Genomic DNA, 112,621 nt, shown 5'->3' with positions numbered 1-112,621 from the left:
CATGTCCTTCGTCGAATAGACCAGCCATTCGCGCATGTTGAACATCTCGTCGCCCCGCGCCTGATCATGCCCGACATAGAGATACAGCGTGTCGCCGACGACGAGAGGGGCGGGATCGGCGGTGAACTTGTCGCGGATGATCGGGTTCGAACCCGGCGGCGCGGGATCGCCCGGCCGGCCGGTGGCCGAGCCCGTGAGCATCACGGCAAGGCCGAGGAGGGCCGCCAGCCGACATCCGATATTGAGCACTGCACGGCCCTTCCAGCACAAGAAAATACCGGCCCCCTACATGCGGGATGGATCGCCTCGCGGTCAATCGCCCGGGCGCGTCCGGCATCATCATTCCAGGGAAATGCGCGCCCCTTGGGTAGCCCAAGCCGTCCCGCCCGCCGTCATCGGGCGTCGTTCAAAGTTCAGGGAAGTTCAGCCCAATGGCGGTCGCAGCGGCACACTCTCCCCCGCGAGCCTGTGCGCGGCGGCAAAAGATACGCGAGTAACGACGGCGAATCAGGCTAACGCGGCGCGACTTTGTAGGACAGCGATTTTTGGGCGACGCACCTGGGCTTCGTAAGGCGTGGCCGCGATTGTGGAGCCGCCGCTTGCCTCTGCGGTCATCGGCGGTTTCCCCCGTCCAGTCTCATCCGTGCGGGGGGATAGACGCGCTATCCCAAAACCTTGTTTTCTTGCAGCAACCGTATCGCATCCGCGGTGACGTCCCAATTCGTCAAAGTCTCTGCATTGTCGGGCTTGGAAACTACAGGGTCGGGCAGCCGCGCCGGCGATCTTGCAAATCTTGGCGCGGGCGCGGGCTGCAACGCGGGACCCGAATGCGCGTGAACATGGCGCGCCAAATGGGCGGGATGGTCGGCCGCTTCGCGAAACGTCAGGACCGGGGAAACGCAAGCGTCGAGTTGGTCGAAAATTGCGGCCCACTCGCGCTGCGAGCGCAACAGAAATATCGGCTCGATCCGACGAAAACGGTCGGGCCAGACGGCCGGGTTGAGATAATCGGTGAATTGAAGCGGGTCCAGCCCCAGCCCGGCCACGAACGCATCGTGAAATTCGCGCTCCAAAGCCCCGACAGCCATGTGCCGGCCATCGGCGGTCTCGTAGCAGCGGTAGAAATAGGCACTGCCGTCCAACAGATTGTTGCTGCGCCCGCTATTCCACAAGCCCATCTGCATCCAGCCGGCCATCTGGGTCAGCAGGACCGATATGCCATCCACCATCGCCACGTCGAGAACCTGGCCCTTGCCCGAGCGGTGCCGCTCGAGCAGCGCGGCGAGCACGCCCATCGCGAGAAAGGTCCCGCCGCCCCCGAAATTTCCAACGAGATTCAGCGGCGGCGTGGGCGGCGCATTGCCCGGCCCGATCGGATATAGCGCGCCGGTGAGCGCAAGATAATTGATGTCGTGCCCGGCGCGCGATGCAAGCGGGCCGGTTTGCCCCCACCCGCTCATGCGGGCGTAGATCAGTCGCTGGTTCGCGGCGCACAGTGTTTCCGGACCCAGCCCGAGCCGCTCCATCACCCCCGGTCGATAGCCTTCGATGACGACATCGGCCTTCATCGCCAGATCGCGAACAAGATCGAGGCCATCGGGAGATTTGAGATCAATCGCGACCGACGGGCGGTTCCGGTAGAGAAAGTCATATTGCGGATCGCCGCCCAAGGGCCGCCCGGCCCCGAACCGTTCGATGCGCAGGATGTCGGCGCCGAGGTCCGCGAGCAGCATCGCGCCAAAGGGGGTCGGACCGAGCCCCGAAAATTCGAGAATGCGGATATTTGCAGCCGGCGGCGACGCACCCTCTTTCTGTTCACTCATCCGGATTTGGCTCCCCTTCATCCGCGCACTCCGGCGGAAATATTCTCATCGGTTGAAAAATATACTAGCCAGTATCTTCTTGTCCTGTCACTATCTGATTCACGAGTCCGGCACAGACCGGAGGATCAGAGGAGAGCGACACGATGGCTGAGATCACCCCGAGCGAATTGCGTTTCACCCGGACCGAGCGGGTTACGATGGGCGTTCCGACGGCGGAAGCGATCGCCGATCAGGCGGGGAAGATGGGATGCAGCAAGGTCTTCCTGCTGGCATCGACGACGCTGCGCGAACGCACCGATGAAATCGGAAAGATCGAAGCGGCCCTGGGTGGGCGACATGCGGCCACCTTCAGCGGAATTGCGCCCCATGCACCGCGCGCCGACGTTCTGAAAGCAGCTGACGCCGCGCGCGCCGCCGGAGCCGATTTGATCGTGTCCATCGGCGGCGGCTCGGCCACCGACAGCGCCAAGATCGTCGCGCTGCTGATCAAGCATGATGTGCGGAGCGTCGAGGCGTTCGAGCCGCTGCGCACCTATGTCACCGACGCGGGCGAGGTCATCAACCCGGTCACCGTCGGCCCCGACATTCCGGTCATCTGCGTGCCGACGACGCTCTCCGGCGGCGAATTCAATGCGCTTTCGGGTTCGACCGACGAAGTGACGCAGCACAAGCAGGGTTATGAGCATCGCGACATGGCGCCGGTCATGGTCGTGCTCGACCCCGCCATCACGCGCCACACGCCCGAATGGCTGTGGCTATCGACCGGCGTTCGCTCGGTCGATCATGCGGTGGAAACCCTGTCCTCCTATCAGTCGAACGATTTTGCCGACGGGCTCGCCGAAAGTGCACTGCGGCTGCTCGTCGAGGGCCTGCCGCGGGTCAAGGCCGATCCCGGCGATCTCGAAGGCCGGTTGAAATGCCAGATCGGCGCCTGGCAGTCGATGATCAGCATCATCGGCGGCGTTCCGATGGGGGCCAGCCACGCGATCGGCCATATTCTGGGGGGCACCTGCGACGTCCCGCACGGCTACACCTCCTGCGTCATGTCGCCCTATGTGCTGGCGTGGAACGCCGAATATGACGCCAGCCGGCAGGCGCGCACCCTCGCCGTGCTCGGCGGCGGCCATGCGAGCGCGTCGGCGGCGCTCGACGCGTTCATCTCGGGCCTGGGCATGCCACGCCGGCTGAGCGAGGTCGGCGTCGACGAAAGCCGCTTTCAGCAAGTCGCCGACTACACATTGCTCGATATTTGGGGCCGCACGAACCCGCGGCCGGTCACCTCCGCCGCCGATATCCTCGAAATCCTTCGCCGAGCAGCCTGACGATGCAAGCGACCACGGCAACCGACCGACCAGGCGCGCCCGAACAGGACGCGAATCGCGCGCGAGATTTTCAGGATCCGCGCATTCCCAATCGCGACGAGTGCGTGCTGCGATACCTGCTCGACCGCTGGGCGGCCGAGCGGCCCGACAAGGCGCATATCGTCTTTGCCGACGGCTCCGAATGGAGCTTCGCCGAAATCCGGGCGCGCGTCCGCGCCAAGGCCGCGGGTCTCCGCAAGCTCGGCGTCCGGCAGGGCGAACATGTGGCGGTGTGGCTGCCGAACGGGCCCGACGCGCTGGTCGCCTTCTATGCGATCAACTATCTCGGCGCGGTCTTCGTGCCGTTCAACACCGCGTACCGGGGCGGCCTGCTGGAGCATGTTCTCGCCAATTCGTCGGCGCGGACATTGCTCGTCCATCCCGACCTGATCCCGCGCCTCGCCGAGGTCGATCTGGCCGGGGTCGAGCGCCTCGTCGTCACGACGGCAAATGCGATACCGGAGGCGCCGCTTCCGTCGGTGCGCTTCGACGAGGTGACCGGCGACCCCTCCGACGACCTGCCGCTCGACCGGCCTATCGATCCGTGGGACATCCAGTCGATCATCTATACATCGGGGACCACCGGCCCGTCGAAGGGCGTGCTGTCGTCCTATCTCCACATGTTCTCCAACGCCGGGCCGGAGAGCTGGCCGATGGTCGGCGAGGACGATCGCTATATGTGCGTTGCGCCGATCTTTCATATCGGCGGCATGGGGCCGCCCTTCGTCATGCTCGCCCGCGGCGCTTCGGTTGCCCTGATCGACAATTTCTCGACCGACGAATTCTGGGCGGTGGCGAAACGCACCGGCGCGACGGTCGTGTTTCTGCTGGGCGTCATGGCCACCTTCCTGCTGAAGGCGCCGCCCTCCGCGCAAGACCGCGACCATGGCGTCAAAAAGGCGTTCATGGTGCCGCTGACGGGCGACGCGCCCGCCTTTACCGAGCGCTTCGGCATCGACATCTATACGATCTTCAACATGACCGAGATTTCGTCGCCGATCGTCTCCGAGGCCAATCCCGCCAAGATCGGCACCTGCGGCCGGGTCCGTCCGGGCGTGGAAGTCAGGCTGGTCGACGGCAATGATTGCGAGGTCGCGGTCGGCGAAATCGGCGAGATGCTTGTCCGCACCGACCGCCCCTGGGCGATGAACAGCGGCTATAACGCCAACCCCGAGGCGACCGCCGCCGCGTGGCGCAACGGCTGGTTCCACACCGGCGACGCCTTTCGCCGCGACGCGGAAGGCTATTATTATTTCGTCGACCGGGTGAAGGATGCGATCCGCCGCCGCGGCGAGAATATCTCGTCGTTCGAGGTCGAGGCCGAGGTCTGCCGCCACCCCGACGTGCGCGAAGCAGCCGCGATCGCGGTGCCGAGCGAATATTCGGAGGACGAGGTCATGGTCGTCGTCGCGCCCGTCCCGGGGCGGTCGGTCGACTGCCGCGCGCTGGCGGAATATCTGATCGAGACCATGCCCTATTTCATGGTCCCGCGCTATTTCCGCGTGCTCGACGAGTTGCCGAAGACGCCGTCGGCCAAAGTGCTCAAGACCGATCTGCGCCGCGAAGGCATCACCGGCGATACCTGGGACCGCGAAGCCGCGGGGCTGAGGGTCCGCCGCGAGAGCTTTGCGCCATGATGTGCGAAAACCCTCCGCCCGGAAAAGCCCCATGCGCTCCCCTTTCATCGCTCGTTCCAGGATATTGAAGACATGACTGATCCGATAGCCGACCGGCCGATCGCAGCGGACCAGATCGACTGGCCGCTTCTGGCGGCGGGGGTCGAACAGGGCAATATCCCGTCGCTGCTCATGCTGCTTCACCAGATGACGGGCGACGCCAAATGGCTGGAAGAGCCCTATCGCCCGCGCCGCGCCCCCGGCCTCGACGACAATGACAGCGGCCAGCTGCCCGAGGATATCCAGCGCGAAGTACGCGACCAAGCACACCAGGCGATCGAAGCCTGGCTGAAAAGCAAGCCGCTGGCGCTGCCCCGCCCCGACAATGCCCATCTTGCGACCATGCTGAGCGTCGCCATGGCCGAGCATGTGCCGACGGAATATGGCGATATTGTCGCGGCCGGGATGATGTATGCACCCGCACCGCGCGAGGCACCCCCCTCGCTCAAGACGAAATCGGCGATCGTGGTAGGCGGCGGCATTTCGGGCATTTGCGCCGGAATGGAGCTGCAGCGGCTGGGCATCGATTATGTATTGTTCGAAAAGAACGAGGATTTCGGCGGCACCTGGTTCGAAAATCGCTATCCGGGATGCGGGGTCGATACCCCGTCGCTGACCTATACCTTCTCGTGCCGCCCGAACGACTGGTCGCAATATTTCCCGCTGCGCGACGAGATCGAAGCCTATCTGCTCGACACCGCGCGCGAATATGGCTTGCCCGCCCGCGCGCAGTTCAATTCCAGGGTGGAATCGGCGCGCTGGATCGACGACGCCGGTCAATGGGAAGTGGCAGTGGCGAAACCCGACGGCACGACGACAACGCACCGCGCCGACTATCTGTTCAGCGCCGTCGGCATCCTCAACATCCCGAAATATCCGCAAATCGAGGGCCTCGACACCTTCGCCGGCGAGGTCATCCACACCAGCCGCTGGCCCGAGAACGCCGACCTGGCGGGCAAACGCATCGCGGTGGTGGGCAATGGCGCGTCGGGAATGCAGGTCGCCCCGGCGGTTGCCGACGAGGCGAGCGCGCTCACCCTCTTCGCGCGGTCGAAACAATGGGCGGCGCCCTTCCCGCAATTCCGCAAGGCGGTTCCGGACGGCGTACGATATCTGATGCAGGCCGTGCCGCTCTATCGCGCGTGGCTGGAACAGCGCCTCTCGTGGACCTTCAACGACCGCGTGCACGGCACCTTGCACCGCGACCCCGAGTGGCCACATCCCGAGCGCGCGGTGAACGCGATCAACGACGGCCATCGCCGCCATTTCACCCGCTATGTCGAGGAACAGCTGGCGGACCGCCCCGAACTGATCGACGACGTGCTGCCAGACTATCCGCCCTTCGCGAAGCGCATGCTGCTCGACAATGGCTGGTATCGGACCCTGCGCAAGCCGAATGTCCGGCTGATCCCCGAACATCTGGCGCGTGTCGAGGGCAACCGGCTGATCTCGTCATCGGGGATCGAGGTCGAGGCGGACGTCATCATTCTGGCGACCGGGTTCCAGACGACGCGCGTGCTCGGTTCCTATGAGGTGGTCGGACGCGGCGGCGCCGTCTTGCGGGATCTGTGGGGCGACGACGACGCGGCCGCCTATCTCGGCACGCTGGTTCCGGGATTTCCCAACCTGTTCATTCTGCTCGGCCCCAATGTCGGGTCGGGCCATGGCGGCAGCATGATCCGCAATATCGAGAACCAGATGCATTTTGCCGGCGAAGTCGTGCTGGCCAGCGCCGCGCGGGGCGCCGATACGGTAGAGGTGAAGGACGCCGTGTATCAGGACTATCGTCGCCGGATCGACGAGGCCCATGACAAGCTGGTGTGGACCCACCCCGGCACCGAAAACTGGTATCGCAACGCCAAGGGCCGCGTCATCGCGATCACGCCGTGGCGCAACGACGCCTTCTGGCGGATGACGCGATCGCCCAACGCCGACGATCTGGAATTTGGCACCAAGGATGGCGACCGCCCTGCCCTCGCCAAAGCCGGATAGGCGGCGGGGTCGCGGCCGATGAAGGCGTTTCGGGGCCATCGCCTCGGCGCGGTCGAGGATTTCGCGGTCGAGGACCGGCCGGTCGGCGCGCCGCAAGCGGGCGAAATTCTGCTGCGCGTCGAGGCGACAGCGCTGGGGTTCGTCGATGCGTTGGTGATGCGCGGGCTCTATCAGGTGCGGCCGCCCTTGCCCTTCGTCCCCGGTGGCGAGATCGTCGGGCGCGTCGAAGCGGTCGGCGACGGCGTGACGGGCTTTGCGCCGGGCCAGCGTGTCGCGAGTTGGCAATTCGGCGGCGGCCTTGCCGAACGGGCGATCGTCAGCGCGGCAAGCAGCGTCGCGGTGCCGGGCGCCCTCGAAGCCGCCAGCGCGTCCGCGCTGATCCTCGATTTCCTCACCGCCTATTATGGTCTGTTCGATCGCGGCGGCTATCGGCCCGGGCAGTCGCTGCTCGTTACCGGCGCATCGGGGGGCGTCGGGTCGGCGGCGGTCCAGCTGGCGCACGCCAGCGGCGGCATCGTCGTCGGTCTCGCCTCGGGCGAGGCCAAGATGCGCCATGTCGCCGCGCTCGGGGCGGATCTGGTGCTCGACTATCGCGATCCCGACTGGCGCGCGCGGTTGAAGGACCGCCATCCTGCCGGGGTAGACCGTGTGTTCGATCCCGTCGGCGGCCCGCTGTTCGAGGCCTGTTTCCGCTCGCTCGCCAAGCGCGGACGGCACCTGGTGGTCGGATTTGCATCGGGCGACGGCATCCCGAAGCTTCCCGCCAACCTGCCGCTGCTGAAGTCGGGCGAACTGGCGGGTGTCGATGCCCGCTATCTTGGCGAAAGCGATCCGGCGCGGGTGCAGACGATATTGGAGATCATCTTCGGCCTTGCCGAGCGCAAGCGGATCAGCGCGGTGATCGACCGGACATTCGCGCTCGCCGATGCACCAGCGGCGTTCGAAAGCCTGGCGTCGGCAACGCGCATCGGCAAGGTCGTCGTCACGCCCTGACGCATCACCAGCGCGCCGGAAGCGCGCTCATGCCGCGGAACAGGAACCCCTCGCGCCACGCCGGCGCCTCGGTATCGACGTGGAGCCCCGGCAGCCGCGTTGCCAGCCGCTCGAATGCGATCCGCCCTTCGAGCCGGGCCAGCTCCGCGCCCACACAGAAATGAATCCCGCCGCCGAAGCTCAGGTGCCGGGCCGCATTCTCGCGTCCGATGTCGAAGCGGTCGGGATTGTCGAACACCCGCGGATCGCGGTTTCCTGCGCCGATCAGTGTCAGGACCTTCTCGCCCTTCGCCACTGGCTGCCCGCGAACCTCGGTCGGTCGCAGCGCGGTGCGATAGGTGGCGACGAGCGAGCTTTCGTACCGCAGCACCTCGTCGACCGTGCCAGCGGCGAACCCCTGCGGATCGCCCACCAGCCGCCGCCATTGATCGGGATGGCGGCTGAAGCTCAGCACCCCGTTGCCGATCATATGCGCCGTCGTCTCGAACCCGGCGCCGAACAGGCCGATCGCCACCGTCACCAGTTCGTCGTGCGACAGCGCATCTTCCGCCCCACCCGCCTGGACAAGCGCAGTCGCGAGATCGTCTCGCGGTGCCGCCTTCCGCTCATCGAACAGCGTTTCGAAAAACTGCTGCAACACCGCAATCTGGCTGTTCGCGGTCGCCATTTCTTCCGGGGTCAGCGCGCGCGCTTCGAAGACGATGAAACTTTGCGCGATGGCGTTGATGACGGCGGTCAGGCGCTCGTCTTCGGGATCGATGCCCAGCATGTCGCACATGACCCGCACCGGAAGTTCGTAGGCGAAACGCGCGATCAGATCGCCACGACCATCCGCCAAGAAGCCGTCGATCAGCCGATCCGTGATCTCCCGGATGCGCGGCTCCATCGCCCGAACCCGCTTCGCCGTCAGCGCGCTCGTCACCAGTCCGCGCACCCGCGTGTGATGCGGCGGGTCCTGCATCAGGAACACCTCGGACAACCATTTATAGCCGCGCTGCCCCAGCACATCGAACTCGGGACCGTAGAACAGCCGGATATTCTCGACGAAATCGCCCTGCCCGAAATCTTCGCGGTTCATCAGCACCGACCGCACATCCTCGTGACGGCTGACGACCCAATAGCCGAGATCGGAGCGGTGGATCGGGTCATGTTCGCGCAGGCGCGCAAAGGCGATGTAAGGATCGGCTTTCAGCGCAGCGTCGTCGGGAGAAAAAGAAGGTACGAGGACGTCGGTCACGGGGGTCGTCTCCCTGAAGCTAGCTGAAGCGCGGCACGAATGCTCCATCGTCGCCGCGTTCGACGAACACCGAATGCGGCGCCCCGAAATGCGCCGGCACGATGCGCGCGCCCTTGGCAGCGGCCCGTTCGAGGATGCGCCGCCGCGTTGCCGCGGCGGCTTCGCGGTCCTCGCAGTAAACGCTGTTCCAGTCGGGGCGGATCACCTGCATGGGGTGATGCAAGATGTCGCCGGTGAACAGCGCCACATCGCCTTCGCTCTCGACCTCCAGCACCATATGCCCCGGCGTGTGGCCCGGAAAGGTCCAGGCGCGCATACCCGGCGCAATGGTGGCGCCGTCGTCGATCAGTTCGGCAAGGCCCGCGTCGAGGACCGGCTGCACGCTGTCCTCGAACACATTGGCGTTGACCCCGGCGCCGGCGAGCGTCGCATAGCGCGTCTTCGCCGGGTTCCAAGCCTCCTCGTCGGCGCGCGGGAAATAATAGCGCGCATTGGGAAAGGTCGGCTGCCATGCCCCCTCGCGCCATTCGGTGTTCCACCCGACATGGTCGATATGCAGATGGGTGCAGAATATCTTGTCGATGTCGCCTGGTTCGAAACCTGCCGCCTTCAGCCCTTCCAGAAACGGCGTGTTCAGCTGGCCGAAGATCGGGATGCCGGGGCGATCCTTGTCGTTGCCCGCCCCGGTATCGACGATGATCCGCTCGGTTGCCGTGTCGATCAGCCAGCTTTGGAGATAGCCATAGATCAGGCCGTCGCGGAAAAACGCGGGCTCGAAACCTGCCGCCTCGCGCTCGAACGCAGCCGCCTCAAATTCGGCAAAAAGGGCGGCGGGCGGGCTGAAGCCGCCCTGCCACTCTTCTAGCCGATAGACCCGGTGGCTGCCGATAGCGAAGGCTGCGTCCATGTCGCGACCCCCCGCTCAGAAATCGATGCCGAGGGTGACGCCATAGGTCCGCGGCGGCCGCAGCGATCCGACCGACACGAAGCTGTACAGCGGCGCGGCGATAATCGTGTTCGCGAGCGCATATTTGTCGGTGAGATTCTTGCCCCACAGCGCCACCGACCAGCGTTCGTCGGGCGAGCGATAGGTGATACTGGCGTTGACCAGCGCAAAAGCCTCCTGCCGCGCGTCATTGTTGTTGAACTCGGTAAAGAAGACTTCGTCCTGCAGATTGACGTCGGCCGACAGGTCGAGGAATCCCGATCCGCCGAGATCGAAGCGCTGATCGACAAACGCCGCGACGGTATATTTGGGCGCGTTCGAAAGGCGGTTGCCCGACAGATCGACCAGCGCCGGGTCGGTCGCGCACGCCGGATATTGCGGCCGGCTCGGATTGCCCGCGGCATAATAGCCGTTGCAGAAATCCTTGTATTTGGCGTTGAGGTAGGTGCCGTAGACGCGGATCGTTGTGTTGTCGCCCGGCCGGAACGTCGCCTCCAGCTCGACGCCATAGTTGCGCGCCGACGCGGCGTTGATCGTCTCGACGATGCTGTTCGCATTGACGAAGCCGACCTGCAGATTGGTATAGTCGTAATAGAAGACCGCGCCCGCCAGGCCGAATTTGCGGTCGGCGGTTTCGCCGCGGAAACCGGCCTCATAGCTCCACACATATTCGGGATCGATGACCGAGTTGACGCTGCCGATGTTGACGACGCCCGATTTGAAGCCGCGCGTCACCTTGCCATAGAAAAGGGTGCCGCCCGGCGTGCGATACTCGATCGCGAATTTGGGCGTGATCGCGTCCCAGCTGCCGCTCTTGTCGGTCGGAATGTCGAGCCCCTGCGCCTCGAAGGTAAAGCGCCCGACGCCGCTGCGCTTTTCCCAATTGTACCGCGCGCCCGCCGTGATCGTGAGGTCGGGCAGGATTTCATAGGCCGCCTCGAGATAGGCGCCCGCGGCCTTCGTCTTCACCGTGCCGCGTTGCAGGTAATTGCCATTATCGAACAGGTTGGCGGGCAGGTTGGTGCCGAGCAGCAGGTTAAAGAAGGCTGCGAGGTTCACCGTCGGCACGCGGACTTCGCCGAACAGCTTTTCGTCGAAATAGGTCGCGCCGCCAAGCAGCGACAGGCTGCCGACCTTATAGGTGAAGTTGACTTCCTGGCTGAACGACTTGCTGTCCTCGGTATAGTTGTTCTGGCCGAAGGCGTTGATGTCGCTGACGTCGAGGTCGTCGCGGTTGAAGCGCTTGAACTTGCGATAGGCGGTCGTCGAGACCAGCGAAAAATCGCCCGAGTCCCAGGTCACGATACCCTGGACGCTCGACCCGTTGCGCTTGTTTATCGCATCCTCGTCGGAATAGATGTTGCGCAGATCGGGCTTTTCGCCGCGCGCTGCATAATAATCGTAGATCGTCTTGCCGCCGAGCAGTGACGATGCCAGCCCGGCCTCGGGCACCACGGTCGGCCCGAAATAGTGGAAGGCGTAATTGTTATCGTCTTCCTTGAAGTGATCGGCAACGACCAGCAGTTCGAGGTCGGGCGAGATATTCGCCTGCAGCGACCCGCGAATGGCATAGGCATCGCGGTCGTCGACCGGGTTGCCGGTGAACAAATTGGTGCCGTAGCCGTCGCGCTTTTCATATTTGCCCGCGACGCGGAACATCAGGCTTTCGCCGGCGATCGGCCCGCCGAGCGCCGCTTCGAGCGTGCGCGCATCATAATTGCCATAGGTTGCGCGGCCAAAGCCCTCGAACTCCGCAGTCGGGCGCGCCGTCACGATATTGATGACGCCGCCGGTCGCGCCGCGGCCATAGGTCGTACCCTGAGGCCCGCGCAGCACTTCGATCTGCTGCACGTCATAAAAACCGCTGAGCTGCGCTGCCGGGCGGCTAATGATCGCGCCGTTCTGAAGAAAGGCGACCGCGCCGTCGGCGCCAAGGTCGATGCTGGTGAGGCCAATACCGCGGATGAAGGTGCGATTGACGCCGAACTGGTCGCCGACGGACACGTTCGGCACCGCGGCGGCAAGATCGCCGGCGTCCTCGATGCCGCCCGCCCCGACATCGTCCGCGCCCAGCACGGAAATCGCCGCGCCGGTATCTTCGAGCGATTTGCCGGACTTCGTCGCCGTCACGATGATGGTGTTGTCGTCGGCGCCCCCTGCCGCTTCGTCCGCGTCCGCAGCTTGCGCGTAAACCGGCGACGCCACAGCGAGCGAAGCCATGGCGGTCGCGGACAGCAAATGCTTGAACTTCAAAGTCATGGTCTCTCTCCCTTTTATACCGGGCTTATAATTTTCTACCCGTCAGTAACTTGATTCCTTATGAGGCCATTCGGGTGGCCTCAGCCCCTACGCTCCCGGTGTTTTGCGAATCTTTCCTGCTATTCGGCGCCGGCAAGCCGCAGCGCGGCCTGGACGAGATATTCGATCACTTCCTCTGCCGACCGCTGGCCGCTGGCCGAATACCAGGTCGGAATCCAGCTGATGAGGCCGCCGATCCACACAGCGATGAAGGGATCGATGTCCTCGCGAAACTCGCCGCTGGCGACGCCTTCGCGGATCATCTCGCCGATCTGATGGTCGAAACTATGGCGGAGGCGCAGGATGCGTTTATAGTCGTCGGCGCTCAGATGCTTCATTTCGCGCTGATAGACGACGACATATTCCTGCCTGTCGATCACGATCCGCCCGACCTTGCGCACCACCTCGGCAAGCCGCGCGCGGTGGCTGCCATGATCGTGCGCCAGCACGTCTTCCAGCACCGCCAGCGCCTCGCTGATCCCGACTTCGCAGATCGCGGCGAGAATCGCCTCCTTGTTCCGGAAATAGGAATAGAGGAAGGGCTTGGTGACGCTGAGCTCGCTCGCGACATTGTCGAGGGTACAGCTGCTATAGCCGCGCTCGTAAAAAAGGTGGCTCGCCGCCTCGACGATACGGTTGACCTTGAAGGCAACGAACTCGGACTTGAGCGAAGCGCCAGGGGCGCGCGGACTGATCAGGGAATCGCTGGACACGGCCACTGTCATAGCATCGACCCAAGGCAGCCGGATAGTGACACTAAACTCTCCCTCCGCGGCGTCATTCTGTCGATGACGACCCGTCGGCACAACTATGCCGCAAAACATATCTACCTGCTAGTAGTTTTTACATGATGCGGGTAACTTTGCTGGCGCGGCGGAAAAAATGGCCACTATCGAGCGCGCGTCGCCTCGCCGTCCGAGCCGCGCACCGGCGGCCAGGCTGCCTTCAAGAGCTTTCCATTTCTTCTTCCGTCCAGGTCAGGCCCTAGTCCAGCGACCGCAGAATATCGGCCGCGCGCCATTCGGCGGGGCCGATCAACGCGTGATGCGCGATCCGCACCGAATGAAGCGCGGCTTCGATCTGGCGTCGCCACATCGCCAGAAAATCGAACACCACCGGAAAGTCCGGCGGCAGATCATAATCCTGCCAGACGAAGAGCTGAAGCAGCGAGGGGTGATCGGGCCGGTAGTAATGGATCTCGGCGGTCGTCAGCCCATAGCCGTCCAGCTGCGCGATCAGCGCCCGGTCGGTCATGGCGCGCGCGCTTCGCCGCCGTCGAGCGACCGGAGCGCCGCAAGCACATCGTCGACAGGCACGGCGCGCCGCACGCCCGGCGGCTTGCGAAGTGCGGGCCGGTTGCGGACCGCCGCGCGGTCCGATGCCCAGGATGCGAGAAGGGCGCGCTTGACCTCGGGCTCCAGGCTCGGGTGACGCGCCACGTCGAAGGGGTGCAGAAAACGGGAAAATGGCTCGGACATGATCGTGCCTCCTTCCTTGTCGCCATTCCTTTCTCGTCGTGCGGCAACACACCGCAAGACGGATTTTGGGAGCAAAGCGAGTCGAGTCAAGAGGGTTCCAGGCCGTTGATAAACGGCATTTGTTTCTCCGCAGGGCAGCCTTCAAAAAATTTTGCTCGATCCTCTTGAAGCGAAAAAATTCGCTTCCTAGCTCTTCGACGCCGCGCGTCCCGGACAGGCGCGCGGTCTGTATCATATCGTTATGCAACATGGAGGTTATGCATGCATTTCCGTCCCTTGCACGACCGTGTGGTCGTCCGCCGCATCGAAGCCGAGGAAAAGACCTCGGGCGGCATCATTATCCCCGACACCGCCAAGGAAAAGCCGCAGGAGGGCGAAGTCGTCGCCGTCGGTCCGGGCGCCCGCGCCGAGGACGGCACCGTCACCGCGCTCGACGTCCAGGCCGGCGACCGCATCCTGTTCGGCAAATGGTCGGGCACCGAGGTCCGGATCGACGGCGAGGAGTTGCTCATCATGAAGGAGAGCGACATCCTCGGCGTCATCGAACAGGCCGAGGCGCTCAAACAGGCGGCCTGACGCCGCATCCATCCAGCAACTGAAAGGACATAAAGAAGGAGGTAAAAATGGCTGCCAAGGAAGTGAAATTTGCGTCGGACGCGCGTGATCGCATGCTGCGCGGCGTGGATACGCTTGCGAATGCAGTGAAGGTCACGCTGGGCCCCAAGGGCCGCAACGTCGTGATCGACAAGAGCTTCGGCGCCCCGCGCATCACCAAGGATGGCGTCACCGTCGCCAAGGAAATCGAGCTGGCCGACAAGTTCGAGAATATGGGCGCGCAGATGCTGCGCGAGGTCGCGAGCAAGCAGAACGACAAGGCCGGCGACGGCACCACCACCGCGACCGTGCTCGCGCAGGCGATCGTCCGCGAAGGCGCGAAGGCCGTCGCCGCGGGGATGAACCCGATGGACGTCAAGCGCGGCATCGACCTTGCCGTCACCACCGTCGTCGAGGACCTCAAGGCGCACGCCAAGTCGGTCGAGGCGAACAGCGAGATCGCGCAGGTCGCGACAATCTCGGCCAACGGCGACGAAGAGGTGGGCCGCATCCTCGCCGAGGCGATGGAAAAGGTCGGCAACGAAGGCGTGATCACCGTCGAGGAAGCCAAGAGCCTCGCGACCGAGCTCGAGACGGTCGAGGGCATGCAGTTCGACCGCGGCTACCTCAGCCCCTATTTCATCACCAACGCCGAGAAGCTCAAGGTCGAGCTCGACGATCCGTACATTCTCATCCATGAGAAGAAGCTGTCGAACCTGCAGGCGATGCTGCCCCTGCTCGAAGGCGTCGTGCAGTCGGGCCGGCCGCTGCTGATCATCGCCGAGGATGTCGAGGGCGAAGCGCTGGCGACGCTGGTCGTCAACCGTCTGCGCGGCGGGCTCAAGGTCGCGGCGGTGAAGGCGCCGGGCTTCGGCGACCGCCGCAAGGCGATGCTCGAGGATATCGCGGTGCTCACCGGCGGCAATGTCGTCAGCGAGGAATTGGGCATCAAGCTCGAGAGCGTCACGATCAACATGCTCGGCCGCGCCAAGAAGGTCGTCATCGACAAGGATAATACGACGATCGTCGACGGCGTCGGTTCGAAATCCGACATCGACGCCCGCGTCGCGCAAATCCGCCAGCAGATCGAGACGACCACCAGCGACTATGACCGCGAAAAGCTGCAGGAGCGGCTCGCCAAGCTTGCGGGCGGCGTCGCGGTGATCCGCGTCGGCGGCGCGACCGAGGTCGAGGTCAAGGAGAAGAAGGACCGCGTCGACGACGCGCTCCACGCGACCCGCGCGGCGGTCGAGGAAGGCATTCTTCCCGGCGGCGGCATCGCGCTGCTCCGCTCGCTCAAAGCGCTCGAGGGCCTGAAGGCCGCGAACGACGATCAGCATTCGGGTATCGACATCGTCCGCCGCGCGCTCCGCGCCCCGGCGCGCCAGATCGCCGACAATGCCGGCGAGGACGGCGCGTGGATCGTCGGCAAGCTGCTCGAAAGCGAGGAGTATAGCTGGGGCTTCAACGCCGCGACCGGCGAATATCAGGACCTCGTGAAAGCCGGCGTGATCGACCCTGCAAAGGTCGTGCGCACCGCGCTGCAGGACGCGGCGTCGGTCGCCTCGCTGCTGATCACGACCGAGGCGCTCGTCGCCGAGCTGCCAAAGGAAGAAAAGGCCGCAGCCGTACCGGCGATGGACTTCTGACAATCGGAGGGCGGCGGGATACCGCCGCCCTCACCCGTCATCGCCGACCGGAAGAGAATGGGAAGGCGGGCGCCGCACCACTATGACGACAGCTCTCCCAACAACCGCCTCAGATCGCGTTGCGAATGATAAGGCTCGGAATGGATCGCGGCGCGTATGCGCTCGATTTCGCGGGCAACGAAATGGGCCGTCCCCGAATAGGCGAGCGACCAGCTGGCGAAATCCCGGCTGCTTTGCTCCCCATCGGCCACCGTCATCAGCTCGGCGTGGCGCATATCGCGCGCAATGAGCGCGCGCAGTTCGGCTACGGCTTCGGCCGGTCCCTCGATAGCCTGGGCGAAGCTGTCGCCGCTGAAAACGAGCGCACCGGTAATCTGAAGCGCCGCATTGCGAGGCCGCGATACGGCGACGATAGCGTCGATCGCCTGATCTGCGTCTTCGCGGAGAATCGTCGCTCTGCTAATATACATCCAGCAGGCCAGGTCGCTCATATCCATCCATCCGCCATTGTGCACCGCGCAATAACCGGGTTCGCTTGTCCTAAAGGGCGCGGTTCCTTGCCGAACGGTTAACACCGCGCCCGTATTTTTCCGATCTATAACATGCGCGGAAAGCATCGCAATTCCCCCCGCAAGGAGGGTTACGCATGCACCATTTGCCTGAGCCAATCGAATCCGGACTCCCCACTTTCCCGATGGGCGTCCTTCCGTCACCCGAGCGGCGGGACCATCAACGCCTGCGCACCGTGTATCGCGTCGCGCGTGTAACGACGAGCGGCGATCAGGGGCTCGCCAAGGTGCGAAACCTCTCGGACCAAGGCATCATGCTTTCGCTCTCGCTTCCCGCTTGCCCGGGCGCACCCATCGCCATCGAGTTGGCGGAAGGCTGCAACCTGTATGGCACCATCGTCTGGCAAAACGGCAGCGATTGCGGGGTCAGGCTGGGAAATGCCATCGACAGCGCGCAGACGCTGAAGCGGCTCTATGAGGAACGATACGCCCGCGATTATCGGCCCTTACGGCTTCCGTTCGGCAAAACCGTCCCGATCACCTACGAAGATGGCACGCAGCTCGTCCGGCTGAGGGATATTTCCCAATCAGGCGTGAAGATCGCGCACAGCGGAGGCTTCTCCCCCGGCCTTCCGGTCAAGATCCTCCTCGGCGGCGATCTCGATCGGCGGGGCATCGTTCGCTGGTCGCGTGACGGCACTGCCGGCATCTGGTTGACCGAGAATCTGAGCGTCGCTGACCTTGGGTCGCTCAGGGCGCTGTCCGGCGCCGATTTTTGACATCGGTTGGGGCGTCACAATTTCAGTTCGGCCATGAACAGCGTCCGGATGGCGTCGGGCAGCGTCCGCACCCCGAGCCGATCGAGCATCTTTGCCCGGTGCATCTCGACGGTTCGGACGCTGAGGCCGAGATTGTGCGCCACCACTTTGTTCGACTCGCCCCCAATCAGGCCCCGAAGCACCTCAAGCTCGCGCGGCGACAACGTGCCGATCAAGGCGCGCGACCGGTCGCGCCGCGATATATGGTCGACCTCGTCGGCAAGCCGGGCAGAGATGGTTTCGAGCACTTCGAAGAGGGCCTCCTCCGCAAACGGCTTTCCCAGAAAATCCCTGGCGCCCAGCTTCATCGCGCGGACAGCGGTGGGCAGGTCGCCGTGGCCGGTAACGACCACGACCGGAAAGAGCGGACGCATGTCACCCGGCATATGCTCCAGCACCGCAAGCCCATCCATGTCGGGCATCCGCACATCCAGCAGCGTGATACCCGGCTGAAGCCCCTTCAGTTCGCTCAGGAAATCCCGGCCCGAGATGAACGCACGCACCGTATAGCCGGCGCTGTTCAGGAGAAAAGACGTCGAACGTCGCACCATCTGGTCGTCATCGACGATATACACGCGTCGCGTGTCGATCGGCGAGGAGGCGGCTTGGTCCGCAGCGGAGTCCATATCCTGTCTCCCTTCTCCTGTCGTTGGTTTCATTTCATAGACTTAAGTTGCGAAATAACAAAGCTGCGTGTTGCGCCCCCGCTCCGCATTGGCTGCGCGCCCCGGGACCGGTAAGGGGGGAGGCACAATGATGTTTGAAACTTGTGGAGCAGCCATGCTGAACCTCCCCGCCGCAGATTTTTTCGAACGGACGACGGACTGCGTCATGGTCCTCGATCCCGATTGGCGCGTGGTGTTCGGCAATGAACATGCGATCCGCGAACTCGGCATTGGCGGTCTGGTCGGCCGCAACCTGTGGGAGTGCTTTCCCGAGGCCGTGGGGTCGATCTTCGACGAGCGCTATCGTCTCGCGATCGCCAACCAGGCGAGCGAGACATTCGAAACTTTCTTCGCGCCGCTGAACAGCTGGTACGAGGTCCACGCCGTCCCCTCGGGTTCGCAGCTGACCGTCTTCTTCCGCAACATCACCGAGCGGCATGATGCCCTTGAGGCAGCCCAGTCGCGCCGCCGCGCCCTCGACGCGCTGTTCGGCCAAGCGTTCATCGGCATCGCTCAGTTCGATGCGGCGAACAGGACCGCGCTCGCCAACGATCATTTCTGCCGCATCGTCGGCCGCATTGAGACGGAGCTGGCCGCGCTGACCCTCGCCGATTTGATCCACCCCGACGATCTCGCGGACCATCTTGCGGCCCTTCAAACGCATCGGCGATCGGGCGAACCCCAGGTCGCCGAACTGCGTTTCCTTCGGCCCGACGGCAGCACACGCTGGTGTTCGGTGAATATTTCTTTCATGCGCCACGAGGCCGAGGCGCCATCGACGATCATCGTCGCCGAGGACATCACCGAGCGGCGGGCGGCCAGCGCCAACGCCGCGACGCTGCTGGCGACGATCATCGACAGCGCGCAGGACTCGATTTTCGTCAAGGATCTCAGGGGCCGTTTCGTACTGGTCAACCGCGCGCTCGAACGATCCGGCCTGGACCTGTTGGGGCGCAGGGTCGAAGATGTGTTTCCGCCGGAGATCGCGGAAGGCTTTGCTGCAGCCGACCGCCATGTCCTGGAGACGGGCAAGAGTTCGGTCGTCGAGGAGACCGTCCCGATCGGCGGCGTCCCGCGGACCTTTCACACCATCAAGGTGCCCTGGGTCGTCGACGGCGAACTTCGCGGCCTGATCGGCATTTCGCGGGACGTCACGCGTTGGCGCGAAACCGAGGCGCGAATCCGGCGCAGCGACGAACGCTATCGGCTGGCGGCCAAGGCGACGAACGACGCGGTATGGGATTGGGACCTCGTCAGCGGCGAGGTCGAATGGAATGCCGCCATCGAACATCTGGCGGGGGAGCGACCGAGCCCCCGTGCCGAATGGTGGAAGCAGCGGATTCATGATCAGGACCGCGAAGCCACCCTCGACGATATTCAGGGCTTCATCGATAAGGGCGAGGACCGCTGGCAATATGAATATCGTTTCCGCCGCGCCGACGGAAGCTATGCGCAAATTCTCGATCGCGGCTATGTCATTCGCGACGACGATGGGAATGCAATCCGCATGATCGGCGCAATGTCCGACCTCAGCGAACGCGTCGAGGCGCAGCAGCGGCTGAACGACCTGCAAAACGAACTGGTCCATGTGTCGCGGCTGAGCGCGATGGGCACCATGGCGTCGGCGTTGGCGCATGAGATCAACCAGCCGCTGACCGGGATCGCCAACTATATGGGCGGCGCGCGGCGAATGCTGCGCGAACGCGGCGCTGCGGCCATTCCCGAAGCAATGGCCGCGATCGACGAGGCGGCGGCGGCATCGCAGCATGTCGGCGAGATCATCAGGCGGTTGCGGCGCATGGTGAGCCGCGGCAAGGCGCAGTTGCAGCCCGTTCGGCTGGACAGCCTGGTCGATGACGCCCTCGCCTTGGCGATTCCCAACGAGGCGCTGGCGGCGGTGCGGATCGACCGCGATCTTGGCGACATCGAGGCGATGGCCGACCCGGTCCAGATCCAACAGGTATTTTTCAACCTGTTTCGCAATTCCGTTGAAGCGATGGACGGACAGGACGAGCGGAGATTGGCGATCACCGCCCATCTGCGCGGCGATGCCGTTGTGGTCGATGTCGAGGACAATGGCCCCGGATTCGCGGACGAGCTTCGCGACGGCCTGTTCACATCGTTCGGCTCGACCAAGGCCGCCGGGCTCGGCGTCGGGCTGACGATCTGCCGCACCATCATCGAAGCGCATGGGGGGCGTATTTCCGTTGGTCGCAGCAACGCTTCGGGATCGGTCGTGACATTCCAGCTGTCCGCTGCCCCGAAACCCGGAACTTCGGCCCAAGGCGCCGGCGCGCCCGCGATAACGGCGCCATGATTCGATCTCCTGCTGGGCGGTGAGATGATCGCCATGCGCCTCGCCGCGCGAGCGCGCCTTGACAATCGTCACTTCGCGCGCCGCGATGGTGCGGCATGCTGCGGCCAGGAGGCCAGTCATGTCGAATCAAGCAACGCGGTTGATCGAGGAACGGGGCGAGCAGATCCTTCCCACCTTCTCGGCCGATGAGCGCGAGCGTTTCAAAGCGTTCGGCACGATCGTTCGCTTCGAAAAGGGCGCCCGCCTCAACACCACGGGGGAGCCGGTCGCGGGCATATTCGTGCTGCTGGCCGGCCATGTCACCGTGCGCGAGCGCCACGGCACGATCATTAACGACCTGACCGAGCTCGGCCCCGGGCAGTTTCTTGCCGAGATCGGGCAACTCACCGGCCAGCCGGCGCTGGTCGATGCGATCGCGAAAGATGACGTCGAGGCAATCCTGATCCCGACCGATCGCCTGCGGACCTTGATGATCACCGAGCCCGAGCTGGGCGAGCGGCTGATGCGGGCGCTGATCCTGCGGCGCGCGCTGCTGATCGAGACCGGCGCCGGCGGGCCGCTGCTGATCGGCCGCGCCGGCAGCGCGGCGATCGTCCGGCTGCAGAGTTTTCTGCTGCGCAACGCCTTTCCGCATCAACTGCTCGACCCGCAAGACCATCCCGAGGCGCGGCAGCTGCTCGACCAGTTCGGCCTCAAACCCGATGCCCTGCCGATCGTCATCTGTCCCGACGGCGAGGTGCTGCACGATCCCAGCGAGGCGGAGATTGCCCGTTGCATCGGGCTGCTGCGCGACATCGATCCCGAAAAGCTCTACGACCTCGCCATCGTCGGCGCCGGCCCCGCTGGGCTGGCCGCCGCGGTCTATGCGGCGTCGGAAGGGCTGAGCGTGCTGCTGCTCGAAAGCCGCGTGTTCGGCGGCCAAGCAGGCGCGTCGGCGCGGATCGAAAACTACCTCGGCTTCCCGACCGGCATTTCGGGGCAGGCGCTCGCGGGCCGGGCCTATGCCCAGGCGCACAAGTTCGGCGCGGAGATGCTGCTTGCGGCGCCGGTCACCGCGCTGCCCAAGCAGCGTGGCGGCAAGACCGGGCCGCACCGGCTGGAGGTCGAAGACAACCAGCCCGCGCGTGCGCGTGCGGTCGCCCTCGCCTGCGGCGCGGTATACCGGCGTCCCGCAATCCCCGGCATCGAGCGTTTCGAAACATCGGGCGTCCATTATTGGGCCTCGCCGATCGAGGCGCGGCTCTGCGCCGGCGAGGAAGTCGCGCTGGTCGGCGGCGGAAATTCGGCCGGCCAGGCGGCGGTGTTCCTGTCGCGGCATGTCGCGCACGTCCATCTGCTGGTGCGCGGCGCCGGCCTTGCCGAAAGCATGTCACGCTATCTGATCGATCGAATCGCGGCGATCCCCAATATCTCGCTGCTCACCCGCACCTGCGTAACGGCCATCGGCGGCAGCGACGATCAGCTCGAGTGGGTCAGCTGGCGCAACGACAGTACGGGAGAGGAAGTGCGCCGCGCGATCCGCCACCTGTTCCTCTTCATCGGCGCCGATCCCAACACCGCCTGGCTTGCGCACTCGGGCGTCGCCCTCGACGAACGCGGGTTTGTGCGGACGGGCGCCGAACCCGGTGCCGAAGGCCTGCGCTTCACGACCAGCCGCGACGGCGTCTTTGCGATCGGCGACGTGCGGGCGGGTTCGACCAAACGCATGTCCGCGGCCGTCGGCGAAGGCGCGCAGCTAGTGCAGACGGTTCACGCCTATCTCGATGCGCTGCCGCAAGGCCGCTGATCCGCGAGCCTGTTCCCTAGTTCGTCATCAAATGGATGCTGCCCCTAACCGCCCGCGAGCTTGGCGGCGAGGACGTCGAGCTTCCGGATCGCGGGCGGCTGGACAAAGAGGTCGTCCGCCCGGTCGGCAAGCGCCTCGGCGACCGCGCCGGCGAGATGGGCATCGCGCCCCTCTTCGCTCTCAAACGCATCGAAGATCGCAAAGGTGGCGTGATCGAGGCGGATCCCGAACCAGCAGATCGTTCCTGTTTCGCGCTGCACCGCGGGCAATGCGTCGATCAGGAAGGCGGCGACATCGCGCTCGCGCCCGGCGCGGGCAATCAGTTCAACCCAGAGTCCGACTTTGACCATCTTACCTACTCCTACCCGCGGACGTGCATTTGCGGCGCCACGGCGATGACATGGGCGCGCTCGGTGTTGATTGCGGCGGTCAGCGCGCCGACGGTCATCGGTCCGACATAGCGCTGATCGTTGATGAACAGCGTCGGCGTGCCCGCGACGCCGTTCAACATGCCGCGCGCAAAATCATGCCCGACTTTCGCTGCGAACCGGCCATCGGACAGTCCATCGCGAAGCTCGGCGGTGGGCAAGCCCAACCCTGCAGCAAGGCCGAACAGCAAGGGGATGCTGAGTTCTGCCGAATGCGCCATGAGCGCGCCGTGCATCTGCCAGAAACTGCCGTGGCGGGCGGCGAATTCTGCCGTTTCCGCGGCCATCTTCGCCATCGGGTGAATGGTTTCCAGCGGAAAATGGCGGAAGGCTTGCCGCACGCCGATGGACCGGCGCAGAACCTCGACGACGATCGGCTCGGCGGCCGCGCAATAGGGGCATTGATAATCCCCATATTCAATGATCGTGACAGTCGCATGGGAATCGCCGCGCAGATGATCCTGCGGCGACAGCGGAGGCATAAGCGTCTGCATGGAAGGCCCTCCTTGTGATTGGCGATCGACGCGACCGGCATGGATTCCTGTCCAGCCCGGCGGGTCGCTGGCCGGGAAGGAATCGAGCGAGCTCAGGTCGACGGGATCGGGCGCCGCGTCGGGGCGTTCGGGCAGGTCGGTGCGAAAGTCTGCGCCTTGCTGTGTTTCGTGCGTCGCAACCATGTCCGGCTCCCTGAATGCCCCAAGCCGGCTGTATAAATGTCGATGCCCCGCAAGGCCTTGACGGTCGTCATTATGGCGCGGGCTGGGCAGGAAAATTCATCCGAGCCCGGCGTTCGCTACGCCTTCATTTTTCCCAGCCGCGGACGCTGGTCGGCGATCAGCGGGCGGCAGACATGTTCGACCGCGGCGATCGTTTCGGCGAGACGCCGCGCCAGCGCGTCGTCGCCATCGTCGACCCAGCCGATCGCGTCTTCCCAACGATCGCGGTCGGCGTCGGACGCCTGTTCGTTCGGGTCGCGGATCAGCGCCTCTGCCGCCGACATGACCTCGCCATGGATCGCGCGCATCTGCTCGAAGGGGTTCGCCGCATCCTCGCCGAAATAGGCCATGAAGCGATAGCGGCTCGCCTGGAGTTCGGAGAACAGTGCGCTTTCCTGGGTCAGCCGCTCGATCGGCGAGGCGTGCGAGCGATGGCGTTCGTCCGGGTCGTCGCCATCGGGCGCAGGTGCGAGCGGCCGGTCGGGGAGCCGCGCCCAAATGAGCACATCGCGCGCGTGGCAGAATTGGGCGAGCACGTCCTCCGCCAGCTCCGCCTTGCGGCGCCCGACGATCTCCGAGCGCCAGGCATCGACGCCGCGGACCGCCGCCCATCCCGCGATCAGCGTGGCAAGGCCCGCCATCGCAGTTCCCGCTGCCGTCACCCACTCGGCGGAGAGCGTCATGATCCGCGACCCGCGATCGTCACGCCGCCTTGGGTTGATCCTCGGGATGCTGGTTCAGGCCGCTGACCTCCCCCGCTGCTGCGGCGCTCTTCATGCGGAGCCGGAAGGCCAGACCGAGGAGCAGGCTGCCCGACATCAGGGCCTGAAAGGCGACCATCCAGGTCAGGGTCAACAGCCCTATGCCCGGGACGGCGATCAACAGCGCGGCGAGAATCAGCGCGACCACACCGCTGGCGACATACCACCAGCGGCCATGGGCGCGGTCGAGCCGAAAGGCGGCCGCGATCGAGAAAACACCGGTGAACAGCGCCCAGGCGACCAGCATCGCAACAAAGACGATGAGGGTGATGCCGGGATAGAGCACGGCCGCCGCCGCCGCCCCCAGCGCCACCAGTGCGTGGAGCGCCGGCCACCACCATCTCTCGTGCCGCCGCGCGCCGCGCACCGCCAGGACGATCGAGAAGACCGCATCGACGACGCAATAGGCAGCAAAGAGAAAGACGAGGACGAGGAGCGTGATGTCCGGCCACAACAAGGCGAGCGTTCCCAGCACGACCGCGCCGGCGCCGCGCAGCGCCATCGCCCACCAAAGGTTCGCGATCCGTGCGGTTCCCGCATCGGGGGTGAACAGCCGCTGATGTAGAGTCGCCATGACGGTCTCCTTTCGTGGTGGACGATGGCGCCGCCGATTACGGGGCGACGATGATCTTGTTTTCGACGCGCACGACACCCGGCGCCCGCCACGCAGCGCGCTCGGCCTCCTGCCGTTCGGCCCACGAGCGCACCGTGCCGCGCAGCGTCACTTCGCCGCCGACGGTCTCGACCGTGATCTTTTGGGCATCGACCTCGGCCGACCTTTTCAGCGCCTCCTCGATCTGTTGCTTGACCTCGCTGGGGGTCACGCGCGGTTTCAGCCTGATCAGGTTGGAAACGCCCTTCAGCCCCTTGATCCGGCGCACCGCCTCTTCGGCGCGCTCGCTCTGGAATTTCCATTCGACCTCGCCTTCCAGCGTCAGCCAGCCGTTCCGGGCGACCGCCTGGATATGCTCGCTGGAGTAGGGCAGCTCGCGCTTGAGCGCGGCGACGGCGTCGCGGACGATCTCGGGATCGGGGCGTTCGTTGGCGCTCGGCAGCTTGACCTCGATGTCGTTGGCGACCCCGCGCACGCCCTTGACCTTCTTGACCTCGCGCTCGGCCTGATATTTCTGGCTGTAGCTGCGAACGAAGCCGGTCAGCGTCACGACGCCGTCCTTAACGGCCACGCCGATGTCGGTGGCGTCGATGTCCGGATCCCAGCGGAGTTCGGCTTCGACGTCGCGCTTGATGTCACTGTCGGTGGTCATCTCTCATCTCCTGTAATGTGTGGAGCGCCGAGATTAGGTGGGGCGAAGCCGGTCCGCCTTGACGGTCATCAGGCCGGGCCTTGGCCAAAGCAGAGAATTACGCCCCGCCCGGCTCAGCCGCGGCCTTTCCCGTCGCCATCGACCTCCTCGAACTCGGCATCGACGACGCCGTCGTCGGCGGCGGCCGCCTGGCTCTCGCTCGCACCGCCGGCATCGCCGCCCGACGACTGCTCCATAACCGCAACCGTCTGCACGAGCGTCGCAGCCTTGGCGTCAATCTCCTCCGCCGACGCATCGGTAAGCGCCGACCGCGTCTCGGCGACCGCCGCTTCGACCGCGGCGCGCGTCTTGGCGTCGCCCTTTCCTTCGGCCAGCGCGCGCTCGGCGGCGGCGATCGCCGAATCGCCGCGGTTGCGCGCCTCGATCAGCGCGCGCCGCTTGCGGTCCTCGTCGGCATGCGCCTCGGCTTCCTTGACCATGCGGTCGATATCGGCCTCGCTGAGCCCGCCCGACGCCTGGATCTTGATCTGCTGCTCCTTGCCGGTGCCCTTGTCCTTGGCCGACACATTGACGATGCCGTTGGCATCGATGTCGAAGGTCACCTCGATCTGCGGCTCGCCGCGCGGCGCGGGCGGGATGCCGACCAGATCGAACTGGCCGAGCAGCTTGTTGTCCGCCGCGATTTCGCGCTCGCCCTGAAACACCCGGATCGTCACCGCCTGCTGATTGTCTTCGGCGGTGCTATAGGTTTCGCTGCGCTTGGCCGGGATGGTGGTGTTGCGGTCGATCATCTTCGTCATGACCCCGCCCAGCGTCTCGATCCCGAGCGAAAGCGGCGTCACGTCGAGCAGCAGGACATCGCTGACATCGCCCTGCAGCACGCCGGCCTGGATCGCGGCGCCCATCGCGACGACCTCGTCCGGATTGACGCCCTTGCTGGGTTCGCGGCCGAAGATCTTTTGAACATTCTCCTGCACCTTGGGCATCCGCGTCATCCCGCCGACGAGGACGACTTCCTCGATGTCGGCGGGCTTCAGCGCGGCGTCCTTCAGCGCCGCCTTGCACGGCGGCTCGGTCCGCTTGATCAGGTCGGCGACCAGTTCTTCGAGCTGCGCGCGGCGCAGCCGGATATCGAGATGCTTCGGCCCGTTCTGGTCGGCGGTGATGAAGGGCAGGTTGATGCTCGTCTCCATCGTCGTCGACAGCTCCACCTTGGCCTTTTCGGCTGCCTCGCGCAGACGCTGGAGCGCCAGCCGATCCTTGCGCAGGTCGATGCCGTCGCTCTTGTTGAATTCGTCGGCCAGCCAGTCGACGATCCTTTTGTCGAAATCCTCACCGCCGAGGAACGTATCGCCGTTGGTCGACTTCACTTCAAAGACATCGTCGGCGATCTCGAGGATCGAGACGTCGAAGGTGCCGCCGCCAAGGTCGAACACGGTGACCTGACCCTCGCCCTTTTTCTCCAGCCCATAGGCGAGCGCCGCGGCGGTCGGCTCGTTGATGATGCGCAGCACCTCGAGCCCGGCAATCTGGCCTGCGTCCTTGGTCGCCTGGCGCTGGCCGTCGTTAAAATAGGCGGGAACGGTGATGACCGCCTGCTCGACCTTTTCGCCCAGATAGGCCTCGGCGGTCTCCTTCATCTTGGTGAGCACGAAGGCGGAGATCTGGGCGGGCGAATAGGTCTTGCCGCGCACCTCGACCCAGGCGTCGCCATTCTTGCCCTTGACGATCTTGTAGGGAACGAGTTCCTTGTCTTTGGCGACGATGGGGTCGTCATAGCGCCGGCCGATCAGCCGCTTGATCGCATAGATGGTGTTTTCCGGATTGGTGACCGCCTGGCGCTTCGCCGGCTGGCCGACGAGAATCTCGCCATCCGCGGCAAAGGCCACCACCGACGGGGTCGTGCGGCCGCCCTCGGCATTCTCGATGACCTTGGCCTTGCGATTTTCGAGCACGGCGACGCAGCTGTTGGTGGTGCCAAGATCGATTCCGATCACTTTGCCGGCCATTTTCGCTTCCTTTCCTATGCCATCGAGGCGGCGAAGGTCGCATTTCGCGGCCGGGAGCGCCTTGACGGTCGTCAAGGCAGCGCATGGCCGGGCGCGCTAAACCGGCCTGAGGCCCTCACCCAATGGAGGTTTCATGCTCATGCTCCTTCCCTCATACGCGTCGCCCATCCTTGCAGTCACGGCTGGCCCGCGTCGGCTCACCATCCTCGCGCTCGGCACGAGCCTGCTGCTCGCCGGCTGCAACGGCGATACGAATCCGTCCGATCAGGCAGCAGCCGGCAGCACGGCGGCCGCCGCCGGTGCGGCCAGCGCCACCGTGCAGGCAGCCCCCGCGCCGGCAGGCGACCTCGGCGACCAACTCGCCGCCAAGCGCAAAACCCTCGTCGCGGAAGCTGTTTCCGCGCTGCAGGAGACGCAGGCGGCGCTCGACCGCCTGGCCGCTGACGACACGCGCGGCGCGGTCGAGGCGCTGGCGCGGGCGACGGGCAAGCTCGACATCGTCCTCGCCGCCGATCCCAAGCTCGCGCTCGCGCCGGTCGATGTGCGCGTCGCGATCCACGACGTGGTGACGACGCCCGATGCGGTTAGGGCCCTCAGAACCCGCGCCGAAGCGGCGCTCGACGACGGCCGGCTGCAGGACGCTCGGCACCTGATCGCCGACCTCGCCAGCGAACATGTGATCGACGTGACCAGCCTGCCTCTTGCCACCTATCCCGCGGCGATCAAACAGGCCGCCGCGCTGCTCCACGACGACAAGCCCGGCGAAGCCGTGGCGGTGCTGGAGACGGCGTTGTCGACGCTGATCGTCGAAGAAACCGTCATTCCCCTGCCCCTCGCCCGCGCCGAAGCGCTGCTGGCCCGTGCGCAGCCGCTGTCCGAAAGGCCGCAACGCTCGGCCGAGGAACAGGCCGCGCTGCAAGGCCTGCTCGCCGACGCCCGGACCCAGCTCGATCTGGCGCGGGCGCTCGGCTATGCGACCAAGCGCGATCTCGACGCGCTCTATGACGCGCTGAAGGCGATCGAAGACAAGGCCGAGGCGAAGGAAAGCGGCAAGGGGCTGTTCGACCGGCTCGGCGAATTGTTCGGAACCGCCAACCGCAGCAGCAACCCCGACCAAAAGCCCAAAGACGGCTGACCTATCAGTCCCTTCGGCGAGGAAGACGACCTCGTCGCCTGCACGAGGAACAAGCGATGAGCATCCAGCAGATCGACAAAAGCGCGTGGACCGATTTCTTCTACACCTTCACCACCAGTCTTCCGGGCAAGCGCGCCGAGGTGGAAGTCGCCTCGCTCGACCTTGGCGACCAAGTCGCGGCCAGCTGGTTGCCGTTCATCGGCATCGCCTATGATCCCAAGGGCGACATGATCCAGGTCTTGCTGGAGGGGCTCGATCACATGATCCGCAAGCCGCAGGAGGTGTATGTCGATTACGAAGTCGGCAGCCTGATCAGCCTCCAGATTGTCAACGGCGACGGTGTTCGGGAAATCGTCAAGCTCAAGGATCCCGTCGCCCTCCCTGCGCCGCAGACGCGTTGATTGGGCTAAGGGCGCGGCGCGGCGCTCAGGAGGCGTCGGGCAACGCTGTTCCGCCGAGCGCGCGACCCAGATAGGGTGCGGTGCGGCTCGCCGCGCAGGCCGCAACCTTCGCCGGCGGGCCGCTCGCGACGATCCGCCCGCCCTCGTCGCCTGCGCCGGGCCCGATGTCGATCACCCAGTCGCTCGCCGCCGCTACCTTCATATCGTGATCGACCAGGACGACACTGTTGCCTGCATCGACCAGCGCATGAAGCTGGCCGAGCAGGCGCTCGACATCGGTCGGATGCAGGCCGGTGGTCGGCTCGTCGAGCACATAGAGGGTGCCGCCGCGCTGCGCGCGCTGCAACTCGGTGGCGAGCTTTACTCGCTGCGCTTCACCGCCCGAAAACTCGGTCGCGGGCTGCCCCAGGCGAAGATAGCCGAGCCCGACCTCGCGGAGCACCTTGAGCGAGCGGCAAACATTGTGCGCGTCGGCGAAAAAGTCCCAGGCGCTGTCGACCGTCAGCGCGAGAACCTCGGCGATGCTCTTGCCGCGATAACGGATTTCGAGCGTCTCGGGGTTGTAGCGGGTGCCGTGACAGATCGGACAGGGCGCGTAGACGCTCGGCAAGAAGAGCAGTTCGACCATCACAAAGCCTTCGCCCTCGCAGCGCGGACAGCGGCCCTTGGCAACGTTGAACGAGAAGCGCCCGGCATCGTAGCGGCGTTTCCTTGCTTCGGGGGTCGCCGCGAACAGCGCGCGGACATGATCGAACAGGCCGGTATAAGTGGCTAGGTTGGAACGCGGGGTGCGTCCGATCGGCTTCTGGTCGACCTCGATCAGCCGCCTGATTCTTTCGAGACCGCCGTCGATCCGGCCTTCGGTCGCGTCGGCTGGACTGTCCCCCAGCACGGCTTCGACATCCGGCTCCTCAGGTGGCGCAAGCGGCGCGCCAAGCGCGTTGGCGACCAGTTCGACGAGCGCCTGGCTGACCAGACTCGATTTCCCCGAGCCGGAAATGCCGGTGACGATGGTCATCACGCCGAGCGGGATTGCGCAATCAACGCTCTTCAGATTGTTGCGCGAAATCCCTTCCAGCTGAAGCCAGCCGACGGGCTCGCGCTCCCGGCTCGCCATCCCCCCGCCTTCGTCGAACAGATGGCGCCGTGTTTCCGAAGCTGCGACCGCGCGCAGGCCCGCGATCGGCCCGCTGTAGAGGATCTCGCCGCCATGCTCGCCCGCGGCGGGGCCGACATCGACGATCCAGTCGGCGCGGCGCACGACGTCCATCTCATGCTCGACGACGAACAGCGAATTGCCGACCGCCTTCAGCCCGTCGAGCGCGCGGAGCAGCGCCTCGGTATCGGCGGGATGCAGCCCGGCCGATGGCTCGTCCATCACATAGACGACGCCGAACAGGTTGGAGACAACCTGGGTGGCGAGCCGCAGCCGCTGCAGCTCGCCCGGCGATAGCGTCGGCGTGCTGCGCTCCAGCGTCAGATAGCCGAGGCCGAGATCGAGCAGCACCGACAGCCGGCGGCAGAGATCGCCCGCGATGCGCTCGACTACCAGAGCCTTTTCAGGATGGGTCCGCCGTAATCCGGTGAGCTTGGCTGCCTTCGCCTCTGCATAAGGCCCGAAAATCTTCGAGAAGCGAGCGATAGGCAGACCGCTCATCTCGGCGATGTCGAGACCCGCGAAACGCACCGACAAGGCTTCCGGACGCAGCCGCTTGCCCTTGCAGACCGGGCAGAGGCTGGCGATCATGAAACGCGCGGCGCGCTTTTTCATCATCGCGCTCTGGGTGGTGGCGTAACTGTGGGTGACATGGCGCTTCGCGCTCGAAAAAGTGCCCATATAGGCCGGCTCGATCTTGCGGCGGATCGCGCGCCGGATCTCCTCATGGCTCCAGCCGGGATAGACCGGCACCTGCGGCTGTTCCTCGGTGAACAATATCCAGTTGCGGATCTTCTTCGGCAGGTCGCGCCACGGCGTGTCGACGTCGATGCCGAGACTGATCAATATGTCGCGCAGATTCTGACCGCCCCACGCCATCGGCCAGGCGGCGATGGCGCGCTCGCGGATCGTCTTCGACGGATCGGGCACCATCGACGCCTCGGTGACCTCGTGAATCCGGCCGATGCCGTGACAGCGCGGGCACGCCCCCTCGGGCGTGTTGGGCGAAAAGCTGTCGGCGTACAGAAGCGGCTGATCCGGCGGATAGTCGCCGGCACGCGAATAGAGCATCCGCAGCAGGTTGGAGAGGGTGGTGACGCTGCCGACCGACGAGCGGGTGGTCGGCGAGCCGCGCTGCTGCTGCAGCGCCACCGCGGGCGGCAGCCCCTCGATCGCGTCGACCTCGGGCACCTCCATCTGATGGAACAGGCGGCGCGCATAGGGCGAGACCGATTCCAGATAGCGGCGCTGCGCCTCTGCATAGAGAGTCGAAAAAGCGAGCGACGACTTGCCCGATCCCGACACGCCGGTGAACACGACCAGCGCGTCGCGCGGTATGTCGACATCGACATTCTTCAGGTTGTGCTCGCGCGCGCCGCGCACGCGAACGAAGCCGGAGGACTTGGTCTCTTGCATATATGCTCCGTTACAAGAGGTGGCGGCGCTCTTGGGGGGGCAGGGTAAGAGCGCCGCCTGGTGCGTCTGAGCAGAGGCTCAGGCCGACCGTTTCATGATATTTCCGCGGGCGATGTCCTTGTCGGCTTGGATGTCGGCGCGACCCGTTGGCGCAAGGGATCGGGTAGCACCGGCGCTTATCGCGATACCTTGATGATCGTCAGCAAACGCGCGGCGGCCCGCCGCCGTTCCGGTAACCAGCGATATCGGGCGCGGGCTGGCGTCAAAAATCATCGTCGGAGAGCATCGACGGATCGCGGATCTCGACGTCGCGAGCGGTCTTGAGCGCGATCGATCCGCGGCGGCACAGCATGGTCATCGTGCGGCTCACCGTCTCGACTGCAATACCCAGATGATCGGCGATGTCGTAGCGGGTGATCGGGAGCAGGATCGCATTGGCACCGTTGGGGCTCACCCGCCGCGACATCGCCGCCAGATACGCCCCGACCTTTTCCCGCGCCGTAATTCGGCTTTGCACGAGCAGGTGGTGCTCAAGCCGGCGGATCGTGTCATCCGCGCCATGGCGCATCAGCATCGCAACGGCCGGAAACCTTGCGGCCAGGCTGTCGATCCGCTCTCGCGTGAAAGAGATGATCCGCGTGTCATTGGACACGGCTTCGACGAAGAAAGCCGGATCGGCGGGCGCAAATCCCAGATAGTCTCCTGCAAAGGCAAAGTCGACGATCTGCCTTTGGCCGCTCGGACGAAGCGCAAATTTCCGGACGGCTCCGGAGACGACGCATGCCACGGCGCCCCGCGCGATCACCGCGTCGCAGGCCTCGTTTTGGCGCCACCGCGATCCGCGCGCCGCCCCCATCATCGCCGCGACGGCATCGGCCGCGCTATACGGCTCCTCGGGGCTCAGCTGCGCTGCGAAGAAGGATTTGCATTCGATCATATCTTGCATGACGGCCTCCCCGATTGTCACGGAAAACGCATCTCGCACGCCCGGCGAAGTCGTAACATTTGTGGATTACCCTATAGGGGCTGACCCTAACCGGACCGGGGGTTGGCGTTAGGCGAGAAATCAAGCGTCAACGCCGCAGAATTGTGCTACACTGTACCGTTGCATACTCGCAACACCAGCGCGGGGGTTGCTACGCCTATGCCGCACACCAACGATCCGACGTCTCATGGGGCAAAGTCGCCGTACGACGTGGTGCTGGCAGCGATCTGCCAAGGCACGCATGTGTGCGCTTTTTATGAGACCGAAGACGACCTGATTGACCTTGTCGGTCAATTTTGTGCCGCTGGGGTACGACGGGGCGACCTGTGCCTCTGGGTGATGCCCGACGACATGAATGCCGAGCCACTCGCCGGCGCCGGCATCGAAGTCTATTCGGCCACCGACATGTATCTGCGAGGCGGAGCCTTCGAAGCCGGGCCGATGATAGCCCTCTGGGAAGAGAAACTTGCCGACGCTCTGGCCCACAATCACGCCGGCCTGTCCGCCAGCGGCCACACGTGCTGGCTGCAACAGAGGGATTGGCAGGCGTTCATGGAATATGAAAGATATTTGAACCAGGTGATCGCCGGGAAGCCGATTTCTCTGCTGTGCACCTACCCGCTTTCGGCGTGCAAGGCGGGCGATGTTTTCGAGGTCGTTCGCGCCCATCAGGTTGCGCTGGCCAAGCAACAGGATCATTGGTCGGTGATCGAGAGTCATCTGACCGATGACCGTCCCGCCGCGCTCGATGCCGCCAGCCGGGTCACATCGCTATCTCCGCGCGAACGGCAGGTTCTTTTGCTCGTTGCCGATGGAATGATGACAAAGGGCATCGCCTTCGAACTCGGCCTCAGCGTCCGGACGATCGAAGTCCACCGCGAGCGCGCCATCAGGCGGATGGGCGTACGCACGATGGCCGAGGCGATAAGGCTGCTGACGCTTGCTTCGCCATTGGTCCCGCTGATGGACGTCCGGCGCAATGCGCCCGGCGGCATCCGGCACTTCGACGCCTGATAACAGCCAAGGATCGTGGACGGGCTCGTCGCCGGAATGGCCTTGGATTGCAAGTCCCGCCCGGACGGCTCCCGAATAATCGCAACCCAGCGCAAAGAATTCGATTTTTGCACCCCAACCGCCGCGACCTTTACAAAGGTTTCCACGAGGTTTTGCACCACATAGTTGGCTGGAACCGCCAGAAGCTCACGTAAGTCTTTGAAAAGATGGTGCACCCGGCGGGATTCGAACCCACGGCCCCCAGATTAGGAATCTGATGCTCTATCCTGCTGAGCTACGGATGCACGCAGGGCGCATGTAGCGGGCCGGGATGCGGCAGGTCAATCAGTTCGCCGCTTCGGGCGGGACAATCGGAACGAGGAGCGGCATCGCGGCGATCCCGTCGTCGCGAAGCGCCTGCGCTTCTTGGGGCGAGACCTGACCGTGGATCAGGTCTTCGGCCGCGCGGCCCTCATGCATCGCGCGCGCCGCATTGGCGAACTCACGCCCGACCCACCGCGATCGCGGCAGCATCTCGGCCTGCCTGGCGGCAATTTCGGCAATAACCTTGCGCACCACTTCGGGCGCTGGTTCGCTGGCGTCTGCCGCTGCCGGCGCAGATGCCACGCCGGGCACCTGGTTCGATTTCGCGCCGACGCGCGGCGCCATCACGGCCTTTCTGACGTCGGCATCGCCGCACACCGGACAGGCGATGAAACCACGCGCCTGCTGGTCGGCAAAGCTCTCGCTGCTCGCGAACCAAGCCTCGAACCGGTGATCCTCCGCGCAACAGAGATCGAAAACGATCAAGTTTCAGCTCGCTCCGAGCAGCGCGTCGAGCTTGCCCTGCGCTTCGAGCGCGGCCAGGTCGTCGCTGCCGCCGACGTGCCGTCCATCGATGAAAATCTGCGGCACGGTGCGCCCACCGCTCGCGCGTTCGACCATCGTCTCGAACCCGGCGCGATCCATCGTCACGTCGAGTTCCCGATAATCGGCTCCCTTGCGATCGAGCAGCGCCTTGGCGCGCGCGCAATATCCACAAAAGGCCTTCGTATAGATTTCGATCTTTGCCATGCGACTATCCAGTCATCCTTTGATCCAATATATCGGAATCAACGTCCGCAAAGTCAAATATGTTGCCCGTCATCAGGGCATCGGGGACGACGCGCGCCCAGGTCAGCGCCGATACGCGCGCCGCGCCGCTGCGCTTCAGCGCCTTCGCCGCCGCGCGCAACGTCGCACCGCTCGCATGAACATCGTCGATCAGCACGAGATGCCGCCCCGCGGCACGGGCTTTCGCATCGGGCGCCAGTGCAAAGACTCCCGCGACGATCCGCTCGCGCTCGCGCCGTCCCTTGCCGCGCAGCGCCGCTGTCGCCTTCGTCCGCAGCAGCAGGTGATGATCGTGCGGATCGCCCGTCAGCCGCGTCAGCGCGTCGGCGACCAGCGCCGCCTGGTTGAAACCGCGCGACCACAGCCGCCAGCGATGCAGCGGCACCGGGACGAGCAGCATCGGCGCGTCGCCACGGAGCGCCGTCAGCGGGCGCGCCATCAGCTGCGCCATCAAGCGCGCATGGCCCGTGCGGCGGCCATATTTGAGCCGCAGCGCGACCGTGCGCGCGGCGCGGCCATAGGCGACCGCCGAAGGCGCGCCGGCAAACGGCGGCGCATCGGCCATGCAGGCGCCGCAAGTGACCGGACTGCCCGGCAGCGCCGTCGGCAGCGGGATCGAACAGAGCGCGCAGGCAGGGCCGTCGAGGAAATGCAGCGACGACCAGCAGTCGAGGCAGAATTGCCGGTCCTCGCCGACGATCACGCCGCATGCCGGACAGCGCGGCGGCAGCGCGTAATCGACGATCGCCCGTCCGGCGGCGCGCAGCCCGCGGAACAGGCGATCGCCGGCAGCCGCCGGCCCTTCGATATCGGCGTCGCCGACGGCCATATTCATGGACGGACTTGTGAAGCATCGCGCTGGACGGCACAAGCGCGCGCATGTCGACGCCCCCGCCGCTCTTTTCCCCGACCCGCCATGCCGCCCAGCGCGATCGCATGGCGACCCAGCCGGCCGAAGCCGATTTCCTCGCCCCGATCATCGCGGAAGCCTTGCTCGACCGCCTGTCGATGGTGACGCGCGACTTTTCGCGCATCTTGCTGATCGGCGCGCACGATGCCGCGCTCGTGGCGAATCTGCGCGGCATCGGCGGCGAACTGACGATCCTGGAGGCGGGGCCACGGCTGGCGTTGAACGTCGGCGCGCTCATTGGCGAGGTCGACGCGATCGACCTGCCCTTCGCCAGCTTCGACCTGATCCTGTGGCCGGGCGGGCTCGATACGGTCAACGACGTGCCCGGCGCGCTCGTCCGCCTGCGCGCGCTGCTGGCGCCCGACGGCCTGCTGCTCGGCGCATTTGTCGGCGACGGCAGTCTGCCGCGCCAGCGCCGCGCGGTGATGAGCGATGGCGTGCGCTCGATCGCACGCCTGCATCCTCAGATCGACCTCGCCGCGATGGGCAATCTTCTCCAGCGCACCGGCTTCACGCTGCCCGTCGTCGATGTCGATGCGCTGACCGTGCGCTATGGCGACTGGTTCGCGCTCGTGCGCGACCTGCGCGCCGCCGGTCTTGCAAGCCGTCTATCGCCCGCACCGCCGCCGCTGACCCGCGAAGAGGCCGCGCGGATCGTCGCGGCTTTTGCGGCGCAGGCCGATCCCGACGGCCGCGTGGCCGAAACCTTCCGGGTCATCTATTTCAATGGCTGGGCGCCACATCCGGATCAACCGCGGCCCGCCAAGCGCGGTAGCGCCGCCGCCTCGCTCGCCGACGCGCTGAAGCCCAAGGGCTAGATCAGCGCTTCGAGCAGCCCGATCAGCGGCTCGTCCGCGGGCGGCATCGCGAGCGCGTGCAGCTCGACGGGCCGTACCCAGCGGAGCGCGCTGGCGTGCTGCGCCACGGGGGTGCCGCGCCATTTGCGGCAAACATACAGCAGCAGCAGCAAATGCCGGTCGCCGATCATGTCGCTCGCGAAACAGGCGGGTGCCAGGCAGGCATGATCGACGTCGATCGCCAGTTCCTCGGCCAGCTCGCGGATCAGCGCGCGCTCGGGCGTTTCACCTGGCTCGATCTTGCCGCCGGGAAATTCCCAGAGGCCCGCCATCGGCGTGCCTTCGGGGCGCTGCTGGACGAGCAGCCGTCCGTCACGATCGACGAGCGCCGCAGCAACGACAAACAGGCCTGCTGCTCCGGAATTTACGCCGTCCGACACCGACAAAATCTTAACCTTCCTGTGTGACGCTCGGCACCCTCGGGAACTATAACTTCAGTTAGGGGCGGAACAATGAACAAGTTTCATGGGCTGCTGCGGTCGACCAGGGCCGCTACAGCCGTAGAATATGGCCTAATTTTGGCCTTGGTATTCCTTGGCGCGCTCGTTGCGATAACGGCAGTCGGCGGCTCGACCAACGGCATGTGGAACAAGGTTTCAACCACGTCGGTTGTGGCGATGAGCGGCAGCTGACCGTCCAGAATCGGGATTCCGAAGGGATAAACGGCGCCCCGGTTATTAAGAGTTTCAAAACCAATTGCCCGTAAACCAGCTCATGTTGACCACGACCAGACCGTCAACAGGGTAAGTGATTGTCAGGAGACCAGACATGAAGTTCATCAAAAAGTTCGTTCGCAACACCAAGGCTGCGACCGCTATCGAATACGGCCTGATCGCCGCTCTCATCGCCGTCGCCGGCATCTCGGCCATGACCGCGGTTGGCAAGAGCGTCAGCACGACGTTCAACAAGGTCGATGGTGGCCTCAAGACCACCTAAGGTCTAAGGCCAGGCGCCTGCTCGCCTCGGCGAACAGGAAGCCGACTGAAAAGCTTAAGGGGCGGTGGATCATTCCACCGCCCCTTTTCTTTGCCCACTCCGCCTCAACGCGTGGCGTAGACCACGATCTTGACCTTCTGCCCCGGCGTCAGGCGGCTTGATGCGGTCAATCGGTTGAGCACCTGGAAACGCTCGGTCTGATAGCTGCTGTACGCCATGCGCCGCGCCAAGGTCGCGACCGTATCGCCTCGGGCCACCGTCACCACATCGATCCGCCGCGGCCTAATCGCGGCCGCCTCCGCCGCGCTCAGCCGGCGGACACTGTTGAACATCGGGTTGAACACGCTGGCGCCGCCCGCCTTCGTCAGCGAGACGAAGTGAAAGGCGCTCGTCCGCGAAAATTCATAGGCGAAGACGGTGACATCGACCTGCCCCGACTGGGTATTGGCGCGCGCGATCGAATAATAGGCCGGAATGCCGTTCACGGTCGTGCGCTGGATGCTGCCTGGGGTCAGCTGCGCATTGCCCGCGACCGCCTTGAACGCGGCGGCGATATAGGCGTTGATGTCTCCGTTATAGGCCGCGGTCGTGAACTGCGCCTGCCCGCCATTGCCGCTGACCAGCACGGCCGTCGCGCCATTTTGCATGCCATAGCCGTTCGGGACCGCAAATTTCAGGCGGAGGTCAGGGTGCAGGAACTCCTGCCCCTCGACGACCCCCTGTGCGGGGTCGTCGCCGTAGAGCACGCCATCGACCGATGCGAGGAACGCATCGGCGTTGCGGACGCCGCCGGCGCCGCCGACCTTGGCGGCGAGCGACTGCGCGTTGCGGACGCGCGACGCCGGATCGGGGTGCGTGCTCGCCCATGCGGGCAGCGAGCGCGCGTCGCCGCCCGACAGGCGCGCGTCGAGGTTGGTCTGCGCCGCCAGGCTCGCCAGCATCGTCGACAGCGCCAGCGGATCATAGCCCGCGCTCTTCAGATACTGGACGCCGAGCTGGTCGGCTTCCAATTCCTGGCTGCGCGAAAAGCCCAGGGTCGCGAGCTGGGCCACCTGCATGGCATTATTCTGCAGCAGTCCGCCAAGGCCGCCGAGCAGCCCGCCATTGTCGCCGATCGCGCCGCCAAGCACCGCGCCGAGAACGCCAAGGATCGTGTTGCGGGTTGCCGCCGACTGACGCTTCTTGCTGTGCTGCGCCGCGACATGGCCGACCTCGTGCCCCAGCACGCCGGCCAGTTCGGCTTCGTCGTTCATCAGCGCCATCAGCTGGCGCGTGACATAGACATAGCCGCCGGGGATCGCGAAGGCGTTGTTCACCGGCGAATTGAGCAACGTGACGGTGAAGTCGCTGGGTGAGCGCGACAGGCCCGACTGCACCGCGATCTTCTGGCCGATCCGGTTGACATAGGCCGCCTGCGCGCCCGCATAGGCGCCGCCGAATTCCTGCACGAGTTGCGGATGCGCCTCATCGCCCTGCTTGCGCTCGGCGGCAGTAATATTGGTCTGGGTCTTGATCGCCTTCAGCTGTGCATCGGCGACGCCGGTGAACGCCACCGCCGCGCCGAGCATGATCGCCAGCTTCGTTCCTGTCTTCCGCTTCATCGACGCACCTTCCCCTTGGCTTGCGTGTTGTTCCCGAAACACCATAAGGCAAGCCGTGCCTGAACGGCGGCTTGCCATGCTGCGGATGGGAACGCGAAGGCGCCGATCGGGTTCCGCCGATCAGGCACGTCCCATCGCGAGGAATTTCTCCTCGCGGGATGCAAGCAAAGTTTCCGCGGGCAGACCCGCAAGCGCATCAAGCTCCTGCGCGATCGCATCGCCAAGCGCCTTGATCGCAACCTCGGGGGCGCGATGCGCGCCGCCGACGGGCTCCGGCACGATCCGGTCGATGATCTTGAGGCCGAGCAGGTCCTGCGCCGACATCTTCATCGCAGTCGCGGCATCGGCCGCCTTGTCCGACGTGCGCCACAGGATCGAGGCACAGCCCTCGGGCGAAATCACCGAATAGACCGCATGTTCGAACATCAGGACGCGGTTCGCCGCGGCCAACGCGATCGCGCCGCCCGAACCGCCCTCGCCGACGATTGCGGCGACCATCGGCACGCCGAGCGCAAGGCATTGCTCGGTCGAACGCGCGATGGCTTCTGCCTGTCCGCGCTCTTCGGCCTGAATGCCCGGGAAGGCGCCCGACGTATCGACCAGCGTCACGACCGGCAGGCCAAAGCGGTCGGCGAGCTGCATCAGGCGGATCGCTTTCCGATACCCCTCGGGCTTCGCCATCCCGAAATTATGCTTCATGCGCGACGGGATATCGTCGCCCTTTTCGTGGCCGATCACCATCACGCGGCGGCCGCGAAAGCGCGCGAGCCCGCCAAGGATCGCCTGATCGTCGCCGAAATTGCGGTCACCCGCGAGCGGCATCCAGTCGTCGAACAGGCCCGTGACATAATGTTTGAAATGCGGGCGATCGGGGTGGCGCGCGACCTGCGTCTTCTGCCACGGCGTCAGCTTCGCATAGATATCGCGCAGCAATTTCGAGGACTTGTCCTCGAGCCGCGCGATGTCGCCCTCGATATTGAGCGACGGATCGTCACCCATTTCGCGCAACTCGGCAATCTGCCGATCGAGCGCCGCGACCTGTTTTTCGAAGTCAAGAAAGGCTGTCATGGGGGACGTCGCTAGGCGGATGACGTCGTCAGGTCAACGTCCGCTGACCCAAGCGGCATGCGGGCGAGCGGATGCCGCCGGTTGACCAGCTCGACCAGCCGCCGGCTGTCGACATGCGTGTAGATCTCGGTCGTCGCAATATCGGCGTGCCCCAGCATCAATTGCAGCGCGCGCAGATCGGCCCCGCCCTCGAGCAGGTGCGTCGCAAAGGCGTGGCGCAGCACATGCGGGCTGATCGCGGCGGGATCGATTCCCACACGCGCCGCCAGCTCGCGCAGCATCTGGAAGAGCCGCACGCGCGACAGATGTCCCTTGCCCGACGGAAACAGCCACGGCGAAGCGCCCGTCAGCAGCGGCAGCCAGCGATCGAGGGTTTCGCGCGCCCGCTCCGACAAGGGCACGAGGCGTTCCTTGTCGCCTTTGCCGCGAATGATCAGAAATTCGCGCCCGCCCGCGACCGCGCGGCGCGGCAGCGACACCAGTTCGCTTGCGCGCAGCCCCGATCCGTACAGCAGTTCGAGCAACAACAGCAGGCGCACCGCATTGACCGGCGGCGCCTCGCCAGCAGCCTCTTCGCCGGCCCGGGAAAATAATTGTTCGACATCGCCGTGGGTCAGGATGCGCGGCAGCGGCCGCTGCGTTGCCGGGCGCGCAATGTCGAGCGCCGGATTGTTATCCCGGTCACCCTCATCGAGCAGAAAGGCATAGAATTGCCGCAGCGCCGACAGCTTGCGCGCCGCGCTGCTCGCGGCAAGGGACTGATATTCCGCCATCAATTTTCGCAGATCGTCGGCAGAAGCCGCTCCGAGAGATCCGTTGATCAACTCGGCGGCCTGCACCAGATCGCGGCGATAGGCCGCCAGCGTATTTCGCGACGCGCCGCGCTCGGCGGCCATCATCTCGAGGAAGCGGTCGATCAGCGACCCGTCAGACATAGTCTGACAAATCTCGCCCGTCAGACACGCACCAGCGCTTCGGCGGCGATCATCCGCGCTTCGGGCCCGAGCCCGACTTCGCGGAGCGCGCGGACGATATAATAGAGATGATGCGGCGGCATCTTCGACCAGTCGCCCTGCATGCCGACCGCGGCGAGCAGCGCGACCATGCCCGGCTCGCGCCGTTCCGCGGCCGCCAGAATGGCGCGCGACCAGCGGGACTGCTTGCCGAGGTTGAGGTCGAGATCGCCGGCAGCCGACGCCGCCTGCCCGGCATCGAGCCGGCCGAGCCCCGCCAGCCCGGCGACGAGGAATTTCGAGCGCAGATAGTCGGCGCTCTCGTCGCTTCCCGAGAAGCTGCCGATATTGCCCGCGCTCATCCCGTTCAGCGGCCGCGGCGATCCGACCGCGAGCACGCCCCAGGCGCGGCTGCCCACCATGATCTTGGGCGCCCAGTCCATGGCACGCGTGTCGTAACCACCGGCGAGCATCGCACCGATCAGCTGCCACGGATCATCGCCGACGTCGGTGCTGGTCGACAGACCCGCCGCAGCGCGGGCCGTTGCGACCATCGCGGCATAGCGCTGTGTCGCGTCGCCGGCGCCCCAAAGCTTCCCCATCGCGGCATAGCGGTCGCCGCCACGCGCGGCGCCGAAGGCATTGCGCAGGTCGTCGATCTCGGTCGCCAGCGCCTCGGGCGGCTCCTCCTGCCCCGCGGCCGAGCTCAACAGCGAGATATAGGCTTCGCTCGACAGCACGCCGCGCGCCGCCGCATCGGGCGCCGCCGCGATACGGTCGGTCATGTCGGTCATCGGCGCGAGTACGGTCCAGCCGCGCATATAGCCGGGCTCGGTCTTGCGCAGCTCGGCGGGGATCGGGATGGCGGTCGCGGTCGCCAGGCCGAAGCGCCAGCTGGTCAGCCGGTCGACCTTGTCCCATTCGATCGTCGTCGAGCGCCGTCCCGCCCCCGTCGCCCCGAGCACGCGTTCGGTGAGCAATATGTCGAAATTGCTGACCTTGCCGCTCGACCGCACCCGGCTGATCGCCCAGCCCGCGGGCCCGGCTTCGCCCGACAGACCCGCGCAGATCGAGGATGCCAGCCGCCACGCCTGCTCGTCGCCATGCGCCAGGCCGGCAGGGACATAGGGGCACAGGCCCGCAGGATCGGCGTTGGCGAGGTAGGTTTGCTGCGCGGTCGCGACGAGGCGCGGGCTCGCCCGGTCGTAATCGACCGACTGGACGAGCAGCCGCGCCGCGATCGATTCGCCCATGCGCAGCAACAGGCCGGCGCGGTCGGCGGCAAGGTCGGCGCCGTTGATCGTCGCGGGCGTATCGATGGCCGACGACAGCGCGCGGCGCAGCAATATCTGGCCCCAGCGCGAGGCAAACGCGCCACCCGTCTCGCGCATCAGCGCCGCGGCATATTGGCCGCGCACCCCAAAGGCGTCGGGCGCCAGCCCGCCGGTCTCGGGCGTCAACGGCCCGATCCGCGTCAGCAAGCGGCGCGCGCCCGGCGGCAGGTCGTATTTCAGCGTGCCGGGCTCGACCTCTTCGCCGTCCTCGGCATCGCTTCCGTCTTCATCGGCCGTGCCGACGGTTGCAGTCACCGCGGGCGGCGCGACACCCGTTCCCGACGAAGGCGAGGAGGGCGTCGGGGCGGCGGTCGGCGACGGCGTCGGCGAGGATTTAGGCGCCGGCGTTTCGGCGGGATTGCCAAAGCCCTCGGGAAGCAGCGATTCCTGCGCCAGCGCGGGCAACACCAGCGCGGCGGCCACGGCGGCGCCCGACAGGCCCAGAGTCAACGTCAGCAATTTCTTCGTCATCACGCGCCGCTTTCGGCGATCTTGTCGCTCACGTCCACATCAATCCTCTTTGCAGCGCAGCAAAATCCCGCAGGAAACGATTGTCCCGCGCGCTCTGGCCGGTATAGCCGCGCGCACCATGTCACGAAACCCGAAAAGCCCGGGCCCGGCGATGACGGCAGCCATTCCCGCCGCGATCCGCGAGCGATCGATCGTGCTCGTCGGGCTGATGGGATCGGGCAAGTCGACGATCGGGCGGCGGCTCGCGCAGCGGCTGGGGATGGCCTTTGCCGATGCCGACGACGAGATCGAGCGCGCCGCGGGAATGACGATTTCGGACATTTTCGCGCGGTTCGGCGAGGACTATTTCCGCGAGGGCGAGCGCCGCGTCATCGCGCGGATGCTGAGCGGCCGGCCGCATGTCCTCGCGACCGGCGGCGGCGCTTTCATCAACGACGAAACGCGCGCGCTGATCCTTGCGGACAGTATCTGCATCTGGCTCGACGCCGACATTCCGACGCTTGTCGAGCGCACCGCGCGCCGCAATCACCGCCCACTGCTCAAGGGCCGCAACGCGGGTCAGGTGCTCCGCGACCTCGCCGAGGTCCGCAACCCCATCTATGCCGAGGCGCATATCCGCGTCAGTTCGGCGTCGAGCCCGCACGAACATACGGTGCGCGCCATTCTCGAGGAATTGTCGCAATGGAAAGCCTGACCGTCGAGCTCGGCAGCCGCAGCTACCCGATCCTGATCGGCGACGGGCTGCTCCGCGAGATCGGCCGCCATGTCGCCCCGCTGCTAAGGCGTCCGCGCACCTTCATCGTCACCGACGAGCATGTCGCGGCGCATTATCTGATCGGCCTCGGCGCTTCGCTCGGCGCAGAGAATATCTCCTTTTCCTCGCTCGTGCTGCCCGCGGGCGAAAGTACGAAAAGCTGGGTCGGCCTCGCGCGGTTGACCGAATGGCTGATCGGCGAAGGCGTCGAACGCAGCGATCATGTCATCGCGCTCGGCGGCGGCGTGATCGGCGACCTCGTCGGCTTCGCGTGCAGCATCGTCAAGCGCGGCTGCGCCTTCGTCCAAGTGCCGACCACCTTGCTCGCGCAGGTCGACAGCAGCGTCGGCGGCAAGACCGCGATCAACGTCGATGCGGGCAAGAATCTCATCGGCGCCTTCCACCAGCCCGCGCTGGTCGTGATCGACCCGACGACGCTCGCCACCCTGGCGCGCCGCGAGCTTGGCGCGGGCTATGCCGAGGTGGTGAAATATGGCCTGATCGACGACGCCGACTTCTTCGCCTGGTGCGAGGCGAACGGCGCCGCGCTGCTCGCGGGCGACGCGGAGGCCCGGCACAAGGCGATCGCACACAGCGTCGCCGCCAAGGCGCGCATCGTCGCCGCCGACGAGCGCGAGACGCAGGATGTGCGCGCGTTGCTCAACCTCGGTCACAGCTTCGGCCACGCGCTCGAGGCCGAGACGGGCTATTCCGACCGCCTGCTCCACGGCGAAGCGGTCGCCGCGGGCATGGTCCTCGCGCATCAATTCTCCGCCGCGAACGGGCTTTGCCCGGCGGAAGACGCCGAGCGCGTCCGCGACCATCTCGCCAGCGTCGACCTGCCGCACAGCCTTGCCAGCGCCGGGGTGAATGCGAGCGGCGCGACCCTCGCAGGGCATATGGCGCACGACAAGAAGATGCGCGGCGGCAAGCTGCCGCTGATCCTCACCCGCGGCATCGGGCAGAGCTTCGTCACCGAGGACTATGGGCTGGATGTGGTCGCGGCCTTCCTCGACGGCCAGCGCGGCTAGGCCGCTTCGCCGGCCTCGGCCTCTTCCTGCGCTCGCTTCGCCGCCTGCCGCCGCTCGCGCAGCGCTTCAAGGAAGCTCGACGCCTGCCGTCCCCCGCCCGCGACGATCCGGTGCTCCTGCCCCGCAGCAAGATCACCTTCGCTGAGCTGCATATCGAGCCGCTGGGCGTCGAGCTGGCGCAGCGTCATCTCGACATCCTCGATCTCGCGTGGTTCGACCTCAAGCTGGCGTAGCGCCATCAGGCCGAGAGCGATCGAGCTTTCGAACACTTCGCGGACCGACCCGGCTGTCCCCGCCCCGTCGAGTGCAAGCAGGTGGCGGCGGTCGAAAGCGCGGGTCAGGACGCGCGCCTGCGGGAAGGCCTTAACGATCGGCGCCAGCACTTCGGCGTCGATGGTGCGATCGTCGGTGCAGAACAGAATCAGCCGCGCCTCTTCGGCTCCCGCCCGGCGCAGCACGTCGATCCGCGTCCCGTCGCCATAATAGACCTTGGTGTCGAAACGCCCCGACAGCTCGATCTGGCTCGGCTTCTTGTCGATCAGCGTCACCGAGCAATCGACCGCGTGCAGCATCTGCGCGACGACCTGGCCGAAGCGGCCATAGCCGATGACGATCGCCGACCCGCGCGGCGCATTTTCGGGATCGTCGAGATCGGCATCGCTGCCGGGCGAGAATTCAAGGTTGCGCGCGAACAGCATCAGGAAAGGCGTCGTCACCATCGACAGGGTCACGACCGCACTGAACAGGCTCGCCGCGGCGGGCGCGATCAGCAGCGCGTCGGCGGCCTGGGTAAAGAGCAGGAAGGCGAACTCGCCGCCCTGGCTGAGCAACAGGCCGAGGCCGAGCGCCATCGGCCACGGCTTTCCGAAAGCGCGTACGAGCAGGGTCAGCACGACCACCTTCACCGCGACGAGGCCGAGCGCCAGCGACACGACCGTCAGCGGCCGTTCCAGCACGACATTGACGTCGAGCACCATGCCGACCGCCAGGAAGAACAGGCTCAGCAGCACGAGGCGGAAAGGCTCGATATCGGCCTCGATCTCGTGGCGGTACGGCGAATCCGCGAGCATCATCCCCGCGATGAACGCGCCGAGCGCGGTCGAGAGGTGCAGGCTGTGCATGAAGGCCGCGCTCGAGAGCACCGCGAGCAGTCCGACGACGACGAACAGCTCGCGCTCGCCATAGCGCCCGATCAGCCGCAACAGCGGATTGACGACGAAGCGCCCCGCCAGCACCAGCACAAAGATCGCGCCGACCGTATAGAGCGCCATCTGCCACCCTGGCGGAGCCGCAGGATTGGCCGGCGCCCGCGACAAGGCCGCGATGATCGTGATCATCGGCACGATCGCGAGATCCTGGAACAGCAGGATCGAAAAGGCCTTTTCGCCGAAGGGCGAGTTGATGCGCCCCGAACTTTTGAGGCTCGGCAGCACCTGCGCGGTCGACGACAGCGCGAGCGGCAAGCCGAGCGCGAGCGCCGCCTGCCAGCTGAAGCCCAAAGTCAGCAGGATCAGCCCCGCGAGGATCAGCCCGGTGATGACGACCTGCGCCAGACCGAGCTGGAAGATCGCGCGCCTGAGTTCCCAGAGCCGCCGCGGGTGGAGTTCGAGCCCGACGAGGAAGAGCAGGAAGGCGATGCCGATTTCGGCAAAGGCCAGCTTCGACTCGCCGCCGCCGACGAGCGCCAGCCCGTGCGGCCCGACGAGCGCGCCCGCGATCAGATAACCAAGCACGGCGCCAAGCCCGAGACGGCGGAAGAGCAGGACGAACAGGGTCGCCACGCCGAGCAGGATCGCACCTTCGAGCAGCACCGCATCGGTTGCAGTCTCCGCCGCTGCTTCGGTCGCTGCCGCGGTCAGGGCGATCAGGGTCATGCCGCGGCCGCCTGATCCTCAAGCGCCGCGATCGCGGCGTCGAAGGGCAGCAGGATCGCGCCGTGGCGCGCCGGATAATCGCGCGCCGGGGCGAGCAGGTCGAAGCCCGGCCAGCCCGGCACCTCGCCCTCGCCCTTGAACCATGCCGCCATCGTGTCGCGCGCGGCGCGAATTTCGGCCAGGCTCCGTCCCGGCGCATGGCGCGCGAGCAACGCCGCCGACGCCTGCCCCAGCGCGCATGCCTCGACGTGCAACCCGACCCCGGTCACGCGCCCTTCCGCATCGGCGTCGAGGTCGAGGATGATCGCGCTGCCGCACAGCGGCGCCCGCGCCGAAACGCGAAGCCGCGCGCCGTCGAGCGGCGGAAAGTCGGCGGTCGCGACCGCCAGCGACAATATGTCGCGATTATAGAGCGGCGCGCTCATTCGGGCGCCGCCTCGGGGGCGCTTGTGCCCGCCTGGTCGGCGGCGCGCGCTTCGGCGCGGCGCTCGGCGATGACCTTGCTCAGCGCCGAGCTCGTCGCATTGAGCGCCGGATAGGTCCGGCTCTCGGCCATCCATGCCGGGCGCTGCGCATCGCCATAGCCGACGTCGTAAAGCAGGGTGACGAGCATGAAGCCGATCGTCGCGATCATCAGGCCCTTGATCGCACCGAAGCCCGCGCCGAGGCCGCGGTCGAAACCGCCGACGATCGAGGCGCGGCTGCGCTGCCCCATCGCGCGCGATCCCCATTTGGTGAAGGCAAAGACGCCGCCGAACAGGATGACGAACGCGAGCATCGCCGCGCCGCCCGGCGCCTCGACCCAGCCCGCCAGCAGGTCGGTGACCGACGCATGAAAAAAGCGCACCGCAGCGATCGCGAGAACCCAGGCGAGCAGGCTCGTCACCTCCTGCACCAGACCCCGCGAAAACCCCAGGACCGCGCTGCCGCCGACCAGCGTCAGCACCACGATATCCATTGCCGTCAAACTACCCATGCTGCGATCAGACCAATGTCCATGAAATAAGCCGCTCGTGCCGAGCTTGTCGAAGCACCGACCCTCTATCTTCCCGCGCTGAAAGAGAGAACAGCCCCCGTCGACTGACTTGTCAGTCGCTCAGGACACGCTCCGACAAGTTCAGGGCGAACGCAAAAGGATGGCGTCTGCCGATCTAGTCCCGGCCCAGCATCAGGTCAACGAGTTCGCCGAGCCGGCCGAAGCCATTGACCCCGATCCCGTTCACAGGCTTCATGCCCTTCGGTCCCCAGCCCTTTGAGAAGCCGAGCTTGGCCGCCTCGCGCAGCCGCAGCGCATCGTGCGAGACGGGGCGCACCTCGCCCGACAGCGACAGCTCGCCAAACACGATCGCGTCGGACGGGACCGGCCGCTCGCTGAACGCCGAGATCAGCGCCGCCGCGACGGCCAGATCGGCGGCAGGGTCGGTGAGGCGATAGCCGCCCGCGATGTTGAGATAGACTTCGGCCGCGCCCATCTGCAGCCCGCAGCGCGCCTCGAGCACCGCCAGCACCATCGCGAGCCGCCCGCTGTCCCAGCCGACGACCGCGCGCCGCGGCGTCGCGCCGCTCGCCAGCCGCACGGTCAGCGCCTGCACCTCGACGAGCACCGGGCGCGTCCCTTCCAGCGCGGGAAACACCACCGACCCCGGCACGTCGCGGCTGCGATCGGTCAGGAACAGGCTCGACGGGTTGCTGACTTCGCCCAGCCCCTCCTCGCCCATCGCGAAGACGCCGATCTCGTCGGTGCCGCCGAAGCGGTTCTTGACGGCGCGGAGGATGCGATACTGGTGGCTGCGTTCGCCCTCGAACGCGAGCACGGTGTCGACCATATGTTCGACTACGCGCGGGCCCGCGATCGTGCCGTCCTTGGTAACATGCCCGACGAGCACGATCGCGGCGCCGCTGTCCTTGGCGTAGCGGATCAGTTCCTGCGCCGACGCGCGCACCTGGCTCACCGTCCCCGGCGCGCTGTCGATCAGGTCGCTGTGCATCGTCTGGATCGAATCGATCACGACGAAATCGGCGGTCCGGCTGTCGAGCGTCGCAAGAATGTCGCGTACCGATGTGGCGCTCGCCAGCGCGACCGGCGCGTCGCCGAGGCCGAGCCGCTGCGCGCGCAGCCGCACCTGCCCCGCCGCTTCCTCGCCGCTGATATAGACGACCGACTTGCCCGCCTTCGCCAGACGCCCCGCCGCTTGCAACAGCAAGGTCGACTTGCCGATCCCCGGATCGCCGCCGATCAGCGTCGCCGACCCCGCGACGAAACCCCCGCCCAGCGCGCGGTCGAACTCGGCGATGCCGCACCGCATCCGCTCGGGCATCGGGCTGTGCGCGTCGAGCGTTTCGAGCGTCAACGTGCGCCCGCCCCGGCTCAGGTCATGCTTCGCCGAAAAGGCGGTTTCGCCGGCCTCCTCGACCAGCGTGTTCCACTCGTTGCAGTCGGCGCACTGCCCCTGCCACCGGTACGAAACCGAGCCGCAATTCTGGCAGACATATTGACGCTTCGCTTTGGCCATGATGTTCGTTTAATCGGAACAAAGATGGAACGCCAGCGGTTTCGAAGCCATCGTCACCCCGGACTTGATCCGCGGTCCAAGCTGCGGCGGCCGAGATGGATGCCCGATCAAGTCCGGCATGACGAAGGAGGCTTGGACGGTTCATATTTCGTGCGCGTTGCTCTAGGGGAGCAGCAGCCCTCGAATCACCTGCCCACAGGAAAGCCCGTTCCATGAAATTCTTCGCCGACACCGCCGAAATCGCCGACATCCAGGAACTCGCCGCGACCGGCCTGCTCGACGGGGTGACGACCAACCCCTCGCTGATCGCGAAATCGGGCCGCGACTTCAAGGAAGTGACCAAGGAAATCTGCGCGCTCACCGACGGCCCGGTCTCGGCCGAAGTCGTCGCGCTCGACCATGCGACGATGATGAAGGAGGCCGAGATCCTCCGCAAGATCGCCGACAATGTCTGCATCAAGGTGCCGCTGACGATCGACGGGCTGAAGACCTGCAAGGCGCTGACCAGCGACGGCACGATGGTCAATGTGACGCTCTGCTTCTCGGCTGCGCAGGCGCTGCTCGCGGCCAAGGCCGGCGCGACCTTCGTCTCGCCCTTCGTTGGCCGCCACGACGACAATGGCTTCGACGGCATGCAGCTGATCGCCGATATCCGGCTGATCTACGACAATTACGCCTATGAGACCGAGATCCTCGTCGCGAGCGTGCGCCACGGCATCCATGTGCTCGAAGCCGCCAAGATCGGCGCCGACGTGATGACCGCGCCGCCGTCGGTCATCAAGGGGCTGTTCAAGCATATCCTGACCGAAAAGGGCATCGAGGGCTTCCTCGCCGACTGGGCGAAGACCGGCCAGTCGATCTGAGGTCGGTTCGGGGCCGCCGCGCCGCGGGTGCGGCTCAGCAGCGCTTGTATTTCCAGTTGCGGTCCTTGCCCTCGGCGACCTGCGCGACGATGGTTTCGATGCGTTTGGCGCGGGTCTCGTCGCGCTTCGCTTCGAGCACCCATTCGATATAGTCGCGGCGCTTGCCCGGCGAGAAGCCATCCCAATGGCCTTGCGCTGCGCCGTTGGCTTTCAGTGCCGCGCCGAGGTCCGCGGGCAGGTCGAGCGCGGGCTTCGGCTCCGCCTTCGGCCGCTTCGGCTTGCCTCCGGCGCAGAGCACCGCCGCCTTCGCGATCCACGCCGCCATCTGCTCGTCGGGCGGCAGGTCGGCGAGCGTCGCGAGGCGTCCCATGCTGCCCATCGCACCGCTGTCGCGCGGGGAGCCCGTGACCTCCTCGTCGCGCCAGAAACCGAAGGTCGCATGGCCCTTGAATGCCGCCATGCCCGCCAGATTCTGCCCGTTCAGCACGAAATGCGGCACGCCCCATTTCAGCGTCTCTTCGCAGCCCGGCGCATGCGCGTGGACGAGGTCGCGGAGATGCTTCAGGATCGGCCGCGCGAAGGGCTGGCGCTTCGCGATATAATCATCGACGCGCGCGTCGCGGTTCATCCCGCGTGCCGCGCCGCGACCAGATAGTTGAGCGCCTCGCTGCCGCCCAATTTGAAGCCCTTGGCGGGCGACGGCGACAGGCCGGTGCGGTCGATGACCTGCAGGCCTGCGCCTTCCATCAGCTCCGTCAGCTCCCCGGGCTTCAGAAACTGGTCCCAGTCATGCGTGCCGCGCGGCACCGCACCGATCCGCTCGGCGGCTTCGACGAGGAGCAGCTTCGACAGCGCGGTGCGGTTCGGGGTCGACAGGATCATCAACCCGCCGGGGGCCAACCGCGCCGCGAGTTCGGCGATGAAGGCCGCGGGATCGGCGACATGTTCGACCACCTCCATCGAGGTGACGAGATCGAAGCTCGCGGCGGGCAAAGCCGCCAGTTCGCCCGCATGATAGTCGATCGCCAGCCCCTGCCCCGTCGCATGCTCGCGCGCCGCGGCGATATTCTCGGGCGCTGCATCGACGCCCGTCACCTTGGCGCCCAGGCGTGCCAGCGGTTCGGCAAGCAGCCCGGCGCCGCACCCGACGTCGATCGCGCTGCGTCCGGCGAGCGGACGGCGCTCGCGCGTGTCTATATGCCAATGCGCATCGATCTGCTGGCGGATATAGGCGAGGCGCACCGGGTTCAGCTTGTGTAGCATCGCCGACGAGCCGCGCGGGTCCCACCAGTCGGCGGCGAGCGCCCCGAAATGGGCGGCTTCGTTCGGATTGATCGTCGCGGGGCTCATGCCGCTCGATGTGGCACCGCGCCATCCTTGGCGCAAGAAATTCTATCCGGCGCATGCCAAGCCGGCCTTGCCATCGCCCTCCCCCTTCCGTAACGACGCGGGCGCCGCGAAAATGCTTGGAAAAGTTGCGGCCGAAACCAGTTCAGGAAAGCGGGGCGAGATGGCGCGGATCGTGATGAAATTCGGGGGCACGTCGATGGCGGGCACCGAGCGGATTCGCACCGTGGCGAAGCTCGTCGCACGCGAAGTGGGACAAGGCAACGAGGTCGCGGTCGTCGTCTCGGCGATGGCGGGCGAGACCGACCGCCTCGTCAATTTCTGCCGCGAGGCCAACCCCCGCTACGACCCCGCCGAATATGACGTCGTCGTCGCGAGCGGCGAACAGGTCACGTCGGGCCTGCTCGCACTCACCCTTCAGGCGATGGGCGTTCCCGCGCGCAGTTGGCTCGGCTGGCAGCTCCCGATCCGCACCGAGGAGGCGCATGCCCGCGCCCGCATCATCGACATCGACACCGGCGCGCTGACCGCCGCGATGGCACGCGGCGAGGTCGCGGTGATCCCGGGGTTCCAGGGCATGATGGACGACGGCCGCGTCTCGACGCTCGGACGCGGCGGGTCGGACACCAGCGCGGTCGCGGTGGCAGCCGCGGTGAAGGCCGACCGCTGCGACATCTACACCGACGTCGACGGCGTCTACACCACCGACCCGCGCATCGTCGCGCGCGCGCGCAAGCTCGATTTCGTCACCTATGAAGAAATGCTCGAACTCGCGAGCGTCGGCGCCAAGGTGCTCCAGACCCGCTCGGTCGGGCTGGCGATGAAGATGGGGGTGCGCGTGCAGGTGCTGTCCAGCTTCGTCGAGGGCGACGAGGCTCCCAAAAAAGGCACGATGATCGTCAGCGACGAGGAAATAGAGGAACATCAGATGGAACGGCAGCTGATCACCGGCATCGCCCACGACAAGAATGAAGCGAAGATCATCATCACCCGCGTCCCCGACAAGCCGGGCGCCGTCGCGAACATCTTCGGCCCGCTCGCCGCGGCGGGGATCAACGTCGACATGATCATCCAGAATGTCGGCCGCGACAAGGGCGAGACCGACGTCACCTTCACCGTCCCCGGCACCGACCTGCTGCGCTCGATCGACCTGCTCGAAGGCGCGAAGGACAAGATCGGTTTCAACCGCATCATCAGCGACGACAAGGTCGCGAAGATCAGCGTCGTCGGCGTCGGCATGAAAAGCCATGCCGGCGTCGCCAGCACGATGTTCCGCGCGCTCGCCGACCGCGGCATCAACATCCAGGCGATCTCGACCAGCGAGATCAAGGTCAGCGTGCTGATCGACGAGGACGAGACCGAACTCGCGGTGCGCGTGCTGCATACGGCATACGGGCTCGACGCGGAATAAGCCCCCAACGTCATCCCAGCGAAAGCTGGGATCGCTATCGAGATAGCCGATGCGGGCGGCCCCAGCTTTCGCTGGGGCGACATTCTCAGCGCAGCCGCACCTTCGCCGTCACCGACAGTCCGGGTCTGAGCTGCGCCAGCGCCGCCTGGCCGGGGTCAAGCCGAATCCGCACCCCAACGCGCTGAACGATCTTGGTGAAATTGCCCGACCCGGGCTCAAAGGGCAGCAGCGTGAACTCACTCCCCGATCCGGGCGCGAGGCTTTCGACCGTGCCGGTCAGCGTCTTTCCCAGCGCATCGACATAGACCTCGGCCTTCTGACCAGGCCGCATCCCGCGCGTCTGCGTTTCCTTGAAATTGGCGGTCACATAGATCGACTTGACCGGCACGACGGTCAGCAGGCGCGAGCCCGGCTGGACATAGTCGCCCACTTGAATGCGGCGATTGCCGACGACGCCGTCGATCGGCGCCGTGACCAGCGTATGGCCGCGATCGAGCTTCGCCAGCGCGAGCGCGGCGCGGGCCTTCGCCGCCGCCGCTTCGGCCGCCTGCACCTGCGCCGCCAGGATCGGCCCCCGCGCCCGCGTCACCGCCGCTTCTTCCAGGCTGGCGCCGAGGTCGGCGCGCGAGCGCTGCGCCGCCGACTGGGCGCTCACCGCCGCCGCCGACACCTGCTCGGCATCGCGCCGCGGCACGAAGCCGTCGACGAGCAGCGCGTCATAGCGCTTCCGGTCGGCGGCGGCGCGCGCATATTCGGCGTCGGCGGCCGCGATCTGCGTCGTCACCGAACGGACATGCGCCGCCGCGAGCTTTTGTTCGGCGCCAAGCGACGCCAGGGTGGCGCGCGCGGTCGCGACCTGCGCATCGGCATCGGCGACGGCGGCCTCGGCCGCCGCGACGCGCGTCTCGTAATCGCGCACATCGATCCGCACCAGCGGATCGCCCGCCTTCACGACCTGATTGTCCTGCACCAGCACCGCGGTGACGAGCCCGCCGACCCGCGGCGCGACCTCGCTGGAATCGGCCTGCAGATAGGCGTTGTCGGTCGATTCCGCGGTCGCGGGCGCGGTCAGCCACCAGATGCCGATGGCGGCAATGATGAGCGCGATCAGCCCGACCTTCCACGCCTTTCGTGGCAAGGCGAAGCGGCGGGGTGCGGGCGTGTCGGCCGATGCATCGGCGGCGATGGCGGTCTGCGCGTTCATTGCTGGATCACCAGCAGGGTCGAGGTTGCGGTGGCGTACAGGCGTCCGGCTTCGTCGGTCAGTTTCGCCTCGACATAGGCGACGCGGCGCCCGATCGAGATGACGCGGCCCTCGGCACGCACCTTGCCGGTCTTTTCGGTCATCGCCTTCAGGTACGACGTCTTGAGTTCCAGCGTCGTCATCGCCTGGTCGTCGGCCAGCTTGGTGACGACCGATATGCCGCAGGCCGAATCGAGCAAGGTCGCGGCATAGCCGCCGTGAACGATCCCCATCGGATTATAATGCTCGGGCCCCGGCACCCCTTCGAACGCCGCCCAGCCCTCGCCGGCATCGACAAGCGCGAACCCCAGCGTGTGCCCGATGGGCGGACGCCCGCCCTGCGCGATAAGCCCCTGCACCTTCGCGAGCGTCATTGGGCGGTCTCCAGTCCATAGCGCGCGACGATGCTGGCATGCGTGTGGGCGAGCAATTGGTCGGACAGTTCGGCATCGCCGACCGCCCGCGCCAGCGCGACCGCGCCGACGAGCTGCGCCAGCAGGGCATGCGCCTCGCCCTCGGCATAGCCCAGCCGGCTGAGCGCCGCGGCAAGGCGGCCCGCGATTCCGACAACGCCCTTGCCGAACCGTTCGCGCGTATCGGGTTTAGACCGCGCGAAATCGCCCGACAGCGTCGGCAGCGGACAACCGCGATCGCGGCTGTCGCGGTGCGCGGGCGACAGATAGAAATCGACATAGGCGCGCAGCACCGCGCGCGGATCGCCGCTGGCATCGATGCGTTCGGTACGCTTGCGCGCATCGACGAACATCGTCCCGATCGCTTCCTTCACCAACACATCCTTGGAAGGGAAGTGGGCGTAGAAGCCGCCATGCGTCAGCCCGGCGCGCGCCATGATCCCCGCGACCGCGACATTGTCCGGCCCCTTGGCGCGGATTTCCTTCGCCGCCTCTTTCAGCACCCGCTCGCGGGTCTCGGCCTTGTGGCCACTTGCATAGCGCACTTGTCGTCTCCTTTTATATGATCCATATAATATAAAGACGACAGGACACAAGACCGATGGCCTCCATCCCGCTCTCCGCCGGACAGAACCCCGCAGCCGCCCCAAAAGGCGACGACACGCCGTTCGACCCGGCGGCGATGCCCAACGCGCGAAAATATCTGATTTTTGCGGTGATGGCGTTCGGCCAGTTCATGGCGTTGATCGACATCCAGATCGTCGCGGCGTCCTTGAACGAGGTGCAGGCGGGACTCAGCGCCGGCCCCGACGAGATCAGCTGGGTCCAGACCGCCTATCTGATGGCGGAACTGGTGATGATCCCCTTCTCCGCCTTTCTCGCCCAGGCGCTCTCGACGCGCTGGCTGTTCGCCGGCTCAGCGGCGCTCTTCACGCTCGCGAGCATTGCGTGCGGCTTTGCGTGGAATATCGAAGCGATGATCCTGTTCCGCGCGATCCAGGGCTTCGTCGGCGGCGCGATGATCCCGACCGTCTTCGCGACCGGCTATATGCTGTTCCAGGGCAAGCAGCGCGCGATGATCCCCGCGATCCTCGGCATGGTGTCGGTGCTGGCGCCCACGCTGGGTCCGACGGTCGGCGGCTGGATCACCGACGCGCTCGGCTGGCGCTGGGTCTTTTTCATCAACGTCGCCCCGGGCGCGATGGTCACGCTGATGATCCTCGCGCTCGTCCGCGTTGACCGGCCGAATCTGCCTATGCTCCACCGCATCGACTGGGTGCATCTGGGGTCGATGGCGGTGTTCCTCGCGGGCCTCGAATATGTGCTCGAGGAAGGGCCGAAGCATGAATGGTTCAGCGAACCGTCGATCGCGATCGCGGCCTGGCTGTCGTTCGTGGCGTTCGGCCTGTTTCTCGAACGCTCGTTCCGCTCCGACGGGCCAATCGTCAAGCTCTCGCCCTTCCGCGTCCCCACCTTTGCCTTCGCCTGCGTTTTCAATCTCGTGATCGGCTTCGGCCTTTATTCGAGCACCTATCTCATCCCGATCTACCTCGGCCGCGTGCAGGGCTACAACGCGTCGGAGATCGGGACGACCGTCTTCATCGCCGGCATCGCGCAGCTGATGGGCGTCCCGATCGCCGCCGCGCTGTCGCAGCGCGTCGATCCGCGGTTCGTCATCACCGTCGGGCTCAGCCTGTTCGCGGTCGGCCTCTGGATGTTCAGTTTCATGACCCCCGAATGGGGCTTCGCCGCGCTCTTCTGGCCGCAGGTCGTGCGCAGCTTTGCGATCATGCTGTGCATCGTTCCCTCGGTCGGGCTCGCGCTCGGCAATTTCGAGGGGCCCGAACTCCGCTACGCCTCGGGCCTGTTCAACCTGATGCGCAATCTCGGCGGCGCGATCGGCATCGCGCTCGTCAACACCTGGCTCGGCGACAATATGCGGCTGCACATGCTGCGCCTCTCCGAAGCGCTCGGCCGCTCGGCCGACGCCGCGAACGAGGCGGCCGCGGGGCTCGCGCAGAGCTTCGGCCGCTATGTCACCGATCCCGTCCTCGCGCAGCAAATGGCCGAAGGCACGCTCGGCCGGATCGTAGGGCGCGAAGCGCTGACGCTCGCCTTCGACGACGTCTTCCGCCTGATGTCCTACCTGTTCGTCGCGGCGCTGATCATGGTCCCCTTCTGCAAGCCACCCCCAATCGGCGGCCCCGCACCGACCGACGCGCATTAGCCCGGCGAAATATGGGATTGGCCGCTGACGACCGGAAGCTGCCTAACCTACCACCGTTCGCATCGAGCCCTTCGACTGCCTTGGCAGGCGCTCAGGATAAACTTCCGGCGGCGCCGGAAGTCGAGATGCCCCTCGGCGTGGCGCGAGGTCGATGGGTGTCTCGACTGCGCTCGACACGAACGGAAAAGAGAGGTGAGCGGTTTCGACCGGAACACGACATTTATAGCTTCGTCATCCTGAACTTGTTTCAGGATCCATGGTCTGCCGTTTCCTTCGGCGCGGCATTTCATTCGAGCTCAGACCATGGATGCTGAAACAAGTTCAGCATGACGAGAATTGATGGGCAACTCCCCACCCCAAAGCAGACGTCGGAATAATCCTTTCCTACATTATCCGGCCATGCTTCATACTGGTCGATGGAACACAGACCCCCACCCGCTCCGCACCTCGCCGGCACGCGCCGCGCCTCAGCCTATCGCCTGCGCGAACGGCGTGTTGCGGCCCGCTTCGCCACGGTCTGGGATCGCGCGATTTCCATGGGCCGCGCCCATCAGTTCAGTATCGCGATGGATCGTGCACTCAACGGCGTCACCATCGTTCGCGTCCTGAAAGGCGGTGCGGTCGACGTCAGCGGCGGGCCCGACATGGCGCCGTCCTACGCGACGAGAGCCCCCTTAAAGCGACAAAGGAGACAGAATGACCGCGCACATGCGTATCTTTTGTCGCTTTAAGCCGCAAAAAGAAGACCCGCCCCCGGGCCCATGTCCCCGGGGGCGGGTCGCGACCCGTCGTCCATTGGCCGCCGCCGGTCCCGCGGCATGATGCGGGACCGGGGCGCCGGATCAGGCGAGGTCGAAACGGTCGGCGTTCATCACCTTGGTCCAGGCCTTGACGAAGTCCTTGACGAACTTCTCGCCGCTGTCGGACTGCGCATAGACTTCGCCGACGGCGCGCAGTTCCGCGTTCGAGCCAAAGATCAGGTCGGCGCGCGTCGCCCGCCACTTCTCGCCGCCGTCCTTGCGGTCGGTGGCGATAAATTCGTCATCGCCGTCGCCTTCGGCCTTCCAGACATTGGTCATGTCATAGAGGTTGACGAAGAAGTCGTTGGTCAGCTGGCCCGACCGCTTGGTGAAATGGCCGTGCCCGCGCTCGCCATGATTGGCGCCGAGAACGCGCAAGCCGCCGATCAGCACCGTCATTTCAGGCAGCGACAGACCGAGCAGCGAGGCGCGGTCGAGCATCATTTCCTCGACCTTCACCGCCAACTTCTTCTTGCCGACATAGTTGCGGAAAGCGTCGGCCTCGGGCTCCATCACCTCGAAGCTTTCGGCGTCGGTCTGTTCCGCGGTCGCATCGCCGCGGCCGCCGGTGAACGGGACGGGGACGTTGAAGCCCGCGTCCTTGATCGCCTTTTCCAGCCCGACGACGCCGCCCAGCACGATCGTGTCGGCAATCGACAGATTGCCGCGCAGCCCTTCGAGCGTGTTCAGCACCTTGGCCAGCAGCGCGGGTTCGTTGACCTCCCAGTCCTTCTGCGGCGCCAGGCGGACGCGCGCGCCATTGGCGCCGCCGCGGAAGTCGGACTTGCGGAAGGTGCTCGCCGACGCCCAGGCGGTCTTGATCAGCTCGCTGACGGTCAGTCCGCTCGCGGCGATCTTGTCCTTCACCGCCGCCACTTCGGCGTCCGACGGAATGGTGCCGGCGGGAACCGGGTCCTGCCAGATCAGGTCCTCGGCGGGAACCTCGGGGCCGAGGTAGCGGATCTTCGGTCCCATATCGCGGTGGCACAGCTTGAACCAGGCGCGCGCGAAGGCGTCCTTGAACGCCTCATGGTCATTGCGGAACTTCTCGCTGATCTTGCGGAATTCCGGATCGACCTTCAGCGCCATGTCGGCGGTCGTCATCATCGTCGGAACCTTGATGGACGGATCCCACGCGGCCGGGGCCATATCCTCCGGCTTCTGGTTGATCGGCTGCCACTGCTGCGCACCCGCCGGCGAGCGGACCAGCTCATAGTCATAGTCGAGCAGCAGGCGGAAATAATTCTCCGACCATTCCGTGGGCGTGTTGACCCACGCCCCTTCGATGCCGCTGGTCACGGCATGCTCGCCGATGCCGCCGCTCTCGTGGCTGCTGACCCAGCCGAAGCCCTGCGCCGCCAGATCGCCGCCCGACGGCGCCGCACCCAGCAGCGAGGCGTCCCCATTGCCATGCGCCTTGCCAAAGGTGTGGCCGCCCGCGGTCAGCGCGACGGTTTCCTCATGGTTCATCGCCATGCGGTGGAAGGTTTCCTTGATGTCGCGCGCCGACAGCAAGGGATCGGGATTGCCGCCCGGCCCTTCCGGATTGACGTAGATCAGGCCCATCTGGATCGCGGCCAGCGGCCCTTCGATCGCGTCGAATCCGTTGTCGGGGTCGATGCGAGTCTGCACGCCTTCATTGACCCACTTGTCCTCGCTGCCCCAATAGATGTCGCGCTCGGGCTCGAACACGTCGGCGCGGCCGCCGCCGAAGCCGAACACCGGCCCGCCCATGCTTTCGATCGCGACGTTGCCGGTCAGGATGAACAGGTCGGCCCAGCTGATCTTGTTGCCATATTTCTGCTTGATCGGCCACAGCAGGCGGCGGGCCTTGTCGAGGTTGCCGTTGTCGGGCCAGCTGTCCAGCGGCGCGAAACGCTGTTGCCCGCTGTTGGCGCCGCCGCGGCCGTCGGCGGTGCGATAGGTGCCCGCGGCGTGCCACGCCATGCGGATGAAGAAGGGGCCATAATGACCATAATCGGCCGGCCACCAGGGCTGGCTGTCGGTCATCAGCGCGGTCAGATCATTCTTCAGCGCCTGATAGTCGAGCGACTTGAACGCCGCGGCATAGTCGAAATCATCGCCGAGCGGGTTCGACGAACCATTGGGCGTCAGGATCTCGGTCGCCAGCATGTCGGGCCACCAATCGCGGTTGGTGCGGCCTAGCAGGGCGCGGACGCCGCCGGGCTGATGGACCGGGCAGCCGCCCTGGATGGGGGTCTGGTCGTTCATGCAGTCTCTCCTCTTTTTGGATGTTGGGCGATCGTGATGCGGCAGGATGACGGGCGCGTGACGCTGCGGCGGCGAAGGGGCCGCGAGGCACGGTCGGCGCGGGCAGGCGTCGAGTCGATGGCGTCATCCTTTCGTTCTGACGGGGCAGGTTACGCCGCGCCATACAATCGACCTAAACGAATAAGCTGAATTCAGTCATCGAATGAAGCGATCAACGATGCGAAGCGCTGGGGGAGCGGTGAGCCGCTGGCCGCACCCACACCACGCTCCAGCGATGACGCGCAACATCCTGATCCGGCAAGGGTTGATGATATGCCGCGACATGATGGCATGGTGCGGCAAATAGGAGATGGAACGTGGCCAACACCCCCAACCAGCAGAACGAGAAAAATCCCCAGGCCGATCGCGACGAAGACCAGCGCCGCCAGCAGCAGCAGCAGGGTGGCAACGACCGCCAGCAAGACGGTCAGCGCTCGGACCAGGACCGCAACAAGAATCCGCAGCAGCGCTGATCAAGGCTGCATGAAAAAGGGCCGCCCCCTCGCGGGAGCGGCCCCTTTTTTTGGCTGGAGGGGGAGGATCAGAAGCTGACCTTGATCGTCCCGCCCCAAGTCTGCGGATCGCCGGGCTGGCCAGCGATCAGGCCGACGTTCCCCGGCGCAACCTGCAGCGTCTCGATATAATTGACGTCGAAGGCGTTGCGCACCCAGGCGAAGACGTCGAGGCCGTCGCCGCGGAAGCCGACGCGGAAGTTGGTCAGCGCATAGCCCTTCACGTCGGTGTAGATCGACGGCGAAGCGTTCGAATTCCAGTGCGAGCGGTAATTGCCGTCCACCCCGAAATAGACCTGGCCTTCCTTCGCCAGCAGCGTGACCGGAGCATTGGCTTCGGCGCCGTAGGAGAAGGCCCACTTCGAAACGCCGGGCAGGCGCTGGCCCGAAATGTCGCACTGGCGCGGGCTCAGGCCGGGAACACCCGGCGCACTGGGCGTCTGATTGCCGGTTACGAACGTGCCGCCCGACAGTTCCGGCGGGCACGGCGCGTTGGTGAAACTCTTGTACTTGGCATCGGTGTAGGCGCCGTTGGCATAGGCCGTGAAGCGGTCGCTGGCGCGAATCTTGAAGTCCGCTTCGATGCCTTGCGAAACCACCTTCTCCGCATTGGCCAGATAGCCGCGCACCGTGCCGAACTGGCCGCCGTTCACCGTCGCCTGGAAATTCTTGATCTCGGTGCGGAACGCGGTGAGGTTCAGGGTCGCCAAACGGCCCAGGAACTGCGTCTTGAGCCCGATCTCGTAATGATTGACCGACTCGGGCTTCACCGTGCTGGCGCTAAGCACCGGCTGGTTGTTGGTGTCGAGCGGCAGGCCGTTCTGATTGATGCCAACGGTCTTGAAGCTCTTGGCATAGGTCGCATAGGCCAGGATATCGGGCGTAATCTTGTAGTTGACGTTCAGGTCGTAGCTGAAGTTCCAGTCGCTGACCGACGGCTGTGTGAGCTGCGGCTGATAGACGCCGCACTGCGCCGTGAGCACAGCGTTGCCCTGCTGCGCCGCGGTGCTGCAGCTTGCGATGACTTGCCCAGCGCCCGTGGTCACGACGCGCTGATAAAAGCCTTCCTTCTTGTCATAGTTGATGCGGATGCCGGGCTGGATCGTCAGCTCGGGCGTCAGCTTGTAGCTGAGCTGGCCATAGAAGGCGGCGCTGTCGGCTTTCAGGAACTGCGTGTTGTTCGCGGTCAAACCAGCCAGCACCTCGGGCCGGTTATAGACGTTGTTCGGGTCGGTCGACGGCGCCAGGCTGTACCGCGTCGCGTCGATGCCCTGCTGCTCGGTGCCCTGCGTGTCGATCCGCTGTCTGAAGGCGAACACGCCCGCGACGAAGTCGATCTTGTCGCCCTCGTAATTGTAGCGGAATTCCTGGCTATACTGGTCCTGCTGCGACGGGTTCTGCGACTTGGCGACGACCGAGGCGCCGGTGAAGTCGCGGTCGTTCTCCGGCTTCCAGTCCCAGAAGCGCCAGGCGGTGATCGATGTGAAGGTGCCCGGGCCGACATCCCATTTCACGCGCAGCGACACGCCGCCGATCTTGTTGCCGGCGTTGAGGCTGGCATCGATGTCGGTCAGCCGGTCGTACACGTTCCGGCTCGGCACAATATAGTTATAATTCGGGTTTGCCGCCTGCAGACGCGCGATAATGGCGTCATACTGGCGGGTCAGAGCCCGCTGCGTCGTGCCGACGCGGACGAAGGCGGTGCCGCAGCATTCGGGGTCCTGCTTGCTATAGTCGCCCGACAGCGTGATCGACAGGTCGTCGTTCGGCTTGAACAGCAATTGGCCGCGGAGGCCAAGATTGTCCTGCTCGTTGATCCAGCGGTCGGTTCGCACATTGAACAATGTGCCGCGACGGCTGGTCGCGGCAACCGCGATGCGGGCGGCGATGGTTTCGGACAGCGGGCCAGAGACCGCAGCCTTGGCCTGCTTGAAATTGAGGTTGCCGACAGTCACCTCGGCGCGGCCCTCGAAATCGAAGGTCGGCTGGTTGGTCGTGATGTTGATCGCGCCCGCGGTGGTGTTCTTGCCGTACAGCGTCCCTTGCGGTCCGCGCAGCACCTCGACCTGGTCGACATCAAGGAAGTCGAAGGTCGCGGCGGCGACGCGCGAATTATAGACGTCGTCGACATAGATGCCGACGCCCTGCTCGAATCCGTCGCTGGTCAGGCCATACGGCACGCCAAGGCCGCGAATGTTCACCGACGTGTTGCGCGGGTTGGTGGTATAGACCTGCAGCGTCGGGGCGAGCTGTTGCAGCTTCACGACGTTGAAATTGCCCGTCGCCTCGATCGAATCGCCGCGGATCACCGAGATCGCGACCGGCACTTCCTGCGCGGTCTCCTGACGACGGCGCGCGGTAACGATGATGACGTCGCCGCGGCTCACATCGTCGTCGGCCTGATCGCCGGTATCGGCGGCCGCCACGGCAGCTTCCTCGGCCGTCACTTCAGCGGCGAAAGCGGGGCTCGCGCCAAGCGCGAGCAGCAAAGAAAGGGTAAGCGCAGACGCCGCCACGCGGCGGCGGATGGACGGATATTTCGCGGTCATGACAATTTTCCTGTTGCTTTGGAGTGATATGAAAATTGCCACATCCGGGGGTCCGGTCTGCGGCAGGATGGGGATAATCCCCCTTCGGGAGCTGTTGAGATCAGTTGGGGTAGCGATGCCGTTCGGTCACATCGACCTGAACGAGCCGCCCCTCGTGGACGGTCAGCTGGATCGCGCCGAACTTCAGTTTGTCCAGAGCGTCGAGCACAGTCTGGACAGCGCGCGGCGTTGCGCCGTTTTCACCCTTCGGCTGTTCTTTGGGAGTGCTCATGATTACCCTTCCCTGCATATGAGTCGGGCGAACCGTATCTTAAGCGTTTTAGTTGACAAAGGCTAAATTTGCTTTCTGCGCCCAAAGGTGAAGTTGCCGCGCCAAACGGATTCCGCCTTGCGACAAGCCGAAGCCGTTCGCCGCCGAAGTGATTGCGCCGGCGCGCCAAGGCTGGCAAAGGCCCAGCCGATGAGCAAAATTAACGACCTGATGGCGCGCGGAACCGAACTTCTCGGCAGCGACTATGCCATTCTCTGCGGCGCGATGAGCTGGGTCTCGGAACGCAATCTGGTGAGCGCGATCAGCAACGCGGGCGGCTTTGGCGTGATCGCCTGCGGCGCGATGACGCCCGAACTGCTCGATGCCGAGATCGCCGCGACCAAGGCGCTCGCGACGCGCAATTTCGGGGTCAATCTGATCACCATGCATCCGCAGCTGTTCGATCTGATCGACGTCTGCGCGAAGCACCGGATCGGCCATGTCGTACTCGCGGGCGGCCTGCCGCCGAAGGGCAGCCTCGAGGCGATCAAGGCATCGGGCGCCAAGGTGATCTGCTTTGCGCCGACGCTGGCGCTCGCAAAGAAGCTGGTGCGCTCGGGCGTCGATGCGCTCGTCATCGAGGGCATGGAGGCCGGCGGCCACATCGGCCCCGTGTCGACCAGCGTGCTCGCGCAGGAAATCCTGCCCAGTCTCGCCGGGGAGGTGCCGATCTTCGTCGCCGGCGGCATCGGCCGCGGCGAAGCGATTGCGGGCTATCTCGAAATGGGCGCCTCCGGCGTTCAGCTGGGAACGCGCTTCGTCTGCGCGACCGAGAGCATCGCGCATCCCAATTTCAAAAAGGCCTTCATTCGCGCGTCGGCGCGCGACGCCGTCGCCAGCGTGCAGATCGACCCGCGCCTTCCGGTCATCCCGGTGCGCGCGCTCAAGAACAACGGCACCGAAGCCTTCACCGCAAAGCAGCGCGAAGTCGCGAACCTGCTGGACGAAGGCAGCGTCGACATGATGGAGGCGCAGCTGCAAATCGAACATTATTGGGCGGGCGCTCTGCGCCGCGCGGTCATCGACGGCGACGTCGATGGCGGCTCGTTAATGGCAGGGCAATCTGTCGGCATGGTAACGTCCGAAGAGAGCGTTGCCGATATCATCGCTACTTTGGTGCAACAGGCCGAAGCCGCGTTGCACGCCCGGGGTTGAGACCGCATAGTTGGGCGGTTGGGGAGAAGATCATGAATGTGTCGCGTAAGATCATCGTCGCAGGCCTGCTTGCGAGCGTGGCCGCCTGTGCGCCGAAGCCCGTCGCCCCGCCCCCGCCGCCTCCACCGCCGCCGGTCGTGGTCGTCATCCCGCCGCGCCCGCTGCCGCCGGGCAACGCCTCGTTGACCCAAATCCTGCCCGGCCGCTCGATCGACGGCCGTTTCGTGACGGCGAACAGCGGCATCACGGGCGACAAGGCCTTCTGGCAGCTGAAGATCGGCCTCAACGTCGCCGCGATCGGTTGCCGCGGCCTCGAGGAGGCGACGCTGGTCTCGGCTTATAACAATATCATCAAGACCCACGGCAAGGTGATCAAATCGACCGAGAAGACGGTGATCGGCGAGCTCGGCAAGGCGAACAAGACGAACGGGATCAAGGAGCGCGACCGCCTCTCGACCCAGCTCTTCAACTATTTCGCGCAGCCCCCCGCCCAGCGCGCCTTCTGCGCGCGCGCCAACGAAGTCGCGCAGCTCGTCTCGTCGACCCCGACCGCGCAGGTCATCGCCGCCGCGCCCGGCCACCTGGCGACGCTCGACCAGCCGTTCCTCGACTTCTACGAGGCCTATGCCAAATATCAGCTCGACGCCGCGGCATGGGACGCGAAATATGCCCCTCCGCCGGCGATCATGAGCGCGCCCGCGCCCGTCGCCAGCCCGGTTCAGCCCGCCCCCTCGCCGGCCGGCATCTGACCCTTAGCGGCGCGATGGTGTTGCATCGTTGCAACGCCGCGCGAGGACAGCGACGGGATTTCATTCGGTTCGTCGCATTTCGCCGCGGCGGCTGACGACGTCCCGTGACGTCATGCCGCCGACGGCGCGGCGCCGCGGCCACAGAAAGGTCTGGAAAAGCCCGGCGCGCCGGGCTTTCCGGCCAATCATCCGCGCGCCCCAGCATAGTGAAAGCTTCGCTTCCCAACAGGCTTTCCGAGCCGTTCATGATGAATTTCGGATAACCTTTCGACTCCCGATTTCCCCTTATCGTCGCCCTTGCCGGAACCGTCCGGCTTCGCTCGCAAGAGCCTTGAGGGAATTGGGAACATGACCAGATGGATCGGACTCGCCGCGGCGTGCGCGGCGACCCTCGCTGCTGCGCCCGCAGCAGCGCAATATATGCAGCAGGAACCGCAGGCGCCGGGCTTCGCCGCCGCCAACCTGCGCCTGCCGCCGCGCGATGCGCAGGGGGCCTATGTAACGCCGAATCGTGATTTGACCGGTCACGCGGCGTTCTGGAACTTGCGCATCGCGCTCAACGTCGCCGCGATCGGGTGCCGGCATCCGGGATCGCTGCAGCTCGTCGCCGACTATAACAATATCATCGCCCGTCATGGCGGGCTGATCCGCTCGGCCGAGGGCGCCGTCATCGCCCGCATCGGCGTCCCGGCGCGCGACAAGATGTCGACGAAGCTGTTCAACTATTTCGCCCAGCCGCCGGCGCAGAAGCAATTCTGCCCCGCCGCCGGATCGATCGCGGCGCAGGTAAGCGGGATGAGCGCCGACGACGTGGTGGCAAGAGCGCCGGCGCTGCTTGCCGAACTCGACCGGCCGTTCATCGACTTCTACCATGCCTACGCCCGGTATCAGGACGATCTGGCGGCGTGGCGCAGCGGCCGCGGCGGCGTGCAGGTGGCGTCGATCCAGCGCTGACGCGAAATTGAACCGTGGTCGTAGCAACGGGTGAAAGCATCTGTTAGCAGGGTGGAGCGATGACCAACGCTCCACCCCCTCCCTCGACTGCGGCGCAGTCGGCCCGGACCATTCTGACCCGGCTTCACGAGGTGATGGCGGCGCGCACCAACGCGCAGAGCAAGCTCAACCAGGTCGTCGGCATCATCGGCGAATGCCTCCACAGCGAGGTCTGCTCGATCTATCTGCTGCGCGAGGGCGCGCTCGAACTCTATGCGACCCGCGGCCTCAAGCAGGAGGCTGTCCATGTCACCCGCCTCGGCCTCGGCGAAGGCCTGGTCGGCACGATCGCCGAGCAGATCGAGACGCTGAACCTCGACGAAGCGGCGGCGCACCCCGACTTCTCCTACCGTCCCGAAACGGGCGAAGAGCTTTTCCACAGCTTCGCCGGCGTCCCGATCATCCGCCGCGAGCGCGCCGTCGGCGTGCTCTGCGTCCAGCACGCCGAGCCGCGCCGCTACGAAGAAATCGAGATCGAGACGTTGCAGACGGTCGCGATGGTGCTGTCCGAATTGATCGCCAACGCCGACCTGGTCGATACCGCCGCGCGCACCGACGCCGCAAATGCCGACCAGTCGGCCCAGCGCCTCAGCGGGCAGAAGCTTGTCGACGGCATGGGCGCGGGCGTCGCCGTCTGGCACCAGCCGCGGATCACCATCGAGCACACGGTCGCCGACGATGTCGAGGCCGAGCGCCACCGCGTCTATGCCGCCTTCGACAAGATGCGCGAACAGATCGACCGCATGGCGAGCCAGGCCGAATTCGGCGTCGGCGGCGAGCATGAGGAGGTCATCGAGACCTACAAGATGTTCGCTTATGACGAGGGCTGGTCGCGCCGGATCAACGAGGCGATCGATAGCGGCCTGACCGCCGAGGCCGCGATCGAGCGCGTCCAGCAGCGCACCCGGATGCGGATGCGCCAGATCGACGATCCGCTGCTGCGCGATCGCATGCACGATCTTGAGGATCTGTCGAACCGGCTGATCCGCATCGTGTCGGGGCAGATGGGCACCGCGGCGCAAGTCGGCCTTCGGCAGGACTCGATCCTGATCGCGCGCAACCTTGGCCCCGCCGAGCTGCTCGAATATGACCGCCGCCGCCTGAAGGGCGTCGTGCTTGAGGAAGGCTCGCTGACCGCGCATGTCATCATCGTCGCACGCGCGATGGGTGTGCCGGTGATCGGCCGCGTCAGCGACGTGCGCACCTCGATCCGCGAGGGCGATCTGCTGTTGCTCGATTCGGGCGCGGGGACGGTCCATGTCCGCCCGACGCAGGCGGTGCAGGACGCGTTCGACGCCAAGCTGGAACTCTCGCAGAAACGCCGCGCCAATCTCGCCGCGCTGCGCGACCTGCCCGCGGTCACCAAGGACGGCGTGCCTATCGAGCTGATGATCAACGCGGGGCTGCGCGAAGACATCGCCGCGCTCGACCTGACCGGCGCGCGCGGCATCGGGCTGTTCCGCACCGAATTCCAGTTCCTCGTCTCGGCGACCCTGCCCGCGCGCGAGCGCCAGCAGCGCCTCTACCGCGACGTGCTCGATGCGGCGGGCGACCGCCCCGTCATCTTCCGCACCGTGGACATCGGCGGCGACAAGGCGCTCCCCTACATGAACACCGACACCGCGCTGGAGGAGAATCCGGCGATGGGCTGGCGGGCGCTTCGCCTCGCGCTCGAACGCGAGGGCCTGCTCAAGGTGCAGGCGCGCGCTCTGATGGAGGCCGCCGCGGGACGCACGCTCAACGTCATGTTCCCGATGGTGTCCGAACCATGGGAATATGAGGCGGCGCGCGAGCTGTTCGTGAAGCAGCGCGCCTGGCTTGCAAGCCACAACAAGAAATTGCCCGTCGCGATCCGTTACGGCGCGATGCTCGAGGTGCCGGGGCTGGTCGAAACGCTCGACCTGATGCTGCCGCACCTCGACTTCCTGTCGATCGGCACCAACGACCTGACGCAATTCCTCTTTGCCGCAGATCGCGCGCATCCGCGGCTTGCCGAACGGTACGACTGGCTGTCGCCGACGGTGATGCGCTACCTCGCCCGCGTCGTGCGAACGGTCGAAGGATCGAAGGTCGCGCTCGGTGTCTGCGGCGAAATGGGCGGACGGCCACTGGAGGCGATGGCGCTGCTCGGCATCGGGATCGAAAGGCTGTCGATCACCCCGGCGGGGGTCGCCCCGGTCAAGGCGATGATCCGCTCGCTCGACCTCGGCAAGCTGCGCGCCGACATCGGGACGATCCTGTCCCAGCCCGCCGCCGATCCGCGCGGGCAATATCTGGACTGGGCGAAGACGCATAAGGTCGATCTCAGCGATACCGCCGATTGACCTCCAGGGTAATTGCTTCGGCACAAATGTTTATGATATGTTCTCTTCCGCCAAGATGAGGAGAGAATGATGAGCGAGTCCCCCACCCGCGCGACCGGCCAATGCCATTGCGGCGCGATCCGTTATTCGATGCCGACCACGGTCGAGCATCATGCGCTCTGCCATTGCAGCGACTGCCGCCGCCACGCCGGCGCGCCGATGGTCGGCTGGGCGCTGGTCGGCCAGGCCGATCTGGAGATCAGCGGCAGCCCGAAAATCTATGCCTCGTCGGAGCATGGCCGCCGGCATTTCTGCGGGACATGCGGCACCGGCCTCTTCTATACCAACGAGGCGATCTTCCCCGGCCAGATCGACGTCCAGTCGGGCACGCTCGACGACCCCGACCTGATCCCCGCGGGCGCGCAGATCCAGCTCGCCGAACGCATCGGCTGGATGGCAAAGCTCGACGAAATGCCCGCGTTCAACCGCTATCCTGGGATGGATTGAGGGCGGGTCACATCGGTGATCCCCGGCGGAAGCCGGGGCCCATCGGTGTCGTGGACCCCGGCTTTTGCCGGGGATCACAAAACTAGCGTCGCTTGTCGTCCGCTGCGACCACGGCGGCGACAAGCTTGGCAATATCGAGCCGCTGCTTGTCGTCGTCATAGCCCTGCCGCACGATGACGAGCTGGCGCGAGGGAATGACGATCAGATACTGACCACGATTGCCGAACGCGCCGAACGCATCGGCGGGAATCCCGGGCGACTTGTTCAGCAGCCAGAAGCCCGCGCCATAGCCGAACGCGCCCTCGGGCTGCGGCCCGCTTGGGCTTGTGACGAAGCGGCGCCAATCCTCGGGCAGCAGCCGCTTGCCCTGCCATATCCCGTCGTCCTGATAGAGCAGCCCCAGCCGCGCGAGGTCGCGCGCGGTCGTCCAGACCTGGCTGGAGAGGATATAATCCCCGTCCTTGTCCCGCTCCGCGACGGTGCGCGTCATGCCGAGCCGGTCGAAGAATTTGTTCGGATTGAGCTCCATGTCGCGGCGGATCGCCGCCGAGCGCTGGTTTCGCGCGTCCTCGGCCTTCTGCTGCGCGGCCTTCAGCGACAGCACCGCCAGCATCGTGTCGTTGTTGGCGTAGCGATAGCGGCTGCCGGGCGGATTGAGCAGCGGCCACTGCGTGGTCCACTGGCGCACCGACGCACCGCCCATATAGATGGCGTCGCTGCGGTTGCCCGCGGTGTCGCTCGTCAACCCGCTCGCCATCCGCATCAGCTGTTCGGTCGTGATCTTGGCACGCGGATCGCCGGGCGACTGCCACTCGGCGATCATCGCGGGCGCCGTCACGTCGATCCAGCCGTTGTAGACGGCGTTGCCCACCAAGGTCGCCGCCATCGACTTCGCGACCGAAAAAGTGCGCTGCGCGGTATGGAGATCGTGGCCGAGCCAATAGCGCTCGACGGCGATCCGGCCGTTCTTCACGATCAGCAGCGAACTCGACCGGCCGCCGAAGCTTTCCATATCGATGGTGGCGCGCTCGACCGCGGTCAGCGATCGGGGCCGCGGCCGTGCCGCATCCTTGTCGCCGAGCGGCCAAAGCTGGTCGTCGAGCAGCGGGCGGCCATGATTGAGAAACCCTTCGACGCGGCCCGGCGACGCGCCGATCGGCAGGGTCACGCAGCCTTCGCCGCGATCCCACATTGCGAAGCGCGGCGGCATATCGTCGCGGTATTTGACGCTGACGATCTTTGTCTTTTCGTCGATGTCGGCCTTCAGCGCACGCACATCGGCCTCGATCTCGGGATAGATGCCGGTCAGTTCGTCGCGCTCGATCGCGTCGAGCGGCTTGCCCGCCCCGTTCCACAGCGCCGAGCAGGTGAAGGCGGCGCGATAGCCCGCAGCCCAGGCGCGGTTGATCTCGGCATTCGGATCGGCGGCTTGCGCGGGCAGCGCAGCGGCGCCGAGCGCCAGGCCGAGGGCCAGCCGCCGCAGCATCTCAGGGCCGCTCGCCGAAAGCAGCGCGCTGCGCTTTCTTGGCGCGGTCCCACCAGGCGCGGCGGATGACGTCGGCGACGCGTTCGGGGTCGGCCGAACCGAAGCGGACGAGCAGGGCATGCCAGCCTTCGTAATGCGGGGTCTGCCAGAAGGTGTCGGGATCGGTTTCAAGCAGAATTTCCTTTTCGTCGGGCTTGCACATCACCGCAAAACTGCCCGCCTCGCGCCCCGGCGCGGCGAGCGCCTTGCCGTTGAGCTTCGGACAGGGCGTACCATAAAAAGCGAGCATCTCGACCTCGGGCAGCGCGCAGGCGAAAGCGACGACATCGTCCCAGCTATCGAAGCGCGGCTCCGGCATCAGTCTCCCCTCGTCTCGCGCCGCCGCTCGTCCCACCACGCCATGCGCTCGGCGATCCGCTTCTCGAAGCCGCGATCGACCGGGCGATAGAGTTCCGCGGGCGCCATTTCGTCGGGCCAATAATTGTCGCCCGAAAAGCCCTCGGGTGCGTCGTGATCGTAGCTGTAGCCCGCGCCGTACCCCAAATCCTTCATCAGCTTGGTCGGGGCGTTGAGGATATTCGCTGGCGGAGCGAGGCTGCCGGTCTCGCGCGCTGCGGCCCACGCGGCCTTCTGGGCCATATAGGCGGCGTTCGATTTGGGCGCGGTCGCGCAATAGAGGCAGGCCTGCACGATCGCTAGCTCGCCTTCGGGCGAGCCCAGGAATTGATAGGCGTCCTTCGCCGCCAGGCATTGCACCAACGCCTGCGGATCGGCGAGGCCGATATCCTCGCTCGCAAAGCGGGTGATGCGGCGCAGGACGTAGAGCGGCTCCTCGCCGGCGACGAGCATCCGCGCCAGCCAATAGAGCGACGCCTGCGGGTCCGATCCGCGCATCGCCTTGTGGAGCGCCGAGATCAGATTGTAGTGGCCGTCGCGATCCTTGTCATAGACGGGCATCCGGCGGTGCAGGAATTGCGCCAGTTCGGCCGGGTCGAGCGGCGCGTCGAGCGTCACCGAAAACAGCGTTTCGACCTGGTTGAGCAGGAATCGCCCGTCGCCGTCGGCGCTCGCGATCAACGCCGCGCGCGCTTCGTCGGTCACCGGCAAGCGGTGCCCGACCTCGGCCTCGGCGCGCTCGATCAGCGTGCCGAGCGCCGCCTCGCCCAGCCGGTTGAGCACGAGCACCTGCGCGCGGCTGAGCAGCGCGGCATTGAGCGCGAAGCTCGGGTTCTCGGTCGTCGCGCCGACGAGCACGACGGTGCCGCGCTCAACGAAGGGCAGGAAGCCGTCCTGTTGCGCGCGATTGAAGCGGTGGATCTCGTCGACGAACAGCAGCGTTCGCTTGCCCGCCCCCGCCATCTTCTCGGCATCGGCGAACGCCTTCTTGAGGTCGGCAACGCCCGAAAAGACGGCCGACAAGGGGGCAAATCGCATCCCCACCGCTTCGGCGAGCAGGCGCGCGATCGTCGTCTTGCCCGTGCCCGGCGGCCCCCAGAGGATGATCGAGGACAATTGTCCCGCCGCCACCATCCGCCCGATCGCGCCGTCAGGGCCGGTCAGATGCTCCTGCCCGACGACCTCGGCCAAGCTTTTCGGCCGCAGCCTCTCCGCGAGCGGCACCGGACCCGTCCGGACGTCGGGCTGTGCAGGACCATCGTCGCCGAACAGGTCCGTCACCGGCTCAGACTCCGCGCCGCTGTTTCTGCCGGATCAGGCGCACATAGGTGTCGGCGACCGACTGGTTGATCGCGTCCCATTGATAGGCGCCGGTCTCGGCCCGCGCCGCCGCGCCATGCTTCGCGCGCAGCTCGGGATCGCGGCAATAGAGTTCCAAATCGTCGGCGAACAATCCGATCGCCCCTGGCGCGACGAGATAGCCGGTCTGGCCGTGCTTGACGATGCTCGCGCTGCCCGTGGCGCGCGCCGCGACCACCGGCAGCCCGCACGCCATCGCCTCGAGCGTCACATTGCCGAAGGTCTCGGTCACCGAGGGGTTGAAGAAGATATCGCACGAAGCGAGCGCCCGCGCGAGATTCTCGCCGCCCTGGAAGCCGACGAACTTCGCATCGGGCAGCCGCGATTCGAACCACTCACCCGCAGGTCCTTCGCCAATAACCACCACCCGATGCACCACCCCCCGCCGCTTCAGCTGGTCGATCGCATCGGCGAAGACGTCGAGACCCTTTTCCATCACCAGGCGGCCGAGGAAGGCGATGACGGGGACATCGTCGGCGATGCCCCAGCTCCGCCGCCAGTTGCCGTCGCGCTGGGACGGGCTGAAGACATCGCGCTCGACCCCGCGGGTCCAGATGCCGATGTCGTAGTTCATCCTTTGTTGGCGAAGGACCTGTGCGAAGCTTTCCGACGGAGCGATCAGCGCGTCGCACTTTCGGTAGAGTTTGCGCAGCCAGGCGACGACGATCGGTTCGAGGAACGAGAGGTTGTAATAGCGGAAATAGGTCTCGAAGCGGGTATGAACGGAGCAGGCGACGGGCAGCTTGCGCCGCCGCGCCCACGCCGCGGCCTGCCGCGACACGCGGTCGGGGCTGGAGATGTGGAGGATGTTCGGCGCGAACTTGGTGATGTCCTCGCGCACCCGCGACGAGAAATGGAGCGGGATGCGGTATTCGGGGCGGTTCGGGATCGCCATCGACGGCACGCTGACGAGATCGCCGGTCGGCTCGAAGTCGGGATGCGCGACGGTCGGCGAATAGACGCGCACCGCCGCGCCCTGCGACAGGAGGTAGCCGACGAGCCGGTTGAGCGCCTTGTTCGCGCCGTCGGTCGTCATGTTGTAATTGCCGCTGAACAGGGCGATGCGAAGATCGGAAACTTCCATCCGCCCTCGCCTAGTCCCCTAAGCCGGCAAAGGCAATCGCGTCAGAACTCCTCGCGGGTGCCCGGCGCCTCCAGGTCGACCTCGACCGGCGGATGAAGCCGCAGGCGATGGACGCGCTTCTCGTCGGCCTCGGTCACCTCGATGCGCCAGCCGCTCGGATGATGCAGAATCTCGCCGACTTCGGGGACATGTCCCGCGAGCACCGCGGCGAGCCCGCCAAGCGTGTCGACATCCTCGTCGACCTCGCCGAGCCGCGGATCGACCGCTTCGCCGATATCGTCGAGCTCGGCGCGGGCATCGGCCTCCCAGCAGCCATCGGTGCCGGGCGCGAAAAGCACGGCCGGTTCGTCGTCATGCTCGTCCTCGATCTCGCCGACGATTTCCTCGACCAGATCCTCGATCGTGACGAGCCCCTCGGTGCCCGAATATTCGTCGATGACGACCGCCAGGTGGGTGCGCTTGGCGCGCATGTCGGCGAGCAGGTCGAGCACGCCCATCGATTGCGGCACGTAAAGCGGCTGACGGATCAGGTCGAGGAGCGGGGGCGGCGTGCGCTTTTCGGCGAGCACCGCGAACACATCCTTGACGTGGATCATGCCGACAACCTCGTCGAGCGTCTCGCGATACACCGGCAGGCGGCTGTGCCCCGCCTCGGCGAAGGCCGCGACGACCGCTTCGAAGCTGGCGCTTTCAGGGATCGCGATGATCTCGCCGCGCGGCACCGCGACGTCGTCGACGGTCTGCTCGCCGAAGTGCAGCAGGTTGCGCAGCATCTTGCGCTCGATCGGCGACAGGTCGCCGACCGCGTTGCTGCCGCGGCGGTCGTCGCTGTCTTCCTCGGCTTCGTCGATGACGTCTTCGATCTGCTCGCGCAACGACGGCTCTTTCTCGCCGCCGAACAATAATGTGCGGATGCCGGCCCAAAGGCCGGATCTACTGTCGTCTTCCGATCGGTTCGATGACCCCTGATCGTCGGGCATGTGCGTCACTTTTCCCTGTTAGTCCTGATCCGCATATGGATTGGCGAGGCCCAGCGATGCAAGCGCTTTCACTTCGAGCGCCTCCATTGCCGCCGCGCTGGCGTCATCCATATGGTCATACCCCACCAGATGGAGCGTGCCGTGGACGATCAGGTGGGTCGCATGATCCTCGACCGACACCCCCTTCTCGGCGGCCTCGCGGACGCAGGTTTCGCGGGCGAGCACGATATCGCCGAGCAATAGCTCGCCATCGTCGCTGTTGGCGAGACCGACCAGCAGGTCGGCCTGCACTTGCGGAAAGGACAGCACGTTGGTCGGCTTGTCCTTGCCGCGAAAGTCGCGGTTCAGCGCATGAACCTCCGCATCGTCGGTCAGGCGGATCGAGATTTCGACGAGCGGCGCGGCGTCGGCCAGCGATGCGAAGGGCGTCAAAGCGAGCGCCGCGGCCGAGGCTTCGGCGGCGCGGGCTTTCCAGTCGAGCGCGTCGGGCCAAGGCGTGGCTTCATAGGTTTCGACGCTCAGCACGGAAGCCGCCGGATCGAAAAAGCCATGGAAAACTGTGCAACTTCACGCGCAAATCGCATTGTGCCCCGCGGGGTTTGGATGGGGAATAGCATGGCTTCGACGCTATCGCGGCGGCGCAATGGAGGACAGCGAAAAATTGCCGTTCGTCAGGGAAGCGCCAGTCTGACCCGCGTGCCCGGCCCGGCATCGCCGATCTCCAGCGCGCCCTTGTGGAGCGCAACGATCGCGGCGACCAGCGACAGGCCAAGGCCGGTGCCGGGCTCGCCGGCGGTATCGGGCAGGCGGAAGAAGCGCTCGGTGACCTTTTCGCGATAGGCAGCGGGGATGCCGGGACCGGCGTCCGATATCTCGATCGTCACGCCCGATCCGGCTTGCACCGCCCCCACCGTTACCGTGCCGCCACGGCCGCCATATTTGATCGCGTTGTCGAGAAGGTTCGACACCGCCTGGAACAGCAGGTTCGGATCGGCGGCGAGCGTCAGGCCGGACGCAATGCGGCTCTCGATCCGCTGCCCGCGGGACTCGGCATCGGGAAGATGGAATTCGACGGCATCGGCCAGCAGGGTCGACAGATCGACCGGCCTGAAGCCCACATGATGCCGCCCGCTCTCGATCCGCGCGATGCGCAGCAGGGCGTCGAAGATCGACTGGAGCCGCCCCGCCTCCGCGAACGCCTGGTCGGCGAGGCGCTGGCGCTCGCCCTCATCCCTCGTCGATCGAAGGTCGTCGAGGTCGGCATGAAGACGCGCGAGCGGCGTGCGCAGTTCATGGGCGACATTGTCCGACACGCGCCGCACCGCCTCGACCGCTTCCTCGATCCGCCCGAGCATCTGGTTGAGCGTGCCCGAAAGCTCGTCGAAATCGTCGCCGGTGCCGCGCAGCGGAATGCGTTCGGTCAGGCTGCCCGCCATCACCCGCTGCGCCGTTTTGGTCACCGTGTCGATGCGGCGCCCGACCGCGCGGCTCATCGCGACGCTGCCGCCGATCGCAAGCGCGGCGGCGATCAGGATCAGCCACGCCGAGCCGATGGTGAACAATTCGTCGCGGTCGTCGATATCCTCGACATCGCGCCCGACGATCAGCCTGGCCCCGTCGTCGAGGCGGCGCTCGACCACCAGCGCCTCATAATCCTGTTCCTGCCCCGCGAGATAGACGTCGGCCTCCAGCGTCGTCCAGCCGGCGACGGGTGTGCCGGGCCAGCTTGGCAGCGTCGCGCTGACCGCCTTGCCGCCAGGCGCGATCAGCGCGTGAAAGGCGCGGCGGGGGCCGCTCGCGCGGCGCGCATCGAGCGCACGGATCAGCGCGTCGCGCCCGCCCGCGCGGTCAATGGCGGCGAGATTGCCCGCCTCCTGCCGGACCAGCGCCGCCTCCGTCAGCAATGGCTGGTATACGCCGATCCAATAGGCGGCGCCGAACATGGCGGCGGTCGATGTCAGGAACAGGGCGACGTAGATCATCCCCAGCCGCAGCGTCAAGCTGCGCCACAGGCGGCGGGACGGCGGCGGGCTCACGCCCCGGCCCGCATGACATAGCCGGTGCCACGCACCGTGTGGATCAGCGGCCTGTCATGGCCGCGGTCGACCTTTTGCCGCAGGCGGCTGACATGCTGGTCGATGATGTTGGTCTGCGGATCGAAATGATAGTCCCACACATGTTCAAGCAGCATCGAGCGCGTGACGACGCGGCCCTCGTTGCGCGCGAGATAGGCGAGGATACGGAATTCGCGGGCGGTCAGGTCGATCGCGCGTCCCTGCCGCCGCACCTGCTGGCCAAGCAGGTCGATGTCGAGGTCGCCGACGCTGAGCTTCGTCTCGGCGACGATCGCCGGGCCGCGGCGGCCGAGGACGTCGATGCGCGCCAGTAGTTCGGACATGGCAAAGGGCTTGGTCAGATAATCATCGCCGCCGGCGCGGAGGCCGGCGACGCGCTCGTCGACCTCGCCGAGGGCGCTGAGGAACAGCACCGGCGTCGTGTCGCCGGTCGCACGGATCGTCTGGACGATCGTCAGCCCATCGACGCCCGGCAGCATCCGATCGACGACGATCAGGTCGAAGGTCTCCGACGCGGCGCGTAACAGTCCCTGGCGTCCGTCGTCCTCGACGGCGACGAGATGCCCGGCGGCTTTGAGCCCCTTGCCGATATGCTCCGCGACGCGGGCGTCATCCTCGATCACCAATATCTGCATTGCCCTCCCGTTACCGGCTGGCGGGCCGAATCGCCAGCGGCGGGGCGAACATGTCGAAAATCAAATGAACGCTCCATCGGCGCGTCAGGCCGCGCTGCCACTGCTTTCGCCGGAAAGGAGCAGGCGATGGCACAGGCAAGACGGCAGACGAAGGACGCGGCCCGCCCCTCGCCGCGGCCAGAGCGGGCGATGCTGTCGGTTTTCGACCTCGACCGCACGCTGACCGTTCTCCCGACCTACACCCCCTTCCTGTGGTTCGCCGTGCGCAACCGCGCGCCGTGGCGCCTGCTCCTTCTCCCCCTGCTGCTGCCGGTCGCGCTCCTCTATGCGCTGAAGCTGATCCCGCGCTGCCGGATGAAGCAGGCGATGCACTGGGTCACGCTGGGCGGCGCGCTGCCCGAGCGCGAGGCGGCGCGGCTCGCCGATCGCTTCGCCGAGCGTCTGGTCGCGGGCGGGCTGTACGCAGAAGGGCTGGCGCTGATCGAGGCCGAGCGCGAGGCGGGGCGGCGGATCGTCCTGGCGACTGCGGCGCCGCATTTCTACACCGCCGCGCTGGCGCGGAGGTTGGGCATCGCCGACGTCGTCGCGACGGCTTCCAGCTGGCAGGACGGCCGCCTGACCCCCGCGATCGTATCGGCGAACTGCTATGGCGCCGACAAGCGCGCACAGGTCGAGACCTTCATGGCGAGCGCGGGCATAGAGCGCGACGCCGCACATATCCGCTTCTATTCCGACCATGCCTCCGACCTGCCGATGTTCGAGCTTGCCGACGAGGCCATCGCAGTGAACCCGTCGGCGAAAATGCGGCGCCTCGCGGCGGCGCGCGGGTGGCCGGTGGTGGACTGGCGGCGGTGAGCGCGATGCACATCGGCTTTCTCTTCAACCATCATGGCGGGCATCAGGTCGCGCACGCGCTGCCTGTCGCGCTGGCTCTGCTGCGGCGCGGCACCAACGCCAGGGTGAGCGTGCTCGTGTCCGAAGACTGCGAGGGCGAGGTCCGCCGCATGGCCGCGGCAACACCCGGCCCGGCGCCCGAGATCATCCGCCTGCACCCGCCCTCGAGGCTCGCGCGCGCGGCGAACCGCGCCAGCGGGCGGGCGATCCCCGCGGACATCGTCTCGACGCTGCACCGCAACCTTGACCGTTTCCGCGCGCTCGACGCGCTCGTCGTGCCCGAAAAAACCTCGCTGATGCTGAAGTCGATCTTCGGTCTCGAGGCGCTGAAGCTCATCCACACGCGCCATGGCGCCGGCGACCGCGCGATCGGCTTCGACAAGGCGAGCGGCCGGTTCGATCTGGTGCTGCTGTCGGGGGAAAAGATCCGCGACCGGCTGGCCGCGGCCGACCAGCTGAAGGAGGGCGGCCATGCGATCGTCGGCTATCCGAAATTCGACCTCGCGCCGCCGAACCGGCCGCGCCTGTTCCCGAAGGACCAGCCGACGGTGCTCTACAACCCGCATCCCTCGCCCGCGCTGTCGTCCTGGTATCGGATGGGACCGCAAGTCCTGGACTGGTTCGCGAGGAGCGACCGCTACAATCTGATTTTCGCGCCGCATGTCATGCTGTTCAAGAAGCGCATCACCGCCTCGCTCTCGCCCTTTGCGCTTGGCTGGAATCGGGGCCCGCGCGCCGACCATTACGAGCATGACCATATGCTGATCGACACCGGCGGCCCCGCCTTGTTCGACATGACCTATACCGACGCCGCCGACATCTACATCGGCGATGCGAGCAGCCAGGTGTACGAGTTCATCCGCCGGCCGCGGCCGTGTTTTTTCCTGAATCCGCACGGCCACGACTGGCAGGGCAATCCCGATTTCACGCACTGGCGCGCGGGGCATGTGCTGGACGACATCGATCAGCTGGACGCCGCATTTGCCGAGGAGCCGCGCCTGACACCCGCGATGCGCGAGCGGCAGGAAAGCCTGTTCGCCTATAGCTTCGACCTGCAGGAGCGCCCCTCGTCGGAACGCGCGGCCGAAGCGATCCTCGACTATATGGCGCGCCAATGAGCGTCGCGGCTGCTTCCCCGCTCAAGAGCTTCCTCGACTATGGCGTGCGCAAGACGCTCCACAAGGCGTGGGTGCATGTGCTGGCCGCGCTGCCGCTGGCGCGGTCGGAGCCGGTCGTGACGTCGCGCTATGGGGTCCGGATGCGCGCAAACTGGCGCGACCGGACCTTCCAATATTGCCGCTATGGCACCTATGGCCGCGCGCTGTCGAACTATATCGCGGCGCAGGACCGGCCCTTTGCCTTCGTCGATATTGGGGCGAACCAGGGGCTCTACAGCCTGCTCGCGGCGCGCAACCGGCACTGCGCCGCGGCGGTGGCGTTCGAGCCGGTGGCGGCGACCTTTGCGCTGCTTCGCGACAATATCGCGCTCAACGCGGCGGGGGCGACGATCCGGCCGGTACATGCCGCGGTCTCGCTCCATTCGGGAATGGCGCGGATCGCGACCGACGGGGCGCATAGCGGGGTCGCGAGCCTCCGCGAAACAGCGGCGGACGGCGGCGAGGAAATCCGCATCCTCGGCATATCGGGGGTCGATGCGCTGCTCGAAGGCGCCGCGCCGCTGATCGTCAAGATCGACGTCGAGGGGCATGAGGAGACGGTGGTCGAGGCGCTGATGGCGTCGTCGCATCGCGACCGGATCGCGGCGATCTTCTACGAGGTCGACGCGCGCTGGACCGATGCCGACGCGATCGAGGGGCGGCTGCGCGATGCCGGCTTTGCGCGCTTCACGCGCCACGGCATCGGGCGGCATTACGACATATTGGCGGAGCGCGGGTGACATCGGCGGCGGAGAAGTCTGCGGCGGGTGCGATTGCCTTCTTCACGGCCGGATCAAGCCATTGGAAACGCTTCGTTTCGGACAAGACGCTTTTTTGCGCGGCGAAGCTGCACTAGCATCGCCCATCCGAAGCAAGGGAGGGGATATCCATGAAGTTTCTCGATGGCTTTACCGAACAGGCCTATGCGCTGCTCCGCATCGTGGCCGGCCTGCTGTTCCTCGCGCACGGCGTGCAGAAATTCTTCAACTTCCCGGTCGCCTTTCCCTATCCGCTGAACCCGATGCTGCACGCGGCGGGTGCGATCGAGCTGGTGGCGGGCGGGCTGATCGTCCTTGGCCTCTTCACCCGCCCCGCGGCGTTCCTCGCCAGCGGCATGTCGGCGGTCGGCTATTGGGTCGCGCATGGCAGCAACGGGCTCTATCCGATCGCCAACGGCGGCGAGACGATCGCGCTCTATTCCTTCCTGTTCCTGTTCATCGCGACGCGCGGCGCAGGTATCTGGAGCGTCGACGGCGCCCGGGCGAAGTAGCAAACGGCGGGGTCAGAAGCGGCGCTGCCCCGGATCGACCGGGTCGCAGCGGCCGTGGAAGTCCTGACCGAAGCCCTTGATCACGATCTCGCCCGTGGTGCGGTCGATCCTGAGCTTGGGGTGATTGAGGCCGTTGAGCTTGTATTTCGCCTCGATCTGATCGCTGGTCGTGACGAGGTCGGTCAATTGCCACCAATGCTGGTCGTCGCCGCCCGCGTTGATCGGCGGCACCAGCGCCTTTGGAAGGCGGATCCGTCCCGGCTCCTCGATGAGAAAGCGATCGACTCTTTGTGCGACACGCCGACGATAGGCCGGCGACCAGCGTTTGCAACCGGCGGTCTTAACCAAAAGCGACGTCCGGATATTGCGATTTAATCGCATACGATCTATATAGGCGCGATCCAGTCAGGAGATGTCCCGATGCCCCCCTCCCCCAAGGCCGCCAAGCCCGCGCCGCAGCTGTCCAATTTCATCTGCTTCGCCGTCTATTCGGCGAACCTCGCCTTCGGGCGCGCGTACAAGCCGCTGCTCGACAAGCTGGGGCTGACCTACACCCAATATATCACGCTGGTCGCGCTCGCCGAGGAGGATGATGTGACGGTGAGCGCGCTCGGCGAGAAGCTGTTCCTCGAATCGAACACGCTGACCCCAATTCTGAAGAAGCTGGAATCGCTGGGCTACCTGCAGCGCAAGCGCGATGCCGCGGACGAACGGCAGGTGCGGATCGCGCTGCTGCCGCCGGGCCGCGCGCTGGTCGATCAGGACCCCGGCGCGGCCCTACTCGACGCGACCGGGCTCGGCGCCGATTTCTTCAAGGTGCAGCGCGAGATCGTCGAACTGCGCGACAATCTGGTCCGCCACAACCGCGCGGCCGCCCCCTGAGGTGTGACGGGCCGTCGCGGGACCCATCGCGATCGCCCTACCCCCGCAGCACACGGCATGATGCCGGCCGGGAATGCCCCTATGCGACTGCAGGTCTTCGTCAGCTCTTCGTCGAAGGACCGGACCACCGAACATGGTCAGCCCGATGATGACGGCGGCGAAGCGGTCGCCGTGATGGTCAGGAAGGTCGGTAGCTGAGCTCGCCTTAGCTGCCCGGCCCTTCGTAAGCCTCGACGATCCGCCCGACGATCGGGTGGCGGACGACGTCGGCGCTGGTGAAGCGGCTGACGTTGATGCCCTCCAGCCCTTCGAGCCGTCCGACCGCGTCGGCGAGGCCCGAGGTCGCCGGGATCGGCAAGTCGACCTGTTTCGGGTCGCCGCAGATGACCATGCGGCTGTTCATACCGAAGCGGGTGAGAAACATCTTCATCTGCGGGATCGTCGTATTCTGCGCTTCGTCGAGGATGATGAAAGCGTCGGCGAGCGTGCGCCCTCGCATGAAGGCGAGCGGCGCGATCTCAATCTCTCCGCTCGCGATGCGGCGCTCGACCTGCTCGGCCGGCAGGCAGTCGTGGAGCGCGTCGTAGAGCGGGCGGAGGTACGGATCGACCTTTTCCTTCATGTCGCCGGGCAGAAAGCCGAGTTTCTCGCCCGCCTCCACCGCGGGGCGCGACAGGATCAGGCGCTGGACGCTGCCGGTGATGAGCTGCGCGACCGCCTGCGCAACCGCAAGATAGGTCTTGCCCGTACCCGCCGGGCCAAGCGCGAAAATCACATCGTCGCGCGCGAGCGCCTGCATATAGGGGACCTGCGATGGCGCGCGCGGGACGATGGTCTTTTTGCGCGTGCGGATCATGATCGGCGGCGCTTCATTCTTGTCGTGACGGATGATGCCGTCGAGCGTCGGCTGCGCCGACATCGCGATCACGCCGTCGACCATGCCGGCGTCGACCTCCTGCCCCTGTTCGATGCGATTGTAGAGGTCGGTAAGCACGTCGCGCGCGCGCGCCGCGGCTTCGGCCTCGCCCTCGATCTGGACGCGGTTGCCCCGCGCCGAGATATAGACGCCGAGGCGGTTCTCGATCGCGACGAGGTTGCGGTCGAACTCGCCGAAGAGGATGCCCAGCAATTGTGTCCGTTCAAATTCGGCCGTCAGTCGGACGCGATCGCCGGGTTCGGCGGGGGATGCGGCGGTCATCGGGCGTTTGGACACGTGGGCAAGGCTCCTTCAGATCGGCAGGGTCAGCATTATCTAACCGTTCGCCCTGAGCTTGTCGAAAGGCCGTTCTTTTCTTGGACGCTGCAAGAAGAAGGACGGTGCTTCGACAAGCTCAGCACAGACGGAATAGAAGTAGCGGATGGCACTAGGCAACCGCTTCCATCAGCGGTTCGGCACCGAGGCTGTTCGGCCCCGCCGAAATGACCCGCACATCGACCATATCGCCGATCTTGAGCCCGGGGGCGGTGACGTGCACCGACTGGAGCCAGGGCGACTTGCCGATCAGCTGGCCGTCGAGCTTGCCCTTGCGTTCGAGGAGCAGGCGCGTCGTGCGGCCGACGGTGGCTTGGTTGAACGCCTGCTGCTGTTCGTTGAGCAGCGCTTGCAAGCGCTGGAGCCGGTCGTTCATCACCGCTTCGTCGATCTGATCGCCCATCGTCGCCGCGGGCGTACCGGGGCGGCGCGAATATTTGAAGCTGTAGGCCATGGCGTAGTTCGTCGCGCGGACGATATCGAGCGTCGCCTGGAAATCTTCCTCGGTCTCGCCGGGAAAGCCGACGATGAAATCGCCCGAGACGGCGATGTCGGGACGCACGGCGCGGACGCGATCGATGACCTTCAAATAGCTTTCGACCGAATGGCTGCGGTTCATCGCCGCGAGGATGCGGTCGCTGCCCGCCTGCACCGGCAGGTGGAGGAAGGGCATCAGCTTCTCGACCTCGCCATGCGCCGCAATCAGCCCGTCGGTCATGTCGTTCGGATGGCTGGTCGTGTAGCGGATGCGCTCCAGCCCGTCTTCGCGCGCGAGTTCGCGGATCAGCCCGTCGAGGCCGATCGCCCGGCCCTTGTCGTCCTCGCCGTCCCACGCATTGACGTTCTGGCCAAGCAAGGTGATCTCGCGCACCCCGCCCGCGACGAGCGCGCGCGCCTCGGCGATCAGGTCGGCGAAGGGCCGGCTGATCTCGGCGCCGCGCGTGTAGGGCACGACGCAGTAAGTGCAGAATTTGTCGCAGCCTTCCTGCACGGTCAGGAAAGCGGTCGGGCGCTGGCCGCCGGCGCGCTTCGGCAGCGCGCCGAACTTGCTTTCGACCGGCATGTCGAGGTCGATCGCCTTCTCGCCCCTCTCCGCGCGGGCGATCAGATCGGGCAGGCGGTGATAGGCCTGCGGGCCGACGACGACATCGACGCTCGGCGCGCGGCGCGCGATCTCGGCCCCCTCGGCCTGCGCGACGCAGCCGGCGACCGCGATCGTCGGCGTGCTGCCATCCTCGCGCTTCAGTCGGCCGATGTCCGAATAGACTTTTTCGGCCGCCTTTTCCCGGATGTGACAGGTGTTGAGGACGACCAGATCGGCGTCGGCGCCATCGGCGGCCGCGACATAACCCTGGGCGCCCAGCATCTCGGCCATACGCTCGCCGTCATAGACGTTCATCTGGCAACCGAAGGATTTGACGTGGAAAGTCTTCTGAAGATTCTGGGGGGAGTCGGATTTCATCGGCGCGCTATAGGCGATGCGGCGGGCCGGCGGAAGGGCGCACCGCGGCGAGCCGCGCAAGAATAGCGGCGCGCGCCGCCTCATTGATCGCCTTGCGGTCCTGCTCCGCCGCCTCGGGAAGCGGATCGAGATAGTGGATCGTCAGCGGGATCGACCGCTTGCGCGCGAGCAGCCGCTTGAAATTGTCGAGACCGGATTCGGGGTCGAGCCAGGCGATGTCGTTCGCCTGCTCGCCATAATCGAGCAGCACCGGCTGCACCCGCAGCCGCGGCGGGGTCGGAACGATCGCCTGGAACAGCGAGGCGCGGAACGGCAGCAGACCGTCGCCGGGACCCGTCGTGCCCTCGGGAAAGAGCGTCACCGGGCGCCCCCGCGCGAGCGCGCTCCGCAGTTCGTTCGCCTGATTGTGGATCTCGCGCTTCGCCTCGCGCTGCACATAGATGGTGTGGTTCTGGTCGGCGAGCCAGCCGACCAGCGGCGTCGTGCCGACCTCCGCCTTCGACACAAACGCCGAGCGCGCGGCGCCGCCGAGCGCCAGGATGTCGAGCCAGCTGACATGGTTGGAGACGAACAATACGTCGCGCCGCAGCCGCGTGCCGGTCGTCCGGATGCGGAGGCCGGCGATCCAGCCGACGGCGTTGAGGAAGGCCATCACCATCGGCGACGGGCGGCCGACGGCGCGGTAGAGCAGGTGCGGGACGATCAGGAACAGCAGCGTCAGCACCATCAGGGCCAGACGGGCGATCGTTCGCCAAGTGATCGATGCGCGATCAGTCGCGCTTGCGATCGATGGCGACACCATAAAGCTCCATACGATGGTCGACGAGGCGGAAGCCCAGCCGTTCGGCGATGACCTTTTGCAACGCCTCGAGCTCGGGATCGACGAATTCGATGACCTTGCCGGTTTCGACGTCGATCAGATGGTCATGATGCGCCTCGGGCGCCGCTTCGTAGCGTGAGCGACCGTCGCCGAAGTCGTGGCGGTCGAGGATCCCCGCCTCTTCGAACAGGCGGACGGTGCGATAGACGGTCGCGATCGAGATGCCGCTGTCGAGTTTCGACGCACGCTCATAAAGCGTCTCGACGTCGGGATGATCCTCCGAATCCGAAATCACCCGCGCGATGATGCGGCGCTGTTCGGTGATCCGCAGCCCCTTTTCGTGGCACAAAGCTTCGAGGTCGATATTACCGGACATGCGGGCCTTTCCTGCAAGATGCAGTCGGATCTATAGTGGTGCAAACTGTATAGGCACGCGTCGCAAATAGGACAAGGGCGGCCCCTTCCGGAACCGCCCCCCGTCCGTCTCGCATCGCCGAAAGTCTCAGACCTTCTTGCGTTTGCGCCCGCCGCCGCGGCCCTTGGTGCCGAGCCCGATTTCCTTCGCCAGCGCGCGGCGGCGTTCGGCATAGTCGGGCGCGACCATCGGATAGTCGGCGGGCAGGCCCCATTTGGCGCGATAATCGTCGGGGGTCAGGCCATAGTGCGTCATCAGATGGCGGCGCAGCATCTTCAGCTTCTTGCCGTCCTCAAGGCAGACAATATAGTCGGGCTTCACCGACGCGCGGATCGAAACCGCCGGCACCGGCTTTTCTTCAACCACCGGCTTGTCACCCAGGTTCGACAATGCCGCATGGACATTGTTGATCAGGATCGCGAGATCCGAAATGGCGACACTGTTGTTGCTGACATGCGCAGCGACAATATCGGCCGTCAGGGTGACGAGCATTTCATTCGTATCGGCTTGATCCGACATGTTGGAAAATTCCTTGTCTGCTAGCTTCAGAAGGAGAGCAGACAAATCATGGGTCGATATTCATCTGCTACGCATTCATGCCATTTTGGTTCTAATGCCGCAATGGCCTATGACTACCTCATCGTTGAATCCGAGTGCCGGCGCATGGTGATTGCGTCGCGCAATACGCCATCGCTTCCGCGATAATAAGAAGGACGCCGTCCGCACTCCAAAAATCCGCACCTCTCGTACAGATGAATCGCGTCATTATCGGCCCGCATTTCAAGGAAATACTCTACGGCGCCTTGGCTCTTGGCCCAATGCTGCCAATCGTGCATCAATAAAGTGCCGACCCCGCGTCCGCGCCATTTGGGATCGACCGCCAACAGCAGCAATTCGCTTTCGGGTCCGGCGATCCGCGCTGCGGAAAAGCCGACCGGCGCCTCGCCGTCCCACGCCACGCACACGCGCGCCGAGGGCAAGGCAAAGAGGGTGAGCAACTGCGCGGCGCTCCACGCCTCGCCATAGGCGGGGTCGAACGCCGCCTCCATCACCCGCATCACCGCGCCGATGTCGCCGACACGGGCAGCCGCGAGATGGATGGCGCCGCTCACGCGATCGCCATCGGCTTGGCGTCGGGGGCGCGGCCATAGATCGGGCTGGGGTTGTCGAACAACGCCGCGGCGGAAAGCCGCGAGAAGGCGCGGGTGTCGGGCAAGATCGCGAGCGCGTTCCCCGACCCGCGGCGCGCGACAAAGGCCTCGGCGCGATTGCCGAAGACGAAGGCGTCGCCGGCCAGCACCGCCTCTTCGGGCAGCAGCGAGCGAACCGTGTCGCGCGGTGACAGATCGGCGCTGAAAGGCTGGACGAACCATTGGCCGTGCCCGCCCTCCATGACCAGCAATCCGCCCCCGGCGGCGGCAATCTCTGCGGCGGCCGCGGCCGCGACGAGCGATGGGGTGGCAAAGCCGCGCACGGGAACGCTCCAGCCGAGCGCCAGGCCGCGCGCGGCGGCGACGCCGATGCGGACACCCGCGAAGCTGCCGGGACCGCAGCCGACCGCGATCGACGCGGCACGGCCGCCGTCGGCCAGCTCGGCGATCAGCGGGACCAGCCGCTCGGCATGCCCGCGGCCGATGATTTCGTGGCGGAAGTCGACGACGCGCCCATCCTCGACCAGCGCGACCGAACAGGCCTCGCTGGCGCTATCGATGACGAGCGTTCGCCCCTCAGACAATGGTGTTGAAGCGCTCGAAGCCCGGACGCGGGCTGCGTTCGAAGATGCTCGTGGGGTCGCCATAGCCCAGCGTCGAGATGAAATTGCTCTTCACCGTCGGCTGGTCGGCGAAGAAAGCGGCATCGACGGCATCGTTGTTGAACCCCGACATCGGCCCGGTATCGAGGCCCAAGGCGCGCGCCGCGAGGATGAAATAGGCGCCCTGCAGGCTGGAATTGCGGAAGGCGGTCGCATGGGCGAGCGCGTCATTGCCCTTGAACCAGCTGCGCGCGTCGGCGTGCGGGAAGAGTTCGGGCAGAAGCTCGTAAAATTCGGTGTCCATCCCGATGATCGCAGTCACCGGCGCCTTCAGGATTTTCTCCCCGTTCGCCGGCAGCGCCAGCGCCGCGAGCTTCTGCTTCGCTTCGTCCGACACGCACCAGACGATGCGCGCCGGCAGGCTGTTCGCGCTGGTCGGCCCAAATTTCACCAGATCCCAGATCGCATGGAGCTGCGCCTCGGACACCGGCTGGTCGAGATAGCCGTTGTATGTGCGCGCGGTACGAAAGAGCTGGTCGAGGGCGCTGTCGGAAAGCGGCTCGCTCATCGGTATATCTCCTGTTGCACTGGATCAGACGGCGTGGACCGCCGTCACTTCGGGTACATAATGTTTAAGCAGCGATTCAATGCCGTTCTTCAGCGTCGCGGTCGACGACGGGCAGCCGGCGCAGGCGCCCTGCATCTTCAGATAGACATTGCCCTTGTCGAAGCCGCGATAGACGATGTCGCCGCCGTCGTTGGCGACCGCCGGGCGGACGCGCGTTTCGATCAATTCCTTGATCTGGTCGATGATGTCGGCATCGGCCGGGTCGTCGGCGAAGCCCTCATCCTCGGCAGGAACCGAAAAACCGCCGGCGGTGGCGGGATGGAAGAGCGGCATGTCGGCCAGGAAATGATCCATCACGATGCCCAGCACGTCGGGCTTCGCATCGGCCCATTCGGCGCCGGGCGCGATCGTCACCGACACGAAATCGCGGCCGAAGAAGACGCCGGTGACATCGCCGAGTGCAAAGAGCGCGGTCGCGAGCGGCGAGGCCTCGGCCTCTTCGGGGCTCGCGAAATCGCGGGTTCCCGTCTCCATCACCGCCCGGCCGGGCAGGAATTTGAGCGTCGCGGGATTGGGCGTCGATTCGGTTTCGATCAGCATGGGCCGCATGTGGGACGCAAAGGGGCTTTGTGCAAGATGAGTCGCATGGGCTAAGGCGCTGCGATGCGCCGTTTCACCAATTTTGCTGCCCTCGACTGGTCCGGCGCCCGTGGCGAGCGCCAGCGCGGGATTGCCCTTGCCGTCGCCAGCGGAGCGGCTGCCCCCGAGTTGGTGCGGCCGGGCCATATATGGTCGCGCGCGGAAATATTGGCGTGGCTGGAAGAGGTCGCCGCGGCGGGCAGCGACGTGCTGATCGGGTTCGACTTCTCGGCTGCCTTCGCCTTTGCCGATCATGGCGCCTATTTTCCCGAATGGAGCGAAAGCCCAGCAGGACTGCCCGAACTGTGGGCGCTTGTCGAACGCTTGGCCGCCGCCGATCCGCATTACGAGATCGGCAGTTTTCTGGTGCACCCCGAGGCGCGGCGGCATTTCCGTCACGGCCGCGGCGATGTCGGCGAGCTGTTCGAGGCCGGAACGGGACGGCTGCGCGTCGTCGAGCAGTATCAGCGGGTGACGAAGCAGGCCGCAAGCGTCAGCAATTTCAACCTCGTCGGCGCGGCGCAGGTCGGCAAGGCGAGCCTCGCGGGGATGCGGCTGCTGCACCGGCTGCGCGGCCGCATCCCGCTCTGGCCGCTCGACCCGGTGCCGACAAAGGGGCCCCTGCTCGTCGAAATCTATACCAGCCTTGCCGCGCGTGCGGCCGGGATCGCAGCCGGGCGCAGCAAGGTCCGCGACGGCGCGGCGCTCGATGCCGCGCTCGCTGCATTCGGTTCGCCCGGCACGGGCCTTCGCGGCGCAGTCAGCGATCATGCGAGCGATGCCTTGCTGACCGCCGCGTGGCTCCGCGCCATCGCGGGCGACAGCACGCCTTGGTCACCGTCGCCGCTTTCGGATGCGCTGGCCCGCACGGAGGGCTGGACCTTCGGCATCATTTGAAGCAAAGGGCGTCTCTAGCGCCGGCTTAGCTCAGTTGGTAGAGCACCTGATTTGTAATCAGGGGGTCAGGGGTTCGAGCCCTCTAGCCGGCACCATGGATCGCCCAGCCACCATCGGTGCAGGATCCCGCACCGCACCTAGGCCCTTATATGCAGCCCGACGAAGCAAGGCAGCTGATGGACAAATGGCTGGACCGCAACGGCCCCGGCCGCGACCAGCCGGTGCCCTCTGTCATGATTATCGCCGCAAGCCGGCGGGCCGCCACGTCTTGACACTGAGCCGCGCCGACGGCTGCCTGGCGCGCGGCGGCGCGGCTTGAGCGACGCCACATCCTTCGTTCGCATCGCCGCCGATGGCGAGCGCGTCGCGATCGAGCGCGCGCTGGCCGAGGAGGTGCCGGTCGCGCTGGAATTCAACGGCATCGGCTATGCGGTGCTGATGGCCACCCCCGCCGATCTCGACGATCTGGTCGCGGGCTTTCTTGTTTCCGAGCGCATCCAGCAGGTCGGCGATCCCGTCGTTCCGGTCGCGCCGCACCGCACCGCGGCCGGCATCGTCGCGCGCGCTAACCTGCTCGCCGAGCAGGCGCGGCGGCTGCTCGACCGCGTGCGCCATCGCGCCTCCGATTCCTCGTGCGGGCTTTGCGGGATAGAGAATATCGAGCAGGCGATGCGGCCGCTGCCGCAAGTCGCCGCGCAGAGCGATGCCGATGACGCCGCGATCTTTCGCGCGCTCGCGGCGCTGTCCGGCCAGCAGTTGCTCAACGCGCGGACGGGCGCAGCGCATGCCGCGGCTCTTGTCGATGCGGCCGGCATCATCCGGCTCGTGCGCGAGGATGTCGGCCGGCACAATGCGTTCGACAAGCTGATCGGCGCGATGCGCCGCGCCGGCGCCGGGTGGGATGGCGGCTTCGCTCTCCTCTCCTCGCGCTGCTCCTACGAGCTCGTCGAAAAAGCCGTGCTTGCAGACTGTCCGATGCTGGTCACCATATCGGCGCCGACGCAGCTCGCTGTAGCGCGCGCCGCCGAGGCCGGGCTGCCGCTACGCGTCCTCGCCCGCCCCGACGCCATGCTGGCCTCGCCCGCGCCATAGCCAGGCGGCGCAGGCGAGATCCTGCACGATCGAACCGAGCGATTTGTAGAGGGTGACGTCGGAGGCGGCGAGGCGTCCCGGCGCCGTCCCCGTGAAGACATGGCCAATCTCGGGCAGCACATGCGCTTCCGTCACCAGCCCCTTGTCCCTCGCGCGCAGATATTCGGCGCCCTGCGCGAGCACGCCGTCGCGGTGGTCGGGAACGAAGCGCGCGCGGGCAACCAGCGCCTCGTCGATTTCGGACGGCCCGGCGCGGCTCGATCCGACCGCGTTGACATGCACGCCGTCGGCAATGTCGGCGTCGAACAGGATCGGATCGGGCGCGGCGGTCAGCGTGCAGACGACATCCGCACCGTCGACCGCCTCGGCCACGGTCGGCGCAGTCCGCGTGGGAAGGCCGAAATCACGCGTGATGCGATCGGCGAGCGCCGCCGCCTTGTCGGGGGCGCGGCCCCACACCGTCACCGCTTCCAGCGCCCGGACATGGCGGATCGCGGCGGCATGGTGCCACGCCTGCTCGCCTGTCCCCAGCAGCGCCAGCCGCGTGGCGTCGGCGCGGGCCAGAGCGTCGGTCGCGGCGGCCGTCGCGGCAGCGGTGCGGATCGCGGTGACCTCGCCCGCATCGATCACGCACACCGGCGCGCCGCTCGCGCGGTCGAAAAGGATGATGACGCCCTGATGCGAGCCGCCCTTCGCGGCGGCGGCTGGAAAGACGCTGATGATCTTCGCGCCGAACCCGGCGCCGTCGAGCGCGCCGGGCATCACGCCGAACAGGTCGCCGTCGCCCAGGTCGATGATCCCGCGCAGCAATTGCTGGCTGCGCCCCTCGGCGAGCGCGATCATCGCGGTCTTCATCAGCGGAATGCCGTCGGCGTGGTTCAGCCGCCCGCGGACCTCGGCGGCGTCGATGAAGGCGATCGGGTCAGCCACCCCATACGCTTTCGGCGTGGCGCAGGAAGTTGAGCCCCATGATCTTCTCGATCCGCGCCGCCGAATAGCCGCGCGCCGAAAGCAGGGCGATCAGCTTGCGGAACTGCTCGGGGCCGCGCAGATCGACGACGAAGGGATAGGTATCGGGCCGCTCGCCGGTCGCGCTGATTCCCGCGGCGCGGCGTTCGGCAATCTCCTTCGCGAGGACCGCCTCATAACGCTTCAAATCGTCGATCTGCGTCACATAGCCGTCGGTGCCGATGCCGACATGATCCTCGCCGCAGATGTTTACCGCATGGTCGATATGCGCGACGACATCCTCGGCGCGGGCGTGACCCGAGGCGTTGAGGAAGGGCATGAAATAAATGCCGACGAAGCCGCCCTTCTCGGCGACCAGCCGCAGCTCGGCGTCGGTCTTGTTGCGCGGCAGGTCGGTGACCGCGCGGCAGCCCGTGTGGTTGATCGAGATCGGTGCGGCCGACGCGCGCGCCGCGTCCAGACACGTGCGCTCGCCGCTGTGCGACAGATCGACGATCATCTTCTGCGCATTGAGCCGCTCGATCACCTCGCGTCCGAACGGCGTGAGCCCCGGATTGTCCGCCGCCATCGATCCGCCGCCGAGCTGGTTCACGGGGTTATAGGTCAGCTGGAAAATGCGCACGCCCATGTTCGCGAAGATGTCGACGCGGCTCGCGTCCTTCCCCATCATGGCGCCATTCTGGAAGCCGTAGATGATGCCGATCTTCCTCTCCGCCTTGGCGCGGTGGATATCGGCGACGCTCAGGATCTTGAGCAGGTCACGCGGCCGGCGGCGGATCAGCATGTCCATCTCGGCGACGTCGCGGACGCTCTTTTCGAACGGATCGGCGGGGCCGGCCACATAGCCGAGGGTGCAGTTTATCGCGGTGACGCCCGAGGCATGCGCCTCGGCGAGCACGCGCGGCGAATAGGGATCGGTCGCATCGGGATCATTCGGGTCGCCGAGCCCGCCGAGTGCGTTGACGATCACCCATTTGCGGCTGTTGGGCGCCTTCGCCCACGCGCCACGCGGCAGCATCGCGCTCGCGGTGAGCCCCGCCGCACCGAGCATCATCGCCCGCCGGTCAATCGTCATTATCCAGCTCCTTCGCCGTCAGCGGCACATAATCGGCGCGAGGATATTGGCGCCCCCCCTTCACCGTCGTTTCAATCGCCGCTATATTGTCGATGTCGGCGACGGGGTCCGCGGTGAGCACTACGAAATTGGCGAGCTTGCCTGCCTCGATCGACCCCATGTCCGCCGCCTGCCCCGCCGCCTGCGCACCAACGAGCGTCGCCGAGCGGATCACTGCGAGGGGCGGCATGCCGACGTCCCTGACCAGAAAGCGCAATTCCTGATGCACCTCCGGCCAGAGATCGCTCGCCGGATCGACATAGTCGGTGCCGGTTGAGATCGGAATGCCTGCGCGCCACGCCTGCTGCGTCAGGCGGACCGTCTGCGCGCCGCTGCAACGAAGCGGTTTCTTGTCGGGAAGCGCTTTGCGCTCGGCTTCGAACTTCACGAACAGATTGCCCGTCGCGTCGAGGATCGTCCCCTGCTTCAACATCGCACGGTAGAGGCGCGCGACGACAGGGTCGTCGCCCGATGGCGCGAGCAAATCCTCTTTCACGGGGGTGCGATCCTCGTAGGCGGCGAGATTCTCGGCCTGCGCCTCATACCCCAGATAGCAGACATGGCTGATCACGTCGGCGCCCGCCGCGATCACGTCGGACGGGCGCGCGGGGAAGACCGAGCTGTGCGCCCAGATCATCAGCTTCTGGCGATGCGCCTCGGCGGTGATCGCCGCGACGCGCTCTGCCGACAGATCGGCGTAGATCTTGATCGCGCGCGCCGACGTGCCGCGCGCCAGCGTCACTGCAGTGCGCAGGTCGGTGCTCTTGTCGATCGCCTGCATCCACGGCGCGGTGCCCGGCTTGAAACCCCGGCTGACCGCCAGCACGCGCGGGTCTTCGAAGAATGGCGGCCCGGCCATCAGCGCGGCGTAATAGATGTCGGGCGCCGCGACCTCCCCCACCAGCGACGCGCGCGACAGATCGCCGACCGCGCGGAGATCGTCGGCCATGTCGCGCACCGCAGTCACGCCGCCGTAGAGCTGGCGCCGCAGGATCGCCTCGGCGCGTGGGCGGTTGGGCGGGGTCGCGAGATGGACGTGGCTGTCGATCAGGCCGGGGATCACATAGCGCCCCGAAAGGTCGACCTTGCGAGCATCGCCGGCCTGCGCGGTCAGGCTGCCCTGTGCACCGATCGCGACGATACGCTCGCCATCGATCAGTATATCCTGCGCCGGCCGGGCAGGCGCGCCGGTCCCGTCGATGACCGTTGCGCCCGAATAGAGGACCGGCCCGGCAGCGACGGGAGCAGCCGCGGCGACGAGGAAAGATAGTGCGATGAGGCGGGAGGCCGCGAAGCGGAAGGGCATCATACCCGGTGGCTAGACTGCCCCGCCCACCACCGCAACCGGCTCTAGAAATCGAAAGCGGTCTGCGCTTTGCTTTTGCTCGCCATCTTCTTCGGCGCCGGCACGTCGACCGCAACGCCTTCGAGTTCGAGCATGCGCGCCTTCGACATCGAGCCGCCAGGCGCCGAGAAGCCGCCGATCTTTCCGCCCGCACCGGTCACCCGGTGGCAAGGCACGATGAGCGGTACGGGGTTGCTCGCCATCGCCTGACCCACATCGCGAGCGAATTCGAGGCCGGCGCCGAGCGTCCTGGCGACTGCGCCATAGGTGGTCGTCTCGCCCCAGCCGAGGCCGCGCACCAGCGTATAAACCCGTTCGAAGAAGGGCTCCTGCGCGCCCATATCGACGGGGATCGCGCTGAAATCGATCCGCTCGCCCACAAAATAGCGGACTATGGCATCGACGACCGTCTGGACCGGCAGCGGGGGTTCGGATCGCTCCGCATTCGGCAAGCGGCGCAGCAGGGCGCGTTCGGCGTCGTGGGCGCTTGCGTCGGGCAGCCGCAGCGCCGCGATGCCGCGGTCGTTCCATCCGAGCGCGACGAAGCCCGCGGCGGTTTCGAACAGATGGTATCGGGGTCGCTCGGCCATGCGCTCCTTATCGATCGCCACCGCCGAAATGCAACGCCGGTTGGGCAGCAGGTCAGGGCCGGAAGCGCGCGACGAGCGCATAGCGGTCGCCCGGGTAGACCTGCCGTGTATAGGTGATCCGCTCGTCGCCGCGCCAGGTCCAGCGTTCGAGCGCCATGCACGCCGCCCCTGCCGATATGCCGAGCGCGACCAATTCCTTCGCGCCCGCGTTGAACGCGGTGATCCGATGTTCGGCCTCGGTCCAGGGGACATGCGCGAGCAGCCAGGAGCCCGGCGGCTCGGCGGCAAAGTCGATGGCGGCGGCCTCGGGCACCGCCGCGAGATTGATCAGGCGCCGCTCGAGCGCATAGGCGCGGCCCCCGGCGTCGTGGCGGCATTCGAGCGCGAGTACCTCTCCCTCTTCTATCTGGAGCAGGCGCCGATCCTCGGCAGTCGCGGCGCGGATTTCGCGGCGGTCGAGATGGAGGCGATAGGTTTCGCCGAGCCCGGCCACCTCGTCGCGGATATCGGGGATCTCGAGCGCGGCCCGCTGAACCCGCGGATGCGAGACGATCGTGCCGGCGCGCCGGCGGCTTTCGAGCAGTCCCGCCTCGATCAGCGCCCGCAACGCCCGGTTCACGGTCATGCGCGAACAGCCGTAGGTCGCCATCAGTTGATGCTCATAGGGGATGCGGTCGCCGGGTTTCCAATCGCCCGCCATGATCTGCGCCTCGATGTCGCGGCGAATCTGGGCGTGGATGGCGCTGCTTTGCTTCATCCCAGGATCTTGTGCAGCGTGGCGCGGTAGCGCGCGTCGATCGCGTCGCGGTGGATATGGCGGCCGCCCTCGACCCGCTTCACGCCGCCACGCCAAACGCAATCGACGAGACGCGCACCGCCGCCGAAAATCCAGCTATCGAGGATCGCGTCGCCGCTACGGCCCGCGAAGAAAGGATTGCCGGCCTTCAGGCTGACGAAGTCGGCGGGCTCGCCCACCGCGATCCCCGATGTCGGGCGTCCGAGGGCCTGCCCGCCCCCCGCAGCCGCGGCGCGGTAAAGGCTGGCGCCGGTCGACTTCCCCGCGCCGTTCGCGAGCAGATTGCGCCCGCGGTGCGCAAGGCGCTGGCCATATTCGAGCAGGCGGAGCTCGGCCGCGGCGTCGATCTCGACGTTCGAATCCGAGCCGATGCCGAAGCGCCCGGCCTCGGCCACGAACTCGCGCGCCGGGAACAGCCCGTCGCCCAGGTTCGCCTCGGTGATCGGGCAGAGACCGACGACCGCGCCGCTTCGAACGATGGCGCGCCGCTCGGCTTCAGTGACATGCGTCGCATGGACGAGGCACCAGTCGGGGCCGACATCGGCACGGTCGTAGAGCCATTCGACCGGCCGGGCGCCGCTCCACGCGAGGCAGGCTTCGACCTCGGGCAGCTGTTCGGCGATGTGGATATGGACCGGCGCGCCGGATGCCATTGCTGCGATGTCGGTCAGCTCGTCAGCGGTCGTCGCGCGAAGGCTGTGCGGAGCGACACCGACGAGAGCATCGTCGAGGTCGGCAACAGCTTGGCGTGTCGATTCAAGCAGCGTCGCGAAGCGGCTGGCATCGTTGATGAATCGGCGCTGGCCATCTGTCGGCGCGGCGCCGCCGAAGCCCGAATGGGCGTAGAAGACCGGCAGCAACGTCAACCCGATCCCGGTTTCGCCCGCCGCCGCCGCAATCGCCTGCGCCATCACCGCGAGGTCGCCATAAGGGCGACCGTCGACGTCGTGATGCAGATAGTGAAATTCGCCAACGCGGCCGAAGCCGCTTTCGAGCATTTCGGCATAGGCGAGCGCCGCGATCGCCTGCAGGCCCTCCGGATCGAGGCGGTCGACGAAGCGGTACATGACCTCGCGCCAGGTCCAGAAGCTGTCGTCGCTGTCGCCCGCGGTCTCGGCGAGCCCGGCCATGCCGCGCTGGAATGCGTGGCTGTGCAGATTGGGCAAAGCGGGCAACAGGACCGCGTGGCGTTCATCGCCGGGCGCAGCTTCTGCGTCGATTTCGACCGATGAAATACGCCCATTTTCAACGCTCAAGCGAACGTTGTTGCGCCAGCCTTCCGTCAGCCATGCCTGTTCGCACCAAAGCGCCATCGCACATCCCGTCTGGACATCGACCCATGCCTTCAATTAATGTATATACATTATTGAGTCGCCGTCAGCAAGCAGGAGAGGCTGGCATGAAGTGCGAAAGGCTCTGGACCAACGCACGGCTTGCGACGATGCAGGCAAGCGACGCCGGCCTGGGGGTGATCGAGCGTGCCGCGATCGGCATGGCGGCCGGCACGATCACCTATGTCGGCTCGATGGTCGATGCACCTGCAGCCGGTGAGACGATCGATTGCGAGGGCCGCTGGATCACGCCCGGCCTGATCGACCCGCACACGCATCTGGTCTTCGCGGGCGATCGCATCGCCGAGTTCGAGCTGCGCCAAAAGGGCGCCTCTTATGAAGAGATCGCGCGGGCGGGCGGCGGGATCGTGTCGACGGTCCACGCCACGCGCGGGGCAAGCGAGGCCGAGCTGGTCGCGAGCGCCCTCCCCCGCCTCGACGCGCTGATCGCCGAAGGCGTCACGACGATCGAGATCAAGTCGGGGTACGGCCTGTCGGTCGAGGACGAGGCGAAGATGCTGCGCGCGGCGCGTATCCTGGGCAAGGTGCGGCCGGTGACCGTACGCACGACCTTTCTCGGCGCGCACGCCTTGCCGGGCGAATATGCCGGCGATGCCGACGGCTATATCGACGTAGTTTGCGAGACGATGATTCCGGCCATCGCCGCGGCGGGGCTCGCCGATGCGGTCGACGCCTTTTGCGAGACCATTGGCTTCACGCCCGCGCAGACCGAGCGCGTGTTCGCGGCGGCTAAGACGCACGGCCTGCCGGTGAAGCTCCACGCCGAGCAATTGTCGAACCAGCATGGCGCCGCGCTAGCTGCGCGGTACGGCGCGCTGTCGGCGGATCATCTCGAATATCTCGACGACGAAGGTATCGCCGCGATGGCCGAAGCGGGGACCGTCGCAATGCTCCTGCCCGGCGCCTATTATTTCCTTCGCGAAACGAAGTTGCCGCCGGTCGCTGCATTGCGAGCGGCCGGGGTGCCGATCGCACTCGCGACCGACTGCAACCCCGGCACCTCGCCGCTCACCTCGATCCTGCTGACGATGAACATGGCGGCGGTGCAGTTCGCCCTGACCGTCGACGAATGCCTGCTCGGCGTGACGCGCCACGCGGCGCACGCGCTGGGGATGCAGGATATGATCGGGACGATCCAGGTCGGCAAGCATTGCGACCTCGCGATCTGGGACATCGAGCGGCCAGCCGACCTCGTCGGCCGGATCGGCTTCAACCCGCTGCACCAGCGTATCTGGATGGGACAATGACGAAGATAGTGATCACTCCCGGAACGACGTCGCTCGCCGACTGGCGCGCGATTTACGAGGGCGCCAGCGTCGCGCTCGACGCACGGGCGTGGGCGGCGATCGACGCGAGCGCGGCTGCGGTCGCGCGGATCGTCGCGAAGGGCGCGCCGGTCTATGGCATCAACACCGGCTTCGGAAAGCTCGCGAGCGTCCGCATCGCCGACGACGATCTGGCGACGCTCCAGCGCAATATCGTCCTCAGCCATGCGGCGGGCACCGGCGCCCCGTCGCCTGCGAAAATTGTCCGCCTGATGATGGCGCTGAAGCTTGCGAGCTTCGGCATGGGCGCGTCGGGCGTGAAGCGCGAAACGGTCGCGATGCTCGAGGCGATGTTGGCGAAGGGACTGACCCCGGTCGTCCCGTCGCAGGGCTCGGTCGGCGCGAGCGGCGATCTGGCCCCGCTATCGCATATGGCCGCCGCGATGATCGGCGTCGGCGCGATCGACGTCGGCGGCGAGACGCTGCCCGCCGCCGATGCGCTGGCGGAGGCCGGGCTCGCGCCGCTCGACCTCGGCCCCAAGGAAGGCCTCGCGCTCCTCAACGGCACGCAATTTTCGACCGCGAACGCGCTCGCGGGCCTGTTCCGCGCCGAGACCGTCTTCCGCTCGGCGCTGATCACCGGCGCGCTCTCGACCGAGGCCGCCAAAGGTTCCGACGCGCCGTTCGACGCGCGCATCCATGCGCTGCGCGGCCATGCCGGCCAGCGCGAGGTCGGCGATGCGCTACGCGGGCTGATGGCGGGATCGGCGATCCGTGCTTCGCACGCCATCGACGATCCGCGCGTGCAGGACCCGTACTGCCTCCGCTGCCAGCCGCAGGTGATGGGTGCGGTGCTTGACCTGTTGCGGCAGGCCGGGACCACGCTGGGCATCGAGGCGAATGGCGTCTCCGACAATCCGCTGATCTTTGCGGATACCGACGAGGCACTGTCGGGCGGCAATTTCCACGCCGAGTCCGTCGCCTTCGCCGCCGACATGATCGCGATGGCCCTCTGCGAGATCGGCTCGATTGCGGAGCGGCGCATCGCGATGCTCGTCGACCCGGCGCTGTCGGGCCTCCCTGCCTTCCTCACCCCGCGCCCCGGCCTCAACTCGGGCTTCATGATCCCGCAGGTCACCGCCGCGGCGCTGGCCAGCGAGAACAAGCAGCGCGCATATCCCGCCAGCGTCGATTCGATCCCGACCTCGGCCAATCAGGAGGATCATGTGTCGATGGCCGCGCACGGGGCGCGACGCCTGCTCGACATGGCGGACAATGCCAGCGCGGTCATCGGCATTGAGTTGCTGGCCGCCTGTCAGGGCATCGACTTTCACGCGCCGCTCAAATCGAGCGACGCGCTGGAGGCGGCGCACAAGCATCTCCGCGCCGAGGTTCCGACGCTCGAGGACGACCGGCATTTCCATCCCGACATGGAAGCCGCCACCGCGCTGGTCCGCACTGGCAGCCTCGTCGCCGCGGTCCCCGCCGACTTGCCGGGCATCGCCTGATGGACTGGCTGCGCGTCCACCGTGGCGACGCGCCGCTGGTCATCGCCTTCCCGCACGCTGGCACCGACCTTGCGGGCCTAGACGACCAGTTCGTCTCGCCCTGGCACGCGCAGATCGATACCGACTGGTGGATCGCGGAGCTTTATGCCTTCGCCGCCGACATGGGCGCGACGCTGGTCGCGACCGATATTTCGCGCAGCGTGATCGACATGAACCGCGATCCCTCGGGCGCCTCGCTCTATCCGGGGCAGGCGACGACCGAGCTGTGCCCGACGACGACGTTCGATGGCGACCCGCTCTATCGCTTCGACCAGCCCGACGAGGCCGAGATCATGCAGCGGCTGCATAGCTATCACCGGCCCTATCACGATAGGCTGACGGCCGAGCTGGACCGGCTGAGAACGGCGCACGGCAAGGTCGTCCTCTACGACGCCCATTCAATCCGCAGCCATGTCCCCCGCCTGTTCGACGGCGAGCTGCCGCAGTTCAACATCGGCACCAATGGCAGCACAACCTGTGCGCCCGAGCTTGAGACGATCGTCGCGAACATCTGCGCCGCCAGCGGCAAGAGCCATGTCGTCAACGGCCGCTTCAAGGGCGGCTGGACGACGCGGCACTACGGCCAGCCCGACGACGGCATCCACGCGATCCAGATGGAACTGGCGCAGCGCGGCTATATGGCCGAGCCCGACGCCATTACCCACGCCAACTGGCCCGCCCCCCTCGATCCCCATCCCGCGATCCGGCCCGTCCTCGAGCAAGTGATTGCCGCGACCCTCGACTTTGCGAAAGGATTTTCATGACCACCCGCCTCGACAACAGCCGCGTGATCCGCCCGGCGACCGGCCCGGAGATCAGCGCGAAAAGCTGGCTCACCGAAGCGCCGATGCGGATGCTGATGAACAACCTCCACCCCGACGTCGCCGAGGCACCGCACGAACTCGTGGTCTATGGCGGCATCGGCCGCGCCGCGCGCGACTGGGAAAGCTATGACAAGATCGTCGAGACGCTGAAGCGGCTGGAGGGCGACGAGACCTTACTGATCCAGTCGGGCAAGCCCGTCGGCGTTTTTCGGACGCACGAAAACGCTCCGCGCGTGCTGCTCGCCAATTCGAACCTCGTCCCCGAATGGGCGAATTGGGAGCATTTCCACGAGCTCGATAAAAAGGGCCTGATGATGTACGGCCAGATGACCGCGGGCAGCTGGATCTATATTGGCAGCCAGGGCATCGTTCAGGGCACTTACGAAACCTTCGTCGAAATGGGCCGCCAGCATTATGGCGGCAGCCTCGCCGGCCGCTGGCTGCTCACCGCCGGCCTCGGCGGCATGGGCGGCGCGCAACCGCTGGCGGCGGTAATGGCGGGCGCGTCTTGCCTCGCGATCGAATGCCAGCCGAGCCGCATCGAAATGCGCCTGCGCACCGGCTATCTCGACAAGCAGGCGGGGAGCATCGACGAAGCGATGGCGATGATCGAGGCGAGCCATGCCGAACGCAAGCCGATCTCGGTCGGCCTGCTCGGCAATGCCGCCGAAATCCTGCCCGAGATCGTCCGCCGCGGCATCCGTCCCGACCTGCTCACCGACCAGACCTCGGCGCACGATCCGGTCAACGGCTATCTCCCTGCGGGCTGGAGCCTCGACGAATGGTTCGCGAGGCGCGAGAGCGATCCCGCTGCTGTGGCGAAAGCCGCCAAGGCCTCAATGGCCGTCCATGTGCAAGCGATGCTCGACCTGCAGGCCGCGGGCGTGCCGACGACCGACTATGGCAATAACATCCGCCAGATGGCCAAGGACGAAGGCGTCGAAAACGCGTTCGACTTCCCCGGCTTCGTCCCCGCCTATGTCCGTCCGCTCTTCTGCCGCGGCATCGGGCCGTTCCGCTGGGCGGCGCTGTCGGGCGATCCCGAGGATATCTACAAGACCGACGCCAAGGTGAAAGAACTGCTGCCCGACAACAAGCACCTCCACAACTGGCTCGACATGGCGCGCGAGAAAATCCGGTTCCAGGGCCTGCCCGCGCGCATCTGCTGGGTCGGGCTCGGCGACCGCCACCGGCTGGGCCTCGCGTTCAACGAGATGGTCGCGTCGGGTGAACTGAAGGCGCCCGTTGTGATCGGCCGCGATCATCTCGATTCGGGCTCGGTCGCCTCACCCAACCGCGAGACCGAGGCGATGCGCGACGGCTCCGATGCGGTGTCCGACTGGCCGCTCCTCAACGCCCTCCTCAACACGGCGTCGGGCGCGACCTGGGTGTCGCTGCACCATGGCGGCGGCGTCGGCATGGGCTATTCGCAGCATAGCGGCATGGTGATCGTCGCCGACGGCACGCCCGAAGCGGCGAAGCGGCTCGAACGCGTGCTGTGGAACGATCCCGGCACCGGCGTCATGCGCCACGCCGACGCGGGCTATGACATCGCCATCGACTGCGCGCGCGAAAAGGGGCTGGATTTGCCGTCCGTGTGATCGTCGCGCCCGCGAAGGCTAAGTCAGTTCGTCCAGTAGATATAGTCCTGCCCGTCCTTCCACGGCGCATTGAGCGGCACGTCGATACGCACCGGGCCCTCGATGAGCCCCGGCCAGATCGGCTTGGCCATCCCCTTGTTCTGCGCCTCCAGCATCGCGCGCAGCTGCGCGACGCGCGCGGGATCGCTCGCCGAAAGGTCGACCTGCTCGGTCGGATCGTTCGCCAGATTATAGAGCCGCGCCTTTTCGGGCCGCTTCGTCACCTGCAGCTTCCAGTCGCCCGCGCGCACCGCGCGATAATCGCCCGAGCGCCAGAAGAGCGCCGCCCGCTTCGCCGGACCGCCCAGGATATTCTCGCTGTCGACCACGCGGTCGCCCGGCACCTTCGCGCCCGCCGCCGCTGCGATCGTCGAGAAGATGTCGACATGCCCCGTCATGTCGGCGCGCGTTGATCCCGGCGCGATCTTCGCAGGCCAGCGCATGAAGAAGGGCGTGCGGATGCCGCCCTCGAAGAAAGTCGCCTTCCAGCCGCGATACGGCGCGTTGAGACCCGCGATCCCGTTGTACCAGGCGCCGCCGTTGTCGCTGGTGAAGATGACGAGCGTATTGTCGTCGATCCCGGCCGCCTTCAGCCTCGCCATCACGTCGCCGATCCGCCGGTCGAGCTGCGCGATCATCGCGCCATAGACGCGCGTCTTGTGGTCCTTGATCTGGGGCAGCTTCGCATAATCCTCCTTCGTTGCCTGCAGCGGCGTGTGCGGCGCGTTGAAGGCGAGATACAGGAAGAAAGGCCGGTTCTTGTTCGCTTCGATTGCCGCGATCGCCTGGTCGGCGAAATAGTCGGTCATATGCCCCTTGGGGTGAAAGCGCTTGCTGCCGTTGAAAGTCACCGCGTGACGGAGGTTCGCCCACAGGAAGCGATCGATGGGATCCCAGGGCAGCTTGGCGTTGACCGCGTCGGAGTCATCCTCGGGCAGGAACATCGCCGCACCGCCCAGCACCGCGAGGCTTTCGTCGAAGCCCTGCGCCTGCGGCTGCAGCCTCGGCGCCTCGCCGAGGTGCCATTTGCCGATGTGGATCGTGTGATAGCCCGCCGCCTTCACCGCCTCGGCGATCGTCACCTCGCTCGCGGGGACGCCCATGTCGGGATAGTCGGGAATGTCGGGGGTGATCAGCTCCTTGTGGAACACCGCCTTGAGCGGCCCGACGCCGTCACCGTGCGCCAGATTCTCCGAGAACTGCACCGGCACGGCGGTATATTCGAAGCCGAAGCGCGTCGCATAGCGCCCCGTCATCATGGCCGCGCGCGACGGCGAGCAGGTTGCGTTCGCGGCATAGGCGGTGGTGAAATTCATACCCTGCCGCGCGATCGCGTCGATGTTCGGCGTCTTGACGATGCCGCCGGCGACCCCGCCGCCGTTGAGGCTGATGTCGTTCCAGCCCATGTCGTCGACGACAATCAGCACGATGTTCGGCGCGCGCGGGCCCGCGGGGGCGGTCTTTGGGCCCTGTTCCCAGACCACGGGGCGATTGTCCTGCACCGGATCGCGCCAGTCCTGCAGCAGGCCGGGGACACGATATTTGTTCGCCTGAAAGCCCCAATAGCCGCCCGCGCCGATCAGCACGACGAGGCCCAGCGCCAGCCATGTCTTCTTCATCGTTCCCCACCCCGAAGCTTGCCCGCAATCTTATGGCACTATATGTGTCATTATAGCAAACCCGATGCAAGATGGTTAAGCATGACCATTGACCTGAGGGCCGAGCTGGGTCAGCGGAGAGATTATGGCGGGGAAGGCGAAAGCGGAGATGGCCGACGAAAGCCCGGACGCGCGTCCCGACGGACGGCGCGAGCGCAGCCGGTCGAGCCACAAGCGCATCGTCGAGGCGATGATGGCGCTGATCGAGGGCGGCGACCTCAACCCCAGCGCGGCGCGCGTCGCCGAGGAAGCGGGCGTGGGCCTGCGCACCGTATTCCGCCACTTCGACGACATGGATGCGCTTTATCGCGAGATTTCGCAGATCATCGCCGAACGCATCTGGCCTATCGTCACCGCGCCCTATCCCGATGACGACTGGCGCGCGAACCTGCGCGACCTGACGCGGCGGCGGGTGCGGGTTTTCGAGACGATGCTGCCCTTCCGGCTAGCGGGGAACATCAAGCGGTATCAGTCGCCCTATCTGATGGGGCAATATGGGCAGGTGGTGACGATGGAGCGCGAACTGGTGCTCCGTCTGCTCCCCGGCGCAGTGGTCGGCGACCGCTATTTCGTCGAGGCGCTGTGCGCGGCGCTGTCGTTCCAGAACTGGCGCGCGATCCGGCAAGACCAGGGACTGTCGGTCGAGGATGCCAGCGCGGTCGTCGCGCATATGGTCGACACGCTGGTCGCGGCCTGCAAAGCATGATCCGCGCCGCCGCGCTGCCCGCGCTGGTGCTGCTCGGCGCGCTGACGGCGTGCGGCGGCGCCAAGGACGGCAACGTCGCCGAAGCGAAGCCGCCCGAATGCCCGGCGCTGCCCAAGGAGGACTATGTCTGGATCCCGGGCGCGACTTTCGCTTTCGGCGGCGACGCGCGCCTGCCCGAGGAAGGCCCGGCGCGCGATACAAGCGTCGCGGGATTCTGGATGGCGACGCACGAGGTCACCAACGCGGAATTCGCCGAATTCGCGAAGGCGACCGGATACCGGACGCTCGCCGAACAGAACCCGCCCAAGCTTCCCGGCGCGCCGCCCGAGATGCTGATCCCGGGCTCGGCGGTGTTCACCGCGCCGACGGACGGCAATCCCAACTGGTGGCGCTGGGTCGTCGGCGCCGAGTGGCGCCATCCGGCAGGGCCCGAGACGAATATCGCCGGCCGCGACCGCGATCCGGTGGTCCAGATCGGCTATGAGGATGCGCTTGCCTACGCCAAGTGGAAGGGCAAGGCGCTGCCGAGCGAGGAACAATGGGAGCTGGCCGCCGCGACCGGGGGCGCCGACCGCAATGTTCCCGTCGGCAAGGACGGCAAACCCCGCGCCAACTATTATCAGGGAACCTTCCCGGTCCGCGACCTTGGCACCGACGGTTTCACCGGTCGCGCGCCCGTCGCCTGCTTCCCGCCCGACGATCATGGCGTTTACGACCTGATCGGCAATGTCTGGGAATGGACGACGAGCAAGGCGGGCGCCGAAATCAACGTCATCAAGGGCGGCAGCTTCCTGTGCGCCGCCAATTACTGCGCGCGCTACCGCCCCGCCGCGCGCCAGTTTCAGGAGCGCGGACTAGGCACCGACCACATCGGCTTTCGCCTGATCGACACGGCGCGCCCGGCGCCGGCGACGCCAGCCCCAGACAAGGCCGGATAGCAGAAGCAGCACGCCGCCAAGGACCAACCCCGCCTTGATCGCGCGGGGCTTGCCTTGATGTTCCCACGCATAAAGGTTGATCTGCGCGTCGGCGGTGTAGCCTGCGGGCATATCGAGCACGCCGTTCGCCTTGGCATAGGCGGCATAATCGGCCTGCATCGCCGCGAAGCGATCGGGCATCGAAGTCGAAAGATCGCGCGTCTCGCCGGGGTCGGTCTTGAGGTCGTAGAGCCGCCACTTGCCGTCGCCGGTCGGCGCAAGGTTGCGCACCAGCTTGTAGTCGCCGCGGAACAGCGCGGCATTGCCCGACAGTTCGTAGCCGAGCGGCACATCGCCATGGACGCTCTCCCCAGCGCCTTCGAGGACCGGCACGAGGCTGCGCCCGGTGACGGGCTCGACGGCCTTTCCATCCCACGACGTGCCGTGGCCCGGTACGCCGGCAAGGTCGGTCAGTGTCGGCAAAATGTCGGTGACATGGGCAAGCCCGGCATTGATTGCACCCGCGCGCAGCTTGGCATTGCCCGGCCAGGCGATGATCAGCGGAACGCGCAAGCCGCCTTCGGACGCAGTGAACTTATAGCCCGACAGCGGCGACGCCGACGCGCTCGCCCAGCCCGGCCCGACGGCGCTGAAGCTGCCGCGGCGGCCGATGTTTGCGGTCGATGTGTCGTATTGCCAACCGAGAAACAGCCGGTTGCGCGTGCTGTTGAACGGGTTCGTCGGCTCGGCGCCATTGTCGGACAGGAAGACGAAGATCGTATTGTCGTAATCGCCGGTCGCCTTGAGGTGCGCGACGAGGCGGCCGATCTCGCGGTCCATCGCGGTCGCCATGCCGCCATAGGCCTGCATCACCCGGATCTGCGCCGCGCGTTCGTCGGCGTCGAGCTTGGCCCAGTCGGGCGTTGTCGGCATCGTCACGATCGGAGTCCCCGCGGGCATGATGCCGAGCGCCGCGGCGCGTTTGGCGCGGGCTGCGCGGAGCGCGGTCCAGCCGTCGTGATACATGTTCGAGTAGCGCGCGATATCGCTGTCAGGCGCCTGCACCGGGATATGGTTGGCAAGGAAGTTGATCGAGGCGAGGAACGGCTTGCCGCTCTTCCGGTCGGCCTCGATATAATCGATCATCTTCTGCACGACGAAGTGCGACGAATAATAGTCCTTGGGCAAGGTGACGGGTTTGCCATTCTCGCTCCATGCCGCCGTCGAGTACATGCCCTCGATCGGGCGCTGCTCGAAATTGTCGGCGCCGGCATCGGCGAGGCTGTAGGCGCGGTCATAGCCGCGGACGTGCGGCAAGCGCCCCGGGTCGCTGCCGAGATGCCACTTACCGGTCAGATAGGTGCGGTATCCCGCGGCCTTCAGCAGCTGCGCGATGGTGACCACGCGGAAGTTCATTACCGTGTCGTAGCCGGGCTTCCCGCGGTGCGCGTCGGGGATCGTCTCGGGCATGTTGCCCAGCCCGTTGCGGTGATTCATCACCCCGGTCTGCAGCATCGCGCGCGTCGGCGAGCAGGAGCCGGCGACGTGGAAGTTCGAGAAGCGCACACCGGCCTTCGCCAGCGCGTCGATATTCGGCGTCGCCATCTCCCCCCCGAACGCGCCGACGTCGCTGAAGCCCCAGTCGTCGGCGAGCAGGATCACGATATTAGGGTGCGGCGCCGGGGCCGGTTGGGCCCGCACGGGCGCCGCCGCGAGCAGGGTAGCCAGAGCGACCAAGGCAATGCGCCCGGACCCGCCAATGCGACCCGGCCCCCCTCCGGTCCCCAGACGCGCCGCCATCACTCTTCTCCCCGCGATCCTATTGGCATTTGTTATGTCAAAAGATGTTCGAGTCAATGCCGCTGTTGTGAGAAGCGAATCTTGCTTAACCCGTCATCCCGGCGAAGGCCGGGATCTCAGGCAGCGTAAATCCTAGAGAGCGTGATCCCGGCCTTCGCCGGGATGACGATGAAAGGGAAATCCTCCCTGCGGCGCAGCCATGGCGAGGTGGCACCGCGCAGCGCTGAAGGCGGGGCGATGGCGCGGCTGTCCGCGTCCCTCCACCACCATCGCTTCGCGGCGGTCCCCTTCCCCATCGCTTCGCGACAGGGAGGATATTCTGTCCGCAATCCGTGGTGAGCCGCCCACCTACCCGATCGGCCGCCCCTCTTTGACGTTCGCCCATTGGCGCCCGTCGTGGCCGAAGAGGATGTGTGCGCCAGCGCGGCGGCGCTGGCTCAGAAATTCCATCGTCCGCTGGCCCGCCTCGCGATCGACCACCGCCTTCTGCAGCACCATCAGGTCGAGGTTGCGTTCGGTGTAGCAGCAGTCTGCCGCGAGCAGCACTTCCCGTCCGCTCGGCAATCTGACGATAACGCTCTGATGCCCCGGCGTATGGCCATAGGTCGGAACGATCCGCACGCTGCCGTCGCCGAACAGGTCGAGCTCGCCGTCGATCGCCTTCACCGGCTGGCCGGTCGCATAGTCGACCGCTTCGTAAACCCCCGCCTCCTCGGTGGGCTGCGCCGCCGCGAGCTCGCGAGACTGCACGATCATGGTGGCGTTCGGCAGGCTGGCGTTGCCGCCGCAATGGTCGATATGGAGGTGCGAGTTGATCACCCATTCGATGCTGCCGGGATCGACGTCGATGCTGTTCAGCCGCGCCGCAATCTCCTGCCCCTCGAAATATTGCAGCCCGAACTTGTTCGCCGGCAGCGCGGTTTCGAGGGTACGACGATAGCGCACCCCCATGCCGGTATCGAAGATTGCTCGGCCCTTGGGATGGTCGATCAGATAGGAGGGCACGGGGCCCTTGAGATAATCGCCCTCCTCCCCCTCGATGAAATAGCCGGGGCGGCACTGGAACCAGCCGGTGTTGAACGCATAGAGGCGAAGCGTCGCGGTCACCGCTCGCGATACTCGGGCGGGCGCTTGGCGAGGAAGGCGGCGAGCGCTTCCTTGTGATCCTCGGTCGCCGACAGGATCACCTGCTGCCGATCCTCGATCGCCATCGCTGCGTCGAGGCTCTGCGCATCGATGTTGAGGTTCAATGCCTGCTTCGACAGGCGCAGACCCCATGGCGCGGTCGCGAGCATCTCGTCGGCGAGCGCGAGGCCGCGGTCGAGCAACGCGTCTTCGTCGACAATCTCGCTGATCAGTCCGGCACGCAGTGCCCGTTCGGCGTCGATGAAGCGCCCGGTCAGGATCATCTCGGATGCCAGGCTCGCGCCAACGAGGCGCGGCAGGAAATAGCTCGACGCCATGTCGCAGCCGCCGAGGCCGATGCGAATATAGGCGGCGTTGCAGCGAAAGCTGGGCGTGCCATAGCGCACGTCCGACGCCAGCAGCAGCGACAGGCCGCCGCCCGCCGCGGCGCCGTGGCCGAGCGCGATGATCGGCTGGGGGCAGGCGCGCATCTTGCGATAGATATTGCCGATGCTCGTCTGGGTGCGCAGCGTGCGGAGGACCGGGGTCTCGCCGGTCGCACGGTCCTCCTGAATGTCGAGCCCGGCGCAGAAACCGCGCCCCGCGCCGCGCAGGATGACGACGCGCACCTCCTTGCGATCGGCCAGCCCGCCGAAATAGGCGTTGAGCTCATCGACCAAGCCTTCGCTGAGCGCATTGAGCCTTTCGGGCCGGTTGAGTGTCGCGATCTCGACCGCGCCGCGGCTTTCGATCAGCAACTCGCGGCTCACAGCGTCTGTCCGTCGTCGACGGTGATCACGGCGCCGGTGATCCCGCGCGCGGCGTCCGAGCAGAGCAGCAGCAACGGCGCGTGCAGGTCGCTTGCCGGGCGCATGCGCTGGCGCGGGAAGGTCGCGACGAACTTCGCGCCCGCCTCGCTGCCGAACAGGTCGGCGGTCATCTCCGATTCGAAATAGCCCGGCTGGATCACATTGACGCTGATCCCGCGCCGCGCCCATTCGCGTGCCAGCGCCTTGCCCAGATGCCGCGCCGCCGCCTTGGTGGCGCCATAGACGGAGGTCGCCGGAAATATCTTTTCGGCGGTGATCGACCCGATGATCACGACGCGGCCATGCTCCTTCTCGCGGCTGCCCGCGGCCTCGAGCCGGCGCGCGCCCTCGGTCGCGGTCAGGAAGACGCCGCGGACATTGGCGGCGTGCAGATAATCAACGTCGTCGACCGACAGCCCGAGCGCGGTCTTTTCGGTCGCGACGCCGGCATTGGCGACGATCGTATCGACGGTGCCGAACGCCGCTTCGGCGGCGTCGTAAGCGGCCTTGGTCGAAGTCTCGTCGGTGACGTCCATCGACACCGCGATCGCCTGCCCGCCCGCGGCCTCGATCGCCGCCACCTGTTCGGCGAGCTTGTCGGCACGCCGCGCCGCGAGCACGACCTTGGCTCCTGCCGCGGCCAACGCCTTCGCAAACCCTGCCCCGAGCCCCGACGAGGCGCCGGTCACCAGCGCCACGCGCCCCGTCAGATCATAGTGGGGGTCCCTGCCCATGCTCGCTCTCCCATTGGTCGGTTGGCTTCACGCCTACGTTAACCGGCGCGCATGGCAAGCGGACAAGGCGCAAAACCGTCAGAAAAAATAGGGTCATGGGTTGACGGGGGCATTTTGTTCCCTTAATGTTCTCATCGTGCACACACAACCTGTTCCCCCGTCGCGGCCGCCAACAGCGGCGGGCGGGGGATAAAGGTCGGGCCAGCGCCTCCTGCGCGGCAACCCTCCCAAAGACGCCTCCGCCTCCTGTCAGCGCCCCGATTCCATGACTTAACCCATGTTGGATCAGGACTGTGAAATCATGGCCATAAGTGGCGCGACCTGTCCCCAGGTCCGTGTAGGGAACCCATCGGCATGTATCGATGTTCTGACCCTATGCGTCATCACGAAACCTTGATTGGATACGGCAGAAATCATGCCCATGTTGGTGCGCTGGATGGGTGACGATCCTGTCATGACCCGGCAAGACAGGCTCGGCATCTTCATCCGCAAGTTGCTCAGCCACAGCCCGCTGTCCGCCGAAGACCAGCGCGAGATCCGCGATCTGCCCTACACGATCCGCCGTCTCGAACCGAACGAACATATCCTTCGCGAGGGCGAAAAGGCGAAGGTGTGCCCGGTGCTGCTGCAGGGCTATGCCTATCGCCAGAAGACGTCGGCCGACGGCGGCCGTCAGATCGTCGCGCTTAAGATTCCCGGCGACGCGCTCGACTTCCAGTCGCTCTATGTCGAGACCGCCGACCACAATCTCCAGGCGCTGACGCCGGTCGAACTCGCGGTGTTCGCGATCAAGGATTTCGAGCGCCTCGTCGCGCCGCGCCCCAACCTGGCGCGCGCGGTACTCGTCGATATATTGATCGAGGCATCGATCGCACGCGAGTGGCTGCTCAACATCGGACGCCGCAACGCGCTGGCGCGGCTCGCCCACCTGCTTTGCGAGATTTTCTACCGCGTCCAGCAGATCGCGCAGGAGGATGTCGGGGGCTTCGAACTCCCGCTGACCCAGGAGCAACTCGCCGATCTGCTGGGGCTTACCCCGGTGCATATCAACCGGACGATCAAGATCCTCGAAAATGCGGGCGCCGTGCGGCGCATCTCGCGGCGGCTGACGATCGGCGATATGTCAAAACTTCGCCAGTTCGCCGATTTTTCCGACCTTTACCTGCATCGGAACACCGTCTCGGGAATCTAGCCCCGAGATCGCTCAGAACAGGTTGGCTACGCGTGCAGAGGTTTCGCCTGCGACCTCCGACGACTAGCGCGCATTGCGCCGCCGATGAAGCCGAAACCGGCCATCATCAAAGCCCAAGTCTGCGGCTCCGGCACGGGCGACGTCACCACGGCGCGGATGATCATGTCGTCATAATCATTGTCGGCGTTCTTCTTTTCGTCGTCATATCCAAAGTAGAACGTCGTAAAGGCGCTGCCGCTGTTCTGATTATTGCCAAGAAATATCCCGAAGCCCTCTTGCCCGACGGTGGCCGATCGCCCGCCGACGCTGGAGAAGTTCAGCAGCCCAGCAAGGCTGCCCGCGCTGAAGCTGCGACTTCCCAACAGGATCGGGGTAGCGAAATTATTTTGAAAGCTGCCGCTTTCAGTGGTTGTAAGAACCGGGGCCGACACCGTTGAGAAAGTGTCGTTGAGGCTGCTTTCGGAACCCATGAGGTAAAAGGTGATGATCGCATCCGCGTCCAGCACGATGGAAGCGCCCTTCGCGTCGAATTTGGTGAACCCGAGACCGGCCAGCTGCGATTTGAAGTTGTTGGCGTTTGAGATCGTGGTTTTGTTGTCGAACGAGATGATTGCGGCCGCATTGGCCACCGCGGGCACAAGCAAGTTTGCGATGAGCGCGAACGCGGCGAGCAGCTTTTTCATACCCCGACCCCCGGAAAAACAAATGTTAAGTTTAGTTACGATTCGTGCTTTAGCATTAGATGCAGCGGTGAATAGCGGCTGTTCAAAGCTGTATCGGCTTGGGACAGAGAAAGCGCCGACAGTGAACCAACGATGCCCACGGTCGAAATAATAATCGGGAGTCCATCCGCTCCCCGAGCCAACAGCGCGCCTTGACGGGCTGCCAATAGCAGTCCGACCGTCGGTTATTCCCGTCCGCCGCGTCTCGACGCCACAGGGCTGCCAAATGCAGATCTTTTGAACCAGCGGCGACGAATTGGCTTACCAGTTTGATTGCGTTGGTTTAGCAGCAAAGCATGGAAATTCGGGAAGGCAGAGAGGCGCCGTTGCGCTTCGTGATCTTGTGCAATTCGCCGAACGTCGAGGCTTGGCAGGCAGAATGCATTCGCGAGGCGATCGCGTCGGGAGCTGCCACTGTGGCAGGGGTCGTCGTCAGGAACAATGCGGCGCCGCCGTCTGGTCTGGATAAATGGACGAAGCGCTGGCGCGACAGGAGCATTCTTGCATGGCGCTTGTTCGACCGTTTCTGTGTCCGTCCCTTCAGCAAGGCAGTGGCGCCCGTCGACCTTTTTCCACTGATCGGCAACGCGCCTCGGATAGCTGACAGCCCGGTGAGTGTCGGAAAATATGGACAGACGCTTGACGCGCCGACCATAGAGTTTGTTCGGTCGCTGAAGCCCGATTTCATCCTGCGGTTCGGTTATGGCATCCTCAAGGGCGACATCCTTGATGTCGCGCCCTATGGGATTTGGTCGTATCACCATGGCGACCCGGCGAGTTTTCGTGGACAGCCGCCCGGATTCTGGGAAATTTTCAACGGCGCAAAGACCGCGGGCGTCATATTGCAGGTGCTCGGAGCCGAGCTTGACGGCGGCAGAATATTGCACCGCGGCACCTTCGCGGTAACGCCGCAATCCTACGCGAAGACGCGGGACACTCTCTACCTCGGCAGCACCTCCTTTGTTGCGCGCACCTGCCGAGATATTTTAGCAAATGGCTGGCGAGAGGAGCGGCCTACGGAAAGCCGAGCGCTTGGGCCGGTTTACAGGCAGCCGACGACGCGGCAGGTTGCCCGCTTCGCCATCCTGAGCCTGCTTGCCCGAGTATCGGCCTTCCATAAATATCGATGGACGCGGCAGAGCTGGAACTGTGCCGTGGTACCGCAGCCGATCCACATAGTCGCCGGTCTTGCCGGTCCGAACCCCCAACGCGACGCCCTCCGCTCGGCCGTTTGGATGAGCCCTGGTCGCGACGAGTTCTACGCTGATCCGTTCGGCTTCAAACGCGGTGCCTCGCGCTTCCAGATCTTCTTCGAAAGGTTCCGCTGGAGTGCCGACCGCGGTGACATCGCTACGACCGTTTTCGATGGCAACACCTTTGAGCCTTGCACAACGGCTTTCGAGGCACCGACGCATCTGTCCTATCCGTATGTCGTCCGCCGCGGGGACAGGCACGTGTTCATTCCGGAGCACAGCGCGGCACGAGAAGTCTGCTCGTTCGAGTTTGACGATCAAGGGGTCGCAATCGGCAAGGTCCCGATTTTTCCCGAAACCGACATGATCGACACGACATTCGTCGAACAGGGTGGCAGAATATGGGCGTTCGCCTTGATCGACAACCATGCGAAGAATACCCATTTGCACCTGTTTCATGCGGAGAGCTACGACGGACCTTGGCTCGCGCATTGCCTGAACCCGATCAAATCCGACGTCAGATCATCTCGGCCAGCGGGTACGCCATTTGAGCATGAGGGCAAGCTGTTCAGACCTGCGCAAGATTGCTCATCGGTCTACGGCGGAGCCGTGACGGTAAATCAGATCGTCATAATGATGAGGATCAGCGTGCAATAGGCACCCCCTTCGTGGGGTGATCGGCGTGCAAAAAGGACCCCTTCATCCCGGGGATTTAGTCGGCCGACTGGTTTT

At 66.0% G+C, this 112,621-nt stretch carries 110 protein-coding genes and 2 tRNA genes (1 of these 112 cut by a window edge); 43 read left to right on the top strand and 69 right to left on the bottom strand.

The window, feature by feature from the left end:
• Positions 1-249, bottom strand: the 5' end (the start) of a protein-coding gene (locus ATE67_RS11680) for a glycoside hydrolase family 43 protein (protein ID WP_231728134.1). The gene continues 759 nt to the left of window position 1, outside the view; the window shows 249 of its 1,008 coding nt (coding positions 1-249); it begins with the start codon at positions 247-249; the stop codon falls past the left edge of the window.
• Positions 250-662: 413 nt separating this feature from the next.
• On the bottom strand, positions 663-1,823 hold the full coding sequence (locus tag ATE67_RS11675) for a CaiB/BaiF CoA transferase family protein (RefSeq protein ID WP_058817078.1): 1,161 nt from the start codon (positions 1,821-1,823) through the stop codon (positions 663-665).
• Positions 1,824-1,966: 143 nt separating this feature from the next.
• On the opposite strand from ATE67_RS11675, the gene ATE67_RS11670 reads away from it, so the two are divergent.
• The 4 genes from ATE67_RS11670 to ATE67_RS11655 all read left to right on the top strand — a co-directional run bounded on the left by ATE67_RS11670 (position 1,967) and on the right by ATE67_RS11655 (position 7,845).
• Positions 1,967-3,145, top strand: a complete 1,179-nt coding sequence (locus tag ATE67_RS11670; RefSeq protein WP_058816852.1) for an iron-containing alcohol dehydrogenase — start codon at positions 1,967-1,969, stop codon at positions 3,143-3,145.
• Positions 3,146-3,249: 104 nt separating this feature from the next.
• On the top strand, positions 3,250-4,821 hold the full coding sequence (locus ATE67_RS11665; RefSeq protein WP_231728133.1) for an AMP-binding protein: 1,572 nt from the start codon (positions 3,250-3,252) through the stop codon (positions 4,819-4,821).
• Positions 4,822-4,893: 72 nt separating this feature from the next.
• Positions 4,894-6,852: a flavin-containing monooxygenase gene (locus ATE67_RS11660; protein ID WP_058816851.1), complete on the top strand. Its 1,959-nt coding sequence runs from the start codon at positions 4,894-4,896 to the stop codon at positions 6,850-6,852.
• An 18-nt stretch (positions 6,853-6,870) separates the two neighbouring features.
• Positions 6,871-7,845, top strand: a complete 975-nt coding sequence (locus ATE67_RS11655) for an NADPH:quinone oxidoreductase family protein (protein WP_058816850.1) — start codon at positions 6,871-6,873, stop codon at positions 7,843-7,845.
• A 4-nt stretch (positions 7,846-7,849) separates the two neighbouring features.
• Here ATE67_RS11655 and ATE67_RS11650 read toward each other — a convergent pair whose 3' ends face one another.
• The 6 genes from ATE67_RS11650 to ATE67_RS11625 form a co-directional block, all read right to left on the bottom strand.
• Positions 7,850-9,082 carry a cytochrome P450 gene (locus tag ATE67_RS11650; protein ID WP_058816849.1) on the bottom strand — a complete coding sequence of 411 codons (1,233 nt, stop codon included), beginning with the start codon at positions 9,080-9,082 and terminating at the stop codon, positions 7,850-7,852.
• A 19-nt stretch (positions 9,083-9,101) separates the two neighbouring features.
• Complete coding sequence (locus ATE67_RS11645) at positions 9,102-9,989, bottom strand: MBL fold metallo-hydrolase (protein ID WP_058816848.1); 888 nt, start codon at positions 9,987-9,989, stop codon at positions 9,102-9,104.
• 15 nt (positions 9,990-10,004) lie between these two features.
• Positions 10,005-12,287: a TonB-dependent receptor gene (locus tag ATE67_RS11640; protein ID WP_058816847.1), complete on the bottom strand. Its 2,283-nt coding sequence runs from the start codon at positions 12,285-12,287 to the stop codon at positions 10,005-10,007.
• A gap of 119 nt (positions 12,288-12,406) precedes the next feature.
• Entirely contained in the window at positions 12,407-13,039 is a 633-nt protein-coding gene (locus tag ATE67_RS11635) for a TetR/AcrR family transcriptional regulator (RefSeq protein ID WP_231728132.1), read from the bottom strand.
• A 271-nt stretch (positions 13,040-13,310) separates the two neighbouring features.
• Positions 13,311-13,580 carry an usg protein gene (locus ATE67_RS11630; RefSeq protein ID WP_058816846.1) on the bottom strand — a complete coding sequence of 90 codons (270 nt, stop codon included), beginning with the start codon at positions 13,578-13,580 and terminating at the stop codon, positions 13,311-13,313.
• On the bottom strand, positions 13,577-13,804 hold the full coding sequence (locus tag ATE67_RS11625; protein ID WP_058816845.1) for a hypothetical protein: 228 nt from the start codon (positions 13,802-13,804) through the stop codon (positions 13,577-13,579). The genes ATE67_RS11630 and ATE67_RS11625 overlap by 4 nt, the downstream gene beginning before the upstream one ends.
• Positions 13,805-14,065: 261 nt before the next feature.
• On the opposite strand from ATE67_RS11625, the gene groES reads away from it, so the two are divergent.
• Positions 14,066-14,380: a co-chaperone GroES gene (gene groES, locus ATE67_RS11620; RefSeq protein ID WP_058816844.1), complete on the top strand. Its 315-nt coding sequence runs from the start codon at positions 14,066-14,068 to the stop codon at positions 14,378-14,380.
• A gap of 47 nt (positions 14,381-14,427) precedes the next feature.
• Entirely contained in the window at positions 14,428-16,047 is a 1,620-nt protein-coding gene (gene groL, locus ATE67_RS11615; protein WP_058816843.1) for a chaperonin GroEL, read from the top strand.
• 80 nt (positions 16,048-16,127) lie between these two features.
• Here groL and ATE67_RS11610 read toward each other — a convergent pair whose 3' ends face one another.
• Positions 16,128-16,538: a BLUF domain-containing protein gene (locus ATE67_RS11610; protein WP_197411938.1), complete on the bottom strand. Its 411-nt coding sequence runs from the start codon at positions 16,536-16,538 to the stop codon at positions 16,128-16,130.
• A 155-nt stretch (positions 16,539-16,693) separates the two neighbouring features.
• Between ATE67_RS11610 and ATE67_RS11605 the strand changes: the two genes are divergently transcribed.
• Positions 16,694-17,335 (top strand): PilZ domain-containing protein, encoded by a 642-nt coding sequence (locus ATE67_RS11605; RefSeq protein WP_082660330.1) that lies wholly within the window; start codon positions 16,694-16,696, stop codon positions 17,333-17,335.
• A 14-nt stretch (positions 17,336-17,349) separates the two neighbouring features.
• Here ATE67_RS11605 and ATE67_RS11600 read toward each other — a convergent pair whose 3' ends face one another.
• Positions 17,350-18,000 (bottom strand): response regulator transcription factor, encoded by a 651-nt coding sequence (locus ATE67_RS11600; RefSeq protein WP_058816840.1) that lies wholly within the window; start codon positions 17,998-18,000, stop codon positions 17,350-17,352.
• A gap of 154 nt (positions 18,001-18,154) precedes the next feature.
• Here ATE67_RS11600 and ATE67_RS11595 point away from each other — a divergent pair, with 154 nt between their 5' ends.
• Entirely contained in the window at positions 18,155-20,356 is a 2,202-nt protein-coding gene (locus ATE67_RS11595; RefSeq protein ID WP_058816839.1) for a PAS domain S-box protein, read from the top strand.
• A gap of 118 nt (positions 20,357-20,474) precedes the next feature.
• A complete protein-coding gene (locus ATE67_RS11590; RefSeq protein ID WP_197411936.1) occupies positions 20,475-22,142 on the top strand; it encodes an FAD-dependent oxidoreductase in 1,668 nt (555 codons plus the stop codon).
• Positions 22,143-22,186: 44 nt separating this feature from the next.
• On the opposite strand, the gene ATE67_RS11585 is transcribed toward ATE67_RS11590, so the two are convergent.
• The 6 genes from ATE67_RS11585 to dnaK all read right to left on the bottom strand — a co-directional run bounded on the left by ATE67_RS11585 (position 22,187) and on the right by dnaK (position 27,321).
• Entirely contained in the window at positions 22,187-22,492 is a 306-nt protein-coding gene (locus tag ATE67_RS11585) for a putative quinol monooxygenase (RefSeq protein ID WP_058816838.1), read from the bottom strand.
• Between the two features lie 11 nt (positions 22,493-22,503).
• Positions 22,504-23,064: a DsbA family protein gene (locus ATE67_RS11580; RefSeq protein ID WP_082660353.1), complete on the bottom strand. Its 561-nt coding sequence runs from the start codon at positions 23,062-23,064 to the stop codon at positions 22,504-22,506.
• Positions 23,065-23,363: 299 nt separating this feature from the next.
• On the bottom strand, positions 23,364-23,969 hold the full coding sequence (locus ATE67_RS11575) for a hypothetical protein (RefSeq protein WP_156416995.1): 606 nt from the start codon (positions 23,967-23,969) through the stop codon (positions 23,364-23,366).
• Between the two features lie 19 nt (positions 23,970-23,988).
• Complete coding sequence (locus ATE67_RS11570; protein ID WP_058816835.1) at positions 23,989-24,621, bottom strand: HdeD family acid-resistance protein; 633 nt, start codon at positions 24,619-24,621, stop codon at positions 23,989-23,991.
• Between the two features lie 37 nt (positions 24,622-24,658).
• Positions 24,659-25,312, bottom strand: a complete 654-nt coding sequence (locus tag ATE67_RS11565; protein WP_058816834.1) for a BON domain-containing protein — start codon at positions 25,310-25,312, stop codon at positions 24,659-24,661.
• A 113-nt stretch (positions 25,313-25,425) separates the two neighbouring features.
• Positions 25,426-27,321, bottom strand: coding sequence for a molecular chaperone DnaK (gene dnaK / locus ATE67_RS11560; protein ID WP_058817074.1), 1,896 nt, complete (start codon positions 27,319-27,321; stop codon positions 25,426-25,428).
• A 133-nt stretch (positions 27,322-27,454) separates the two neighbouring features.
• Between dnaK and ATE67_RS11555 the strand changes: the two genes are divergently transcribed.
• Entirely contained in the window at positions 27,455-28,456 is a 1,002-nt protein-coding gene (locus tag ATE67_RS11555) for a YfdX family protein (RefSeq protein ID WP_058816833.1), read from the top strand.
• Between the two features lie 56 nt (positions 28,457-28,512).
• Positions 28,513-28,857 carry a DUF5335 domain-containing protein gene (locus tag ATE67_RS11550; RefSeq protein WP_197411935.1) on the top strand — a complete coding sequence of 115 codons (345 nt, stop codon included), beginning with the start codon at positions 28,513-28,515 and terminating at the stop codon, positions 28,855-28,857.
• Between the two features lie 25 nt (positions 28,858-28,882).
• Here ATE67_RS11550 and ATE67_RS11545 read toward each other — a convergent pair whose 3' ends face one another.
• Positions 28,883-31,429, bottom strand: coding sequence for an excinuclease ABC subunit UvrA (locus ATE67_RS11545; protein WP_058816832.1), 2,547 nt, complete (start codon positions 31,427-31,429; stop codon positions 28,883-28,885).
• A gap of 262 nt (positions 31,430-31,691) precedes the next feature.
• Complete coding sequence (locus tag ATE67_RS11535; RefSeq protein WP_197411934.1) at positions 31,692-32,288, bottom strand: helix-turn-helix domain-containing protein; 597 nt, start codon at positions 32,286-32,288, stop codon at positions 31,692-31,694.
• A 285-nt stretch (positions 32,289-32,573) separates the two neighbouring features.
• Between ATE67_RS11535 and ATE67_RS11530 the strand changes: the two genes are divergently transcribed.
• Entirely contained in the window at positions 32,574-33,428 is an 855-nt protein-coding gene (locus ATE67_RS11530; RefSeq protein WP_082660328.1) for an MEDS domain-containing protein, read from the top strand.
• Positions 33,429-33,635: 207 nt separating this feature from the next.
• Here the strand turns inward: ATE67_RS11530 and ATE67_RS11525 are convergent.
• The 4 genes from ATE67_RS11525 to ATE67_RS11510 form a co-directional block, all read right to left on the bottom strand.
• Positions 33,636-33,712: transfer RNA gene (locus tag ATE67_RS11525), tRNA-Arg, on the bottom strand.
• 40 nt (positions 33,713-33,752) lie between these two features.
• A complete protein-coding gene (locus ATE67_RS11520; protein WP_058816828.1) occupies positions 33,753-34,217 on the bottom strand; it encodes a DUF1178 family protein in 465 nt (154 codons plus the stop codon).
• Positions 34,218-34,220: 3 nt separating this feature from the next.
• Positions 34,221-34,481 (bottom strand): glutaredoxin 3, encoded by a 261-nt coding sequence (grxC, locus tag ATE67_RS11515; RefSeq protein ID WP_058816827.1) that lies wholly within the window; start codon positions 34,479-34,481, stop codon positions 34,221-34,223.
• Positions 34,482-34,485: 4 nt separating this feature from the next.
• Positions 34,486-35,355, bottom strand: coding sequence for a ComF family protein (locus ATE67_RS11510; protein ID WP_231728131.1), 870 nt, complete (start codon positions 35,353-35,355; stop codon positions 34,486-34,488).
• Positions 35,356-35,399: 44 nt separating this feature from the next.
• Here ATE67_RS11510 and ATE67_RS11505 point away from each other — a divergent pair, with 44 nt between their 5' ends.
• Complete coding sequence (locus ATE67_RS11505; RefSeq protein ID WP_058816826.1) at positions 35,400-36,248, top strand: hypothetical protein; 849 nt, start codon at positions 35,400-35,402, stop codon at positions 36,246-36,248.
• Here the strand turns inward: ATE67_RS11505 and ATE67_RS11500 are convergent.
• Positions 36,245-36,667 carry a (deoxy)nucleoside triphosphate pyrophosphohydrolase gene (locus ATE67_RS11500; protein WP_058817071.1) on the bottom strand — a complete coding sequence of 141 codons (423 nt, stop codon included), beginning with the start codon at positions 36,665-36,667 and terminating at the stop codon, positions 36,245-36,247. The genes ATE67_RS11505 and ATE67_RS11500 overlap by 4 nt on opposite strands.
• A 72-nt stretch (positions 36,668-36,739) precedes the next feature.
• Here ATE67_RS11500 and ATE67_RS11495 point away from each other — a divergent pair, with 72 nt between their 5' ends.
• Positions 36,740-36,919 (top strand): Flp family type IVb pilin, encoded by a 180-nt coding sequence (locus ATE67_RS11495; RefSeq protein ID WP_058816825.1) that lies wholly within the window; start codon positions 36,740-36,742, stop codon positions 36,917-36,919.
• Between the two features lie 136 nt (positions 36,920-37,055).
• Positions 37,056-37,223, top strand: a complete 168-nt coding sequence (locus ATE67_RS11490) for a Flp family type IVb pilin (protein ID WP_058816824.1) — start codon at positions 37,056-37,058, stop codon at positions 37,221-37,223.
• Between the two features lie 104 nt (positions 37,224-37,327).
• Here the strand turns inward: ATE67_RS11490 and ATE67_RS11485 are convergent, their stop codons facing one another.
• The 4 genes from ATE67_RS11485 to ATE67_RS11470 form a co-directional block, all read right to left on the bottom strand.
• Entirely contained in the window at positions 37,328-38,824 is a 1,497-nt protein-coding gene (locus ATE67_RS11485) for a M48 family metalloprotease (RefSeq protein WP_058816823.1), read from the bottom strand.
• Positions 38,825-38,944: 120 nt separating this feature from the next.
• Complete coding sequence (locus tag ATE67_RS11480; RefSeq protein WP_058816822.1) at positions 38,945-39,892, bottom strand: acetyl-CoA carboxylase carboxyltransferase subunit alpha; 948 nt, start codon at positions 39,890-39,892, stop codon at positions 38,945-38,947.
• A gap of 11 nt (positions 39,893-39,903) precedes the next feature.
• The gene (locus ATE67_RS11475) at positions 39,904-40,827 is read right to left on the bottom strand and encodes a tyrosine recombinase (RefSeq protein WP_058816821.1); all 924 of its coding nucleotides are present in this window, start codon (positions 40,825-40,827) and stop codon (positions 39,904-39,906) included.
• Between the two features lie 20 nt (positions 40,828-40,847).
• Entirely contained in the window at positions 40,848-42,650 is a 1,803-nt protein-coding gene (locus ATE67_RS11470; RefSeq protein ID WP_058816820.1) for a hypothetical protein, read from the bottom strand.
• Between the two features lie 118 nt (positions 42,651-42,768).
• On the opposite strand from ATE67_RS11470, the gene ATE67_RS11465 reads away from it, so the two are divergent.
• Positions 42,769-43,344, top strand: a complete 576-nt coding sequence (locus ATE67_RS11465) for a shikimate kinase (RefSeq protein WP_082660350.1) — start codon at positions 42,769-42,771, stop codon at positions 43,342-43,344.
• On the top strand, positions 43,332-44,435 hold the full coding sequence (aroB, locus tag ATE67_RS11460; protein ID WP_058816819.1) for a 3-dehydroquinate synthase: 1,104 nt from the start codon (positions 43,332-43,334) through the stop codon (positions 44,433-44,435). Before ATE67_RS11465 ends, aroB begins: the two co-directional genes overlap by 13 nt.
• Here aroB and ATE67_RS11455 read toward each other — a convergent pair.
• From ATE67_RS11455 to radA, 4 genes are all read right to left on the bottom strand, one after another.
• Positions 44,432-46,309: a cation:proton antiporter domain-containing protein gene (locus tag ATE67_RS11455; protein WP_058816818.1), complete on the bottom strand. Its 1,878-nt coding sequence runs from the start codon at positions 46,307-46,309 to the stop codon at positions 44,432-44,434. The two genes, aroB and ATE67_RS11455, sit on opposite strands and share 4 nt — an antisense overlap.
• Positions 46,306-46,734, bottom strand: coding sequence for an iron-sulfur cluster assembly scaffold protein (locus ATE67_RS11450; RefSeq protein WP_058816817.1), 429 nt, complete (start codon positions 46,732-46,734; stop codon positions 46,306-46,308). Before ATE67_RS11450 ends, ATE67_RS11455 begins: the two co-directional genes overlap by 4 nt.
• A complete protein-coding gene (locus ATE67_RS11445) occupies positions 46,731-47,285 on the bottom strand; it encodes a CvpA family protein (protein WP_082660327.1) in 555 nt (184 codons plus the stop codon). The genes ATE67_RS11450 and ATE67_RS11445 overlap by 4 nt, the downstream gene beginning before the upstream one ends.
• 175 nt (positions 47,286-47,460) lie before the next feature.
• Positions 47,461-48,822, bottom strand: coding sequence for a DNA repair protein RadA (gene radA, locus ATE67_RS11440; RefSeq protein ID WP_058816815.1), 1,362 nt, complete (start codon positions 48,820-48,822; stop codon positions 47,461-47,463).
• Between the two features lie 212 nt (positions 48,823-49,034).
• On the opposite strand from radA, the gene fsa reads away from it, so the two are divergent.
• Complete coding sequence (gene fsa / locus ATE67_RS11435) at positions 49,035-49,685, top strand: fructose-6-phosphate aldolase (RefSeq protein ID WP_058816814.1); 651 nt, start codon at positions 49,035-49,037, stop codon at positions 49,683-49,685.
• Between the two features lie 34 nt (positions 49,686-49,719).
• On the opposite strand, the gene ATE67_RS11430 is transcribed toward fsa, so the two are convergent.
• A complete protein-coding gene (locus ATE67_RS11430; protein ID WP_058816813.1) occupies positions 49,720-50,313 on the bottom strand; it encodes a YdeI/OmpD-associated family protein in 594 nt (197 codons plus the stop codon).
• Positions 50,310-51,035 carry a bifunctional 2-polyprenyl-6-hydroxyphenol methylase/3-demethylubiquinol 3-O-methyltransferase UbiG gene (gene ubiG / locus ATE67_RS11425; RefSeq protein WP_058816812.1) on the bottom strand — a complete coding sequence of 242 codons (726 nt, stop codon included), beginning with the start codon at positions 51,033-51,035 and terminating at the stop codon, positions 50,310-50,312. Before ubiG ends, ATE67_RS11430 begins: the two co-directional genes overlap by 4 nt.
• 160 nt (positions 51,036-51,195) lie before the next feature.
• On the opposite strand from ubiG, the gene ATE67_RS11420 reads away from it, so the two are divergent.
• Positions 51,196-52,443, top strand: a complete 1,248-nt coding sequence (locus ATE67_RS11420) for an aspartate kinase (RefSeq protein WP_058817069.1) — start codon at positions 51,196-51,198, stop codon at positions 52,441-52,443.
• 85 nt (positions 52,444-52,528) lie between these two features.
• Here ATE67_RS11420 and ATE67_RS11415 read toward each other — a convergent pair whose 3' ends face one another.
• The 3 genes from ATE67_RS11415 to ATE67_RS11405 are packed head-to-tail and all read right to left on the bottom strand — an operon-like array spanning position 52,529 to position 54,644.
• Positions 52,529-53,647 (bottom strand): HlyD family secretion protein, encoded by a 1,119-nt coding sequence (locus ATE67_RS11415; RefSeq protein ID WP_058816811.1) that lies wholly within the window; start codon positions 53,645-53,647, stop codon positions 52,529-52,531.
• On the bottom strand, positions 53,644-54,060 hold the full coding sequence (locus ATE67_RS11410) for a PaaI family thioesterase (RefSeq protein ID WP_058816810.1): 417 nt from the start codon (positions 54,058-54,060) through the stop codon (positions 53,644-53,646). The genes ATE67_RS11415 and ATE67_RS11410 overlap by 4 nt, the downstream gene beginning before the upstream one ends.
• Positions 54,057-54,644, bottom strand: coding sequence for a TetR/AcrR family transcriptional regulator (locus tag ATE67_RS11405; protein WP_058816809.1), 588 nt, complete (start codon positions 54,642-54,644; stop codon positions 54,057-54,059). Before ATE67_RS11405 ends, ATE67_RS11410 begins: the two co-directional genes overlap by 4 nt.
• 56 nt (positions 54,645-54,700) lie before the next feature.
• Between ATE67_RS11405 and ATE67_RS11400 the strand changes: the two genes are divergently transcribed.
• Complete coding sequence (locus tag ATE67_RS11400; protein ID WP_197411933.1) at positions 54,701-56,326, top strand: DHA2 family efflux MFS transporter permease subunit; 1,626 nt, start codon at positions 54,701-54,703, stop codon at positions 56,324-56,326.
• 416 nt (positions 56,327-56,742) lie between these two features.
• Positions 56,743-57,057, top strand: a complete 315-nt coding sequence (locus tag ATE67_RS21405) for a hypothetical protein (protein ID WP_156416994.1) — start codon at positions 56,743-56,745, stop codon at positions 57,055-57,057.
• Positions 57,058-57,168: 111 nt separating this feature from the next.
• On the opposite strand, the gene katG is transcribed toward ATE67_RS21405, so the two are convergent.
• Positions 57,169-59,358 carry a catalase/peroxidase HPI gene (gene katG / locus ATE67_RS11390; RefSeq protein ID WP_058816807.1) on the bottom strand — a complete coding sequence of 730 codons (2,190 nt, stop codon included), beginning with the start codon at positions 59,356-59,358 and terminating at the stop codon, positions 57,169-57,171.
• A 356-nt stretch (positions 59,359-59,714) separates the two neighbouring features.
• Between katG and ATE67_RS21700 the strand changes: the two genes are divergently transcribed.
• Positions 59,715-59,870 carry a hypothetical protein gene (locus tag ATE67_RS21700; RefSeq protein ID WP_197411932.1) on the top strand — a complete coding sequence of 52 codons (156 nt, stop codon included), beginning with the start codon at positions 59,715-59,717 and terminating at the stop codon, positions 59,868-59,870.
• Between the two features lie 68 nt (positions 59,871-59,938).
• Here ATE67_RS21700 and ATE67_RS11385 read toward each other — a convergent pair whose 3' ends face one another.
• Positions 59,939-62,458: a TonB-dependent receptor gene (locus tag ATE67_RS11385; RefSeq protein WP_058816806.1), complete on the bottom strand. Its 2,520-nt coding sequence runs from the start codon at positions 62,456-62,458 to the stop codon at positions 59,939-59,941.
• A gap of 100 nt (positions 62,459-62,558) precedes the next feature.
• Positions 62,559-62,729, bottom strand: a complete 171-nt coding sequence (locus ATE67_RS21050) for a YezD family protein (protein ID WP_082660326.1) — start codon at positions 62,727-62,729, stop codon at positions 62,559-62,561.
• A gap of 189 nt (positions 62,730-62,918) precedes the next feature.
• Between ATE67_RS21050 and ATE67_RS11375 the strand changes: the two genes are divergently transcribed.
• The 5 genes from ATE67_RS11375 (at position 62,919) to ATE67_RS11355 (ending at position 68,475) form a co-directional block, all read left to right on the top strand.
• Positions 62,919-63,923 carry an NAD(P)H-dependent flavin oxidoreductase gene (locus ATE67_RS11375; protein WP_058816804.1) on the top strand — a complete coding sequence of 335 codons (1,005 nt, stop codon included), beginning with the start codon at positions 62,919-62,921 and terminating at the stop codon, positions 63,921-63,923.
• A gap of 32 nt (positions 63,924-63,955) precedes the next feature.
• A complete protein-coding gene (locus tag ATE67_RS11370; protein WP_058816803.1) occupies positions 63,956-64,672 on the top strand; it encodes a hypothetical protein in 717 nt (238 codons plus the stop codon).
• 348 nt (positions 64,673-65,020) lie between these two features.
• Entirely contained in the window at positions 65,021-65,626 is a 606-nt protein-coding gene (locus tag ATE67_RS11365; RefSeq protein WP_058816802.1) for a hypothetical protein, read from the top strand.
• A gap of 59 nt (positions 65,627-65,685) precedes the next feature.
• Positions 65,686-67,989: a phosphoenolpyruvate--protein phosphotransferase gene (gene ptsP / locus ATE67_RS11360; protein ID WP_058816801.1), complete on the top strand. Its 2,304-nt coding sequence runs from the start codon at positions 65,686-65,688 to the stop codon at positions 67,987-67,989.
• A 69-nt stretch (positions 67,990-68,058) separates the two neighbouring features.
• Positions 68,059-68,475 carry a GFA family protein gene (locus tag ATE67_RS11355; protein ID WP_058816800.1) on the top strand — a complete coding sequence of 139 codons (417 nt, stop codon included), beginning with the start codon at positions 68,059-68,061 and terminating at the stop codon, positions 68,473-68,475.
• An 82-nt stretch (positions 68,476-68,557) separates the two neighbouring features.
• Here ATE67_RS11355 and ATE67_RS11350 read toward each other — a convergent pair whose 3' ends face one another.
• From ATE67_RS11350 to ATE67_RS11315, 8 genes are all read right to left on the bottom strand, one after another.
• Complete coding sequence (locus ATE67_RS11350; protein ID WP_058816799.1) at positions 68,558-69,961, bottom strand: serine hydrolase domain-containing protein; 1,404 nt, start codon at positions 69,959-69,961, stop codon at positions 68,558-68,560.
• A 1-nt stretch (position 69,962) separates the two neighbouring features.
• Entirely contained in the window at positions 69,963-70,319 is a 357-nt protein-coding gene (locus ATE67_RS11345) for an MmcQ/YjbR family DNA-binding protein (protein ID WP_058816798.1), read from the bottom strand.
• Positions 70,319-71,638 (bottom strand): replication-associated recombination protein A, encoded by a 1,320-nt coding sequence (locus ATE67_RS11340; RefSeq protein ID WP_058816797.1) that lies wholly within the window; start codon positions 71,636-71,638, stop codon positions 70,319-70,321. The genes ATE67_RS11345 and ATE67_RS11340 overlap by 1 nt, the downstream gene beginning before the upstream one ends.
• 4 nt (positions 71,639-71,642) lie before the next feature.
• On the bottom strand, positions 71,643-72,800 hold the full coding sequence (locus tag ATE67_RS11335; protein WP_058816796.1) for a glycosyltransferase family 4 protein: 1,158 nt from the start codon (positions 72,798-72,800) through the stop codon (positions 71,643-71,645).
• 41 nt (positions 72,801-72,841) lie between these two features.
• Entirely contained in the window at positions 72,842-73,780 is a 939-nt protein-coding gene (locus ATE67_RS11330) for a hemolysin family protein (RefSeq protein WP_058816795.1), read from the bottom strand.
• A gap of 18 nt (positions 73,781-73,798) precedes the next feature.
• Positions 73,799-74,305, bottom strand: coding sequence for an rRNA maturation RNase YbeY (gene ybeY, locus ATE67_RS11325; RefSeq protein WP_058816794.1), 507 nt, complete (start codon positions 74,303-74,305; stop codon positions 73,799-73,801).
• A 146-nt stretch (positions 74,306-74,451) separates the two neighbouring features.
• Positions 74,452-75,816: a HAMP domain-containing sensor histidine kinase gene (locus ATE67_RS11320; protein ID WP_058816793.1), complete on the bottom strand. Its 1,365-nt coding sequence runs from the start codon at positions 75,814-75,816 to the stop codon at positions 74,452-74,454.
• Positions 75,813-76,490: a response regulator transcription factor gene (locus ATE67_RS11315; protein ID WP_058816792.1), complete on the bottom strand. Its 678-nt coding sequence runs from the start codon at positions 76,488-76,490 to the stop codon at positions 75,813-75,815. Before ATE67_RS11315 ends, ATE67_RS11320 begins: the two co-directional genes overlap by 4 nt.
• A gap of 126 nt (positions 76,491-76,616) precedes the next feature.
• Here ATE67_RS11315 and ATE67_RS11310 point away from each other — a divergent pair, with 126 nt between their 5' ends.
• The 4 genes from ATE67_RS11310 (at position 76,617) to ATE67_RS11295 (ending at position 79,811) form a co-directional block, all read left to right on the top strand.
• On the top strand, positions 76,617-77,345 hold the full coding sequence (locus ATE67_RS11310) for an HAD family hydrolase (RefSeq protein ID WP_231728130.1): 729 nt from the start codon (positions 76,617-76,619) through the stop codon (positions 77,343-77,345).
• 5 nt (positions 77,346-77,350) lie between these two features.
• A complete protein-coding gene (locus ATE67_RS11305) occupies positions 77,351-78,502 on the top strand; it encodes a hypothetical protein (RefSeq protein WP_058817066.1) in 1,152 nt (383 codons plus the stop codon).
• On the top strand, positions 78,499-79,281 hold the full coding sequence (locus ATE67_RS11300; RefSeq protein WP_058816791.1) for an FkbM family methyltransferase: 783 nt from the start codon (positions 78,499-78,501) through the stop codon (positions 79,279-79,281). Before ATE67_RS11305 ends, ATE67_RS11300 begins: the two co-directional genes overlap by 4 nt.
• Positions 79,282-79,430: 149 nt before the next feature.
• Complete coding sequence (locus ATE67_RS11295) at positions 79,431-79,811, top strand: DoxX family protein (RefSeq protein ID WP_058816790.1); 381 nt, start codon at positions 79,431-79,433, stop codon at positions 79,809-79,811.
• Positions 79,812-79,823: 12 nt separating this feature from the next.
• Here ATE67_RS11295 and ATE67_RS11290 read toward each other — a convergent pair whose 3' ends face one another.
• Positions 79,824-80,159 carry a hypothetical protein gene (locus ATE67_RS11290; RefSeq protein WP_156416993.1) on the bottom strand — a complete coding sequence of 112 codons (336 nt, stop codon included), beginning with the start codon at positions 80,157-80,159 and terminating at the stop codon, positions 79,824-79,826.
• Positions 80,160-80,231: 72 nt separating this feature from the next.
• Here ATE67_RS11290 and ATE67_RS11285 point away from each other — a divergent pair, with 72 nt between their 5' ends.
• The gene (locus ATE67_RS11285; RefSeq protein WP_058816788.1) at positions 80,232-80,693 is read left to right on the top strand and encodes a MarR family winged helix-turn-helix transcriptional regulator; all 462 of its coding nucleotides are present in this window, start codon (positions 80,232-80,234) and stop codon (positions 80,691-80,693) included.
• Positions 80,694-80,898: 205 nt separating this feature from the next.
• On the opposite strand, the gene ATE67_RS11280 is transcribed toward ATE67_RS11285, so the two are convergent.
• From ATE67_RS11280 to ATE67_RS11240, 9 genes are all read right to left on the bottom strand, one after another.
• Entirely contained in the window at positions 80,899-81,891 is a 993-nt protein-coding gene (locus ATE67_RS11280; protein WP_231728153.1) for a PhoH family protein, read from the bottom strand.
• A gap of 166 nt (positions 81,892-82,057) precedes the next feature.
• Positions 82,058-83,407 carry a tRNA (N6-isopentenyl adenosine(37)-C2)-methylthiotransferase MiaB gene (gene miaB / locus ATE67_RS11275; RefSeq protein WP_058817065.1) on the bottom strand — a complete coding sequence of 450 codons (1,350 nt, stop codon included), beginning with the start codon at positions 83,405-83,407 and terminating at the stop codon, positions 82,058-82,060.
• A gap of 7 nt (positions 83,408-83,414) precedes the next feature.
• Entirely contained in the window at positions 83,415-84,209 is a 795-nt protein-coding gene (locus ATE67_RS11270) for a lysophospholipid acyltransferase family protein (RefSeq protein WP_231728129.1), read from the bottom strand.
• Positions 84,178-84,603 carry a Fur family transcriptional regulator gene (locus tag ATE67_RS11265; RefSeq protein WP_039575806.1) on the bottom strand — a complete coding sequence of 142 codons (426 nt, stop codon included), beginning with the start codon at positions 84,601-84,603 and terminating at the stop codon, positions 84,178-84,180. Before ATE67_RS11265 ends, ATE67_RS11270 begins: the two co-directional genes overlap by 32 nt.
• A gap of 126 nt (positions 84,604-84,729) precedes the next feature.
• Complete coding sequence (locus ATE67_RS11260; protein WP_058816786.1) at positions 84,730-85,161, bottom strand: MucR family transcriptional regulator; 432 nt, start codon at positions 85,159-85,161, stop codon at positions 84,730-84,732.
• A 113-nt stretch (positions 85,162-85,274) separates the two neighbouring features.
• Positions 85,275-85,754 carry a GNAT family N-acetyltransferase gene (locus ATE67_RS11255; protein ID WP_231728128.1) on the bottom strand — a complete coding sequence of 160 codons (480 nt, stop codon included), beginning with the start codon at positions 85,752-85,754 and terminating at the stop codon, positions 85,275-85,277.
• A complete protein-coding gene (gene tsaB / locus ATE67_RS11250; protein WP_058816785.1) occupies positions 85,751-86,377 on the bottom strand; it encodes a tRNA (adenosine(37)-N6)-threonylcarbamoyltransferase complex dimerization subunit type 1 TsaB in 627 nt (208 codons plus the stop codon). Before tsaB ends, ATE67_RS11255 begins: the two co-directional genes overlap by 4 nt.
• Positions 86,370-86,963: a malonic semialdehyde reductase gene (locus ATE67_RS11245; RefSeq protein ID WP_058816784.1), complete on the bottom strand. Its 594-nt coding sequence runs from the start codon at positions 86,961-86,963 to the stop codon at positions 86,370-86,372. The genes tsaB and ATE67_RS11245 overlap by 8 nt, the downstream gene beginning before the upstream one ends.
• Before the next feature lie 24 nt (positions 86,964-86,987).
• Positions 86,988-87,563 carry a NifU family protein gene (locus ATE67_RS11240; RefSeq protein ID WP_058816781.1) on the bottom strand — a complete coding sequence of 192 codons (576 nt, stop codon included), beginning with the start codon at positions 87,561-87,563 and terminating at the stop codon, positions 86,988-86,990.
• A gap of 63 nt (positions 87,564-87,626) precedes the next feature.
• Here ATE67_RS11240 and ATE67_RS11235 point away from each other — a divergent pair, with 63 nt between their 5' ends.
• The 3 genes from ATE67_RS11235 to fdhD all read left to right on the top strand — a co-directional run bounded on the left by ATE67_RS11235 (position 87,627) and on the right by fdhD (position 89,591).
• Complete coding sequence (locus tag ATE67_RS11235; RefSeq protein WP_058816780.1) at positions 87,627-88,499, top strand: hypothetical protein; 873 nt, start codon at positions 87,627-87,629, stop codon at positions 88,497-88,499.
• Between the two features lie 19 nt (positions 88,500-88,518).
• Positions 88,519-88,594, top strand: a tRNA-Thr gene (locus tag ATE67_RS11230).
• Between the two features lie 220 nt (positions 88,595-88,814).
• Positions 88,815-89,591 carry a formate dehydrogenase accessory sulfurtransferase FdhD gene (fdhD, locus tag ATE67_RS11225; RefSeq protein ID WP_082660324.1) on the top strand — a complete coding sequence of 259 codons (777 nt, stop codon included), beginning with the start codon at positions 88,815-88,817 and terminating at the stop codon, positions 89,589-89,591.
• Here fdhD and ATE67_RS11220 read toward each other — a convergent pair.
• From ATE67_RS11220 to ATE67_RS11195, 6 genes are read right to left on the bottom strand one after another with little or no spacing between them, the layout of a single operon-like run.
• Complete coding sequence (locus tag ATE67_RS11220) at positions 89,541-90,521, bottom strand: ornithine cyclodeaminase family protein (protein ID WP_231728127.1); 981 nt, start codon at positions 90,519-90,521, stop codon at positions 89,541-89,543. The genes fdhD and ATE67_RS11220 overlap by 51 nt on opposite strands.
• Positions 90,514-91,635: a dipeptidase gene (locus ATE67_RS11215; protein WP_058816777.1), complete on the bottom strand. Its 1,122-nt coding sequence runs from the start codon at positions 91,633-91,635 to the stop codon at positions 90,514-90,516. Before ATE67_RS11215 ends, ATE67_RS11220 begins: the two co-directional genes overlap by 8 nt.
• Positions 91,625-92,983 carry an amidohydrolase family protein gene (locus ATE67_RS11210; RefSeq protein ID WP_058816775.1) on the bottom strand — a complete coding sequence of 453 codons (1,359 nt, stop codon included), beginning with the start codon at positions 92,981-92,983 and terminating at the stop codon, positions 91,625-91,627. Before ATE67_RS11210 ends, ATE67_RS11215 begins: the two co-directional genes overlap by 11 nt.
• Before the next feature lie 41 nt (positions 92,984-93,024).
• Positions 93,025-93,630: a methylated-DNA--[protein]-cysteine S-methyltransferase gene (locus tag ATE67_RS11205; protein ID WP_231728126.1), complete on the bottom strand. Its 606-nt coding sequence runs from the start codon at positions 93,628-93,630 to the stop codon at positions 93,025-93,027.
• Positions 93,631-93,661: 31 nt separating this feature from the next.
• On the bottom strand, positions 93,662-94,366 hold the full coding sequence (gene hutC / locus ATE67_RS11200; protein ID WP_058816773.1) for a histidine utilization repressor: 705 nt from the start codon (positions 94,364-94,366) through the stop codon (positions 93,662-93,664).
• Complete coding sequence (locus tag ATE67_RS11195) at positions 94,363-95,718, bottom strand: formimidoylglutamate deiminase (RefSeq protein ID WP_058816771.1); 1,356 nt, start codon at positions 95,716-95,718, stop codon at positions 94,363-94,365. Before ATE67_RS11195 ends, hutC begins: the two co-directional genes overlap by 4 nt.
• Positions 95,719-95,804: 86 nt before the next feature.
• Here ATE67_RS11195 and hutI point away from each other — a divergent pair, with 86 nt between their 5' ends.
• The 4 genes from hutI to hutU are packed head-to-tail and all read left to right on the top strand — an operon-like array spanning position 95,805 to position 100,994.
• Positions 95,805-97,004 carry an imidazolonepropionase gene (hutI, locus tag ATE67_RS11190; protein ID WP_058816769.1) on the top strand — a complete coding sequence of 400 codons (1,200 nt, stop codon included), beginning with the start codon at positions 95,805-95,807 and terminating at the stop codon, positions 97,002-97,004.
• A complete protein-coding gene (gene hutH / locus ATE67_RS11185) occupies positions 97,001-98,530 on the top strand; it encodes a histidine ammonia-lyase (RefSeq protein WP_058816768.1) in 1,530 nt (509 codons plus the stop codon). Before hutI ends, hutH begins: the two co-directional genes overlap by 4 nt.
• Positions 98,530-99,333 carry an N-formylglutamate deformylase gene (hutG, locus tag ATE67_RS11180; RefSeq protein ID WP_058816767.1) on the top strand — a complete coding sequence of 268 codons (804 nt, stop codon included), beginning with the start codon at positions 98,530-98,532 and terminating at the stop codon, positions 99,331-99,333. Before hutH ends, hutG begins: the two co-directional genes overlap by 1 nt.
• Entirely contained in the window at positions 99,330-100,994 is a 1,665-nt protein-coding gene (gene hutU / locus ATE67_RS11175; RefSeq protein WP_058816766.1) for a urocanate hydratase, read from the top strand. Before hutG ends, hutU begins: the two co-directional genes overlap by 4 nt.
• 23 nt (positions 100,995-101,017) lie before the next feature.
• Here the strand turns inward: hutU and ATE67_RS11170 are convergent, their stop codons facing one another.
• On the bottom strand, positions 101,018-102,652 hold the full coding sequence (locus ATE67_RS11170) for a sulfatase-like hydrolase/transferase (protein ID WP_058816764.1): 1,635 nt from the start codon (positions 102,650-102,652) through the stop codon (positions 101,018-101,020).
• 148 nt (positions 102,653-102,800) lie between these two features.
• Between ATE67_RS11170 and ATE67_RS11165 the strand changes: the two genes are divergently transcribed.
• Complete coding sequence (locus tag ATE67_RS11165; protein ID WP_231728125.1) at positions 102,801-103,397, top strand: TetR/AcrR family transcriptional regulator; 597 nt, start codon at positions 102,801-102,803, stop codon at positions 103,395-103,397.
• Complete coding sequence (locus ATE67_RS11160; protein WP_058816761.1) at positions 103,394-104,335, top strand: formylglycine-generating enzyme family protein; 942 nt, start codon at positions 103,394-103,396, stop codon at positions 104,333-104,335. Before ATE67_RS11165 ends, ATE67_RS11160 begins: the two co-directional genes overlap by 4 nt.
• Here the strand turns inward: ATE67_RS11160 and ATE67_RS11155 are convergent.
• The 4 genes from ATE67_RS11155 to ATE67_RS11135 all read right to left on the bottom strand — a co-directional run bounded on the left by ATE67_RS11155 (position 104,252) and on the right by ATE67_RS11135 (position 108,782).
• Positions 104,252-106,051, bottom strand: a complete 1,800-nt coding sequence (locus tag ATE67_RS11155; protein WP_231728124.1) for an arylsulfatase — start codon at positions 106,049-106,051, stop codon at positions 104,252-104,254. The genes ATE67_RS11160 and ATE67_RS11155 overlap by 84 nt on opposite strands.
• 411 nt (positions 106,052-106,462) lie before the next feature.
• Positions 106,463-107,221, bottom strand: coding sequence for an N-acyl homoserine lactonase family protein (locus ATE67_RS11145; RefSeq protein ID WP_058816758.1), 759 nt, complete (start codon positions 107,219-107,221; stop codon positions 106,463-106,465).
• Positions 107,218-108,009 (bottom strand): enoyl-CoA hydratase/isomerase family protein, encoded by a 792-nt coding sequence (locus ATE67_RS11140; protein WP_058816757.1) that lies wholly within the window; start codon positions 108,007-108,009, stop codon positions 107,218-107,220. Before ATE67_RS11140 ends, ATE67_RS11145 begins: the two co-directional genes overlap by 4 nt.
• Positions 108,006-108,782: an SDR family NAD(P)-dependent oxidoreductase gene (locus ATE67_RS11135; RefSeq protein ID WP_058816756.1), complete on the bottom strand. Its 777-nt coding sequence runs from the start codon at positions 108,780-108,782 to the stop codon at positions 108,006-108,008. Before ATE67_RS11135 ends, ATE67_RS11140 begins: the two co-directional genes overlap by 4 nt.
• Positions 108,783-109,197: 415 nt before the next feature.
• On the opposite strand from ATE67_RS11135, the gene ATE67_RS11130 reads away from it, so the two are divergent.
• The gene (locus tag ATE67_RS11130; protein WP_058816755.1) at positions 109,198-109,974 is read left to right on the top strand and encodes a Crp/Fnr family transcriptional regulator; all 777 of its coding nucleotides are present in this window, start codon (positions 109,198-109,200) and stop codon (positions 109,972-109,974) included.
• A gap of 26 nt (positions 109,975-110,000) precedes the next feature.
• Here the strand turns inward: ATE67_RS11130 and ATE67_RS11125 are convergent, their stop codons facing one another.
• On the bottom strand, positions 110,001-110,657 hold the full coding sequence (locus ATE67_RS11125; protein ID WP_058816754.1) for a PEPxxWA-CTERM sorting domain-containing protein: 657 nt from the start codon (positions 110,655-110,657) through the stop codon (positions 110,001-110,003).
• A 335-nt stretch (positions 110,658-110,992) separates the two neighbouring features.
• On the opposite strand from ATE67_RS11125, the gene ATE67_RS11120 reads away from it, so the two are divergent.
• On the top strand, positions 110,993-112,546 hold the full coding sequence (locus ATE67_RS11120) for a glucosamine inositolphosphorylceramide transferase family protein (RefSeq protein ID WP_082660323.1): 1,554 nt from the start codon (positions 110,993-110,995) through the stop codon (positions 112,544-112,546).
• The last annotated feature ends 75 nt before the right edge of the window (positions 112,547-112,621 follow it).

It is taken from the genome of Sphingopyxis sp. H050, assembly GCF_001468265.1.
Lineage (GTDB): Bacteria > Pseudomonadota > Alphaproteobacteria > Sphingomonadales > Sphingomonadaceae > Sphingopyxis.
Note: the sequence above shows the minus strand (reverse complement) of the source record. Positions and strands in the feature narration are given on the sequence as shown.

Bases quoted from the DNA above. Each gene is read 5' to 3' on its own strand.
- ATE67_RS11135 (WP_058816756.1), bottom strand. From the start codon at position 108,782: ATGGGCAGGGACCCCCACTATGATCTGACGGGGCGCGTGGCGCTGGTG.
- ATE67_RS11120 (WP_082660323.1), top strand. From the start codon at position 110,993: ATGGAAATTCGGGAAGGCAGAGAGGCGCCGTTGCGCTTCGTGATCTTG.
- fsa (WP_058816814.1), top strand. From the start codon at position 49,035: ATGAAATTCTTCGCCGACACCGCCGAAATCGCCGACATCCAGGAACTC.
- ATE67_RS11510 (WP_231728131.1), bottom strand. From the start codon at position 35,355: ATGAATATGGCCGTCGGCGACGCCGATATCGAAGGGCCGGCGGCTGCC.
- dnaK (WP_058817074.1), bottom strand. From the start codon at position 27,321: ATGGCCGGCAAAGTGATCGGAATCGATCTTGGCACCACCAACAGCTGC.
- ATE67_RS11505 (WP_058816826.1), top strand. From the start codon at position 35,400: ATGTCGACGCCCCCGCCGCTCTTTTCCCCGACCCGCCATGCCGCCCAG.
- ATE67_RS11345 (WP_058816798.1), bottom strand. From the start codon at position 70,319: ATGCCGGAGCCGCGCTTCGATAGCTGGGACGATGTCGTCGCTTTCGCC.
- ATE67_RS11565 (WP_058816834.1), bottom strand. From the start codon at position 25,312: ATGACCACCGACAGTGACATCAAGCGCGACGTCGAAGCCGAACTCCGC.
- ATE67_RS11530 (WP_082660328.1), top strand. From the start codon at position 32,574: ATGCCGCACACCAACGATCCGACGTCTCATGGGGCAAAGTCGCCGTAC.
- ATE67_RS11235 (WP_058816780.1), top strand. From the start codon at position 87,627: ATGCGCCGTTTCACCAATTTTGCTGCCCTCGACTGGTCCGGCGCCCGT.
- ATE67_RS11365 (WP_058816802.1), top strand. From the start codon at position 65,021: ATGACCAGATGGATCGGACTCGCCGCGGCGTGCGCGGCGACCCTCGCT.
- ATE67_RS11260 (WP_058816786.1), bottom strand. From the start codon at position 85,161: ATGTCGGATCAAGCCGATACGAATGAAATGCTCGTCACCCTGACGGCC.
- hutG (WP_058816767.1), top strand. From the start codon at position 98,530: ATGGACTGGCTGCGCGTCCACCGTGGCGACGCGCCGCTGGTCATCGCC.
- ATE67_RS21405 (WP_156416994.1), top strand. From the start codon at position 56,743: ATGGAACACAGACCCCCACCCGCTCCGCACCTCGCCGGCACGCGCCGC.
- ATE67_RS11245 (WP_058816784.1), bottom strand. From the start codon at position 86,963: ATGAGCGAGCCGCTTTCCGACAGCGCCCTCGACCAGCTCTTTCGTACC.
- ATE67_RS11195 (WP_058816771.1), bottom strand. From the start codon at position 95,718: ATGGCGCTTTGGTGCGAACAGGCATGGCTGACGGAAGGCTGGCGCAAC.
- ATE67_RS11165 (WP_231728125.1), top strand. From the start codon at position 102,801: ATGGCCGACGAAAGCCCGGACGCGCGTCCCGACGGACGGCGCGAGCGC.
- ATE67_RS11535 (WP_197411934.1), bottom strand. From the start codon at position 32,288: ATGATGGGGGCGGCGCGCGGATCGCGGTGGCGCCAAAACGAGGCCTGC.
- ATE67_RS11420 (WP_058817069.1), top strand. From the start codon at position 51,196: ATGGCGCGGATCGTGATGAAATTCGGGGGCACGTCGATGGCGGGCACC.
- aroB (WP_058816819.1), top strand. From the start codon at position 43,332: ATGGAAAGCCTGACCGTCGAGCTCGGCAGCCGCAGCTACCCGATCCTG.
- ATE67_RS11545 (WP_058816832.1), bottom strand. From the start codon at position 31,429: ATGCAAGAGACCAAGTCCTCCGGCTTCGTTCGCGTGCGCGGCGCGCGC.
- ATE67_RS11625 (WP_058816845.1), bottom strand. From the start codon at position 13,804: ATGTCCGAGCCATTTTCCCGTTTTCTGCACCCCTTCGACGTGGCGCGT.
- ATE67_RS11310 (WP_231728130.1), top strand. From the start codon at position 76,617: ATGGCACAGGCAAGACGGCAGACGAAGGACGCGGCCCGCCCCTCGCCG.
- ATE67_RS11575 (WP_156416995.1), bottom strand. From the start codon at position 23,969: ATGACGCTCTCCGCCGAGTGGGTGACGGCAGCGGGAACTGCGATGGCG.
- ATE67_RS11570 (WP_058816835.1), bottom strand. From the start codon at position 24,621: ATGGCGACTCTACATCAGCGGCTGTTCACCCCCGATGCGGGAACCGCA.
- ATE67_RS11670 (WP_058816852.1), top strand. From the start codon at position 1,967: ATGGCTGAGATCACCCCGAGCGAATTGCGTTTCACCCGGACCGAGCGG.
- ATE67_RS11125 (WP_058816754.1), bottom strand. From the start codon at position 110,657: ATGAAAAAGCTGCTCGCCGCGTTCGCGCTCATCGCAAACTTGCTTGTG.
- ATE67_RS11370 (WP_058816803.1), top strand. From the start codon at position 63,956: ATGAATGTGTCGCGTAAGATCATCGTCGCAGGCCTGCTTGCGAGCGTG.
- groES (WP_058816844.1), top strand. From the start codon at position 14,066: ATGCATTTCCGTCCCTTGCACGACCGTGTGGTCGTCCGCCGCATCGAA.
- ATE67_RS11240 (WP_058816781.1), bottom strand. From the start codon at position 87,563: ATGCTGATCGAAACCGAATCGACGCCCAATCCCGCGACGCTCAAATTC.
- ATE67_RS11300 (WP_058816791.1), top strand. From the start codon at position 78,499: ATGAGCGTCGCGGCTGCTTCCCCGCTCAAGAGCTTCCTCGACTATGGC.
- ATE67_RS11335 (WP_058816796.1), bottom strand. From the start codon at position 72,800: ATGGAAGTTTCCGATCTTCGCATCGCCCTGTTCAGCGGCAATTACAAC.
- miaB (WP_058817065.1), bottom strand. From the start codon at position 83,407: ATGAAATCCGACTCCCCCCAGAATCTTCAGAAGACTTTCCACGTCAAA.
- katG (WP_058816807.1), bottom strand. From the start codon at position 59,358: ATGAACGACCAGACCCCCATCCAGGGCGGCTGCCCGGTCCATCAGCCC.
- ATE67_RS11400 (WP_197411933.1), top strand. From the start codon at position 54,701: ATGGCCTCCATCCCGCTCTCCGCCGGACAGAACCCCGCAGCCGCCCCA.
- ATE67_RS11415 (WP_058816811.1), bottom strand. From the start codon at position 53,647: ATGAACGCGCAGACCGCCATCGCCGCCGATGCATCGGCCGACACGCCC.
- ATE67_RS11645 (WP_058816848.1), bottom strand. From the start codon at position 9,989: ATGGACGCAGCCTTCGCTATCGGCAGCCACCGGGTCTATCGGCTAGAA.
- ATE67_RS11550 (WP_197411935.1), top strand. From the start codon at position 28,513: ATGAGCATCCAGCAGATCGACAAAAGCGCGTGGACCGATTTCTTCTAC.
- ptsP (WP_058816801.1), top strand. From the start codon at position 65,686: ATGACCAACGCTCCACCCCCTCCCTCGACTGCGGCGCAGTCGGCCCGG.
- ATE67_RS11660 (WP_058816851.1), top strand. From the start codon at position 4,894: ATGACTGATCCGATAGCCGACCGGCCGATCGCAGCGGACCAGATCGAC.
- ATE67_RS11605 (WP_082660330.1), top strand. From the start codon at position 16,694: ATGCACCATTTGCCTGAGCCAATCGAATCCGGACTCCCCACTTTCCCG.
- ATE67_RS11590 (WP_197411936.1), top strand. From the start codon at position 20,475: ATGTCGAATCAAGCAACGCGGTTGATCGAGGAACGGGGCGAGCAGATC.
- ATE67_RS11265 (WP_039575806.1), bottom strand. From the start codon at position 84,603: ATGTCCGGTAATATCGACCTCGAAGCTTTGTGCCACGAAAAGGGGCTG.
- ATE67_RS11160 (WP_058816761.1), top strand. From the start codon at position 103,394: ATGATCCGCGCCGCCGCGCTGCCCGCGCTGGTGCTGCTCGGCGCGCTG.
- ATE67_RS11270 (WP_231728129.1), bottom strand. From the start codon at position 84,209: ATGGTGTCGCCATCGATCGCAAGCGCGACTGATCGCGCATCGATCACT.
- ATE67_RS21050 (WP_082660326.1), bottom strand. From the start codon at position 62,729: ATGAGCACTCCCAAAGAACAGCCGAAGGGTGAAAACGGCGCAACGCCG.
- ATE67_RS11595 (WP_058816839.1), top strand. From the start codon at position 18,155: ATGCTGAACCTCCCCGCCGCAGATTTTTTCGAACGGACGACGGACTGC.
- ATE67_RS11465 (WP_082660350.1), top strand. From the start codon at position 42,769: ATGTCACGAAACCCGAAAAGCCCGGGCCCGGCGATGACGGCAGCCATT.
- ATE67_RS11445 (WP_082660327.1), bottom strand. From the start codon at position 47,285: ATGGGTAGTTTGACGGCAATGGATATCGTGGTGCTGACGCTGGTCGGC.
- ATE67_RS11475 (WP_058816821.1), bottom strand. From the start codon at position 40,827: ATGTCTGACGGGTCGCTGATCGACCGCTTCCTCGAGATGATGGCCGCC.
- ATE67_RS11485 (WP_058816823.1), bottom strand. From the start codon at position 38,824: ATGAAGCGGAAGACAGGAACGAAGCTGGCGATCATGCTCGGCGCGGCG.
- ATE67_RS11490 (WP_058816824.1), top strand. From the start codon at position 37,056: ATGAAGTTCATCAAAAAGTTCGTTCGCAACACCAAGGCTGCGACCGCT.
- ATE67_RS11410 (WP_058816810.1), bottom strand. From the start codon at position 54,060: ATGACGCTCGCGAAGGTGCAGGGGCTTATCGCGCAGGGCGGGCGTCCG.
- ATE67_RS11210 (WP_058816775.1), bottom strand. From the start codon at position 92,983: ATGATGCCCTTCCGCTTCGCGGCCTCCCGCCTCATCGCACTATCTTTC.
- hutI (WP_058816769.1), top strand. From the start codon at position 95,805: ATGAAGTGCGAAAGGCTCTGGACCAACGCACGGCTTGCGACGATGCAG.
- ATE67_RS11655 (WP_058816850.1), top strand. From the start codon at position 6,871: ATGAAGGCGTTTCGGGGCCATCGCCTCGGCGCGGTCGAGGATTTCGCG.
- ATE67_RS11295 (WP_058816790.1), top strand. From the start codon at position 79,431: ATGAAGTTTCTCGATGGCTTTACCGAACAGGCCTATGCGCTGCTCCGC.
- ATE67_RS11355 (WP_058816800.1), top strand. From the start codon at position 68,059: ATGAGCGAGTCCCCCACCCGCGCGACCGGCCAATGCCATTGCGGCGCG.
- ATE67_RS11215 (WP_058816777.1), bottom strand. From the start codon at position 91,635: ATGACGATTGACCGGCGGGCGATGATGCTCGGTGCGGCGGGGCTCACC.
- ATE67_RS11305 (WP_058817066.1), top strand. From the start codon at position 77,351: ATGCACATCGGCTTTCTCTTCAACCATCATGGCGGGCATCAGGTCGCG.
- ATE67_RS11430 (WP_058816813.1), bottom strand. From the start codon at position 50,313: ATGAACCGCGACGCGCGCGTCGATGATTATATCGCGAAGCGCCAGCCC.
- ATE67_RS11330 (WP_058816795.1), bottom strand. From the start codon at position 73,780: ATGCCCGACGATCAGGGGTCATCGAACCGATCGGAAGACGACAGTAGA.
- ATE67_RS11315 (WP_058816792.1), bottom strand. From the start codon at position 76,490: ATGCAGATATTGGTGATCGAGGATGACGCCCGCGTCGCGGAGCATATC.
- ATE67_RS11480 (WP_058816822.1), bottom strand. From the start codon at position 39,892: ATGACAGCCTTTCTTGACTTCGAAAAACAGGTCGCGGCGCTCGATCGG.
- radA (WP_058816815.1), bottom strand. From the start codon at position 48,822: ATGGCCAAAGCGAAGCGTCAATATGTCTGCCAGAATTGCGGCTCGGTT.
- ATE67_RS11630 (WP_058816846.1), bottom strand. From the start codon at position 13,580: ATGACCGACCGGGCGCTGATCGCGCAGCTGGACGGCTATGGGCTGACG.
- ATE67_RS11450 (WP_058816817.1), bottom strand. From the start codon at position 46,734: ATGAGCGCGCCGCTCTATAATCGCGACATATTGTCGCTGGCGGTCGCG.
- ATE67_RS11280 (WP_231728153.1), bottom strand. From the start codon at position 81,891: ATGACCGCCGCATCCCCCGCCGAACCCGGCGATCGCGTCCGACTGACG.
- grxC (WP_058816827.1), bottom strand. From the start codon at position 34,481: ATGGCAAAGATCGAAATCTATACGAAGGCCTTTTGTGGATATTGCGCG.
- hutU (WP_058816766.1), top strand. From the start codon at position 99,330: ATGACCACCCGCCTCGACAACAGCCGCGTGATCCGCCCGGCGACCGGC.
- ATE67_RS11130 (WP_058816755.1), top strand. From the start codon at position 109,198: ATGCCCATGTTGGTGCGCTGGATGGGTGACGATCCTGTCATGACCCGG.
- ATE67_RS11350 (WP_058816799.1), bottom strand. From the start codon at position 69,961: ATGCTGCGGCGGCTGGCCCTCGGCCTGGCGCTCGGCGCCGCTGCGCTG.
- ATE67_RS11580 (WP_082660353.1), bottom strand. From the start codon at position 23,064: ATGCAGACGCTTATGCCTCCGCTGTCGCCGCAGGATCATCTGCGCGGC.
- ATE67_RS11600 (WP_058816840.1), bottom strand. From the start codon at position 18,000: ATGGACTCCGCTGCGGACCAAGCCGCCTCCTCGCCGATCGACACGCGA.
- ATE67_RS11495 (WP_058816825.1), top strand. From the start codon at position 36,740: ATGAACAAGTTTCATGGGCTGCTGCGGTCGACCAGGGCCGCTACAGCC.
- ATE67_RS11610 (WP_197411938.1), bottom strand. From the start codon at position 16,538: ATGAGCGACCTGGCCTGCTGGATGTATATTAGCAGAGCGACGATTCTC.
- ATE67_RS11555 (WP_058816833.1), top strand. From the start codon at position 27,455: ATGCTCATGCTCCTTCCCTCATACGCGTCGCCCATCCTTGCAGTCACG.
- ATE67_RS11385 (WP_058816806.1), bottom strand. From the start codon at position 62,458: ATGACCGCGAAATATCCGTCCATCCGCCGCCGCGTGGCGGCGTCTGCG.
- hutC (WP_058816773.1), bottom strand. From the start codon at position 94,366: ATGAAGCAAAGCAGCGCCATCCACGCCCAGATTCGCCGCGACATCGAG.
- ATE67_RS11675 (WP_058817078.1), bottom strand. From the start codon at position 1,823: ATGAGTGAACAGAAAGAGGGTGCGTCGCCGCCGGCTGCAAATATCCGC.
- ATE67_RS11170 (WP_058816764.1), bottom strand. From the start codon at position 102,652: ATGAAGAAGACATGGCTGGCGCTGGGCCTCGTCGTGCTGATCGGCGCG.
- ATE67_RS11470 (WP_058816820.1), bottom strand. From the start codon at position 42,650: ATGACGAAGAAATTGCTGACGTTGACTCTGGGCCTGTCGGGCGCCGCC.
- groL (WP_058816843.1), top strand. From the start codon at position 14,428: ATGGCTGCCAAGGAAGTGAAATTTGCGTCGGACGCGCGTGATCGCATG.
- ATE67_RS11585 (WP_058816838.1), bottom strand. From the start codon at position 22,492: ATGGTCAAAGTCGGACTCTGGGTTGAACTGATTGCCCGCGCCGGGCGC.
- ATE67_RS11375 (WP_058816804.1), top strand. From the start codon at position 62,919: ATGAGCAAAATTAACGACCTGATGGCGCGCGGAACCGAACTTCTCGGC.
- ATE67_RS11640 (WP_058816847.1), bottom strand. From the start codon at position 12,287: ATGACTTTGAAGTTCAAGCATTTGCTGTCCGCGACCGCCATGGCTTCG.
- ATE67_RS11455 (WP_058816818.1), bottom strand. From the start codon at position 46,309: ATGACCCTGATCGCCCTGACCGCGGCAGCGACCGAAGCAGCGGCGGAG.
- ATE67_RS11285 (WP_058816788.1), top strand. From the start codon at position 80,232: ATGCCCCCCTCCCCCAAGGCCGCCAAGCCCGCGCCGCAGCTGTCCAAT.
- hutH (WP_058816768.1), top strand. From the start codon at position 97,001: ATGACGAAGATAGTGATCACTCCCGGAACGACGTCGCTCGCCGACTGG.
- ubiG (WP_058816812.1), bottom strand. From the start codon at position 51,035: ATGAGCCCCGCGACGATCAATCCGAACGAAGCCGCCCATTTCGGGGCG.